At 62.5% G+C, this 114,114-nt stretch carries 110 protein-coding genes and 1 pseudogene (1 of these 111 only partly in view); 50 read left to right on the forward strand and 61 right to left on the reverse strand.

Annotated elements, in window-relative coordinates; translation table 11 throughout:
* From VXM67_RS21800 to VXM67_RS21815, 4 genes are all read left to right on the forward strand, one after another.
* Positions 1–1,153: the 3' portion of an L-serine ammonia-lyase gene (locus VXM67_RS21800; RefSeq protein WP_023382115.1), read on the forward strand. It extends 224 nt beyond the left edge of the window; the window shows 1,153 of its 1,377 coding nt (coding positions 225–1,377); its start codon lies beyond the left edge, outside the window; its stop codon occupies positions 1,151–1,153.
* A gap of 26 nt (positions 1,154–1,179) precedes the next feature.
* The gene (gene gcvT / locus VXM67_RS21805; protein WP_104881318.1) at positions 1,180–2,301 is read left to right on the forward strand and encodes a glycine cleavage system aminomethyltransferase GcvT; all 1,122 of its coding nucleotides are present in this window, start codon (positions 1,180–1,182) and stop codon (positions 2,299–2,301) included.
* Between the two features lie 346 nt (positions 2,302–2,647).
* Positions 2,648–2,860, forward strand: coding sequence for a cold-shock protein (locus VXM67_RS21810; RefSeq protein WP_003257941.1), 213 nt, complete (start codon positions 2,648–2,650; stop codon positions 2,858–2,860).
* A gap of 92 nt (positions 2,861–2,952) precedes the next feature.
* Positions 2,953–3,441, forward strand: a complete 489-nt coding sequence (locus VXM67_RS21815) for an RDD family protein (protein WP_023382117.1) — start codon at positions 2,953–2,955, stop codon at positions 3,439–3,441.
* Between the two features lie 256 nt (positions 3,442–3,697).
* Here the strand turns inward: VXM67_RS21815 and lptG are convergent, their stop codons facing one another.
* Entirely contained in the window at positions 3,698–4,759 is a 1,062-nt protein-coding gene (lptG, locus tag VXM67_RS21820) for an LPS export ABC transporter permease LptG (RefSeq protein ID WP_023382118.1), read from the reverse strand.
* The gene (lptF, locus tag VXM67_RS21825; protein WP_023382119.1) at positions 4,752–5,867 is read right to left on the reverse strand and encodes an LPS export ABC transporter permease LptF; all 1,116 of its coding nucleotides are present in this window, start codon (positions 5,865–5,867) and stop codon (positions 4,752–4,754) included. Before lptF ends, lptG begins: the two co-directional genes overlap by 8 nt.
* Positions 5,868–6,167: 300 nt before the next feature.
* Between lptF and VXM67_RS21830 the strand changes: the two genes are divergently transcribed.
* The 5 genes from VXM67_RS21830 (at position 6,168) to rlmF (ending at position 12,681) form a co-directional block, all read left to right on the forward strand.
* A complete protein-coding gene (locus VXM67_RS21830; protein WP_023382120.1) occupies positions 6,168–7,661 on the forward strand; it encodes a leucyl aminopeptidase in 1,494 nt (497 codons plus the stop codon).
* Between the two features lie 50 nt (positions 7,662–7,711).
* Positions 7,712–8,140, forward strand: a complete 429-nt coding sequence (locus tag VXM67_RS21835) for a DNA polymerase III subunit chi (RefSeq protein WP_023382121.1) — start codon at positions 7,712–7,714, stop codon at positions 8,138–8,140.
* Between the two features lie 5 nt (positions 8,141–8,145).
* Positions 8,146–8,511 carry a hypothetical protein gene (locus VXM67_RS21840; RefSeq protein ID WP_023382122.1) on the forward strand — a complete coding sequence of 122 codons (366 nt, stop codon included), beginning with the start codon at positions 8,146–8,148 and terminating at the stop codon, positions 8,509–8,511.
* 197 nt (positions 8,512–8,708) lie between these two features.
* Positions 8,709–11,555, forward strand: a complete 2,847-nt coding sequence (locus tag VXM67_RS21845) for a valine--tRNA ligase (RefSeq protein WP_023382123.1) — start codon at positions 8,709–8,711, stop codon at positions 11,553–11,555.
* Between the two features lie 172 nt (positions 11,556–11,727).
* The gene (rlmF, locus tag VXM67_RS21850) at positions 11,728–12,681 is read left to right on the forward strand and encodes a 23S rRNA (adenine(1618)-N(6))-methyltransferase RlmF (protein WP_023382124.1); all 954 of its coding nucleotides are present in this window, start codon (positions 11,728–11,730) and stop codon (positions 12,679–12,681) included.
* 50 nt (positions 12,682–12,731) lie between these two features.
* Here the strand turns inward: rlmF and VXM67_RS21855 are convergent, their stop codons facing one another.
* Entirely contained in the window at positions 12,732–13,013 is a 282-nt protein-coding gene (locus VXM67_RS21855; protein WP_023382125.1) for an HU family DNA-binding protein, read from the reverse strand.
* Between the two features lie 392 nt (positions 13,014–13,405).
* Here VXM67_RS21855 and yejK point away from each other — a divergent pair, with 392 nt between their 5' ends.
* Positions 13,406–14,413: a nucleoid-associated protein YejK gene (gene yejK, locus VXM67_RS21860; protein ID WP_023382126.1), complete on the forward strand. Its 1,008-nt coding sequence runs from the start codon at positions 13,406–13,408 to the stop codon at positions 14,411–14,413.
* 31 nt (positions 14,414–14,444) lie between these two features.
* Here yejK and VXM67_RS21865 read toward each other — a convergent pair whose 3' ends face one another.
* From VXM67_RS21865 to VXM67_RS21880, 4 genes are all read right to left on the reverse strand, one after another.
* Complete coding sequence (locus VXM67_RS21865) at positions 14,445–14,735, reverse strand: GIY-YIG nuclease family protein (protein WP_023382127.1); 291 nt, start codon at positions 14,733–14,735, stop codon at positions 14,445–14,447.
* Positions 14,736–14,774: 39 nt separating this feature from the next.
* Positions 14,775–15,245: a nuclear transport factor 2 family protein gene (locus VXM67_RS21870; RefSeq protein WP_023382128.1), complete on the reverse strand. Its 471-nt coding sequence runs from the start codon at positions 15,243–15,245 to the stop codon at positions 14,775–14,777.
* 152 nt (positions 15,246–15,397) lie between these two features.
* Positions 15,398–16,678: an MFS transporter gene (locus tag VXM67_RS21875; protein WP_023382129.1), complete on the reverse strand. Its 1,281-nt coding sequence runs from the start codon at positions 16,676–16,678 to the stop codon at positions 15,398–15,400.
* A gap of 13 nt (positions 16,679–16,691) precedes the next feature.
* Positions 16,692–17,342 carry a FadR/GntR family transcriptional regulator gene (locus VXM67_RS21880; protein ID WP_023382130.1) on the reverse strand — a complete coding sequence of 217 codons (651 nt, stop codon included), beginning with the start codon at positions 17,340–17,342 and terminating at the stop codon, positions 16,692–16,694.
* Between the two features lie 141 nt (positions 17,343–17,483).
* Here VXM67_RS21880 and VXM67_RS21885 point away from each other — a divergent pair, with 141 nt between their 5' ends.
* The gene (locus tag VXM67_RS21885) at positions 17,484–18,641 is read left to right on the forward strand and encodes an alkaline phosphatase family protein (protein ID WP_367237368.1); all 1,158 of its coding nucleotides are present in this window, start codon (positions 17,484–17,486) and stop codon (positions 18,639–18,641) included.
* Positions 18,642–18,741: 100 nt separating this feature from the next.
* Here VXM67_RS21885 and hisC read toward each other — a convergent pair whose 3' ends face one another.
* The 10 genes from hisC to VXM67_RS21935 all read right to left on the reverse strand — a co-directional run bounded on the left by hisC (position 18,742) and on the right by VXM67_RS21935 (position 26,667).
* Positions 18,742–19,788 carry a histidinol-phosphate transaminase gene (gene hisC, locus VXM67_RS21890; protein WP_023382132.1) on the reverse strand — a complete coding sequence of 349 codons (1,047 nt, stop codon included), beginning with the start codon at positions 19,786–19,788 and terminating at the stop codon, positions 18,742–18,744.
* Positions 19,789–19,790: 2 nt separating this feature from the next.
* Positions 19,791–21,116: a histidinol dehydrogenase gene (gene hisD / locus VXM67_RS21895; protein ID WP_023382133.1), complete on the reverse strand. Its 1,326-nt coding sequence runs from the start codon at positions 21,114–21,116 to the stop codon at positions 19,791–19,793.
* 126 nt (positions 21,117–21,242) lie between these two features.
* Positions 21,243–21,878 carry an ATP phosphoribosyltransferase gene (gene hisG, locus VXM67_RS21900; RefSeq protein ID WP_023382134.1) on the reverse strand — a complete coding sequence of 212 codons (636 nt, stop codon included), beginning with the start codon at positions 21,876–21,878 and terminating at the stop codon, positions 21,243–21,245.
* A gap of 93 nt (positions 21,879–21,971) precedes the next feature.
* A complete protein-coding gene (murA, locus tag VXM67_RS21905; RefSeq protein WP_023382135.1) occupies positions 21,972–23,237 on the reverse strand; it encodes a UDP-N-acetylglucosamine 1-carboxyvinyltransferase in 1,266 nt (421 codons plus the stop codon).
* A gap of 23 nt (positions 23,238–23,260) precedes the next feature.
* Entirely contained in the window at positions 23,261–23,500 is a 240-nt protein-coding gene (locus VXM67_RS21910; RefSeq protein WP_003255121.1) for a BolA family protein, read from the reverse strand.
* 119 nt (positions 23,501–23,619) lie between these two features.
* On the reverse strand, positions 23,620–23,922 hold the full coding sequence (locus VXM67_RS21915) for an STAS domain-containing protein (protein ID WP_023382138.1): 303 nt from the start codon (positions 23,920–23,922) through the stop codon (positions 23,620–23,622).
* The gene (locus tag VXM67_RS21920) at positions 23,919–24,566 is read right to left on the reverse strand and encodes a phospholipid-binding protein MlaC (protein WP_367237369.1); all 648 of its coding nucleotides are present in this window, start codon (positions 24,564–24,566) and stop codon (positions 23,919–23,921) included. The genes VXM67_RS21915 and VXM67_RS21920 overlap by 4 nt, the downstream gene beginning before the upstream one ends.
* 9 nt (positions 24,567–24,575) lie before the next feature.
* Positions 24,576–25,061 carry an outer membrane lipid asymmetry maintenance protein MlaD gene (gene mlaD / locus VXM67_RS21925; RefSeq protein ID WP_023382140.1) on the reverse strand — a complete coding sequence of 162 codons (486 nt, stop codon included), beginning with the start codon at positions 25,059–25,061 and terminating at the stop codon, positions 24,576–24,578.
* Entirely contained in the window at positions 25,061–25,858 is a 798-nt protein-coding gene (mlaE, locus tag VXM67_RS21930; protein WP_023382141.1) for a lipid asymmetry maintenance ABC transporter permease subunit MlaE, read from the reverse strand. Before mlaE ends, mlaD begins: the two co-directional genes overlap by 1 nt.
* The gene (locus VXM67_RS21935) at positions 25,858–26,667 is read right to left on the reverse strand and encodes an ATP-binding cassette domain-containing protein (protein ID WP_012270662.1); all 810 of its coding nucleotides are present in this window, start codon (positions 26,665–26,667) and stop codon (positions 25,858–25,860) included. The genes mlaE and VXM67_RS21935 overlap by 1 nt, the downstream gene beginning before the upstream one ends.
* 248 nt (positions 26,668–26,915) lie before the next feature.
* Here VXM67_RS21935 and VXM67_RS21940 point away from each other — a divergent pair, with 248 nt between their 5' ends.
* The 10 genes from VXM67_RS21940 to VXM67_RS21985 all read left to right on the forward strand — a co-directional run bounded on the left by VXM67_RS21940 (position 26,916) and on the right by VXM67_RS21985 (position 33,926).
* A complete protein-coding gene (locus VXM67_RS21940) occupies positions 26,916–27,890 on the forward strand; it encodes a KpsF/GutQ family sugar-phosphate isomerase (protein WP_023382142.1) in 975 nt (324 codons plus the stop codon).
* Between the two features lie 13 nt (positions 27,891–27,903).
* Positions 27,904–28,428: an HAD family hydrolase gene (locus tag VXM67_RS21945; protein ID WP_023382143.1), complete on the forward strand. Its 525-nt coding sequence runs from the start codon at positions 27,904–27,906 to the stop codon at positions 28,426–28,428.
* An 8-nt stretch (positions 28,429–28,436) separates the two neighbouring features.
* Entirely contained in the window at positions 28,437–29,009 is a 573-nt protein-coding gene (lptC, locus tag VXM67_RS21950; RefSeq protein ID WP_023382144.1) for an LPS export ABC transporter periplasmic protein LptC, read from the forward strand.
* The gene (lptA, locus tag VXM67_RS21955; RefSeq protein WP_023382145.1) at positions 28,996–29,520 is read left to right on the forward strand and encodes a lipopolysaccharide transport periplasmic protein LptA; all 525 of its coding nucleotides are present in this window, start codon (positions 28,996–28,998) and stop codon (positions 29,518–29,520) included. The genes lptC and lptA overlap by 14 nt, the downstream gene beginning before the upstream one ends.
* Positions 29,521–30,246: an LPS export ABC transporter ATP-binding protein gene (gene lptB, locus VXM67_RS21960; RefSeq protein WP_003257916.1), complete on the forward strand. Its 726-nt coding sequence runs from the start codon at positions 29,521–29,523 to the stop codon at positions 30,244–30,246. It begins immediately after the preceding gene.
* A gap of 172 nt (positions 30,247–30,418) precedes the next feature.
* Positions 30,419–31,912: an RNA polymerase factor sigma-54 gene (locus tag VXM67_RS21965; protein WP_023382146.1), complete on the forward strand. Its 1,494-nt coding sequence runs from the start codon at positions 30,419–30,421 to the stop codon at positions 31,910–31,912.
* A gap of 78 nt (positions 31,913–31,990) precedes the next feature.
* Positions 31,991–32,299, forward strand: coding sequence for a ribosome-associated translation inhibitor RaiA (gene raiA / locus VXM67_RS21970; RefSeq protein WP_023382147.1), 309 nt, complete (start codon positions 31,991–31,993; stop codon positions 32,297–32,299).
* A 12-nt stretch (positions 32,300–32,311) separates the two neighbouring features.
* Positions 32,312–32,776, forward strand: coding sequence for a PTS IIA-like nitrogen regulatory protein PtsN (gene ptsN / locus VXM67_RS21975; protein ID WP_023382148.1), 465 nt, complete (start codon positions 32,312–32,314; stop codon positions 32,774–32,776).
* Positions 32,777–32,778: 2 nt separating this feature from the next.
* A complete protein-coding gene (gene rapZ, locus VXM67_RS21980; protein WP_023382149.1) occupies positions 32,779–33,633 on the forward strand; it encodes an RNase adapter RapZ in 855 nt (284 codons plus the stop codon).
* 20 nt (positions 33,634–33,653) lie between these two features.
* On the forward strand, positions 33,654–33,926 hold the full coding sequence (locus VXM67_RS21985) for an HPr family phosphocarrier protein (RefSeq protein WP_023382150.1): 273 nt from the start codon (positions 33,654–33,656) through the stop codon (positions 33,924–33,926).
* 140 nt (positions 33,927–34,066) lie between these two features.
* Here VXM67_RS21985 and VXM67_RS21990 read toward each other — a convergent pair whose 3' ends face one another.
* The 3 genes from VXM67_RS21990 to pmbA all read right to left on the reverse strand — a co-directional run bounded on the left by VXM67_RS21990 (position 34,067) and on the right by pmbA (position 37,345).
* Positions 34,067–35,443: a lyase family protein gene (locus VXM67_RS21990; protein ID WP_027906583.1), complete on the reverse strand. Its 1,377-nt coding sequence runs from the start codon at positions 35,441–35,443 to the stop codon at positions 34,067–34,069.
* Positions 35,436–35,837, reverse strand: coding sequence for a hypothetical protein (locus tag VXM67_RS21995; protein ID WP_027906584.1), 402 nt, complete (start codon positions 35,835–35,837; stop codon positions 35,436–35,438). Before VXM67_RS21995 ends, VXM67_RS21990 begins: the two co-directional genes overlap by 8 nt.
* A 161-nt stretch (positions 35,838–35,998) precedes the next feature.
* Positions 35,999–37,345: a metalloprotease PmbA gene (pmbA, locus tag VXM67_RS22000; protein ID WP_367237370.1), complete on the reverse strand. Its 1,347-nt coding sequence runs from the start codon at positions 37,343–37,345 to the stop codon at positions 35,999–36,001.
* Between the two features lie 108 nt (positions 37,346–37,453).
* On the opposite strand from pmbA, the gene yjgA reads away from it, so the two are divergent.
* Positions 37,454–37,975 carry a ribosome biogenesis factor YjgA gene (yjgA, locus tag VXM67_RS22005; RefSeq protein WP_023382154.1) on the forward strand — a complete coding sequence of 174 codons (522 nt, stop codon included), beginning with the start codon at positions 37,454–37,456 and terminating at the stop codon, positions 37,973–37,975.
* A 91-nt stretch (positions 37,976–38,066) separates the two neighbouring features.
* Here the strand turns inward: yjgA and tldD are convergent, their stop codons facing one another.
* The 8 genes from tldD to mreB all read right to left on the reverse strand — a co-directional run bounded on the left by tldD (position 38,067) and on the right by mreB (position 49,177).
* On the reverse strand, positions 38,067–39,506 hold the full coding sequence (gene tldD / locus VXM67_RS22010) for a metalloprotease TldD (protein WP_027906586.1): 1,440 nt from the start codon (positions 39,504–39,506) through the stop codon (positions 38,067–38,069).
* Between the two features lie 2 nt (positions 39,507–39,508).
* Positions 39,509–40,360, reverse strand: coding sequence for a carbon-nitrogen hydrolase family protein (locus VXM67_RS22015; RefSeq protein ID WP_367237371.1), 852 nt, complete (start codon positions 40,358–40,360; stop codon positions 39,509–39,511).
* Positions 40,361–40,374: 14 nt separating this feature from the next.
* Positions 40,375–44,190 (reverse strand): YhdP family protein, encoded by a 3,816-nt coding sequence (locus VXM67_RS22020; protein ID WP_367237372.1) that lies wholly within the window; start codon positions 44,188–44,190, stop codon positions 40,375–40,377.
* A gap of 82 nt (positions 44,191–44,272) precedes the next feature.
* Positions 44,273–45,730, reverse strand: a complete 1,458-nt coding sequence (gene rng, locus VXM67_RS22025; protein ID WP_023382158.1) for a ribonuclease G — start codon at positions 45,728–45,730, stop codon at positions 44,273–44,275.
* 54 nt (positions 45,731–45,784) lie between these two features.
* Positions 45,785–46,396: a nucleoside triphosphate pyrophosphatase gene (locus tag VXM67_RS22030; protein WP_023382159.1), complete on the reverse strand. Its 612-nt coding sequence runs from the start codon at positions 46,394–46,396 to the stop codon at positions 45,785–45,787.
* A 33-nt stretch (positions 46,397–46,429) separates the two neighbouring features.
* On the reverse strand, positions 46,430–46,918 hold the full coding sequence (mreD, locus tag VXM67_RS22035) for a rod shape-determining protein MreD (RefSeq protein WP_023382160.1): 489 nt from the start codon (positions 46,916–46,918) through the stop codon (positions 46,430–46,432).
* Positions 46,918–47,973, reverse strand: coding sequence for a rod shape-determining protein MreC (gene mreC / locus VXM67_RS22040; protein ID WP_186598468.1), 1,056 nt, complete (start codon positions 47,971–47,973; stop codon positions 46,918–46,920). The genes mreD and mreC overlap by 1 nt, the downstream gene beginning before the upstream one ends.
* A gap of 166 nt (positions 47,974–48,139) precedes the next feature.
* Entirely contained in the window at positions 48,140–49,177 is a 1,038-nt protein-coding gene (gene mreB, locus VXM67_RS22045; RefSeq protein WP_003255163.1) for a rod shape-determining protein MreB, read from the reverse strand.
* A gap of 203 nt (positions 49,178–49,380) precedes the next feature.
* Between mreB and gatC the strand changes: the two genes are divergently transcribed.
* The 6 genes from gatC to VXM67_RS22075 all read left to right on the forward strand — a co-directional run bounded on the left by gatC (position 49,381) and on the right by VXM67_RS22075 (position 54,592).
* Positions 49,381–49,668, forward strand: a complete 288-nt coding sequence (gene gatC / locus VXM67_RS22050; RefSeq protein ID WP_023382162.1) for an Asp-tRNA(Asn)/Glu-tRNA(Gln) amidotransferase subunit GatC — start codon at positions 49,381–49,383, stop codon at positions 49,666–49,668.
* Between the two features lie 15 nt (positions 49,669–49,683).
* Complete coding sequence (gene gatA / locus VXM67_RS22055) at positions 49,684–51,135, forward strand: Asp-tRNA(Asn)/Glu-tRNA(Gln) amidotransferase subunit GatA (RefSeq protein ID WP_367237373.1); 1,452 nt, start codon at positions 49,684–49,686, stop codon at positions 51,133–51,135.
* 11 nt (positions 51,136–51,146) lie between these two features.
* Positions 51,147–52,592 (forward strand): Asp-tRNA(Asn)/Glu-tRNA(Gln) amidotransferase subunit GatB, encoded by a 1,446-nt coding sequence (gatB, locus tag VXM67_RS22060; RefSeq protein ID WP_023382164.1) that lies wholly within the window; start codon positions 51,147–51,149, stop codon positions 52,590–52,592.
* Between the two features lie 138 nt (positions 52,593–52,730).
* Complete coding sequence (locus tag VXM67_RS22065; protein ID WP_023382165.1) at positions 52,731–53,105, forward strand: septal ring lytic transglycosylase RlpA family protein; 375 nt, start codon at positions 52,731–52,733, stop codon at positions 53,103–53,105.
* Positions 53,106–53,166: 61 nt separating this feature from the next.
* Positions 53,167–54,210, forward strand: a complete 1,044-nt coding sequence (locus VXM67_RS22070) for a calcium/sodium antiporter (RefSeq protein ID WP_367237720.1) — start codon at positions 53,167–53,169, stop codon at positions 54,208–54,210.
* Between the two features lie 10 nt (positions 54,211–54,220).
* Positions 54,221–54,592: a carboxymuconolactone decarboxylase family protein gene (locus VXM67_RS22075; protein ID WP_023382167.1), complete on the forward strand. Its 372-nt coding sequence runs from the start codon at positions 54,221–54,223 to the stop codon at positions 54,590–54,592.
* Between the two features lie 70 nt (positions 54,593–54,662).
* On the opposite strand, the gene VXM67_RS22080 is transcribed toward VXM67_RS22075, so the two are convergent.
* The 4 genes from VXM67_RS22080 to VXM67_RS22095 all read right to left on the reverse strand — a co-directional run bounded on the left by VXM67_RS22080 (position 54,663) and on the right by VXM67_RS22095 (position 59,031).
* A complete protein-coding gene (locus VXM67_RS22080) occupies positions 54,663–56,021 on the reverse strand; it encodes an amino acid permease (RefSeq protein WP_023382168.1) in 1,359 nt (452 codons plus the stop codon).
* 54 nt (positions 56,022–56,075) lie between these two features.
* Positions 56,076–57,017: an AEC family transporter gene (locus VXM67_RS22085; RefSeq protein ID WP_023382169.1), complete on the reverse strand. Its 942-nt coding sequence runs from the start codon at positions 57,015–57,017 to the stop codon at positions 56,076–56,078.
* A gap of 197 nt (positions 57,018–57,214) precedes the next feature.
* A complete protein-coding gene (locus VXM67_RS22090) occupies positions 57,215–57,775 on the reverse strand; it encodes a response regulator transcription factor (RefSeq protein ID WP_027906591.1) in 561 nt (186 codons plus the stop codon).
* The gene (locus VXM67_RS22095) at positions 57,772–59,031 is read right to left on the reverse strand and encodes an ATP-binding protein (protein WP_367237374.1); all 1,260 of its coding nucleotides are present in this window, start codon (positions 59,029–59,031) and stop codon (positions 57,772–57,774) included. Before VXM67_RS22095 ends, VXM67_RS22090 begins: the two co-directional genes overlap by 4 nt.
* A 202-nt stretch (positions 59,032–59,233) precedes the next feature.
* Here VXM67_RS22095 and VXM67_RS22100 point away from each other — a divergent pair, with 202 nt between their 5' ends.
* From VXM67_RS22100 to VXM67_RS22165, 14 genes are all read left to right on the forward strand, one after another.
* Complete coding sequence (locus VXM67_RS22100; RefSeq protein ID WP_023382171.1) at positions 59,234–59,950, forward strand: SIMPL domain-containing protein; 717 nt, start codon at positions 59,234–59,236, stop codon at positions 59,948–59,950.
* A gap of 337 nt (positions 59,951–60,287) precedes the next feature.
* Positions 60,288–61,913: an ABC transporter substrate-binding protein gene (locus tag VXM67_RS22105; protein ID WP_367237375.1), complete on the forward strand. Its 1,626-nt coding sequence runs from the start codon at positions 60,288–60,290 to the stop codon at positions 61,911–61,913.
* A gap of 123 nt (positions 61,914–62,036) precedes the next feature.
* A complete protein-coding gene (locus VXM67_RS22110; protein ID WP_367237376.1) occupies positions 62,037–63,629 on the forward strand; it encodes an ABC transporter substrate-binding protein in 1,593 nt (530 codons plus the stop codon).
* 200 nt (positions 63,630–63,829) lie between these two features.
* Complete coding sequence (locus VXM67_RS22115) at positions 63,830–65,209, forward strand: OprD family porin (protein ID WP_023382174.1); 1,380 nt, start codon at positions 63,830–63,832, stop codon at positions 65,207–65,209.
* A gap of 73 nt (positions 65,210–65,282) precedes the next feature.
* The gene (locus tag VXM67_RS22120) at positions 65,283–66,878 is read left to right on the forward strand and encodes an ABC transporter substrate-binding protein (RefSeq protein ID WP_023382175.1); all 1,596 of its coding nucleotides are present in this window, start codon (positions 65,283–65,285) and stop codon (positions 66,876–66,878) included.
* 75 nt (positions 66,879–66,953) lie between these two features.
* A complete protein-coding gene (locus tag VXM67_RS22125) occupies positions 66,954–67,964 on the forward strand; it encodes an ABC transporter permease subunit (RefSeq protein WP_023382176.1) in 1,011 nt (336 codons plus the stop codon).
* Positions 67,965–67,974: 10 nt separating this feature from the next.
* Entirely contained in the window at positions 67,975–68,901 is a 927-nt protein-coding gene (locus VXM67_RS22130) for an ABC transporter permease subunit (protein WP_023382177.1), read from the forward strand.
* Between the two features lie 10 nt (positions 68,902–68,911).
* Positions 68,912–69,880, forward strand: a complete 969-nt coding sequence (locus VXM67_RS22135; protein ID WP_023382178.1) for an ABC transporter ATP-binding protein — start codon at positions 68,912–68,914, stop codon at positions 69,878–69,880.
* Positions 69,880–70,848 carry a peptide ABC transporter ATP-binding protein gene (locus VXM67_RS22140; RefSeq protein WP_023382179.1) on the forward strand — a complete coding sequence of 323 codons (969 nt, stop codon included), beginning with the start codon at positions 69,880–69,882 and terminating at the stop codon, positions 70,846–70,848. The genes VXM67_RS22135 and VXM67_RS22140 overlap by 1 nt, the downstream gene beginning before the upstream one ends.
* An 82-nt stretch (positions 70,849–70,930) precedes the next feature.
* Entirely contained in the window at positions 70,931–71,104 is a 174-nt protein-coding gene (locus tag VXM67_RS22145) for a hypothetical protein (RefSeq protein ID WP_162144434.1), read from the forward strand.
* 51 nt (positions 71,105–71,155) lie between these two features.
* Positions 71,156–71,980 (forward strand): nuclear transport factor 2 family protein, encoded by an 825-nt coding sequence (locus VXM67_RS22150; RefSeq protein WP_177429942.1) that lies wholly within the window; start codon positions 71,156–71,158, stop codon positions 71,978–71,980.
* 64 nt (positions 71,981–72,044) lie between these two features.
* The gene (locus VXM67_RS22155) at positions 72,045–73,451 is read left to right on the forward strand and encodes an FAD-binding oxidoreductase (RefSeq protein WP_027906594.1); all 1,407 of its coding nucleotides are present in this window, start codon (positions 72,045–72,047) and stop codon (positions 73,449–73,451) included.
* A gap of 31 nt (positions 73,452–73,482) precedes the next feature.
* Positions 73,483–73,824, forward strand: coding sequence for a cupin domain-containing protein (locus VXM67_RS22160; RefSeq protein WP_023382182.1), 342 nt, complete (start codon positions 73,483–73,485; stop codon positions 73,822–73,824).
* Positions 73,825–73,876: 52 nt separating this feature from the next.
* Positions 73,877–74,956, forward strand: coding sequence for a polyamine ABC transporter substrate-binding protein (locus VXM67_RS22165; RefSeq protein ID WP_027906595.1), 1,080 nt, complete (start codon positions 73,877–73,879; stop codon positions 74,954–74,956).
* Positions 74,957–75,109: 153 nt separating this feature from the next.
* Here the strand turns inward: VXM67_RS22165 and VXM67_RS22170 are convergent, their stop codons facing one another.
* Together VXM67_RS22170 and VXM67_RS22175 are read right to left on the reverse strand one after the other, a co-directional pair.
* On the reverse strand, positions 75,110–76,693 hold the full coding sequence (locus tag VXM67_RS22170) for a peptide chain release factor 3 (RefSeq protein WP_023382184.1): 1,584 nt from the start codon (positions 76,691–76,693) through the stop codon (positions 75,110–75,112).
* An 88-nt stretch (positions 76,694–76,781) separates the two neighbouring features.
* Positions 76,782–77,360: a hypothetical protein gene (locus tag VXM67_RS22175; protein WP_041925543.1), complete on the reverse strand. Its 579-nt coding sequence runs from the start codon at positions 77,358–77,360 to the stop codon at positions 76,782–76,784.
* Positions 77,361–77,738: 378 nt separating this feature from the next.
* Here VXM67_RS22175 and VXM67_RS22180 point away from each other — a divergent pair.
* The 4 genes and pseudogenes from VXM67_RS22180 (at position 77,739) to VXM67_RS22195 (ending at position 81,180) form a co-directional block, all read left to right on the forward strand.
* Positions 77,739–78,451: pseudogene (locus tag VXM67_RS22180) on the forward strand (ABC transporter permease).
* Positions 78,452–78,464: 13 nt separating this feature from the next.
* Positions 78,465–79,376, forward strand: coding sequence for a glycine betaine ABC transporter substrate-binding protein (locus VXM67_RS22185; protein WP_023382186.1), 912 nt, complete (start codon positions 78,465–78,467; stop codon positions 79,374–79,376).
* Positions 79,373–80,026: an ABC transporter permease gene (locus VXM67_RS22190; RefSeq protein WP_023382187.1), complete on the forward strand. Its 654-nt coding sequence runs from the start codon at positions 79,373–79,375 to the stop codon at positions 80,024–80,026. The genes VXM67_RS22185 and VXM67_RS22190 overlap by 4 nt, the downstream gene beginning before the upstream one ends.
* A complete protein-coding gene (locus VXM67_RS22195; RefSeq protein WP_023382188.1) occupies positions 80,023–81,180 on the forward strand; it encodes a betaine/proline/choline family ABC transporter ATP-binding protein in 1,158 nt (385 codons plus the stop codon). Before VXM67_RS22190 ends, VXM67_RS22195 begins: the two co-directional genes overlap by 4 nt.
* A gap of 84 nt (positions 81,181–81,264) precedes the next feature.
* Here the strand turns inward: VXM67_RS22195 and VXM67_RS22200 are convergent, their stop codons facing one another.
* The 3 genes from VXM67_RS22200 to VXM67_RS22210 all read right to left on the reverse strand — a co-directional run bounded on the left by VXM67_RS22200 (position 81,265) and on the right by VXM67_RS22210 (position 85,271).
* Positions 81,265–83,694, reverse strand: a complete 2,430-nt coding sequence (locus VXM67_RS22200; RefSeq protein WP_027906597.1) for a TonB-dependent siderophore receptor — start codon at positions 83,692–83,694, stop codon at positions 81,265–81,267.
* A gap of 108 nt (positions 83,695–83,802) precedes the next feature.
* Positions 83,803–84,765 carry a FecR family protein gene (locus VXM67_RS22205; protein ID WP_027906598.1) on the reverse strand — a complete coding sequence of 321 codons (963 nt, stop codon included), beginning with the start codon at positions 84,763–84,765 and terminating at the stop codon, positions 83,803–83,805.
* A gap of 17 nt (positions 84,766–84,782) precedes the next feature.
* Positions 84,783–85,271 (reverse strand): sigma-70 family RNA polymerase sigma factor, encoded by a 489-nt coding sequence (locus VXM67_RS22210; RefSeq protein ID WP_027906599.1) that lies wholly within the window; start codon positions 85,269–85,271, stop codon positions 84,783–84,785.
* Positions 85,272–85,776: 505 nt separating this feature from the next.
* Between VXM67_RS22210 and VXM67_RS22215 the strand changes: the two genes are divergently transcribed.
* Positions 85,777–86,940, forward strand: a complete 1,164-nt coding sequence (locus tag VXM67_RS22215; protein WP_023382192.1) for a type III PLP-dependent enzyme — start codon at positions 85,777–85,779, stop codon at positions 86,938–86,940.
* Between the two features lie 51 nt (positions 86,941–86,991).
* On the opposite strand, the gene VXM67_RS22220 is transcribed toward VXM67_RS22215, so the two are convergent.
* The 3 genes from VXM67_RS22220 to VXM67_RS22230 form a co-directional block, all read right to left on the reverse strand.
* Entirely contained in the window at positions 86,992–87,522 is a 531-nt protein-coding gene (locus VXM67_RS22220) for a hypothetical protein (protein ID WP_023382193.1), read from the reverse strand.
* A 65-nt stretch (positions 87,523–87,587) separates the two neighbouring features.
* A complete protein-coding gene (locus VXM67_RS22225; protein WP_023382194.1) occupies positions 87,588–88,340 on the reverse strand; it encodes a tetratricopeptide repeat protein in 753 nt (250 codons plus the stop codon).
* A gap of 3 nt (positions 88,341–88,343) precedes the next feature.
* On the reverse strand, positions 88,344–89,024 hold the full coding sequence (locus tag VXM67_RS22230; RefSeq protein ID WP_027906600.1) for a Fe2+-dependent dioxygenase: 681 nt from the start codon (positions 89,022–89,024) through the stop codon (positions 88,344–88,346).
* A gap of 220 nt (positions 89,025–89,244) precedes the next feature.
* On the opposite strand from VXM67_RS22230, the gene VXM67_RS22235 reads away from it, so the two are divergent.
* Entirely contained in the window at positions 89,245–91,548 is a 2,304-nt protein-coding gene (locus tag VXM67_RS22235; protein ID WP_027906601.1) for a TonB-dependent siderophore receptor, read from the forward strand.
* A 174-nt stretch (positions 91,549–91,722) separates the two neighbouring features.
* Entirely contained in the window at positions 91,723–94,269 is a 2,547-nt protein-coding gene (locus tag VXM67_RS22240) for a PepSY domain-containing protein (RefSeq protein ID WP_367237377.1), read from the forward strand.
* A 66-nt stretch (positions 94,270–94,335) separates the two neighbouring features.
* Here the strand turns inward: VXM67_RS22240 and VXM67_RS22245 are convergent, their stop codons facing one another.
* The 21 genes from VXM67_RS22245 to trmJ form a co-directional block, all read right to left on the reverse strand.
* Positions 94,336–95,127, reverse strand: a complete 792-nt coding sequence (locus VXM67_RS22245; RefSeq protein WP_023382198.1) for an amidohydrolase — start codon at positions 95,125–95,127, stop codon at positions 94,336–94,338.
* Positions 95,115–96,263, reverse strand: a complete 1,149-nt coding sequence (locus VXM67_RS22250; protein ID WP_023382199.1) for a pyridoxal phosphate-dependent aminotransferase — start codon at positions 96,261–96,263, stop codon at positions 95,115–95,117. Before VXM67_RS22250 ends, VXM67_RS22245 begins: the two co-directional genes overlap by 13 nt.
* Before the next feature lie 183 nt (positions 96,264–96,446).
* Complete coding sequence (der, locus tag VXM67_RS22255; protein ID WP_023382200.1) at positions 96,447–97,913, reverse strand: ribosome biogenesis GTPase Der; 1,467 nt, start codon at positions 97,911–97,913, stop codon at positions 96,447–96,449.
* A 117-nt stretch (positions 97,914–98,030) separates the two neighbouring features.
* Positions 98,031–99,173, reverse strand: a complete 1,143-nt coding sequence (bamB, locus tag VXM67_RS22260) for an outer membrane protein assembly factor BamB (protein WP_023382201.1) — start codon at positions 99,171–99,173, stop codon at positions 98,031–98,033.
* A gap of 1 nt (position 99,174) precedes the next feature.
* Positions 99,175–99,816: a tetratricopeptide repeat protein gene (locus VXM67_RS22265; protein ID WP_027906603.1), complete on the reverse strand. Its 642-nt coding sequence runs from the start codon at positions 99,814–99,816 to the stop codon at positions 99,175–99,177.
* Positions 99,817–99,855: 39 nt separating this feature from the next.
* A complete protein-coding gene (gene hisS / locus VXM67_RS22270) occupies positions 99,856–101,145 on the reverse strand; it encodes a histidine--tRNA ligase (RefSeq protein ID WP_023382203.1) in 1,290 nt (429 codons plus the stop codon).
* A gap of 24 nt (positions 101,146–101,169) precedes the next feature.
* Positions 101,170–102,279 carry a flavodoxin-dependent (E)-4-hydroxy-3-methylbut-2-enyl-diphosphate synthase gene (gene ispG / locus VXM67_RS22275; RefSeq protein WP_023382204.1) on the reverse strand — a complete coding sequence of 370 codons (1,110 nt, stop codon included), beginning with the start codon at positions 102,277–102,279 and terminating at the stop codon, positions 101,170–101,172.
* A 3-nt stretch (positions 102,280–102,282) separates the two neighbouring features.
* Positions 102,283–103,332 (reverse strand): RodZ family helix-turn-helix domain-containing protein, encoded by a 1,050-nt coding sequence (locus VXM67_RS22280; protein ID WP_023382205.1) that lies wholly within the window; start codon positions 103,330–103,332, stop codon positions 102,283–102,285.
* Positions 103,329–104,090 (reverse strand): type IV pilus biogenesis/stability protein PilW, encoded by a 762-nt coding sequence (gene pilW, locus VXM67_RS22285; protein WP_023382206.1) that lies wholly within the window; start codon positions 104,088–104,090, stop codon positions 103,329–103,331. The genes VXM67_RS22280 and pilW overlap by 4 nt, the downstream gene beginning before the upstream one ends.
* A 14-nt stretch (positions 104,091–104,104) precedes the next feature.
* Positions 104,105–105,250, reverse strand: coding sequence for a 23S rRNA (adenine(2503)-C(2))-methyltransferase RlmN (gene rlmN / locus VXM67_RS22290; protein WP_027906606.1), 1,146 nt, complete (start codon positions 105,248–105,250; stop codon positions 104,105–104,107).
* Positions 105,251–105,274: 24 nt separating this feature from the next.
* A complete protein-coding gene (gene ndk / locus VXM67_RS22295) occupies positions 105,275–105,706 on the reverse strand; it encodes a nucleoside-diphosphate kinase (RefSeq protein ID WP_023382208.1) in 432 nt (143 codons plus the stop codon).
* 89 nt (positions 105,707–105,795) lie between these two features.
* A complete protein-coding gene (gene iscX / locus VXM67_RS22300) occupies positions 105,796–105,996 on the reverse strand; it encodes a Fe-S cluster assembly protein IscX (RefSeq protein WP_023382209.1) in 201 nt (66 codons plus the stop codon).
* A gap of 10 nt (positions 105,997–106,006) precedes the next feature.
* Entirely contained in the window at positions 106,007–106,348 is a 342-nt protein-coding gene (fdx, locus tag VXM67_RS22305) for an ISC system 2Fe-2S type ferredoxin (RefSeq protein ID WP_023382210.1), read from the reverse strand.
* 3 nt (positions 106,349–106,351) lie between these two features.
* On the reverse strand, positions 106,352–108,214 hold the full coding sequence (hscA, locus tag VXM67_RS22310) for a Fe-S protein assembly chaperone HscA (protein ID WP_023382212.1): 1,863 nt from the start codon (positions 108,212–108,214) through the stop codon (positions 106,352–106,354).
* Positions 108,215–108,256: 42 nt separating this feature from the next.
* A complete protein-coding gene (gene hscB, locus VXM67_RS22315) occupies positions 108,257–108,778 on the reverse strand; it encodes a co-chaperone HscB (protein WP_023382213.1) in 522 nt (173 codons plus the stop codon).
* Between the two features lie 8 nt (positions 108,779–108,786).
* Positions 108,787–109,110: an iron-sulfur cluster assembly protein IscA gene (gene iscA / locus VXM67_RS22320; protein WP_003257854.1), complete on the reverse strand. Its 324-nt coding sequence runs from the start codon at positions 109,108–109,110 to the stop codon at positions 108,787–108,789.
* A 32-nt stretch (positions 109,111–109,142) separates the two neighbouring features.
* Positions 109,143–109,529: a Fe-S cluster assembly scaffold IscU gene (gene iscU, locus VXM67_RS22325; RefSeq protein ID WP_007929523.1), complete on the reverse strand. Its 387-nt coding sequence runs from the start codon at positions 109,527–109,529 to the stop codon at positions 109,143–109,145.
* Positions 109,530–109,575: 46 nt separating this feature from the next.
* Positions 109,576–110,790, reverse strand: coding sequence for an IscS subfamily cysteine desulfurase (locus VXM67_RS22330; protein ID WP_023382214.1), 1,215 nt, complete (start codon positions 110,788–110,790; stop codon positions 109,576–109,578).
* Between the two features lie 53 nt (positions 110,791–110,843).
* The gene (iscR, locus tag VXM67_RS22335; RefSeq protein WP_023382215.1) at positions 110,844–111,335 is read right to left on the reverse strand and encodes a Fe-S cluster assembly transcriptional regulator IscR; all 492 of its coding nucleotides are present in this window, start codon (positions 111,333–111,335) and stop codon (positions 110,844–110,846) included.
* Between the two features lie 179 nt (positions 111,336–111,514).
* Positions 111,515–112,300, reverse strand: coding sequence for a serine O-acetyltransferase (cysE, locus tag VXM67_RS22340; protein ID WP_023382216.1), 786 nt, complete (start codon positions 112,298–112,300; stop codon positions 111,515–111,517).
* Positions 112,301–112,303: 3 nt separating this feature from the next.
* Positions 112,304–113,074, reverse strand: coding sequence for a tRNA (cytosine(32)/uridine(32)-2'-O)-methyltransferase TrmJ (trmJ, locus tag VXM67_RS22345; RefSeq protein WP_023382217.1), 771 nt, complete (start codon positions 113,072–113,074; stop codon positions 112,304–112,306).
* A gap of 151 nt (positions 113,075–113,225) precedes the next feature.
* On the opposite strand from trmJ, the gene suhB reads away from it, so the two are divergent.
* Positions 113,226–114,044, forward strand: coding sequence for an inositol-phosphate phosphatase (suhB, locus tag VXM67_RS22350; RefSeq protein ID WP_023382218.1), 819 nt, complete (start codon positions 113,226–113,228; stop codon positions 114,042–114,044).
* Positions 114,045–114,114 lie beyond the last annotated feature (70 nt).

The raw sequence follows: 114,114 nt of genomic DNA on the forward strand, positions 1-114,114 counted from the left end.
CCCCGATACCGTCGATACCGAATCCATCCCCGCCCGCCTGCAAGCGATCCGCGACAGCGGTCAACTGCGCCTGCTGGGCGAGCACGACATCGCGTTCATCGAAAAACAGCACCTTGCGATGATCCGTAAACCGTTGGCATATCACCCCAACGGCATGATCTTCCGCGCCTTCGATGCAGCCGGATTGCAAATCCGCAGCAGGGAGTACTACTCGGTGGGCGGCGGTTTCGTCGTCGATGAGGACGCGGCAGGCCACGACCGCATCGTCGAGGACCGCACGGTCCTCACCTACCCTTTCAAGACCGCCAAGGCGCTGCTCGGTCATTGCGTCGCACAGCAGATGCCGGTGAGCCAGGTCATGCTCGCCAACGAGTCCGCCTGGCGCCCGGAAGCCGAGACCCGTGCGGGGCTGCTGCGCATCTGGCAAGTGATGCAGGACTGCGTCGCGGCCGGCTGCCGCCATGAGGGCATCCTGCCCGGCGGGCTGAAGGTCAAGCGCCGGGCCCCGGCGCTGTACCGTCAACTGAGCAGCAACCCGGAAGCCAGCCTGCGCGATGCGCTGTCGGTGCTCGACTGGGTCAACCTCTATGCCCTGGCGGTGAACGAAGAAAACGCCTACGGCGGGCGAGTGGTCACTGCGCCGACCAACGGCGCAGCAGGCATCGTCCCAGCGGTGCTGCATTACTACATGCGCTTCATCCCCGGTGCCAGTGAGGACGGCGTGGTGCGCTTCCTGCTCACCGCCGCTGCCATCGGCATCCTCTACAAGGAGAACGCCTCGATCTCGGGCGCCGAGGTTGGCTGCCAGGGCGAGGTCGGGGTCGCCTGCTCGATGGCGGCCGGTGCCTTGTGCGAGGTGATGGGCGGCACCCCGCAGCAAGTGGAGAACGCCGCCGAGATTGGCATGGAACACAACCTGGGTCTGACCTGCGATCCCATTGGCGGTCTGGTCCAGGTGCCTTGCATCGAACGCAACGCCATGGGCTCGGTGAAGGCCATCAACGCGGTGCGCATGGCTTTACGCGGAGACGGGCAGCACTACGTGTCACTCGACAAGGTCATCCGCACCATGCGCCAGACCGGCGCCGACATGAAAAGCAAGTACAAGGAGACCGCCCGAGGCGGTCTGGCCGTCAACATCATCGAATGTTGACCCGACAAACAACTAAGGAGTCATCGATGTCCGAAACACTGCTCAAGACCCCGCTGCACGCTCTGCACCTCGAATTGGGCGCGCGCATGGTGCCGTTCGCCGGCTATGACATGCCAGTGCAGTACCCACTGGGCGTGCTCAAGGAGCACCTGCACACCCGCGAGCAGGCCGGCCTGTTCGATGTTTCGCACATGGGCCAGATCATCCTGCGCGGCAGCGATGCGGCCAAAGCCCTGGAAACCCTGGTGCCCGTGGACATCGTCGACCTGCCAGTAGGCATGCAGCGCTATGCCATGTTCACCAACGCCCAAGGTGGCATCCTCGATGACCTGATGGTCGCCAACCTGGGCAACGATGTGCTGTTCCTGGTGGTCAACGCTGCCTGCAAGGACCAGGACCTGGCTCACCTGCAAGCGCACATCGGTAACCGCTGCGAGGTGCAACCGCTGTTCGAGGAACGTGCCCTGCTGGCCCTGCAAGGCCCGGCCGCCGTCGAGGTGCTGAAACGCCTGGCGCCGGAAGTGGCCGACATGACCTTCATGCAGTTGCGCTCGGTCAAGCTGCTGGGTGAAGACTGCTACGTCAGCCGCTCGGGCTATACCGGTGAAGACGGTTATGAAATCTCGGTGCCAGTCAACGCTGCCGAAGCCTTGGCCCGCCGCCTGCTGACCGAGCCGCAGGTGCAGCCTATCGGCCTGGGTGCGCGGGACTCGCTGCGCCTGGAAGCCGGGCTGTGCCTGTACGGCCACGACATGGACACCGAGACCACGCCGGTCGAAGCCAGCCTGCTATGGGCCATCTCCAAGGTCCGCCGCGCCGACGGTGCACGCGCAGGTGGTTTCCCCGGTGCCGAACGGGTTTATGCCCAACAGCAGCAAGGCGTGGCACGCAAGCGGGTCGGCTTGCTTCCCCAGGAACGCACTCCGGTACGTGAAGGGGCGGAGATTGTCGACGCCAACGGCAAGACTGTCGGCAAGGTATGCAGCGGCGGCTTTGGTCCGACACTCGGCGCACCGGTGGCCATGGGTTATGTCGATAACGAACACAGCGCTATCGATACGCCTCTGTTTGCCGTTGTCCGCGGCAAGCAGGTTGCCCTGAAAGTCAGCAAAATGCCTTTTGTTCCGCAACGTTACTATCGCGGTTGAAAGCCCTTGGGAGAGGTTCGACATATTCGTTTTCGAACCTGTCCAATAACTTTTGAACATGGCGCCAGGCCAGGCGCCATGCCGTTTCCGACAATTTGGTCGGTTATCGGCAAATCGCTGATTTCCTACAGTGCGAAGGGCTTGTTTTTCTCTCGGGAGTTGGCGTAGAGTCACAGCACTGTGTTTGCATGGGTCGCAACAGTTCGTGACCTGGGCCAGTAGCCGCAATTTGCTACAACCCGTTCGACGTCTCTTACTTTCCTGCAACCCAGCCCAGTACTCTTTCACCCCGAATTATGTGAAAGAAACTGTCATTAAAAATTTAAGCTTCATAGGAAATAAGACAATGGCTGAGCGTCAGAACGGTACCGTCAAGTGGTTCAATGACGAGAAAGGTTACGGCTTCATCACCCCAGAAAGCGGTCCGGATCTGTTCGTACACTTCCGCGCTATCGAAGGCAACGGCTTCAAGAGCCTGAAAGAAGGCCAAAAGGTCACCTTCGAAGCCGTGCAAGGCCAGAAAGGCATGCAGGCTGACAAGGTTCAGGTCGCCGGCTAAGCCGAACCCGACTTCGAAGAAAAGCCCCTGCCAAGTGCAGGGGCTTTTTTTTGCCCGTAGAATACCGGCTTCGCCATTCGGAGCTGCAACGCATGTCCAAGCCTCTGCTCACACCCCAGGGAGATTTCCCACCCGCAGGCCTCGGCCGGCGCCTGGCGGCGATGTTCTATGACTTTCTGTTGTGTACGGCCCTGCTGATCGTCACCGCAGGCGCCTACAAGATGATCCAGATGAGCATCATCGGTGAAGCCCGCATGCGTGAACTGACCGATGCCGGCGCACTGGATGGAGACCCGCTGCTGTCGACGATTCTGCTGTTCGCGCTGTTCGGCTTCTTCGCCAAGTTCTGGACCCATGGCGGGCAAACCCTGGGCATGCAGGTGTGGGGCGTGCGGGTACAGAACGCCGATGGCAGCGCCATTAGCCTGTGGCAGGCGCTGTTGCGCTTCGTGGTGTCGATCGCTTCGTGGCTGTGTCTGGGGATGGGGTTCTTCTGGGCGCTGATCGACAAGCGCAAGCGCGGCTGGCATGACATCTATTCCGAGACACAGTTGGTGCGGGTGCCGAAGCAGAAGAATTGATCGGTAGCGTTCGGGTGTAGGCCGTGAAGGATAGGGTGTCCGATAGGTCGAGCGCCGCCCGCGCGGCGCATCGCGAGCAAGGCTCGCTCCTACGGTTATTTCGGGCCAGCTACACCTGTGGGATTTGCGCGCGACCGCTTTGGTGCAAGGCACAGTATCGCGGGCGTCTGTAGGAGCGAACCTTGCTCGCGATGCGCCGCGCGGGCGGCGCTCGATCCGGCACACACCGCAACACTCACGGCATGCACCACTGACCTCAACCAGCTCTGCGCAACAGCCACAAACCGGCCACCGCACAGATACCGGCGGGGATCACCACCGCCAGCAGCGGCGGGAAGCCGAACACCTGGCTCGAAGGGCCAAGCAGGTCCTGGCCAATGCGGAACACGAAGCCCACCAGCACACCGGTAAATACCCGCTGTCCCAGGGTCACAGAGCGCAGTGGGCCGAAGATGAAGGAAATCGCCATCAGCACCAGCGCCGCGGTCACCGCCGGCTGCAGCACCTTGGTCCAAAACGCCAGCCAGTAACGCGCGTTGTTCAGGCCCTGGTCGGACAGGTAATGGATGTAGTCCCACAGCCCGGTGATCGACAGCGATTCAGGCGCCAGCACCACGGTGTTGAGCAGTTGCGGCGTGACCGAGACATCCCAACGCTCCTGCGGCGCCTTCACCACTTCAGTGTGGTCGCCACGGAAATACGTGGTGCTGACGTCGCTGAGCACCCAGTGATCCTGGTTGTATTGCGCACGGCGGGCGAAGCTCGACGTGATGATCTTGCGCTCGTTGTCGAAGCGGTAACGGGTCACGCCCAGCAGCAGGCCGTTGGGCTGCACGGCGTTGATGTGCACGAACTCGTCACCCTGACGGTGCCACATGCCGCGCTTGGAACTTTGTGCCTCTCCCCCGCCTTGGGCCAGGGAACGGTCGGCCTGGGCCTTGTTTTCGGTGACCGGCGCCACGTACTCGCCAATCAGGAGGCCCACCAGCATCAGCACCAGCATCGGCTTCATCACCGCCCAGACGATACGGCCGATGGAAACGCCAGCGGCGCGCATGATGGTCAGCTCACTACTGCTGGCCAGGCTGCCCAGGCCGACCAGGCAGCCGATCAGCGCGGCCATCGGCAGCATTTCGTACAGACGACGCGGTGCGGTCAGCAGGACGAAGTTACCTGCCTCCATCACCGTGTAGGTGTCGCTCAGGTCGCCCATCTCGTCGATGAAGGCAAACAGCGAGGCCAGGCCGAGGATGATCCCCAGCACCGCCAGAATGGCCAGCAGCACGCTCTGGCCGATATAGCGATCGAGCTTAGCCATGGGCCACCTCCGCACGACGGGCAGCGCGCTTGAGACGCAGCGGTTCCCAATACATCAGGCCCAGGCCGATGAGCAGGAACAGTCCATGCACCCACCAGATACCCAGGCCAATCGGCAACTTGCCCTTCTCAAGGGCGCCACGTACGGAAATCAGCATCGTCAGGTAGGCCATGTACAGAAGAATCGCCGGCAGCAGCTTGAGGAAGCGGCCCTGGCGTGGGTTGACCTTGGCCAGCGGCACTGCCAGCACGGTCACGATGAACACCAGGATCGGCAGCGACAGACGCCATTGCAGCTCGGCGCGCTCACGCAGGCCTTTCTGGCCGATCAGTTGGGAGGTCGGGATCGCTTCGCGCTCGGTCACTTCCTCGCTGACTTCAGGCTTGGGTAGCAATACGCCGTAGGTGTCGTACTTGATGGCACGGTAGTCAGCCTGGCCAGGGTTGCCGTCATAGCGATAGCCATTTTCCAGGATCAGGTAGCGGTTGCCGTCGGCCTGCACTTCCTGGTGACCTTTCTCGGCGACCAGCACCGAAGGAGCGCGGTCCTTGGTCTTGTCCTGGTTGAAGCGTTTCTCGGAGATGAACACGCCACCTAAGTTGATGCGGTCGTCCGAAAGCTGCTCGGTGTAGGTCACCCGCGAGCCATCACGCAAGGTCTGGAAACGCCCCGGCACCAGGGTGTCGAATTCGGTCAGCGCGTCCTGCTGGCTGATGATTTGCTGCACCTGGGCAACGCCCAGCGGCGCAAGGCTCAGGCTCAGCCACGCGACCAGCAATGCCACCAGCGCCGCCGGGGCCATGGTCAGGCCCAGCAGGCGCTGCTGGCTCATGCCGGTGGCCGACAGCACGGTCATCTCGCTTTCCAGGTATAACCGGCCATAGGCCAGCAGGATGCCGAGGAACAGGCCCAGTGGGAGAATCAGCTGCAGGAAACCCGGCAGGCGGAAACCCATGATCAGGAACAGTACACTCGGGTCGAGCACGCCTTGGGCGGCCTGGGCCAGGTACTTGATGAAGCGCCCGCTCATGATGATCACCAGCAGCACAGCGCTGACGGCGCTCAAGGTCACCAGGACCTCGCGGGACAGATAACGAAAGACGATCAAACCAGACACTCCTGGGTTGTCAGGGGCGGACTGCCAAACAATGGCGCCAGACTATGACGTAGTACAGCCAGACCAATGCTGGTTCGCCAAAGGCGAACCTCCATAAAAGTGCGCGCATTATCCTGTGATTGACCGCGCCTGTCACTTGGCCGCGCATGAAGCCGCACGTCGGGGTTGTCAGCACGCTTGTCGCAGGCTCAAACTGGCAGCTTTTCCACTGGCACGCGACCACGCGGCCAAGCCTGCCCGGCGCACGCGAACATTCAGCGCCTACGGTAAAGATCATTCGGGGACCCTGACATGGAACTGGTTGTAAAAAGCGTAGCTGCTGCATCTGTGAAAACCGCAACGCTGGTCGTACCAGTAGGCGAAGGTCGTAAGCTCGGCGCTGTCGCCAAGGCCGTCGACCAAGCCTCCGACGGCGCCATTGCTGCCCTGCTCAAGCGTGGCGACCTGGCCGGCAAGCCTGGCCAGACCCTGCTCCTGCACAGCCTGCCAGGGCTCAAGGCCGAACGCGTGCTGCTGGTTGGCAGCGGCAAGGAAGAAGCCCTTGGCGATCGCGCCTGGCGCAAGCTGGTAGCCAGCGTGGCCGGTGTGTTGAAAAACCTGGGCGGCGGAGATGCCGTACTGGCCCTGGACGACATCGCTGTCAGCAACCGCGACGCTCACTACGGCAAGTACCGCCTGCTGGCCGAAACCCTGCTCGACGGCGAGTACGTGTTCGATCGCTTCAAGAGCCAGAAGGCTGAGCCGCGGGCCCTGAAGAAAGTCACCCTGCTGACCGACAAGGCCGGCCAGGCCGAAGCCGAGCGCGCCGTAAAGCACGCCAGCGCCATCGCCACCGGCATGGCCTTCACCCGCGACCTGGGCAACTTGCCGCCGAACGTCTGCCATCCAAGCTACCTGGCGGACCAAGCCAAGGAGCTGGGCAAGGCACACAAGTCGCTGAAAGTCGAAGTGCTGGACGAGAAGAAGATCAAGGACCTGGGCATGGGCGCCTTCTATGCCGTGGGCCAGGGCAGCGACCAGCCTCCACGGCTGATCGTGATGAACTACCAGGGCGGCAAGAAAAGCGAGAAACCCTTCGTGCTGGTCGGCAAGGGCATCACCTTCGACACCGGCGGCATCAGCCTCAAGCCTGGCGCCGGCATGGATGAAATGAAGTTCGACATGTGCGGTTCGGCAAGTGTGTTCGGCACCCTGCGCGCAGTGCTGGAACTGCAACTGCCGATCAACCTGGTGTGCCTGCTGGCCTGTGCCGAGAACATGCCTAGCGGCGGCGCGACTCGCCCGGGCGACATCGTCACCACCATGAGCGGCCAGACCGTGGAAATCCTCAACACCGACGCCGAAGGCCGCCTGGTGCTGTGCGACACCCTGACCTACGCCGAGCGCTTCAAGCCTCAGGCCGTGATCGATATCGCCACCCTGACCGGCGCCTGCATCGTCGCCCTGGGCAGCCACACCTCGGGACTGATGGGCAACAACGACGAGCTGATCGATCAATTGCTCGACGCCGGCAAGCGCGCCGACGACCGCGCCTGGCAGCTGCCACTGTTCGATGAATACCAGGAACAACTGGACAGCCCGTTCGCCGACATGGGCAACATCGGCGGCCCAAAAGCCGGCACCATCACCGCAGGGTGCTTCCTGTCGCGCTTCGCCAAGGCCTACAACTGGGCGCACCTGGACATCGCCGGCACCGCCTGGATCAGCGGCGGCAAGGACAAAGGCGCCACGGGTCGCCCGGTTCCATTGCTGACGCAGTACCTGCTGGACCGCGCCGGCGCCTGAAACCGTGAAACCGGTGGCGCCCAATGCGCCACCGGCCGGTAGACCAAACCATGAGCAAAGTCGATTTCTACATCCTGCCCACCGACGCCTTGTCGGCACGCTTGGATTTCGCCTGCAAGCTGTGCGAGAAGGCCTGGCGTCTCGGCCATCGCGTCTACCTGCATTGCCAGGACGCCGAACAACGCGACGAGCTGGACCTGCGCCTGTGGCGTTTCAAGGGCGAGGCTTTCGTGCCTCACGACCGGGCCGAAGCGCATGCCGATGCCCAAGTGGCCTTGGGCCTGGCTGACGATGCAGGCGACCACCGCGACCTGCTGATCAACCTCGGCGCCTCGGTGCCAGGGTTCGTCGACCAGTTCGAACGGGTTGCCGAGATCGTCGTCGAGGAGCCTGGCATCCGCCAGTCAGCGCGCGAACGATTCCGTTTCTACCGCGAACGGGGCTATGCTCTGCAAGACCACCGCTTACAGCGACTTTGACGACGATGGACAAGCCTTCCGCCCTACCCGATTCCGCCCATCTGCTCGACGACCTGGAGTCGATTCGCCAGCTGCTGGGAGATGCCAACCTGCAACCGCCTCTGCTGACCGAGACGGTGGAACAGATTCCGCTGTTGCTCGATGTACCGGCAGGCAACCCGCCGGTCGAACCCGAGCCTGTGCCTGCAGCCACCGCGGATGACCCGCAGACCCGCCGCCAGGACACGCTGCTGCACCTGGAAAGCGAGTTGCGCGCAGCCGCGCAACAGATCATGCAGGACGTGATCAACGACTTTACCCCGCATATCGAGACCGAAATCAAGCGCCGGCTGGATGCGCGCATGGAACGCCTGATCAAGCGCTCCGAGTAAGGTCCACGTCTCGCGGCGCCCCTTCGCGGGTAAGCCCTCTCCCACCGGCAGGCGCCTGCGCGGTCCCGATGGGAGCGGGTTTACCTGCGAAGCAGGCATCGCCGCGCCAACAGATGACAGAGGCGTGTCGCTTGCGGCCCCCACCTTGGTTATACTTCCCGGCTTTCCCGAATAAATGCCATAGGGTCCCGCCGCGCATGGATAAGACCTACCAGCCGCACGCCATCGAAACTTCCTGGTACAACACCTGGGAGTCCGAGAACTATTTCGCCCCGCAAGGTGCAGGCGAGTCCTACACCATCATGATCCCGCCGCCGAACGTGACGGGCAGCCTGCACATGGGCCACGGCTTCAACAACGCGATCATGGACGCCCTGATCCGTTTCCGCCGTATGCAAGGCCGCAACACCCTGTGGCAGCCAGGTACCGACCACGCCGGTATCGCCACCCAGATGCTGGTCGAGCGCCAGCTCGAGGCCAAGGGCCAGAACCGTCATGACCTGGGCCGTGAAGCCTTCCTCGAGAAAGTCTGGGAATGGAAAGAGCAGTCCGGCGGCAACATCAGCCGTCAGATCCGCCGCCTGGGCTCGTCCGTGGACTGGAGCCGCGAGCGCTTCACCATGGATGACGGCCTGTCCGAAGCGGTCAAGGAAGCCTTCGTACGCCTGCACGAAGACGGCCTGATCTATCGCGGCAAGCGCCTGGTCAACTGGGACACCAAGCTGCACACCGCCATCTCCGACCTGGAAGTCGAAAACCACGACGAGAAAGGCCACCTGTGGAACCTGCGCTACCCGCTGGCCGACGGCGCCAAAACCGCTGAAGGCAAGGACCACCTGGTCGTTGCCACCACCCGTCCGGAAACCCTGCTGGGCGACGTGGCGGTTGCCGTCAACCCGAACGACGAGCGCTATCAGGCGCTGATCGGCAAGTTCGTCGAACTGCCGTTGGTCGGTCGTCGCATTCCGATCATCGCCGACGACTACTGCGACCCGGAATTCGGCACCGGCTGCGTGAAGATCACCCCGGCCCACGACTTCAACGACTACGAAGTCGGCAAGCGCCACAACCTGCCGCTGCTCAACATCTTCGACAAGAACGCCATGGTGCTGGCAAGTGCCCAGGCTTTCAACCTCGACGGCTCCGTCAACGAGCAGATCGACACCCGCCTGCCTGCCCAGTACGCCAACCTGGACCGTTTCGTCGCGCGTAAGCAGATCGTCGCCGACCTGGACGCCCAAGGCCTGCTGGTGAGCATCGATGACCATGCCCTGAAAGTGCCGAAAGGCGACCGTTCGGGCACCGTCATCGAGCCATGGCTGACCGACCAGTGGTACGTTTCCACCAAGCCGCTGGCAGAACCTGCCATCGCCGCGGTCGAAGATGGCCGTATCCAGTTCGTGCCCAAGCAGTACGAGAACATGTACTTCTCGTGGATGCGCGATATCCAGGACTGGTGCATCAGCCGCCAGCTGTGGTGGGGCCACCGCATCCCAGCCTGGTACGACGAGACTGGCCAGGTCTACGTCGGCCGCAACGAAGAAGAAGTCCGTGCCAAGCACAACCTCGGCGCCGACGTGGTGCTGCGCCAGGACGACGACGTGCTCGACACCTGGTTCAGCTCGGGCCTGTGGACCTTCTCCACCCTGGGCTGGCCGGAGCAGACCGAGTTCCTGAAGACCTTCCACTCCACGGACGTGCTGGTCACTGGCTTCGACATCATCTTCTTCTGGGTTGCGCGCATGATCATGCTGACCATGCACCTGATCAAGAACGAAGACGGCACCCCGCAGGTACCGTTCAAGACCGTCTACGTGCACGGTTTAGTGCGTGACGGCCAGGGCCAGAAGATGTCCAAGTCCAAGGGCAACGTGCTGGACCCGCTGGACATCGTCGACGGCATCACCCTCGACGCCCTGCTGGAAAAACGCACCAGCGGCATGATGCAACCCAAGCTGGCCGAGAAAATCGCCAAGCAGACCAAGGCCGAGTTCCCGGAAGGCATCGCCAGCTACGGTACCGACGCCCTGCGTTTCACCTTCTGCTCGCTGGCTTCCACCGGTCGTGACATCAAGTTCGACATGGGCCGCGTCGAGGGCTACCGCAACTTCTGCAACAAAATCTGGAACGCCGCCCGCTACGTGCTGGACAAAGGCGAGGACTGCGGCCAGAACGGCGAAGCCGTCGAGCTGTCGCTGGCCGACCGCTGGATCATCTCGCAGCTGCAGCGCACCGAAGCCGAAGTGACTCGCCAACTCGAGCAGTTCCGTTTCGACCTGGCCAGCCAAGCCCTGTACGAGTTCATCTGGAACCAGTACTGCGACTGGTACCTGGAGCTGTCCAAGCCCGTGCTGTGGGACGAGAACGCCCCGGTCGAGCGTGCCCGTGGCACTCGCCGTACTCTGGTTCGCGTGCTGGAAGTGGCCCTGCGCCTGGCCCACCCGTTCATGCCGTTCATCACCGAAGAGATCTGGCAGCGCATCGCGCCGCTGGCAGGCATCCAAGGCAAGACCATCATGCTGCAACCCTGGCCGGTGGCGAACGAAGAACGCATCGACGTCGCCGCCGAAGGCGATATCGAGTGGCTGCAACAGCTGATGGTCGGCCTGCGCAACATCCGCGCCGAGATGAACATCGGTCCTGGCAAGCCGCTGCCGCTGTTCCTCAAGAACGCCAATGCCGACGATCAACGTCGCCTGCAGGAAAACGAAGCACTGCTGAAGAAGCTGGCCAAGGTCGAGTCGTTCACCGTTCTCGGTGAGCAGGACGAAGCCCCGCTGTCGGCCACCGCGCTGGTGGGTGACCTGCAGGTGCTGGTACCGATGGCCGGCCTGATCGACAAGGACGCCGAACTGGCTCGCCTGAACAAGGAGATCCAGCGTCTACAAGGCGAAGTGGCCCGTGTGGGTGGCAAGCTGTCCAATGCCGCCTTCGTCGACAAGGCACCGCCTGCAGTGATCGAGAAGGAGCGCGCCAAGCTGGCCGAGTCCGAGCAGGCCCTGGCCAACTTCACCGAGCAGCATGCGCGGATTGCAGCGCTGTAACCTGACATTGCTGATCTGACCGGCGAGGGCTTCGCCCTCGTTCGCGGCCAAGGCCGCTCCCACAGGAATGAGGCTGCCTTGAAGTAGCACCACTATCCTGTGGGAGCGGCCTTGGCCGTGAATGGGCCGCACAGCGGCCCTCTGGCCAGCGCAAGCAACACCGGACCCGAGCATGACCCCGAACAAACCCACCCTGCACCCGCGCAACCGCCACCAGGGCCGCTATGACTTCCCCAGCCTGATCAAGGCCCACCCTGACCTGGCCCGTTTCACCATCACCAACCCCTACGGCAAACCCAGCATCGACTTCGCCAACCCCGAAGCCGTGCGGGTGTTTAACCGCGCCCTGCTCAAGGCACAGTACGGCATCCAGCACTGGGATATCCCTGCCGACTACCTGTGCCCGCCGATTCCAGGCCGCGCCGACTACATCCACGTCGCCGCCGACCTGCTGGCCGAGGACAATGCCGGCGACATCCCCAAGGGCGCCCAGGTGCGCGCACTGGACATCGGCGTCGGCGCCAACTGCATCTACCCCCTGCTGGGCCACAGCGACTATCGCTGGCGCTTCCTGGGTTCGGACATCGATCCCGTGGCCCTGGCCTCGGCCAAGGCCATCGTCCAGGCCAATGGCCTGAGCAAGGCAATCGCCCTGCGTCAGCAGGCCAACCGCAAGCGCATCCTCAGCGGCCTGCTGCAAGAGGACGAACGCTTCGACCTGACCCTGTGCAACCCACCTTTTCACGCTTCACGCGACGAAGCCACCCGTGGCAGCCAGCGCAAATGGAAGAACCTGGGCAAGCAGGATCCCCAGCGTAGGTTGCCTGTGCTGAACTTCGGCGGACAGAACAACGAGCTATGGTGCGAGGGCGGCGAGATCCGCTTCGTCACCCAGCTGGTCGAGGAAAGCGCGCAATACGCCGAGCGAGTGCTGTGGTTCACCAGCCTGGTGTCCAAGGCCAGCAACCTGCCTGGCATCGAGGCCGCCCTGAAGAAGGTCGGAACCAAGGCCGTGCGTATCGTCGAGATGGGCCAGGGACAGAAGCAGAGCCGCATGGTCGCCTGGAGCTTCCAGGATGACGCAGCGCGCCAGGCCTGGCATGCGCGGCGTAAATCGCAGGCATGAAAAAACCGCGCCCGGACAAGCCGGGCGCGGTTTCATCAAGACATCGACAATTACTTGTTGATGGCGTCGGTCAGGGCTTTGGCCGGAACGAACTTGACGACTTTCTTGGCAGCGATTTCGATGGCAGCGCCAGTCGAAGGGTTGCGGCCAGTGCGGGCAGGACGCTCGGAGACTTTCAGCTTGCCGATGCCTGGCAGGGTGATCTCAGCGCCGTTTTCCAGTTGGTCAGCAACGATCTGGCCCAGTTGCTCCAGAGCGTTTTTAGCGGTGGCTTTTGGCGCGGCGATCGATTCGGCGATGTCGGCAATCAGTTGGTCTTTGGTCAATGCCATGATGGTGTTCCTTCCCTAAAAAATTCAGAGGTTATGCAGCGTGCTACGTCGTTATCGGGCCAGCCCCTGAATACTGGAGGGCCGCGCCAATCGCGTATGTAGATTCGAAAATCGGCGTTTGGTTCGACACGACGCCAGCAACTGCCAGCAATGCGCCACTTCAGGGGGCGCAAGACCGCGCAAAGCTACCACAGGAATGGATAAATATCCGCTGCCAACTTTGATTTTGTGCTGGTTTTTCGGGGGTTTAGCCCGAAAACGCACAAAATTGAACAAAAAACGAACAACAGGCATTTACGCCAACATCTGGCCACTGCATCACCGGTTCACTCAGGTAAACTTGGCGACTTTGCAGCGCGGCCATGCACCGCCCAACCCCATTCGAGAATTCCATGCCAATCCGTCATTGCATCGTTCACCTGATCGACAAGAAGCCCGATGGCAGCCCCGCCGTGCTCCATGCACGTGATAGCGAGCTTGGCGCATCGGACGCCATCGAAAACCTGCTGGCCGACCTCAACGACAGCTACAACGCCAAGCAAGGCAAAGCCTGGGGCTTCTTCCACGGCGAGTCCGGCGCCTATCCGCTCAGCGGCTGGTTGAAGCAGTACCTCGATGGCGAGAAAGACTTCACCGCCTTCAGCCGGGTGGCAGTCGAACACCTGCAAAAACTGATGGAAGAATCCAACCTCTCCACTGGAGGGCACATCCTCTTCGCCCACTACCAGCAAGGCATGACCGAGTACCTGGCCATCGCCCTGCTGCACCACAGTGAAGGCGTGGCGGTGAACGCCGAGCTGGATGTTACCCCTTCACGCCACCTGGACCTGGGCCAACTGCACCTTGCCGCCCGCATCAACCTGTCCGAGTGGAAGAACAACCAGAATTCCAAACAGTACATCTCGTTCATCAAGGGCAAGAATGGGAAGAAGGTTTCGGATTACTTCCGTGATTTCATCGGCTGCCAGGAAGGGGTCGACGGCCCAGGGGAAACCCGCACCCTGCTCAAGGCATTCAGCGATTTCGTCGAGAGCGAAGACCTGCCTGAGGAATCCGCACGCGAGAAGACCCAGACGCTGGTCGAGTACGCCACCACGCAAACCAAGCTCGGCGAACCTGTCACACTGGAAGAGCTGTCCAGCCTGATCGACGAGGACCGCCCCAAGGCGTTCTACGATCACATTCGCAACAAGGACTACGGGCTCTCGCCGGAGATTCCGGCCGATAAGCGCACCCTCAATCAGTTCCGCCGCTTCACGGGTCGCGCCGAGGGGCTGTCGATCAGCTTCGAGGCGCATTTGCTGGGAGACAAGGTGGAGTATGACGAGGCGGCCGGAACCTTGATCATCAAGGGCCTGCCAACGCAGCTGGTCGATCAGCTCAAGCGACGCAAGGACTGACAGGGCCGGGCCAGTCAAGGGCCCCAACTTCTCAGGCGATACCGGCGCCATAGGAGGCTACCAACGCCTCCTTCGCCGACTTGCGCAGTTTCTTCACCAGCCGCTCCTGGCGCAGCGCCTCGCCTTTGTCCGGCCACTGTTCGACGTAGACCAGCGCCTGGGCCGGGCTGGTCTTGAAATAGCGGGCGCCCTGCCCCTTCTGATGCGCGATGAACCGCCGCTGCGGGTCATCACTGATGCCGCAGTACAAAGAGCCATTGGCGGCGCGTACCAGGTAGACGTACCAGGGTTTGCCGGTGGTGTTTTCGACGACTTCGCTCACGAGGCTTCGCACTGAGGATAAAGCCGACAGCTTACCCGCTCAGCGCGCTTGCTGGAACGCACGCAGCCCTTTGAACGCTTGTTGACGTACCTTGTTCTGTAGCATGGGTGACCAGCCCAGCAGCACACCTGGCAGACCCAACGCCTGACGCGACCAGCGCCACAGGTCGAAGCTGTCGTCATGCTGGCAGATCAGCCCATCACGAATCACGAAGCGGGCCTGGATATCGTTGATCACGACGCGCCCGGTCTGACTGAACAGGTAGGTAGCCACCCAGTGCGCGCAGCCGCTGTCATGGTTGGCCTGGACCTGGTCGAAGGTCAGCGAAAAGTCTTTGGCGCGGGTGGTGAGCATGCGCCACATGTCACCTGCGTCGTCGCCACGCAGCATGCCGAACACCGGGTCGCTGAAGACGATATCGTCGCTGTAGCACGCCACCATGGCCTCGGCGTCCAGGCGCTGGAAGGCCTGGTAGAAGCGGTTGATCAGGTCACGGTTGGCGTCGCTCATGGGCTCAGGTCCATCTTGGAGGGGGCGAAGGCTGCACGATAATCCGCCAGCGCCTGCAACGCCATGCCCATTTGCGCCATGAATACCCATCGCCAGCAACCACCGCTGCCAGCGCCAACTTGCCGGCCACAGGCGCAGTGCAGCCGCCCACCTCACACTTTTTCGCAGGTTACCTGCACATGCTCAGCCCGACCCGCCCCAAGCCCGAACACGAGGGCACCGATACCCAGAACGGCGAAGATCCAACCCACAGCCGCCCAGCCTCCCGTCAAGTCATGGACCACCCCCACGGCGAAAGGCCCCATGGAGGCCAGCGTGTAGCCGACCCCCTGGGCCATGCTGGACAGGTTGGCAGCTACGTGCGCATCCCCAGAGCGCAGTACGATCAAGGTCAGTGCCAGGGCGAAGGTGCCGCCCTGGCCCAGCCCCAACACCACCGCCCACCCCCAGAGGCCGGAAAGCGGCGCATACAGGCAACCGAACAAGCCGGCCAGGGTGAGCAGCATGACAATCACGATCGCCAGGCGCTGGTCTTTGCCCCTGGTCGCCAGCCAAGGTGCACTGAGCGAACTGACCAGCTGCAGGATCACCGAACCGGACAACACCAACCCCGCCTCTGTCGGGCTCAAGCCGCGCCCGATCAGAATCGACGGCAACCAGCCGAAGACGATATACGCCAACGACGACTGCAACCCCATGTACAGCGTGACCTGCCAGGCCAGCGGATCACGCCACAGCCCACGCACGCGATAGGCGACCTTGTGCAGGCCATGTCCTTGGCGCGCCTGGGGCAACCACACCAGCATCGCCAACAATGCCGGCACCAACCAGAACCCGAGCCCCATTGCCCAGCTACCGTCGAAGCGCGTGGCCAAAGGTACCGTGGCACCCGCCGCCATCGCAGCACCGAGGCATAGCGCCATGGTATAGACACCGGTCAGCGTGCCGGCATGCCGCGGGAAGTCTCGCTTGACGATGCCCGGTAGCAGAACACCAATGATGCCGATGCTCGCACCGGCCATCAGGCTGCCCAGGAAGACACCCGCAACCCCCAGGGTGCTGCGCACCAGAATGCCCAGGGCCAGGGTGAACAGGATACCGAGAATCACGCGCTCGCCACCAAAACGACGCGCCAGAATCGGTGCCAGGGGTGCGAACAGGCCAAGACAGAGGACTGGCAACGTGGTCAGCAGCCCGGCCTCGGAGCCCGTCAAGCCCAGGCCTGCAGAGACCTGCCCCAGCACAGGCGCCATGCTCGACAACGCGGGACGCAGGTTCAGCGCCACCAGTACCAGCCCGAGCAACAGCAGCCACGGGCGCGCCAGCGCCACCGGTTGCTGTTGTACTTGCGCGTCGTTGGCTTCAGCGTCGATCAGCAGTTCATCGAACTCCCGCTCGCCGTCGGAAGTATTTCGGGTCATTGGTTCGGCCATGGCCTTCTCGATATCAGGATTCAATGAGGGTTCGGCTCAGGCGCTTGGCCCGCTCAGGATCACGCTGCTCGACGGCCTGGAGAATCTCTCCGTGCAGATCGAAGGTCACCTGGGAGCGCGGCACCGTGCTCATGTTGCGTTGCAGCGCAGCCGCCACCACACCGGAGAAATAGCGATACAGCTCGCTCAGCGACGGGTTGTGCGCGGCATCCACCAGCCGCTGGTGAAACACCAGGTCGCAGTTCACATAGGCATCGATGTCGCCGTGAAAGTGCTTACCGCTGTCTTCCAATGCCTCACGCAGCCCCTGCACATCCGCTTCGGTACGGCGCAAGGCTGCCAGGCCGATGGCTTCGGTCTCCAGGATGTGCCGCGTTTCGCGGGCTTGTTCAGGCGTGCAGCGCGACATGGCCAGCACGGCCTGCAATGGGTCCTGGGCCGTGCGCAGGTAGCTGCCATCGCCCTGGCGGATTTCCACCAGGCCACTGAATGCCAGGACGCGCATGGCTTCACGCACGGTGTTGCGGCTGATGCCCAGCTCCAGGGCGAGCTCGGGCTCGGTCGGCAAGCGCTGGCCGACCTGCCAGTCACCCTGGAGGATCCGCTCACGCATGCGCTCGACCGCCAGCTCGACCAGCGAGCGCTTGGACAATTCACTGCTCATGTTACTCAACCAATCATCCGATGAATTTTCGAAAGCTTAAAGCAAGGCGCCAGCAACAGCAAACCACCTGGCATTTTTGCCAGTTGTGGTCAGCCCGCGTTGTTGCAACGCTTGGCGCGTTGCGCTGGAGGACATGTACCGATGCCGTTTCACCGATGGCCCCTGCTTCTGTGCCTGCTTTTGGCCGGCTGCGACCTGTCGCCAAAGGCCGCTCAACCCAAGACGCTGATCGTTGGCCTGGACGGTGTCCAGTTGCAGCGTTACGAGCAACTGGGAGAAGACACCAACCTCAAGCGGCGTCTGCACTACGGCAAGGCGTATAGCGGAGGCATCACTGGCCGTGCGAGCGAGCAGGCAACCCTCAGCGGCCCAGGGTGGATGACACTGCTGACCGGCGTCTGGGCGAGCAAGCACGGCGTGGTGTCCAACGAGCCGTCACTGAGGCTCGACCCGGCCTACCCAAGCCTGTTCCGACGGCTCAGACAGGCCCTGCCCCACGCCTACCTTTCCAGCATTGTGAACTGGTCGCCCATCAACACCGCGTTCCTGCTGGAAGATGCCCAGGGCAACGATGTGCGCGAAAGCGGGTTGACCGACGAGCAAGTTATCGAGCGTACCCTGGCAATCCTCGACAGCACTCCGGCGGATTTCACTTTCATCCAGCTGGATGAGCCTGACCAGGTCGGTCACGACCACGGCTTCGGCGCCCGCTACCAGCAGGCCCTGCAGAATGCGGACAACCGTCTGGGCCGCCTGCTGGACAAACTGGACGAGCGACGCCACAAGCATCCGCTGGAAGATTGGCTGGTGGTCGTCAGCACCGACCATGGCCGGGACTATTGGGGCACGGGTCACGGCGGCGTGAGCGAGCAGGAAAAGACCGTGTTCATCGCCAGCAACAAACCGCTGAACGAAGAACTGACCGAGCCCAGCACTGCGCAAGACCACCCCGGGCCGAACAATCTGTACAGCTTTGCCGCTCAAACGTCGGTGGTGCCCACGGTGCTGCGGCACATGGGGCTCGACGTGCTACCCGACTGGAAACTCGATGGCACGCCGTTGCTGGGCGACACGGGAGTGCGCAAGGCAAGGGTAAGGGAAAGTGAGTCCAAGCTGCTGTGGAACAGTTCATCACAGCAGATGGTTGTCATCTACCGCAATGGCCAATTGGCCGCTCACGTACAGGCGAGCGTTCAGCAATGGATCGACCCGCAAGGCATGCGCCAGGCCAACGACTACGTCCTGGTGCTGGATGGAATACCGGTGGCTGTGCGCAACAAGCCGACCATTGCCCCTTGAAAGCAAACGCCGGCAAGCCGGCTCCCACAGAAACCGTACCGACCTTGGAGATCAGCACAGTGCCTGCGGGAGCTGGCTTGCCGGCGAGTGGACTACCGGCTCAATTCAGCGCATCGAGCAACGCCTGGTTCATTTCCGGCGTGCCGATGGTGATGCGCAGGAACTGGGCAATGCGCGCCTGCTTGAAATGACGCACGATCACGCCCTGCTCACGCAGCCGCGCCGCCAACTGCGCCGCATCCTGCTGCGGGTGGCGGGCGAAGATGAAGTTGGCGGCCGACGGCAGCACTTCGAAGCCCTTGGCCGTAAGTTGTTCGACCAGTGCCTGGCGGCTGTCGATCACCTTGCGGCAGGTTTCCTCGAAGTAAGCCCGGTCCTCGAAGGCCGCAGCCGCGCCAACGATGGCCATGCGGTCGAGGGGATAGGAGTTGAAACTGTTCTTGATCCGCTCCAAGGCCTCGATCAGGTCCGGGTGCCCCACAGCCAGGCCCACGCGCAAACCGGCCAACGAGCGCGACTTCGACAGGGTCTGGGTCACCAGCAGGTTGTCGTAGCGGTCCACCAGCTTGATCGCGGTTTCGCCACCGAAATCGATGTAGGCCTCATCGACCACGACCACCGAATCACGGTTGGCCTGCAGCAGTTGCTCGACCTGCTCAAGCGGCATCAGGCAGCCGGTCGGCGCATTGGGGTTGGGGAAGATGATGCCGGCATTGGGCTTGGCATAGTCCGCGACGCGAATCTGGAACTGCTCATCCAGCGGCACCTGTTCGAACGCGATGCCGTACAGGCCGCAGTACACGGGGTAGAAGCTGTAGCTGACATCCGGGAACAGCAACGGCGCGCCGTGCTGGAACAGGCCGTGGAAAATGTGCGCCAGCACCTCGTCCGAGCCGTTGCCGACGAACACCTGCTGCGGCGTCACGGCGTAGTAATCGGCGACCGCCTGCTTGAGCCGGTCACTGTTCGGATCCGGGTACAGACGCAAGTTGTCGCTGAGTTCACCGCGCATGGCTTCCAGTGCCTTGGGCGACGGACCGTAGGGGTTCTCGTTGGTGTTCAGCTTGACCAGTCTGGCCAGCTTAGGCTGCTCGCCCGGGACGTAAGGCACCAGGTCCTTGACGAAGGGGCTCCAGAATCGACTCATGCTCAGTTCCCCTTGTCTTGGGTCAGGATACGGTATTCAGCGCTGCGGGCGTGGGCGGTCAGCGACTCGCCACGGGCCAGGACCGAGGCGGTTCGCCCCAGCTCGGATGCGCCCTGCTCGGAGCAGAAGATGATCGACGAACGCTTCTGGAAGTCATAAACGCCCAGCGGCGAGGAAAAGCGGGCGGTGCCGGAGGTGGGCAACACGTGGTTGGGGCCGGCGCAGTAATCGCCCAGCGCTTCGCTGGTGTGACGACCCATGAAGATCGCGCCAGCGTGGCGGATCTGTGGCAGCCATGCCTGGGGGTCGGCGACCGACAGTTCCAGGTGCTCTGGGGCGATGCGGTTGGCCACTTCGATGGCCTGCTGCATGTCGCGCACCTGGACCAAGGCACCGCGGCCATTGATCGACTTCTCGATGATCTCGGCGCGCTCCATGGTCGGCATCAGCTTGTCGATGCTAGCGGCAACACGATCGAGGAAGGCGGCATCCGGGCTGACCAGGATGGCCTGGGCGTCTTCGTCGTGCTCGGCCTGGGAGAACAGGTCCATGGCGATCCAGTCCGGGTCGGTCTGGCCGTCGCACACCACGAGAATCTCCGACGGGCCGGCGATCATGTCGATGCCCACCTGGCCGAACACATGACGCTTGGCGGTGGCCACGTAGATGTTGCCCGGACCGACGATCTTGTCCACCTGCGGCACGCTTTCGGTGCCATAGGCCAGGGCCGCGACCGCCTGGGCCCCCCCGACGGTGAAGACCCGGTCGACACCCGCGATGCACGCGGCTGCCAGGACCAGCTCATTGACCTCGCCACGCGGGGTCGGTACCACCATCACCACCTCGCCCACGCCTGCGACCTTGGCCGGGATGGCGTTCATCAGCACCGAGGATGGATAGGACGCCTTGCCTCCGGGTACATACAGGCCGGCGCGGTCCAGCGGGGTCACTTTCTGGCCAAGCACCGTGCCATCGGCCTCCGTGTACTGCCAGGAGTCCTGTTTCTGCCGCTCATGGTAAAGGCGCACGCGGCTGGCGGCCTTCTCCAGGGCTTCGCGCTGGGCGGGAGTAATGCGGGTCAACGCCAGTTCGAGGCGTTCACGGCCGAGAATCAGGTCGTCGATGCGCTTGGCATCCACACCATCGAAGCGCTGGGTGAACTCCACCAGCGCCGCATCGCCGCGTTCGCGCACGGCCTTGATGATGTCGAGCACACGCTGGTTGACCGCATCATCGGACACGCTTTCCCAGCTCAGCAGATGATCCAGATGTCGGGCGAAATCCGGATCAGCAGCGTTGAGACGGGCAATTGCAGTGGACACGGTCATGGCGAGGGCCTCGATTGTTAGCGAATGCTCAGGCGCCCTAGGCTACCAGTCCATCCGCGCGGGCACCCGAGAAAAATGGCTATGACGCGGATAGACGGGCGCGACAGCGGAGGTCGCGCGCAGAAGTCAGCCGCGGTGTCGCGATTCGACGGCTTGGCGCAGGGTGTCGATCAAGCTCTGGATGCGGGCGTGCTGCATCTTCATGGAGGCTTTGTTGACGACCAGGCGCGAGCTGATCGTGGCGATCAGTTCCTGAGGCTCCAGGCCGTTGGCGCGCAGGGTGTTACCGGTGTCGACCACGTCGATGATCTTGTCGGCCAGGTTGATCAGCGGTGCCAGCTCCATGGAGCCGTACAGCTTGATGATGTCGACCTGACGGCCCTGTTCGGCGTAGTAACGCTTGGCTACGTTGACGAACTTGGTGGCCACACGCAGGCGCCCCTTGGGCTCCGGCGCACCGACGACACCCGCGGTCATCAGCTTGCAGCGGGCAATCTGCAGGTCCAGCGGCTCGTACAGGCCCTGGCCGCCGTACTCCATCAGCACGTCCTTGCCGGCCACGCCCAGGTCGGCGGCGCCATGCTCGACATAGGTCGGCACGTCGGTGGCACGCACGATCAGCAGGCGCACATCGTCCTGCGTGGTGGGAATGATCAGCTTGCGGCTCTTGTCCGGATTCTCGGTCGGCACGATACCGGCCTCGGCCAGCAACGGCAGGGTATCGTCGAGAATACGGCCTTTGGAAAGCGCGATGGTCAGCATTGGAACGTCGGTCCTTAAGCGGCTACTGCCGGCCGGGCGTGTTTCGCCCGACCGCATTCAATTCGAATGGCGCGTCCCTGCGCCAGCGGGCGACTAGCCCGGTACGCGGCGGATTTTCGCGCCGAGCATCTGCAGTTTTTCTTCGATGCACTCGTAACCACGGTCGATGTGGTAGATGCGGTCGATCAGGGTATCGCCTTCGGCGACCAGCGCCGACAGCACCAGGCTGGCCGATGCACGCAGGTCGGTGGCCATGACCGGGGCGCCCTTGAGTACAGGTACGCCGGTGACGATGGCGGTGTTGCCTTCGACCTGGATCTGCGCGCCCATGCGGTGCATTTCGTACACGTGCATGAAGCGGTTCTCGAAGATCGTCTCGATCACGGCGCCGGTGCCCTCGGCAATGGCATTGAGCGAGATGAACTGCGCCTGCATGTCGGTCGGGAACGCTGGGTACGGCGCGGTACGCAGGTTCACGGCTTTCGGCCGCTTGCCGTGCATGTCCAGCTCGATCCAGTCTTCACCGGTGGTGATGTCGGCGCCGGCTTCCTTGAGCTTTTCCAGCACCGCTTCAAGGATGGTCGGATCGGTGTCCTTGACCTTGACGCGACCACCGGTCACGGCAGCAGCGACCAGGTAGGTACCGGTTTCGATACGGTCGGGCATGACGCGGTAGTTGGCCGAACCCAGGCGCTCGACGCCATCGATGGTGATGGTATCGGTACCGGCGCCCTGGATCTTGCCGCCCATGGCATTGATGAAGTTGGCCAGGTCGACCACCTCAGGCTCACGCGCGGCGTTCTGCAGCACGCTGCGGCCCTTGGCCAGGGCAGCGGCCATCATGATGTTTTCGGTACCGGTCACGCTGACGGTATCGAAGAAGAAGTGTGCGCCACGCAGGCCGCCTTCTGGCGCCTTGGCCTTGATATAGCCGCCTTCGACTTCGATTTTCGCGCCCATGGCCTCCAGGCCACGGATGTGCAGGTCCACCGGACGCGAACCGATGGCGCAACCGCCCGGCAGGGCGACTTCGGCCTCACCGAAGCGGGCGACCATCGGGCCAAGCACGAGGATCGACGCCCGCATGGTCTTGACCAGCTCGTAGGGCGCTACCAGGGTCTTGATGGTGCGTGGATCGATCTCGACCGACAGCTTTTCGTCGATCACAGGCTCGATGCCCATGCGACCGAACAGCTCGATCATGGTGGTGATGTCGTGCAGGTGTGGCAGGTTGCCCACGGTCACCGGGCCATCGGCCAGCAGGGTGGCCGACAGAATCGGCAGGGCCGCGTTCTTCGCGCCCGAAATGCGGATCTCGCCGTCGAGACGAGCGCCGCCAGTAATAATCAGTTTGTCCATTGGAATCTCGCCGCCAAGTTGGCTCAGGTGCGCTCAGCCCAGGCTGCGCTGCTGAAAAATTTCATGGTTACCGCATGGATGCTGCCATTGGCGATCCAGGGATTCAGGTGAGCATAGATCGCCTGCTGACGCTTGACCGGGCTCAGGCCAGCCAACTCATCGCTGATCACGTTCAACTGGAAGTTGCAGCCTTCGCCTTCAACTTCGACCCGGGATCCCGGCAATTTCTCTTCAAGGAAGCTTTTAACTTCTACGGCCTGCATGCTCAACCTCAATCGGCGCCCGATGCGCGCGGGTCGGCCATCATACAAAAAAGCCCCTCGCCTGCGAAGCCCATAAAGGGCATGTGCTGACCGAGGGGCCCACCTTCACCGACGAGCGTTCAGCTCGCCAGCACCTCATCCAGATCGTAGACGCCGGCAATTTCGCGCATGTCGTCGGGCATGCCGCGCACTTCCCAGCGTTTGCCGCCGGCCTGGGCATCGCGCATGAAGCCCAGCAGCAGCGACAGACCGACACTGGAAGACTTGCTGACCGCCGTGCAATCCAACACCACGTGCGTTTCGCGACATGCCGCGATCAGCGCCTGGCCCTGCTTGCGCAAAGCCGGGCCGCTGCGGTAATCCAGCACCCCAGCCAGGCGCAGAACGCCAGGCTCCGCCATGCTCACGCCGGTCTCGCTCATTTCACTTCCTTGTCAGGAGAGTTGTCGGCGGCCTCCTTGGCCTTGGCCACTTCACCGGCCCAGCCATTGATGGTCTTGTCCAGGTCGTTGCCGTTGCGCTGCATGGCGTCGGCGAACTGGTCGCGGAACAGCTTGCCGATGTTGATGCCGTTGACGATGACGTTACGTACTTTCCACTCGCCGCCAAGGTTCTCCAGGGTGTACTGCACGGGGTACACGGCACCGTTGTTGCCGGTGACCTTCATGCCGACGCTGGCGCGCTTGCCATCATCAGGCTTGGCCGGGTCGACGGTGATGCCTTGGTTGTTGTACTCAAGCAGTGCATTGCCATAGAACTGCATCAGGCTGCGCTTGAAGTTCTCCTGGAAGCGCTGCATTTGCTCCGGCGTGGCCTTGCGCGAATACTTGACGGTCATGATGCTTTTGGAGATGCCGTCAGCGTCCACCACCGGGCCCAGGATGCGGTTGAGCGCATCGTAGAAGGCATTCGGGTTGGTCTTGTACTGTTCTTTGTTGGCCTTGAGGTCGCTCAATAGCTCGGTGGTAGTGCCTTGAATCACGTCACGCGGCGACTGCGCAGCGAAGGTCAGCAGGGGGAAGGCCGCCAGCAGGACCAGCAGGCCACGTCGCAGAATCGAAATCATGGAAACTCCTTAATTAGCCGGTTGCGCTTCTTTCGGTTCCTTGCCAACGGAGTTGAGCAGGAACTTGCCAATCAGATCTTCGAGCACCAGTGCGGACTGGGTGTCATGGATGGTGGCGCCATCCTTGAGCACGTCTTCCTCACCGCCCACGCTGATGCCGATGTACTTCTCGCCAAGCAGACCAGCGGTCAGGATCGACGCAGTGGAGTCGACAGGCAGGTTGTCGACATTCTTGTCCAGCTGCAGCGTCACCCGACCGGTGTAGGAATCACGGTCCAGGTCGATGGCGGTGACCTTGCCGATGGTTACCCCGGCCATGGTCACCTTAGCTCTGACAGTCAAACCGGCGATATTGTCGAAGTAGGCATAAACTTTATAGGTATCGCTGCTCGGGCTGGCCGACAACCCGCTGACACGCAGGGCCAGCAGCAGCAGCGCCAGGATCCCGGCCAGAAGGAACAGGCCGACACCGATTTCCAGGGTGCGGTTTTGCATCAGAAATCTCCAAACATCAAGGCGGTCAGAATAAAGTCCAGACCCAGGACAGCCAGCGAGGCATAGACCACGGTCTTGGTGGTGGCACGGCTGATCCCTTCTGAGGTGGGCTCACAGTCGTACCCCTGGAATACGGCGATCCAGGTGACGACGAAGGCGAACACCAGGCTCTTGATCAGCCCGTTGAGCACGTCGTCGGTAAAGGAAACACTGTTCTGCATGTTGGCCCAGAACGAGCCCTCGTAGACACCCAGCCAGTCGACGGCGACCCAGGACCCACCCCAGATACCGACCACGCTGAAGATCAACGCCAGCATCGGCAACGAGATGAAGCCGGCCCACAGGCGCGGCGCGACGATGTACTTGAGCGGGTCGACACCGATCATTTCCAGGCTCGACAGTTGCTCGGTGGACTTCATGTTGCCGATTTCGGCGGTCAGCGCCGAGCCTGCGCGACCGGCGAACAGCAGCGCAGTCACCACCGGGCCGAGCTCACGCAGCAAGGTCAGCGCGACCATCTGCCCCACCGCCTGCTCGGAACCGTACTTGGTCAGGATGCTGTAGCCCTGCAGCGCCAGCACCATGCCGATGAACACACCGGAAACGACGATGATCGCCAGCGACAGCACGCCGACCGAATACAACTGCTTGGTCAGCAGCTGGAAGCCGCCACCGATACCCCCACGCCCTACCAGTGCGTGGAACAGGAACAGGCAGGAACGCCCCAGCACCGCCAGCACGTCGATCGCCGAGCGACCGAACAGACGGATACGTTCGAGTAAGGATTTTCTGCGCATCAACGCGCCCCCAGCAGATCGGCGCGGTAGTCAGGCGCGGGAAAGTGGAATGGCACCGGACCGTCCGGGTCACCCTTCATGAACTGGCGGATGCGTGGATTGTCGGAGCCCATCAGTTCGTCCGGAGTGCCCTGCCCCAGTACCTGCCCATCACCGACCACATAGATGTAGTCAGCGATGCTGGCGGTTTCGGCCAGATCGTGGGAAACGACGATGCTGGTGATACCCAGCGCATCGTTGAGCAGGCGGATCAGCCGCACCAATACGCCCATGGCGATTGGGTCCTGGCCGACGAAGGGCTCGTCGTACATCAGGATCTGCGGATCCAGCGCAATCGCGCGGGCCAGCGCCACGCGGCGCTTCATGCCACCCGACAGTTCGTCCGGCATCAGGTCGATGGCGCCGCGCAGGCCGACGGCCTGAAGCTTCATCAACACGATGTCACGAATCATTTCGTCGGACAGCTGGGTATGCACACGCAGCGGGAATGCGACATTCTCGAACACGTCGAGGTCGGTGAACAAGGCGCCGCTCTGGAACAGCACCCCCATTTGCTTGCGCGCATCGAACAGGTCGCTTCGGGACAGCGTAGGCAGGTTCTGCCCGGCCACCCAGACTTCTCCACTGGAAGGACGCAACTGCGCGCCCATCAGGCGCAGCAATGTGGTCTTGCCGCAACCCGATGGCCCCATGATGCCGGTGACCTTGCCGCGCGGAATGCGTATGTCGACATTGCTGAAAATGCTGCGCGAACCGCGCTTGAAGGTGACGCCCTTCAACTCGACCGCGTAGGCGCTATCCACACTCATCTAGACTCCTTGCTAGTGCAACCTCGTCCTAATGGACGCCGGCCCCCTTCTTGAAGGCACAAGCGCCCCTGGCGGGCCGAATAGCGGGAAACTATATCACCGCTGACAGGGCTGCCCCAAGGCCATGCCTTGACTCGTTCAGCCCAGGGACAGACTTTCATGACATTCGATAGGACGATGGAAAGGATGAGGGTTTCTTCCATTGCGGCTATAATCGCCGCCTTTTCATCAGGCATTGCTTTCCGAACATGAGCCAATCCAGCGAGCTGATCCAATCCGCCCAGCGCACCCTGCGCCTTGAACTCGAAGCCGTCCAGAGCCTGATGGCCCGCATCGACGCCAATTTCGTCAAGGCTTGCGAACTGATCCTGGCGAGCAAGGGCCGGGTCGTCGTGGTCGGCATGGGCAAGTCGGGGCACATCGGCAACAAGATCGCCGCCACCTTGGCCAGCACCGGCACGCCGGCATTTTTCGTGCACCCTGCCGAAGCCAGCCATGGCGACATGGGCATGATCACCCGCGACGATGTCATTCTCGCCCTGTCCAACTCCGGCAGCACCGCCGAAATCATTACCCTGCTGCCGTTGATCAAGCGCCTGGGCATCCAGATGATCAGCCTCACCGGTAACCCGGACTCGCCCCTGGCGCAGGCCGCCGAGGTCAACCTCGACGCCAGCGTCGCCCAGGAAGCCTGCCCGCTGAACCTGGCGCCCACATCCTCGACCACCGCCGCACTGGTGCTGGGCGATGCCTTGGCCATCGCGCTGCTCGAAGCCCGCGGTTTCACCGCCGAGGATTTCGCCTTCTCGCACCCCGGTGGCGCCTTGGGCCGTCGCCTGCTGCTGAAAGTCGAGAACGTGATGCACTCGGGCGATGACCTGCCGAAGGTCCAGCGTGGCACCCTGCTCAAGGACGCGCTGCTGGAAATGTCGCGCAAAGGCCTGGGCATGACCGTGATCCTCGAGCCGGATGGCAAGCTGGCCGGGATCTTCACCGACGGCGACCTGCGCCGCAGCCTGGATCGCAACATCGACGTGCACACCACCCTGATCGACCAGGTGATGACCGTGCATGGCAAGACCGCTCGCGCCGAAATGCTGGCCGCCGAAGCCCTGAAAATCATGGAAGACCACAAGATCAGTGCACTGGTGGTAGTCGACCAGAACGACCGCCCGACCGGCGCCCTGAACATGCACGACCTGCTGCGCGCCGGGGTCATGTAAGGAGAGCATGGACATGAACCAAGACCTCATGCAACGCGGCAAGGCCATCAAGCTGGCCGTCTTCGACGTCGACGGCGTCCTCACCGACGGCCGCCTGTACTTCCTCGAAGACGGCAGTGAGTTCAAGACCTTCAACACCCTCGATGGCCAGGGCATCAAGATGCTCATGGCCACGGGCGTGACCACGGCCATCATCAGCGGACGCAAGACGCCAGTGGTCGAGCGTCGGGCCAGGAACCTGGGCATCCCGCACCTGTACCAAGGCCGGGAAGACAAACTGGTGGTGCTCGACGGCCTGCTCGCCGAACTGGGCCTAAGCTATGAACAGGTCGCCTACCTGGGCGACGACCTGCCCGACCTCCCCGTGATTCGCCGGGTGGGCCTGGGCATGGCGGTGGCCAGCGCCGCACCCTTCGTTCGCCAGCACGCCCATGGCGTGACCCAGGCACGCGGCGGCGAAGGCGCCGCCCGCGAGTTCTGTGAACTGATCATGCAGGCCCAGGGCACCCTGGACGCTGCCAACGCAAATTACCTGTAGAGCCGCCCATGTTCAGCAAGAAAGCCCGCACCATCGCGCTGCTCGCGGTCATTGCCGCCCTGCTGGTGGCAATCGGCTACTGGAACGTCAGCCCGGAGAGTTTCCTCGACAAGCCTGCGGCCCAGGTGGACGAGAGCGCGATCGACTACTATGCGATCAATGCCCATAGCCTGCAGTTTCTGCCCGACGGCAAGCTGCAGTACGAAATGACAGCCGACAAGGTCGAGCACCTGACCGCCAGCGAAGTCACCCTGGTGACCAAGCCTGACCTGCACCTGTACCGCGGCACCGAGTTCCCCTGGCACGTGCAGAGCGCGCGCGCCGAGGTCAACCCGGATGGCACCGAGGTCGAACTGATCGACCAGGTTCGCGTTGCCCGTACCGACGAGAAGCAGCGCGAAACCATCATTACCAGCTCACGCATGACCGTGTTCCCGCAGAAGCAATATGCGCAGACCGAGCAAGCCGTTAGAATCGACGGCGCCGGTGGCACAACTACGGGCAAAGGAATGAAAGCGTATTTGAAAGAAGGCAGGATGGACCTGCTCTCTAACGTAAGAGGACAGTATGAGGCTCGTTAAAACCCTCCCCCTTTTGCTCAGCCTGAGCGCAGCACTGGGAAGCGCGAGCGCCTTCGCCCTGCCGAACGACCGTGACCAGCCGATCCGCATCCAGGCCGACAACGCTCACCTGGACGACAAGCAAGGCGTGGCGACCTACACCGGCGATGTGATCATCACCCAAGGTTCGATGATGATCAAAGGCAACACCGTGACCATCACTCGCGCCCAGTCGGGCGACATCGACGTGGTGACTTCGGTTGGCAACCTGGCCTACTTCGAGCAGCAGCAGAGCGCCGCCAAGCCCGACAAGATGAAAGGCTGGGCCGTGACCATTCAGTACCAGGCGCAGAAAGACATGGTGATCCTCACCGACCGCGCCAAGGTCGAGAACGAAGGCAACACCACCGAAGGCGAGAAGATCGTCTACAACACCAAGACCCAGGTTGCGACCGCGGGCCGAGGTGGCAACGTGACTGCACCGCGTCAGCGTATCGACATGGTGATCCAGCCGAAGAAGAAGGCCGAGTAAATGGCAACCCTCAAAGCCCAGCACCTGGCCAAGAGCTACAAGGGGCGGCAAGTCGTACGCGACGTCAGCCTGTCGATCGACAGCGGCCAGATCGTCGGTCTGCTCGGCCCCAACGGCGCCGGCAAGACCACGTGCTTCTACATGATCGTAGGCCTGGTCCAGGCCGACCAGGGCCGCGTGCTCATCGACAACCTCGATGTCAGCCACCAGCCGATGCACGGTCGCGCCCGCGCCGGTATCGGTTACCTGCCCCAGGAGGCCTCGATCTTCCGCAAGCTGTCGGTGGCCGACAACATCATGGCGATTCTCGAGACCCGCAAGGACCTGGACCGCGATGGCCGTCGCAAGGAGCTGGAAAGCCTGCTGCAGGAATTCCACATCAGCCACATCCGCGACAACCTCGGCATGAGCCTGTCCGGCGGCGAGCGTCGCCGCGTGGAAATCGCCCGGGCCCTGGCGACCGCGCCGAAGTTCATCCTGCTGGACGAACCTTTCGCCGGTGTCGACCCGATTTCCGTAGGCGACATCAAGCAGATCATCCACCACCTCAAGGCCAAGGGCATCGGTGTACTGATCACCGACCACAACGTCCGCGAGACCCTGGACATCTGCGAAACCGCGTACATCGTCAACGATGGTCGACTGATCGCCGAGGGCGATGCCGAGACCATCCTGGCCAACGATCTGGTCAAGGAAGTTTACCTGGGTCACGAGTTCCGACTCTGACCCCGGCGCGCCTGGAGCACTGGCAATCCCGCCTCATCGAGGCTTAAGTTGTTACAGCGCTCTAGGCAAACGCTACAATTTAAGGCATAAAACTTGCTTGATTTGGCGCTCCGGCGCCCTCGTGTAGTGGATGGCGCATGCGCGCCGGCGAACAAGGTATTTAGCCCCAGCCATGAAACCATCGCTCGTCCTAAAAATGGGCCAGCAACTGACGATGACACCGCAGTTGCAACAGGCCATCCGCCTGCTTCAGCTCTCTACCCTGGACCTCCAGCAGGAAATCCAGGAAGCGCTGGAGTCCAATCCGATGCTCGAACGTCAGGAAGACGGCGACGACTTCGACAACAGCGACCCGATGGCGGACAACGCCGAGAACAAACCGGTCGCCGAAGTTCAGGACAACAGTTTCCAGGAAAGCGCACCAAGCGCCGAGAACCTGGAAGACGGTGAGTGGAACGAGCGCATTCCCAACGAGCTTCCCGTCGACACCGCGTGGGAAGATATCTACCAGACCAGTGCCAGCAGCCTGCCCAGCAACGATGATGACGAGTGGGACTTCACCACCCGCACCTCCGCGGGCGAGAGCCTGCAGAGCCACCTGCTGTGGCAACTGAACCTGGCGCCGATGTCCGACACCGACCGCCTGATCGCCGTGACCCTGATCGACAGCATCAACGACCAGGGCTACCTCGAGGATACCCTCGAAGAAATCTGCGAGGGCTTCGACCCAGAGCTGGACATCGAGCTGGACGAGGTCGAAGCCGTCCTGCACCGCATCCAGCAATTCGAGCCTGCCGGGGTGGGCGCTCGCAATCTTGGCGAGTGCCTGCTGCTGCAACTGCGCCAACTGCCCGCCAGCACACCGTGGATGAGCGAAGCCAAGCGCCTGGTGGTCGATTTCATCGACCTGCTCGGCAGCCGCGACTACAGCCAGCTGATGCGCCGCATGAAGCTCAAGGAAGACGAACTGCGCCAGGTCATCGAACTGGTACAGAGCCTCAACCCACGACCGGGCTCGCAGATCGAATCCAGTGAGCCGGAGTATGTGGTCCCCGACGTGATCGTGCGCAAGGACAACGACCGCTGGCTGGTCGAGCTGAACCAGGAGGCGATCCCACGGCTGCGGGTCAATCCGCAGTATGCCGGTTTCGTCCGCCGTGCCGACACCAGCGCCGACAACACCTTCATGCGCAATCAGCTGCAAGAGGCGCGCTGGTTCATCAAGAGCCTGCAAAGCCGCAATGAGACCCTGATGAAGGTCGCCACCCAGATCGTCGAACACCAGCGCGGTTTCCTCGACCACGGCGACGAAGCGATGAAGCCGTTGGTCCTGCACGACATCGCCGAAGCGGTGGGCATGCACGAGTCGACCATTTCCCGGGTAACCACCCAGAAATACATGCACACGCCGCGCGGCATCTACGAACTGAAATACTTTTTCTCCAGCCATGTGAGCACCTCCGAAGGCGGAGAATGCTCGTCTACGGCGATCCGCGCGATCATCAAGAAACTGGTTGCGGCGGAAAATCAGAAAAAGCCATTGAGTGACAGCAAGATCGCTGGTTTACTGGAGGCACAAGGCATTCAGGTAGCCCGTCGCACCGTCGCCAAGTACCGCGAGTCCCTCGGCATCGCGCCGTCGAGCGAGCGCAAGCGACTGATGTAGCCCCTGAATGTGCCACAGCGTTTGCGGGGCAGGTGCAATACCTGCCTCTTTATGCACGGGCAACAAAGGAGAAGCTGTATGCAAGTCAACATCAGTGGACACCATGTAGAAGTCACCTCCCCTCTGCGCGAATACGTAGAGCAAAAGCTTAAGCGCGTGGAGGGTCACTTCGACAAGATCACCAACGTGCAGGTCATCCTGAAAGTCGAGAAGCTGCAACAGAAGGTCGAAGCGACCCTGCAGATTCCTGGTGGCGAAGTGGTCGCAAACGCGGAACACGAAGACATGTATGCAGCGATCGACGCCATGGCCGACAAGCTCGACCGCCAACTGAAAAAACACAAGGAAAAACAGCAAAGCCTGCTGCAAGGTGCAGCCGCCCGCTGATCCCCCTCATCCATGATCCGACTTGAAACCATCCTGACCCCCGGCCGTTCCCTCGTGAACGTGCCGGGAGGCAGTAAAAAGCGCGCCCTCGAGAAGGTCGCCACACTGATTGCCGAACAAGTTCCAGAACTGGAGATGCAAGACGTCTTCGAAAAACTGGTCGGTCGTGAAAAGCTCGGCTCGACCGGTTTCGGCAACGGTATTGCCATCCCCCACTGCCGACTCGAAGGCTGCACGGCACCTGTCAGCGCACTGCTGCATCTGGATGCCCCTATCGACTACGACGCCATTGATGGCGCACCGGTAGACCTGCTGTTCGTCCTGCTGGTCCCCGAAGCGGCCACCGATGCCCACCTTGAACTGCTGCGCCAGATCGCCAGCATGCTCGATCGCAAGGAGGTCCGCGATCGCCTGCGTGCCGCCGACAGCAGCGAGGCCCTGTTCCAGGTAGTCCTGGACGTACAGAACGAGCACTGAACATGCGCCTGATCATCGTCAGCGGCCGCTCCGGTTCGGGCAAGAGTACCGCCCTTGATGTGCTGGAAGACAACGGCTACTACTGCATCGACAACCTCCCCGCCGGGCTGCTGCCGCAGTTGGCGGAGAACGCGCTGATCAACACCGAGTTGCAGCAGCCCAAGGTTGCTGTCTCCATCGATGCCCGCAACCTGCCCAGCCACCTGACGCGGTTTCCCGAGTTGCTCGAAGAAGCTCGTGGCAGGCACATCCAGTGCGATGTCCTGTTTCTGGACGCTGATGAAGAAACGCTGCTCAAACGCTTCTCGGAGACCCGGCGACGCCATCCGCTGACCAATGCCAACCGTTCGCTGGCCGAGGCGATCCGTGTCGAAAGCGAGCTGCTAGGGCCGATTTCCGACCTGGCCGATCTCAAGATCGACACCACCAACCTCAACCTGTACCAACTACGCGACTCGATCAAGCTGCGCCTGCTCAACCAGCCTGAACCTGGAACGGCATTCCTGGTCGAATCGTTCGGTTTCAAGCGCGGCATGCCGGTCGACGCCGACCTGGTGTTCGATGTGCGCTGCCTGCCTAATCCTTACTGGAAGCCAGAGCTGCGCGAACATTCCGGCCTCGATCAACCGGTTATCGACTACCTGGCTGCCCAGCCGGATGTCGAAGAGATGTTCAACGATATCTCCAGCTACCTGCTCAAGTGGTTACCCCGCTTCGCCGCCAGCAACCGCGCCTACGTCACCATTGCCATTGGTTGCACCGGTGGCCACCACCGCTCTGTGTACCTGACCGAACGTCTCGGCCAGTTGCTCCAGCAATCTTTGAAAAACGTCCAGGTCCGCCACCGCGACCTATAGCCCACAGGATCCGCACCACGATGCCCGCCCGCGAAATAACCATCATCAACAAGCTGGGTCTGCATGCCCGGGCGGCAGCCAAGTTCGTCGGCGTGGCCGGTCGATTCCCCTGCCAGGTCAGGGTCGGCCGAGCTCCGGACAAGATGGTGGACGGCAAGAGCATCATGGCCGTGATGATGCTGGCGGCGGGCAAAGGCACCCAGGTGCATCTGCTCACCGAGGGCGAGCAGGATGATGAAGCCATGGAAGCGCTGGTAGCGCTGATCAACAACTATTTCGACGAAGGCGAGTAATCGCCGGGGCTCGACACAGTGTCTCCGCGTTGTGAGATCGAGCGCCTGCGCGACGCCTCGCGAGCAAAGCTCGCTCCTACCCCGATCGCGAGGGTCTGTAGGAGCGAGCCTTGCTCGCTATACGCCGCACAGGCGCAAGATCAGATACCACCGGCAGTCAGTTTTTCAGGATCCAGCAGCGCTTCGAGCTGATCACGCGACAAGTCGGTGTGCTCCAGCGCCACGTCGATGATCGGGCGACCCTGCTTGTACGCGGTCTTGGCGATCTCGGCGGCCTTGAGGTAGCCAATGATCGGGTTCAGTGCGGTCACCAGGATCGGATTGCGCGCCAAGGCCTCCTTGAGCTTGCCTTCATTGACCTTGAAGCTGGCAATGGCCTTGTCGGCCAGCAGGCGGCTGGCATTGGCCATCAGCTCGATGCTCTCCAGCAGGTTGCGGGCAATCACCGGCAACATGACGTTCAGCTCGAAGTTGCCCGACTGACCGGCCACGGCGATGGTCGCGTCGTTGCCGATCACCTGCGCGGCAACCATGGCGGTGGCTTCTGGAATCACCGGGTTGACCTTGCCCGGCATGATCGACGACCCAGGCTGCAGCGCTTGCAGCTCGATCTCCCCCAGACCGGCCAACGGTCCGGAGTTCATCCAGCGCAGGTCATTGGCGATTTTCATCAACGCAACGGCGGTGGTCTTGAGCTGGCCTGAAAGCGCTACTGCGGTGTCCTGCGAGCCGATCAGCGCGAACAGGTTCTGCCCAGGCGTGAACGGAACCTGGCTCAGGTCACTCAAGTGGTGGGCGAAGCAGGCCGCGAACCGTGGGTGGGCGTTGATTCCGGTACCGACGGCCGTGCCCCCCTGGGCCAGGGCCTGCAAGCTGGGCAACGTCGCCTCGATATGGCCCCGCGCGCCGCTGATCTGAGCCGCCCAGCCATCGAGCACCTGGCTCATGCGCACCGGCATGGCATCCATAAGGTGGGTACGACCGGTCTTGACGAACTGATGGACTTGCAGCGACTTCGCTTCGATCACCTGCACCAAATGGTCCAGCGCAGGCAGCAGTTGGCCATGCAAGGCCAAGGCGGCACTGACATGGAGGGTGGTCGGGATGATGTCGTTGCTGCTCTGGCCGCAATTGACGTGATCGTTGGCATTGACCGGCGCTCCGAGCACACGGCTGGCCAAGGTGGCGATCACCTCGTTGGCGTTCATATTGGAGCTGGTACCCGAGCCGGTCTGGTAGACATCTACCGGGAAGTGCTGGATGAAGTCACCGGCCAACAACTGCTCGACTGCCGTGACGATGGCCTGGCCCTGCGCGACGCTCAGTTGCTCGAGCTCGATATTGGCCTTGGCCGCCGCAGCCTTTGCCAGCAGCAATGCACGGATGAACTGGGCGGGCATGCGCTGACCGCTGATCGGGAAATTGTCGACCGCGCGTTGGGTCTGGGCACCGTACAGGGCCTGGGCCGGCACCTGGAGTTCGCCCATGCTGTCACGCTCGATACGGGTATCACTCATCTTCAAATCCTTGCATCAGTTCATCGGGAGAAATCGAAGGCAGCAGCACGCAGTTCGCCAATTGCAGGGCGTAGGGCTGCCAGCGTTGGTTCTGTTCGCGGCGATCGAGGTTGCGCAGGTCCAACAGCGGGCGCCAGGCCTGGTCCAGGCACAGGCAGCGCCAATGCCAGGGCAGCATGCGATCACAGGCGGTATCCCGCAGGAGACGGAAGGAGGTCAGCGCCACCGTCCAGGCCGACGTTTCGGTACAGCACACCAGATAACGGCCTTCGGCCAGGTAGTGCTCTATCAGGCGCGGCTCGTCGGGTTCGAGGGCGCAACGGATGCGTCGGCTGAGCCAACGCCAGTTTTCCAGGTAGGGCAGTTCGCGCAGGACGGGTTTCATGAACATCATCGCCGAGTTACTGGATAATGATATTCATTATTAATTGATAGGCAATGTCACTTCAAGCAGGGAATGACTAAACAAGAAACCCGGCATAGGGCCGGGTTACTGTGCCGCTTGCACAGCCTGTTCACGGATCAACCCGCGAACAGGCCGATGCAGGTGAAAGATCAGCTACCTGCCACAGTCATCCGCTCGATCAACACAGACCCTGTATGAATGTTGCTGCGGGTTTCGAGATCGCTGCCAATCGCGACAATCTGCTGGAACATGTCCTTCATGTTGCCGGCAATGGTTACTTCCTGCACCGCGTGCTGGATCTGGCCATTCTCGACCCAGAAACCGGCTGCGCCGCGGGAATAATCGCCAGTGACCATGTTCAGCCCATGGCCCATCAGCTCGGTGACCAGCAGGCCACGGCCCATGCGGCGGATCAACGCGGCCTGGTCCTCGACACCATGGGTCACGTACAGGTTATGCACGCCTCCAGCGTTGGCCGTGCTCGGCAGGCCCAGTTTGCGACCAGAATAGGTGCCCAGCAGGTACGACACCAGCTCGCCTTTTTCGACGAACGGCTTGGCATAGGTGGCCAGGCCATCGCCGTCGAACGCGGCACTGCCCAAGGCCCGGGGAATGTGCGGACGCTCGTCGAGGGTCAGCCAGGTAGGGAACAGGCGCTGCCCCAAGGCACCGTCGAGGAACGATGACTTGCGGTACAGGTTGCCCCCGGAAATGGCCGAAAGGAAGCTGCCGAACAGGCCACCGGCCAGCTCCGCAGAAAACAGTACCGGCACCTCGCACGTGGGTACCGGTCGCGCACCAAGGCGGCTGGCGGCTCGCTTGGCCGCACGCTGGCCGATACTACGTGGGTCGGCCAGCAGGTTGCCCTGGCGATTCACGTCGTACCAGTAGTCCCGCTGCATCTGACCGTCACCCTCGGCAATCATCACGCAGCTCAGACTGTGCCGAGTGGACGCGTAACCACCGATGAAACCATGGCTGTTGCCGTACACGCGGCAGCCTTGGTGCGTGTTGAGGGTAGTGCCATCGGCATTGAGAATGCGGGGATCGGCCTCGAATGCCGCGGCTTCGCAGGTCAACGCCATCTCAATGGCTTGCTCCGGCTCGATGTCCCAGTCATGGTAGAGGTCCAGGTCCGGGATCTCACGCGCCATCAGCGCCGCGTCGGCCAGGCCCGCGCACTCGTCCTCGGAGGTGTGCCTGGCGATTGCCAAGGCGGCTGCCACTGTCTCGCGGATCGCATCCTGGCCGCTTGCCGAGGTACTGGCCGAGCCTTTGCGCTGGCCGACATAAAGGGTGATACCGAAGCCTTGGTCGCGGTTGAACTCGACCGTCTCCACCTCACGCTGGCGCACGCTGGTGGACAACCCCTGCTCCAGCGATACGGCCACCTCGCAGGCACTGGCACCCTGCCGCTTGGCCTCGGCGATGATCGCTTCGACCTGCTCCTGCAATGCCGGCAGGTTCTTGGGGCCTACGCTCTGGACTGCACTCATGGTTATCTCCACTCAAATTCTGCGTTCGGCAAGGGTCATTCTACGACCGGGCCGGACAAGCGGCCCCCGACTGGTTATCATGGCGGCGATTTCTAGCGGACTGCCACCATGGTTGATTCATACGACGACGCCTTCGACGGCGAAAAAAGCAAAACCCAGATCAAGCGCGAGCTGCATGCATTGGTCGAACTCGGCGAGCGCCTAACCACGCTCAAGGCCGATACACTGGCGCGCCTGCCGTTGACCGACGAGTTGCGCAAGGCCCTGGCCGAAGCCAGCAAGCACACGGCGCACGGCGCACGTAAACGCCACATGTCGTTCGTCGGCAAGCTGATGCGCGTGCAGGACCTGGACGCCATCCACGCCTTGCTCGAACAGATCGACAGCTCGACCCGCCAGTACAACGAGCGATTCCACAACCTTGAGCGCTGGCGCGATCGTTTGATCGACGGTAACGACGAAGACCTCGAGCGCTTCGTCAACGAATACCCCGATACCGACCGTCAGCAACTGCGCTCGCTGATCCGTCATGCCCAGCACGAAAAGGCGCGGAACAAGCCGCCGGCCGCTGCACGCAAGGTGTTCAAGTACATCCGCGACCTCGACGAGATCCAGCGCGGCCTGCGATGAGTCCGACGCACCGCTCCCAGGGCATCTGCTGTGCGACCCCATGGGAGCGGCCTTGCAGCGCGAAAGGACCGCGATGCGGTCCCACGATCCTTCACGCGCCCGTACCACCTACGGTAATCGCATCCAGCTTCAAGGTCGGCTGGCCAACCCCCACCGGAACCGACTGCCCATCCTTGCCACAGGTGCCCACACCGCTATCCAGGGCCAGGTCGTTACCTACCATCGACACTCGGCTCATCGCCTCAGGGCCGTTGCCAATCAGGGTTGCGCCTTTGACCGGTGCGGTGATCTTGCCGTCTTCGATCAGGTAAGCCTCGCTGGTCGAGAACACGAACTTGCCGCTGGTGATGTCCACCTGCCCACCGCCGAGGTTGGCGCAATAGATGCCCTTTTTCACCGACGCGATGATCTCCTGCGGGTCGCTCTCGCCAGCACGCATGTAAGTGTTGGTCATGCGCGGCATCGGCAGGTGCGCATAGGATTCCCGGCGCCCGTTGCCGGTCACCGCCATGCCCATCAGGCGCGCATTGAGCTTGTCTTGCATATAGCCCTTGAGCACACCGTTCTCGATCAGCGTGGTGCATTCGGTTGGCGTGCCTTCGTCATCCACGCTCAGAGAACCCCGGCGGCCTTCAAGGGTGCCATCGTCGACGATGGTGCACAGGCTCGACGCGACTTTCTCGCCGAGACGACCGCTGAAGGCCGAACTGCCCTTGCGGTTGAAGTCGCCTTCCAGGCCATGGCCGACCGCTTCATGCAACAGCACGCCAGACCAACCGGAACCCAGTACCACCGGCAAGGTGCCCGCCGGGGCGGGAATCGCCTCCAGGTTCACCAGCGCCTGGCGCAATGCCTCGCGGGCATAGCCCATGACCCGCTCCTCGGTGAAGAAGCGATAGTCGGTACGCCCACCACCGCCCTGCCCGCCGCGTTCGCGACGGCCGTTCTGCTCGACGATGACACTGACGTTGAAGCGCACCAGCGGACGCACGTCAGCCGCCAGGCTACCGTCCGCTGCGGCGATCAGAATCCGCTCCCAGACGCCGGCCATGCTCACGCTGACCTGCTGGATACGCGGGTCCAGGGCGCGGGTGGCGGCGTCGACACGCTTGAGCAGGTCGACCTTTTCTGCGCGCGTCAGCACATCCAACGGATTGTCCGGTGAATACAGTGCCGGCACAGCCTGGCTGCGGAAGGCCTGTACCTTGCCGTTCTGCCCGGCGCGGGAAATCGAACGGGCGGCACGGGCCGCCGAGTTCAGGGCTTCAAGGTTGATCGCATTGCTGTAGGCAAAACCGGTTTTCTCACCGGACTGGGCGCGCACGCCCACCCCTTGGTCAAGGTTGAAGCTGCCTTCCTTGACGATGCCGTCCTCCAGTGCCCAGGTTTCCGAAATCTGACCTTGGAAATACAGGTCGGCGGCGTCGATACCGGGGCCTGCCAACTCGCCAAGGACAGACTGCAGGCTGTCCAGGCTCAGGCCGCCCGGTGCCAGGAGCTGCTCGCTGACGGTGGATAACATCTGGCTCATAGTCACTCCGAGGTGTGCGCAGGCCGCAAGGCGTCCTGCGAGAAAAAGCGCCGGTGCAACGCAACCGGCATGCGCGCCCGGATGGACGCTTGTTCATCAATATCGCGCTCGGCCAGCAGGACTGCCTCGCCTCGCGCCTGTTCGGCGACGATCCTCCCCCAAGGGTCGACGATCGCCGCCTGGCCATGGGTTTCCCGTGGCCCTGGATGGATGCCGCCCTGTGCGGCGGCCAGCACGTAGCACTGGGTCTCGATGGCCCGTGCACGAATCAGCACTTCCCAATGGGCTGCCCCGGTGACTGCGGTGAAGGCAGCCGGCGCCGTGATCAGCTCCGCGCCGGCAGCGCGTAAAGCGCTGTACAGCTCGGGAAACCGCAAGTCATAGCATACGCTCAGCCCCACACGGCCGACCGGGGTATCGGCCACCACCACCCGAGCCCCGTGCGCATAGTCGTCAGACTCGCGGTAACGGCCTCGGTTGTCGGCCACGTCGACATCGAACAGGTGTAGCTTGTCGTAACGCGCCACCACCTCACCCTGCTCATCGACCAACAGCGAGCAGGCATGCGCCTTGGCATCGGGTTGACCGGCGGGAGGCAACGGCAAGGTACCGGCGACTATCCATAACTTGAGGTCGCGGGCGGTACGTTTCAACCATGGCAGGATCGGCCCGTCACCCAGAGCCTCCGCCCGTCCGATGGCCGCCGCATCCTTGCGCCCCATGGCCGCGAAGTTTTCCGGCAGGACAGCGAGCCTGGCGCCACCGAAGGCTGCCTGCTCAATCAGTGCGCCAGCACGTTGCAGGTTGGCCAGTACATCGTCCTGGCTGACCATCTGGATCACCGCTGCCTTCATGGGCACTCCCGACGCTATTTGTTGAAGGGTTTCACAAATGTGATTCTAGGCTCTTTCCACGGCCCCTCGACGCGGTAGTGCACGCTGGCAAAACGCGACACGCGGTCACCGATCAACCGATCGACCAGGAACAACGCCCCGCCAACCGCTGGCGCACCGACAATCAGGGCGGCCAAGGGCAGGTTGTTGGTCACTGGCAACGTCACTTGCAAGTTGGCATCGACACGGTCACGAACCATGTCCAGCGTACCGTCGAGCTCGAAGTTGCTCGACGGCCCGGTCACCGTGATCGGCTCGCGAGTTACATAGACACCATCACTTGCCACCAACAAGCCTTTGACCCGGTCATAGGCCAAGCCTTTGTCGAACAGATCGGAGAAGTCCAGGCGCAAGCGACGGCCGATGGAGTTGAAGTTGAGCAGGCCGAACACGCGCAGGGCCTGGGCACTGCCTTCCACCTCGACGAACTGGCCGGTGCGCAACGCCGCGTCCATGCTCCCCGAGAAACGCTTGAGGCCAACCCAGGCCGGTGAGCCAGGCCAACGGCCATCGACATCCAGGCGGAAATCGCGGCTGGTGACCGTAGGCGCGAAGCCCCAGGCCTTGAGGACATCAGCCAGGTTCTTGCCATCGAGGCGACCTTTGTACCAGCTGCTGCTGGCCCCCGGCAGGCCTTCCCAGCCGCCACTGCCATCAATGCGCAGCCCTTTGAAATCGAGGTCGATATCACTGGCCGACACCCCACGGGCGGTCGGGCGCAGCTTGACCGCCGCATTGCCGTAGAAGTCATCCCCCCGGTAGAGCTTGTCGATGGTCAGGTCCAGCGCCGGGACCTTGCGAGGGTCGAAGGTGGCCAAGGGGTCGGGTCCATCTTCGGCCTGGACCTGAGCCGGGTCGGCCGCGGGCAGACGCAAGGTCTGCAGGCGGACGGTCATGGGCGCGGCCTTGGCATCCGGAACCCTTGCGTTACCGATGACTTCCTTGCTGTCCAGACGCAGATCCCATGCTGGGCCGCCGCGAGCCAGGCGAACCACGGCCTGGTTCAAGTCCATGCCGAACGCCTTGAGCTGGCCGATGCTCAGGTCGACGCTCTGCAGGTTCTGCCGGGCATTGCCGCTCGGGTCATCGCCAGCCAGTCGGTTCATCTGTTCCTGCCAGGGCGCCAGGTCCAGGGACTCCAGGCGTCCGCGCACACGCAAACCCGGGCTGGCCGGTACCTGCGCGTCGCCCGTGCCGAGCAGCAACTCACCGCGCCCTTGGGTCAGCTTGTCGGCAGGCGCGGCGTAGGCAAAACGCGCAAGGTCCGCGTAGCCTGCATCGAAGCGACGCTCTGCGCCTTGCAGGCCCATGCTGAAACGGCTGTCACGGGTTTCGGACGCGGCCTTGCCGAACGGTGCCGGCAGGTCTATCGCCAGCCCTTTGAGCGACGAGTTGACACTCAGGCTGTTGTCGCGGCTGCCCAGATTGACCTGCAGTCGGTAAGGCACATCACCCGAAGCAGGCAGCGCCTGCTTGAACTGCAACCAGTCAGTCAGGGACTTGAGCGCCACCTGGCCAGTGGCATTGATCCGGGTCTGCATCTGCCCTGGCTTGCCTTCGGCGACAATCTGCGCGGACACCGGTTTGCCGAATGCTTGCAGGCTGATGTCCTTGCCGCTCAGGCCCTTGTCCAGGTCAAAACTGAAGTCGCCCTTCAATTGGCTCAGTTCAAGGCTCGGCGGTGCCACCTTGAGTTGCGCATCGGCGGTAGCGAAGTCCACCTGCACGTTGGGCCGATCACCGCGGACCAAGGGGATGTCGAGCTTGACCTTGCCCTTGAGCGGCCCCTCTCCTTCCCAGCCGGCGAATATCTCACCTGTGCCGATCGGCGCTTCCTTGAGGATCTTCAAGCCATCGCCAAGGCTGCCGTCGAAATTGCCATCCAGGTACAGATGGCTATGCTGATCGCCGTCGACATGGGGAATATCGACACTGACGTCGCTCACCTTCGTATCGAGCAATGTACCCTGACTGGCCTTGATGCGAATGCCGCTGTCCTCTATCAGCACATCCCCGGCGACCTGCTGCACCTGCGGCCAACCCGGCTGGAAGTCCAGCGCCGCATCGCGGACCTTGAAGAACAGGCTGATGCTTCGCGCCTCGGGCGCTGCCCCATGGTTGAGCGACCCTTGGTACTGGAAATAACCTTCGTCCACGGTCCCCTTGACGATGGCGGTGCGCAGCCACTCGTCCAGGGCCGGACTAAGCACTTCGGGCAGGTACTTCGCGGTATAGCGGCCGTCGCCTTCGGTCAGGCCGACACGCAGGTCCATGTAGTCTTCGCGCCCTTCCTCGAACAGCAGTCGAATGAGGAAATCGCCGGCAATCTTGCCCTCCTCGCCCAACACCTTGAGGTAGGGAGCGATGAGGGTGAAGCCCTCCTTGTCGAGGCTCCAGGTAAGGCGGGCATTGGCCTTCTGGTAGTGCCAGGGTTTGGCGAAGATCGGATACAGATGCAGCATGAATGCATCGGTATCCAGTCGCAGTTCACCGTGCCCCAAGTTACCGCTGATACTGCCGCTGACGTTTCCGGCGGCAGGAGCACCGTGGTACGCGTCGAAACCTACCTTTTCAAGATTGGCGGCGAACTGCAGCCGCTCGTCGCCCTCGACCTTTGGCCGGATATCGAGGCGTACGTTGCGCAGTGCGCCGGTGACCTTCAGCGCGTCGACCACGGTCATCAGTTTTTCAGGCAGTGGCGCCAGGGCATCGACCAGCGGGGTGAGCGGAGTCAGGTCGAGCCGATCGGCCTGCACCTGCCAGCTCTCCTGTGCGGGCTCTTCGCCATCGCGATGACGCACTTGCAGATGCGACTCCCATCGCGTCTTGCCAATGCTGGCAGCCAACGAATCGACCACCACATCGAAGCCCTGCTCCTGGCGCTGGAACCAGGCAGTCAGCGCCAGGTTATCCAACGTGGCAGATTTGCGCCCGGCATAGGCACCCGTGAGCTTGGGTGCATTGAGCCGTACAACTGCCTGTTGCAACTGACCCTGGCTCCAGTCGATCCACAATTCGCCACCCGAGCGCAGGGTGTGTGCTTGCCACTGGCCCAGCAGGCGCGGCGGCAACCAACGCGCCCAATCACTCTGCGGCAGGCTCAGGTAAGCCTGGACCTGCCCGTCACGCCATTGGTTGGCCGAAGCCCGGCTGCGCAGGTTCACCGCCAAGGGCTGGCCATCCGGGAGGGTCGCGCGCAGGTCCAGAGCCTGACGCGAAGCACCGGCCTTCAGGCCAAGACTCACATAGGTCAGGGTCAGCGGGTCACGTTGCCAGGGGTGCAGGGTAACCTGGCTGTCGAACACATCGATGCGCCCCAGCTGGCGCATGCGCTGGAGAATCTCGGCAGGATCGATTGCGGCGTCGTCTTTTTTCGGCAGACCTTCCAGCGCCCAGCTGCCCTGGGCGTCCTCACGCAGGATCAACTGCAAGCCACCCAGCTGAATACGCGCCAGCTGCACTTCACGGCTGGTCAGGCTGGCCCAGAGGTCAGGCACCAGCTTGACCTCATCCAGGCGCAATGCCGCCGAGCCTTCGCCCACTTGTAGATCGCGCACGCGCAATACAGGTGCCAGGCCGCTCCAACGCCCCTCGAGCGCACCGATGTGCACCGGCAGGCCCAAGGTTTGCTCCGCCTTGGTTTCTACATCGGCGCGGTATTCGGCAACCAGCGGTACCAGTTGCCGCCCCGCGCTCACGTACAGTGCCACCAGCACCGCAAGCAGAGCACACAAGCCCAGCCCCCAGCGGGTCAAGGCGACAAGAACGCGGGTCAGACGTCCCATGGCCATGGCCCTCCAAGTCGTTTATCCATGATGGCCCCTGGCAGCGGTTTTGCCAGCTCGACCTGCATGGGGTGGGGTTCGAAACGCGTCAGAGCAGCACCACGTCGTATTGCTCCTGCGAATACATCGACTCGACCTGGAAGCGAATGGTTCGACCAATGAACGCTTCCAGCTCGGCCACGTTGCCGGATTCTTCATCGAGCAGACGGTCGACCACCTTCTGGTTGGCCAGCACACGGTAACCTTCGGCCTGGTAGGCACGGGCCTCACGCAGGATTTCACGGAAAATTTCGTAACAGATCGTCTCTGGGGTTTTCAGCTTGCCCCGCCCCTGGCAGGCGATGCAGGGCTCGCACAGCACCTGCTCAAGGCTTTCCCGCGTGCGCTTGCGGGTCATCTGCACCAGTCCCAGCTCGGTGATGCCGATGATGTTGGTCTTGGCATGGTCGCGCTCGAGCTGTTTTTCCAGGGTACGCAGTACCTGGCGCTGGTGCTCTTCATCCTCCATGTCGATGAAGTCGATGATGATGATCCCGCCGATATTGCGCAGGCGCAGTTGCCGGGCAATGGCGGTTGCCGCTTCGAGATTGGTCTTGAAGATGGTCTCTTCGAGGTTGCGATGACCGACGAAGGCGCCAGTGTTGACGTCGATGGTGGTCATCGCCTCGGCCGGGTCGACCACCAGGTAACCACCGGACTTGAGCGGCACCTTGCGCTCCAGCGCTCGCTGGATCTCATCCTCGACGCCATACAGGTCGAAGATCGGTCGCTCGCCCGGGTAGTGCTCAAGGCGGTCGGCAATCTCTGGCATGAGTTCGGCGACGAACTGCGTGGTTTTTTGGAACGTTTCCCGCGAGTCGATACGGATTTTCTCGATCTTCGGGTTGACCAGGTCGCGCAAGGTACGCAGGGCCAGGCCCAGGTCTTCGTAGATGACCGTTGGCGCACCGCAAGTCTGTATCTGGCTGCCGATCTGCTCCCACAGCCGGCGCAGGTAACGGATGTCCTGGAGTATTTCCTCGGCGCGCGCGCCTTCGGCGGCTGTGCGCAGGATGAAGCCCCCGGCGTCCTTGATGTTCTCGCTTGCCATGCAGTCGCTGACCACCTGCTTGAGGCGGTCACGCTCGGCTTCGTCCTCGATCTTCAGGGAGATACCGACGTGACTGCTGCGGGGCATGTACACCAGGTAGCGCGAGGGAATAGACAACTGGGTCGTCAGGCGCGCGCCCTTGGTGCCGATGGGGTCTTTGGTCACCTGCACCACCAACGCCTGCCCTTCATGCACCAGGGCGGTGATGCTCTCGACCGCCGAACCTTCGCGCTGAGAAATTTCAGAAGCATGGATGAACGCGGCCCGTTCCAGGCCGATGTCGACGAACGCCGCCTGCATGCCTGGCAGCACGCGCACTACCTTGCCTTTGTAGATATTGCCAACGATGCCTCGGCGTTGCGTGCGCTCAACGTGCACTTCCTGCAGCACGCCGTTCTCCACCACTGCCACACGTGATTCCATCGGGGTGATGTTGATCAGGATCTCTTCACTCATGGCAGGCTCTCGTCAAAGGTCTTGGCTAATGATGGATGTCGTACGCAGGGCTGGCTACTGTGGGTGTGTTACCTCTGGCAAAAGCCCTGGCACCTGCCAACTGGCAATGCCGAATTGCGCAAGCAGATCGGAAGTCTCGGCGAGCGGCAGGCCAACGACCGAGGAGTAACTGCCGACCAAGGCGGTGACGAACACCGCGCCCAGTCCCTGTATGGCATACCCACCGGCCTTGTCCAGGGGTTCGCCGCTGGCCCAGTAGCGTTCGGCCTCATCACCGGTAATCGGGCGAAAACGCACGCTGCTCGAAACGCACAGACTGAGGCAGCGCTGGCCATCGCTCACGGCGATGCCAGTCAGGACCTGGTGTTCGCGCCCCGACAGGTCGGCCAGCATGGCCAAGGCATGTTCGCGGTTTTCCGGTTTGCCGAGAATACGACCATCGAGCACCACCGCAGTGTCTGCGCCAAGGGTTACAGCCGGGCCGTCGACTCTGGCGAAACCGGCCTTGGCCTTGGCCTGGGCCAGGCGCTCGACATAGGCCTCGGCGCTTTCGTGAGGGAGTGGGGTTTCATCGACAGGTGCGCTGACCGTGGTGAACGGCACGCCGATCTGGGTCAGCAGTTCACGACGGCGTGGCGAGCCCGAGGCCAGGTAAAGCGGAGTCATGCGGACATCTCCCTGTCAGTCGCGGCATCGCCGTCAGTTTATGTGCAATCGGCGGCGCAAGTCGCGCAGGGCGAAGCTGACCCAAGGCCATAGCAAGGCACTGATCACCGCCGACCACACCAACGCCAGGGTCGGCAGGCGGTTGCCGGTGAGCGCGCTGAGCCATAGCTGGATCAATTGGGCGATACCGAAGATCACCAGAATCACAAGGCTCTGCTGCCACATGGGGAACATGCGCAGGCGTTGCTGCAGGGACAATACCAGGAAGGTGATCAGGGTCAGAATGAGGGCGTTTTGCCCCAGCAAGGTACCATAGAGCACATCCTCGGCCAGGCCGAGCAGGAAAGCCGTGGTCATGCCGACCTTGTTCGGCACCATGAGGGTCCAGAACGACACCAGCAGTGCCAGCCACATGGGCCGGAACACTTCCAGGAACTGAGGCATCGGCGAGACGCTCAGCAGCAGACCGATGACGAATGTCAGCCAGATCACCCACCCGTTGTTACGGCGCGAAGCTGCCATCATGGTCTCCGGTGTTGAGCCGGCGCGGCAGGCGCGGCGGTTGGGGTAGCGGGCGCGGCCGTCGGGGTCGGCGCTGGCGTGGCCGGTACGGCGGGAGCAGTGCCGGCAGGGGCGGCGCCGCTGGCCGGGGCAGCGTGATCGGCGGGTGCAGCTGGCTGGCCACTGGCCGGAGCGCCCTTGCGGTCGGCTTCTTCCTGGGCGATGGCGGCGTCGGTGGCACGCTGCTCCGGGCTGCGTCGATCGCTGAACACCAGCAGCATATAGCGGCTGCGGTTAAGGGCGGCGGTTGGAATCGCGCGCACGATGGCGAACGGCTGGCCCGAGTCATGGATCACTTCGTTGACCGTGGCCACCGGGTAGCCGGCCGGGAAGCGCTGCCCCATACCGGAACTGACCAGCAAGTCGCCTTCCTTGATGTCGGCAGTGTCTGCCACGTGGCGCAACTCCAGGCGCTCGGGGTTACCCGTGCCGCTGGCGATGGCGCGCAGGCCGTTGCGGTTGACCTGCACCGGAATGCTATGGGTGGTGTCGGTCAGCAGCAGCACCCGTGAGGTGTAGGGCATCAGTTCGACCACCTGGCCCATCAGGCCACGGGCATCGAGTACCGGCTGGCCAAGAAACACACCATCACGCTCGCCCTTGTTGATCAGTATGCGATGGGTGAACGGGTTGGGGTCGACACCGATCAGCTCGGCCACCTCGACCTTTTCATTGACCAGGGCCGAGGAGTTCAGCAGCTCACGCAGGCGCACGTTCTGCTCGGTGAGGGCCGCCAGCTTTTGCAGGCGCCCCTGCAACAGCAGGGCCTCGGTCTTGAGCTTTTCGTTTTCCGCGATCAGTTCGGTGCGGCTGCCGAACTGGCCGGCCACGCCTTGCCACAGGCGCTGCGGCAGGTCAGTGACCCAGTAGGATTCCATCAGCACCAGGCCCATCTGGCTGCGGACTGGCTTGAGCACGTCGAAACGTGCGTCGACCACCATCAGCGCGACGGACAGCACTACGAGTACCAGTAGGCGAACGCCCAACGAGGGGCCCTTGGAGAAAAGCGGTTTAATGGGCCGTTCCTCGTGGACGACTCAGGAGGTCATTGGACATGGGACAACGCACCAGCCTGGTTGCGGGTTGACGGAAACGACGCCCGGATGGACGCCTGCCCAGCGCATACAGGTAGCACTGCTCGTGCTACCTGTAAACCGGGCGCTCAGAAGCAGCGGGTGGGAATCACTCGCTGGAGAGCAGGTCCATCGCGTGCTTGTCCATCATCTCCAGGGCGCGACCGCCGCCACGGGCAACGCAGGTCAGCGGGTCCTCGGCGACGATCACCGGCAAGCCGGTTTCCTGTGCCAGCAGCTTGTCGAGGTCACGCAGCAGTGCGCCACCACCGGTCAGCACCAGGCCGCGCTCGGCGATGTCGGAAGCCAGCTCGGGCGGCGACTGCTCCAGGGCGCTCTTGACGGCCTGGACGATGGTCGCCAGCGACTCTTGCAGGGCCTCGAGCACTTCGTTGGAGTTCAGGGTGAAGGCACGCGGTACGCCTTCGGCCAGGTTGCGGCCACGGACGTCGACTTCACGCACTTCGCCACCCGGGTAGGCGGTACCGATTTCCTGCTTGATGCGCTCGGCGGTGGACTCACCGATCAGGCTGCCGTAGTTGCGGCGCACATAGGTGACGATGGCTTCGTCGAAGCGGTCGCCGCCCACACGCACGGACTCGGCATAGACCACGCCGTTCAGCGAGATCAGCGCGATTTCGGTGGTACCGCCACCGATATCGACGACCATCGAACCACGGGCTTCCTCGACCGGCAGGCCGGCACCGATGGCTGCAGCCATCGGCTCTTCGATCAGGAACACCTCACGTGCACCAGCACCCAGGGCCGACTCGCGAATGGCGCGGCGCTCTACCTGGGTCGACTTGCACGGCACGCAGATCAGCACGCGTGGGCTGGGCTGCAGGAAGCTGTTCTCGTGAACCTTGTTGATGAAGTACTGCAACATTTTTTCACAAACGCTGAAGTCGGCGATGACGCCGTCCTTCATCGGACGAATGGCAGCAATGTTGCCAGGCGTACGGCCCAGCATGCGTTTGGCTTCGGTACCGACGGCGACGACGCTTTTCTGGTTGCCGTGGGTACGGATGGCAACAACCGAGGGCTCATTCAGGACGATACCGCGCTCACGCACGTAAATAAGGGTGTTGGCAGTACCCAGGTCGATGGAGAGATCGCTGGAAAACATGCCACGCAGTTTCTTGAACATGGGAAAGTGACCCTGGGGAAAGCGTGGGTAAAAAAGTGCGGCAAACTCTAACAATGGCAGGGATTTTGGGCAAGGAGCCAATATGTTAAATTGGCAGTTTTTCCGAGCAAGCCAGCAGATGATCGCGGCCGTATGACCGCCAAAATGCCGACATGTTCCTCACCACGGACCTCATTCCGTTCTTAGTTTTTCTGGAGATCCCCATGGCGCTTCAACGCTGCGACGTGGAAAAGATCGCCCATCTGGCCCGTCTGGGGCTGAATGAAGGCGAACTGCCACGCATTACCGATGCCTTGAACAGTATTCTCGGGCTGGTCGACCAGATGCAAGCGGTCGATACCAGCGGCATCGAACCCTTGGCCCACCCACTGGAAGCCAGCCAACGCCTGCGCCCTGACCAAGTCACCGAGCGCAATCAGCGCGACGCCTATCAGGCCATCGCACCGGCGACCGAAAGCGGTCTGTACCTGGTTCCAAAAGTCATCGAGTAAGGGAAAGAGCCTGCCATGCATCAATTGACCCTGGCCGAGATCGCCCGCGGACTCGCCGACAAGTCGTTTTCCTCCGAAGAGCTGACCGGCGCCCTGTTGGCGCGCATCAAGCAGCTCGACCCGCAGATCAACAGCTTCATCAGCGTCACCGACGACCTGGCCCTGACCCAGGCCCGTGCTGCCGACGCCCGTCGCGCCGCCGGCGAGAACGGCGCCCTGCTCGGCGCACCGATCGCCCACAAGGACCTGTTCTGCACCAACGGCATCCGCACCAGCTGCGGCTCGAAGATGCTCGACAACTTCAAGGCGCCCTACGACGCCACCGTGGTCGCCAAACTGGCCGAAGCCGGCATGGTCACCCTGGGCAAGACCAACATGGACGAATTCGCCATGGGCTCGGCCAACGAGTCCAGCCACTACGGCCCGGTGAAAAATCCATGGAACCTTGAACACGTTCCCGGCGGCTCGTCCGGCGGTTCCGCCGCAGCGGTGGCCGCACGCCTGCTGCCGGCCACTACCGGCACCGACACCGGCGGCTCGATCCGTCAGCCAGCGGCGCTGACCAACCTCACCGGCCTGAAACCGACCTATGGCCGTGTTTCGCGCTGGGGCATGATCGCCTACGCCTCGAGCCTCGACCAGGGCGGCCCACTGGCCCGCACCGCCGAGGACTGCGCTCTGCTGCTGCAAGGCATGGCCGGCTTCGACGCCAAGGACTCCACCAGCATCGAAGAGCCGGTGCCGGACTACAGCGCCAACCTGAACGCCTCGCTGCAAGGTCTGCGCATCGGCCTGCCGAAGGAATACTTCGGTGCCGGCCTCGACCCGCGCATCGCCGACCTGGTCCAGGCCAGCGTCAAGGAGCTGGAAAAGCTCGGCGCGGTGGTCAAGGAAATCAGCCTGCCGAACATGCAGCACGCCATCCCGGCGTACTACGTGATCGCGCCAGCCGAAGCCTCCTCCAACCTGTCGCGTTTCGATGGCGTGCGCTTCGGCTACCGCTGCGAGGACCCGAAAGACCTGACCGACCTGTACAAGCGTTCCCGTGGCGAAGGCTTCGGCGCCGAAGTCCAGCGCCGCATCATGGTCGGCACCTACGCCCTGTCGGCCGGCTACTACGACGCCTACTACGTCAAGGCGCAGCAGATCCGTCGCCTGATCAAGAATGACTTCATGGCCGCGTTCAACGACGTCGACCTGATCCTCGGCCCGACCACGCCGAACCCGGCCTGGAAGCTCGGCGCCAAGAGCAACGACCCAGTCGCCGCCTACCTCGAGGACGTCTACACCATCACCGCCAACCTGGCGGGCCTGCCGGGCCTGTCGATGCCGGCCGGTTTCGTCGATGGCCTGCCGGTCGGCGTACAACTGCTGGCTCCCTATTTCCAGGAAGGCCGCCTGCTCAACGTCGCGCACCGCTACCAGCAAGTCACCGACTGGCACACCCGCGCCCCCAACGGCTTCTGAGGAACTGACACATGCAATGGGAAGTTGTGATCGGGCTGGAGATTCATACCCAGCTGGCCACCCAGTCGAAGATTTTCTCCGGCAGCGCCACCACCTTCGGTTCCGAGCCGAACACCCAGGCCAGCCTGGTTGACCTGGGGATGCCCGGCGTACTGCCGGTGCTCAACCAGGAAGCCGTGCGCATGGCCTGCATGTTCGGCCTGGCGATCGACGCCGAGATCGGCAAGCGCAACGTGTTCGCGCGCAAGAACTACTTCTACCCCGACCTGCCCAAGGGTTATCAGATCAGCCAGATGGACCTGCCGATCGTCGGCAAGGGGCACCTGGACATCGCCCTGGAAGACGGCACCATCAAGCGTATCGGCATTACCCGTGCGCACCTGGAAGAAGACGCCGGCAAGAGCCTGCACGAAGATTTCAGCGGCTCCACCGGCATCGACCTGAACCGCGCCGGCACACCGCTGCTGGAAATCGTCTCCGAGCCAGACATGCGCAGCGCCAAGGAAGCCGTCGCCTACGTCAAGGCGATCCATGCTCTGGTGCGCTACTTGGGCATCTGCGACGGCAACATGGCCGAAGGTTCGCTGCGCTGCGACTGCAACGTGTCGGTGCGCCCGAAAGGTCAGACCGAGTTCGGCACCCGCTGCGAGATCAAGAACGTCAACTCGTTCCGCTTCATCGAACGCGCGATCAACAGCGAGATCCAGCGCCAGATCGACCTGATCGAGGACGGCGGCAAGGTGGTCCAGGAAACTCGCCTGTACGACCCGAACAAGGACGAGACCCGCTCCATGCGCAGCAAGGAGGAAGCCAACGACTACCGTTACTTCCCCGACCCAGACCTGCTGCCAGTGGTCATCGAGGACAGTTTCCTGGAAACCGTTCGCGCCGGCCTGCCGGAACTGCCACAGCAAAAGGTCGAGCGCTTCCAGAGCCAATACGGCCTGTCTGCGTACGATGCCAACGTGCTGGCCTCCAGCCGTGAGCAAGCCGACTACTTCGAAGAAGTGGCACGCGTTGGTGGCGATGCCAAGCTGGCCGCCAACTGGGTCATGGTCGAACTGGGCAGCCTGCTGAACAAGCTTGGCGTGGAAATCGACCAGTCCCCGGTCAGCGCCGCGCAACTGGGTGGCATGCTGCTGCGTATTCGCGACAACACCATCAGCGGCAAGATCGCCAAGACTGTGTTCGAAGCGATGGCCGCCGGTGAAGGCGATGCCGATGCCATCATCGAGAGCAAAGGCCTCAAGCAGGTCACCGACACCGGCGCTATCGACAAGATGCTCGACGAGATGCTGGCAGCCAATGCCGAGCAGGTCGAACAGTACCGCGCCGCCGACGAGGCCAAGCGCGGCAAGATGTTCGGCTTCTTCGTCGGCCAGGCGATGAAGGCGTCCAAGGGCAAGGCCAACCCTGGGCAAGTGAACCAATTGCTCAAAGCCAAGCTCGAAGGGTGATTGTTTTCCCCCTGTAGCCTGCGAGGGCCTGGCCCTCGTTCGCAGGTAAACCCGCTCCCACAGGACCGCGCCACGCTCAAGGGCAGCGCGCCCCTGGGGAGCGGCCCCACCGGCGAATGTAGCACCGGAGCATCCGACTTGCTAAAACGATCCCTCGGCACCCTCGCTCTCTTCTCCGTCCTGGCCGGCTGCGCCAGCCACGACATTGACCCCAGCGGTTACGATAAGACCGGCACCGCCTCCTATTACGGCGCTCGCCACCACGGCAAGCGCACCGCCAGCGGCGAACCTTTCAACCAGCATGGCCTCACCGCCGCCCACCGTAGCCTGCCCTTCGGCAGCCGCGTTCTGGTCACCAACCTGGCCAACCAACGCAGTGTGGTTGTGCGAATCAACGACCGTGGCCCGCACACGCGCGGCCGCCTGATCGACCTTTCACGTGCCGCCGCAGAAAAAATCGGCATGCTCCGTAGCGGAACGGCGCGAGTCCGGGTACAAGGTCTGAGCGACTGACTCGACTGGAGCCTCGACCATTTTCGACCTGGCCACCCTCCCCACCTTCAGCCTGCTGCAACTGGGCCTGGCCCTGCTATTGCTGATCGGCGGTGCCGAACTGATGGTGCGCGCCGCCCTGCGCCTGGCCCAACGCCTGCATGTGCGGCCGCTGATCATCGGCTTGAGCCTGGTGGCTTTCGGCAGCACCGCACCGCAACTGACGGTGAGCCTGCAAGCTGCCTATCAGGGCGCCCCGGACGTCGCCGTGGGCAGCGTGATCGGCAGCAACATTTTCAACGTGCTGGTCATTCTTGGCCTGGCGGCACTGATCATCCCCTTGCGGGTATCACGCCAACTGGTGCGCCTGGACATTCCGCTGATGATCGCCGCCAGCGCCTCGGTCTACGCGCTTGCAGCCAATGGTTACCTAGGCCGCCTGGAAGGGGGCCTGTTGCTCTTCGGCCTGGCGGGCTACCTGGCCATGCTCTGGCACCAGTCCCGCCACTATGCCCGCACCTACCCCGCGCCCAGCGTGGCCACGATCAGCACCCGGCGCTTCTGGTTTACCGTGACGCTGCAGATCCTGTTGGGCCTGGGCCTACTGAGCCTGGCCGGCCACTTGATGCTGGAAGCTGCCGTCGAAGTCGCCACCGACCTGGGACTGTCCGAACGCATCATCGGGCTCACCGTGGTGGCCGTGTGCACCTCCCTGCCAGAACTGGCCACCGCAATGATCGCCGCCTTGCGCGGCGAACGGGAAATCGCCGTGGGCACGGTCGTCGGCAGCAATCTGTTCAACCTGCTCGCGGTGCTCGGCCTGACCGCGACGATTGCCCCCGAGCCGCTTTCGATCTCGCCCAACGCCCTGGCCTTCGACCTGCCCGTGATGCTGGGCGTCGCAGCCCTGAGTCTGCCGGTGTTCTATTCCGGCTACCGGATCACCCGCGCCGAGGGCCTGGTGTTCCTGTGCCTGTACCTGGCCTATGGCCTGCACGTGGTGGCGTTCACCACAGGCATGCCACTGGCCGGCCGCCTGGAACGGCTGATGCTGTTCTATGTCTTGCCGGTGCTGGGCGTGGTGCTGCTGTACACCACGTTGCGCGCCTGGCGTCGCCAACACTAAGGAAAACAACATGGCCGAACACAACACCGGCGAACAGATTCGCCGCCAGGTGATGGGGGATGCATTCGTCGACCGCGCCCTGAACAACGCCACCGACTTTACCCAACCGCTGCAGGACTTCGTCAACCAACACGCCTGGGGCAGTGTCTGGGCTCGCGACGGGTTGCCGTTGAAGACCCGCAGCCTGATCACCCTGGCGACCCTGACGGCACTCAAGTGCCCGCAAGAGCTCAAGGGGCATGTGCGCGGGGCCTTGAACAATGGCTGTACGGTGGAGGAGATCCGCGAGGCGTTGCTGCATTGCGCAGTGTATGCCGGAGTACCCGCGGCGATCGATGCCTTCAGGGCAGCCCAGGAAGTAATCGACACCCACCAGGGTTGAACGATATATCGCCGTCACGCCGGCTCCCAACGTGCAGGAGCCGACGTGCCGGCGATAACGCCAGACCGTCTTACTTGGCTTGGCGCGCCTTCTTCATCTTGAAGGCCACCCACAACACAGCGATCCACGCCGGAATCAACAACACCGAGATACGAATCGGCGGGGTCAGGTACATCACCACCAGAATCAGCACGATGAACGCCAGGCACAGGTAGTTGGTCACCGGGTGACCCCAGCTGCGGTAGAACGGGTTGATACCCGCCGCCAGCTTGGCTTTACGGAACTTCAGGTGGGTAATGCTGATGCTGGCCCAGTTGATCACCAAGGCCGACACCGCCAGGGCCATCAACAGACCGAAGGCTTCACCTGGCATCAGGTAGTTGATCAGCACGCACATGCCGGTGGCGAACGCCGACACACCCAGCGCCGTCAGCGGCACGCCACGACGGCTGACCTTGAGCAGCTGCCGCGGCGCATCACCCTGGCTGGCCAGGCCGAACAGCATGCGGCTGTTGGCGTACACACAGCTGTTGTAGACCGACAGTGCAGCCGTCAGCACCACGATATTGAGGATGGTCGCGACCAGATCGCTGTCCAGCTCGTGGAAGATCATCACGAACGGGCTGCCGCCCTGCACGACCTTCTGCCACGGGTACAGCGACAGCAACACTGCCAGTGCACCGATGTAGAAAATCAGGATGCGGTACACCACCTGGTTGGTCGCCTTGGGGATGCTCTGGCGTGGGTTGTCTGCTTCGGCGGCGGTAATACCCACCAGCTCCAGGCCACCGAAGGAGAACATGATCACCGCCAAGGCCATGATCAAGCCAGTCACGCCGTTGGGGAAGAAACCACCGTACTGCCACAGGTTGGCCACGCTGGCGTCCGGCCCGCCGTGGCCACTGCTCAACAGCCAGGCACCAAAGCCGATCATGCTGACGATGGCTACCACCTTGACCAGCGCGAACCAGAACTCCAGCTCACCATAGACCTTAACCTGGGTCAGGTTGATGGCGTTGATCGCCACGAAGAAGATCGCCGCCGTGGCCCAGGTGGGAAAATCCGGCCACCAGTACTGCACGTAGATGCCCACGGCCGTCAGCTCGGCCATGCCTACCAGCACGTACACCACCCAGTAGTTCCAGCCCGATACGAAACCTGCGAACTCGCTCCAGTACTGGTGGGCGAAATGGCTGAAGCTGCCGGCGACCGGCTCTTCGACCACCATCTCGCCGAGCTGGCGCATGATGAAGAAGGCCATGAGGCCGGCAATGGCGTAGCCCAGCAGCACGGACGGGCCGGCCAGCTGGATGGTTTGGGCAATGCCCAGGAACAGCCCGGTGCCGATGGCCCCGCCCAGCGCGATCAACTGGATATGGCGATTCTTCAGCCCGCGCTGTAACCGCTCGGGCGTGCTCTGGTCTTGCATGAAGTGTCCTTTAGTCAGGAGGCCGTGTTGTTGGAGTTGTTTGCAGTCAAGGATCTAGATCCATCCGCCCCACTGCAAGATGAAAATGCCAATGTTGGTGGTAATCGCCGCCATTAGTGTGGTGATCACGATGATAGAAGCCGCCAGCTCATGATTGCCGTTGGCCGCCCGGGCCATGACATAACTGGCCGCAGCGGTCGGGCTGCCGATGTACAGGAACAGGATGCCCAGCTCGGCCCCACGGAACCCGCACAACCAGGCACCCAAGGTGCCGATCAACGGCAGCCAGAGCATCTTCACCAGGCTGGCGTCGATCGCCAGCCTGCCGCTGTCACGCAGGGCCGCCAGCGACAGGGTACCGCCGATACAGATGAGCGCCAGCGGCAGGGTCATCTGCGCCAGGTAATCACCCGAAGTCAAAAGCCAGTTAGGCAGCGGTACTTGCCCGTACGCCATGGGAGTGGCCACCAGCACGCTGATGATCAACGGGTTGCTGAAGATGCTCTTGCAAATGCTCCAGGGGTCGGACTTCAGGTCGGGGCTGTACACCGCCAGCACCACCGCCGACAGCGAGTTGTACATGAGGATGACCAGCCCCGCGAGCACCGCCCCCAGCGAGATGCCGTAGTCACCGTAGAGACTGGCCGCCAGGGCCAGGCCAATGACCCCGTTGTTGCCACGAAATGCCCCTTGGGTATAGATGCCCCGGTCGGCCAGCGGGCTACGCCAGATCGCCATGCCCCAGGCCAAGGCGAAACCGACCAGCGTGGCGACGATGAAATAGAGGATGACTCCAGGTTTGACTGCCGAAGCCAGGTCGGCGTGGTAGATACCCAGGAACAGCAACGCCGGCATGCAGACGTTGAACACCAACTGCGAGGCGACGCGATTGAAGTTGTCGTCGATCAGGTGAATGCGTTTGAGCAACACGCCCATGAACAACATGGCGAACACCGGGGCCGTGATGTTCAGCGTCTGGATAAGAAGGGCGAGCATGCGCAAGCGATCCTGATGGGAGTTGCCGTTAGGTGGCTAATGATACGCCAACGCGTCAGGAAATGCGGGGATCGTGGAGGACTATCGCGGACGTTTCTGCCTTTGCTGGCCTCCTCGCGGGCAAACCCGCTTCACAGGGATGTGCACCCCGTGGGCGTGAGTTTACCCGCGAAAGGGGCGGTGCAGGCAGCAGGAGGTCAACGGCGGACCGGGCGCTTCTGCAATTTGCGCTGCAAGGTCCGGCGGTGCATGCCCAGCGCCCGCGCAGTGGCGGAGATATTGCCTTCGTGTTCGTTGAGCACGCGCTGAATGTGTTCCCACTGCAAGCGGTCGACCGACATCGGGTTTTCCGGCACCAAGGTATCGAGGTCGGTATGTTCCGAGAGCAGCGCCGTCAGCACATCGTCCGCGTCGGCTGGTTTGCACAGGTAGTTGCAGGCACCGCGCTTGACCGCCTCGACCGCCGTGGCAATGCTCGAGTAACCGGTCAGGATCACCACACGCATTTCCGGGTCCAGCTCCAGAAGCTTGGGCAGCAGCACCAGACCGGAATCGCCTTCCATCTTCAGGTCCAACGTGGCGTAGTCCGGCAAGTCCTGCTGGGCCAGAATCAGCCCTTCTTCAGCGGAACTGGCCGTGCTGACACGGAACCCCCGACGGCTCATGGCACGGGCCATGACCCGAGTGAAGGTGGCATCGTCATCCACCAGCAACAGGTGGGGCAATTCTTCGCCTTCGACCTGGTTTTCTTCGCTCATCTTTCATCTCCTCGCTTGCCATAGGGCAGGCGCAGTTCGGTCAGGGTGCCACCCTGTTCATGACTATAGAGTTTCACCGAACCGCCCGCACGGGTCACGCTGGCCTTGCTCAAGAACAGGCCCAGGCCGAAGCCTTTGCCCTTGGTGGTGATAAAGGGTTTGCCGATGGCCTCGGCAATGGCCGGCGGCACGCCCGGGCCATGGTCACGGATGCTGATGACGATGTCCTGGGCGTCCCAGTCCAAGCGCACTTCCAAGTCACCCGGACAGGCATCGGCGGCATTGTTCAGCAGGTTCAGCAGGGCCTGGGTCAAATCCGGCGGCGGGGTCAGGCGAGGCACCTGGCCGTCTCGCAGGCGCTGGAACCGGTAGCTGGCTTCCGGGCGCATCAGGTGCCAGCGGTTGAGCGCCTCGTCGAGCCAGGCGGTAACGTCCTGCTCGACCACCGCCATGCGTCGGTTGGCCTCGGCTGCCCGCACCAGTTGCTGCAGGGTTTCCTTGCACAGTTTGACCTGGTCCTGAAGGATCTGCAGATCTTCCTGCAGCATCGGGTCCGAATGGTCCTGGCGCATTTCATTGAGCAGGACGCTCATGGTCGCCAGCGGCGTGCCCAACTCATGGGCCGCGCCTGCCGCCTGGGTGGCCACGGCCAGCAACTGCTCGTCGCGCAGGCTTTCTTCCCGCCGCTCGGAACGCAGTTGCTCCTGGCGACGCAGCTCTTCGGCCATGCGGGCGGCGAAGAAGGTGATCACCGCTGCCGCCAGCGCGATGCTCAGCCACATGCCGTACACCTGCATCTTGTCCCGCGCCATCGGCAACCCTTCGAGCGGGTAGAACTGCACCAGCAACAGGCTGTAGGCCGTCAGCGCGATGCCAGAGAGAATCAGCGAGTAGAGCCATGGCAGGGTCACTGCGGCAATCGCCAACGGCACCAGGTAATACGACACGAACGGGTTGGTCGAGCCGCCCGAGTAATAAAGCAACGCACTGTGAATCAGCAGGTCACAGGCCAGTTGCAAGGCGTATTCCAGCTCGGTGACTGGCAGCGACAGGCGCAGGCGCAACGCGGTGAACGCGCACAGGATGGATGAGAGTGCCAACGTCGCCGCCAGCGAGAACCAGGGCAGCGGCAGCAGTTCGGTCCAGTAGGCGACGCCCACCGAGCCGGCCTGGGCAGCCAGGACCAGCACGCGAATGACGGTCAGGCGCCAGAGGTTCTGACGGGTAGCGGATAGCGGTTGTACGGCGGCGAGCATGAGCTCTCCTGATGAGTGCTCCAGGAAAATCGGCTGGAGTATACCGAAGCCAGGCGCTTCGCTGCAGCGATGCGGCAAAGCGCCACACTTTGTCACAGGTTCATGATGGCACTTTTGAACCCACTACACTGTTCCCGGTCTGATGGGCCATGCGTGGAAAGGAACGCCCAAGCCCACGCCTTTTATTGCCAAGGAGTCCTACATGCAAATTTCCCGTCGCGGCGCCGCCCTGGTCATGTCTTGCGGCCTGCTCGCCAGCTTGCCTGCACTGGCCGCCGATGAGCCACGCTACAACCAGGTGTCGCTGCGCGCCGAAGTCAGCAAGGAAGTCCCACGCGACTTGATGGTGGTGACCCTTTACAGCGAAGCGCAGAACACCGACCCAGGCAAGCTGGCCAAGCAGATCACCGAAACCCTGAACACGTCCATCCAGCAGGCCCGTCAGGTCAAGGACGTGAAGATCAGCCAGGGCAGCCGCAACAGCTACCCGGTATACGACAGCAAAGGCCAGAAGATCACCGGCTGGCGCGAACGTGCCGAGCTGCGCCTTGAGAGCGCCGACTTCCCGGCCTTGTCGCAGCTGACCGCCGACTTGCTGCAGAACATGAAAATGGGCGGCATGGACTTCTCCATCGCCGCAGCCACCCGCAAGGCCAGCGAGGATGCCCTGCTCAAGGACGCCGTCGAGGCCTTCAAGGCACGCGCCCAACTGGCCACCGAGGCCCTGGGTGGCAAGGGCTACAAGGTGGTCAGCCTGAACCTCAACAGTAGCGGCTACCCACGCCCGTACCTGCGTAGCGCGCCCATGGCGATGAAAGCCATGGGTGCCGACGAAGCGGCCCCGGCGCCGGACATCGAGGCCGGCACCAGTGAAGTCAGCATGAACGCCGATGGCCTGATCGAAGTGCAAATGCCCTGACCCATCCCTTGAGGGGCGCCATGCGCCCCTCTCGCGGCACAAAGCCGCACACGCAGCGCTCTAACTTAGTAATTTCAGACATTTCCTACGCACGAAAACGGTGCGTCCTACGTATCATCCCGCCTCGAAATAATCAGCAAAATGCCATCTTTCGGCCTGCGCAAACGTTCAACTTGCGTGAAAGTTACATGAATGCGACATCCATGTACGGTCGTACTACTTTTCTGGCGCCAACTATCCTCCTGACTGTTGCATTGGGAATACCCCCTGCATAAGTATCCGCAGGTCGGCTCACGAGGCCACCTCAACTGAAAAAAATGACAACAATGAGGCCACCATGCTCAAACACGCAGTCATTCCGTTCCTGGTCGGCGCAGGCTTGCTAGCCGGCGCCCCCTTCGCCCAAGCCGCATCCAACCTGGTGTTCTGCTCCGAGGGCAGTCCAGCCGGCTTCGACCCTGGGCAGTACACCACGGGAACCGACTTCGACGCCTCGGCTGAAACCGTGTTCAACCGCCTGACCCAGTTCGAACGCGGCGGTACCGCGGTCATCCCGGGGCTCGCGACCAAGTGGGAAGTGTCTGACGACGGCAAGACCTATACCTTCCATCTGCGTGAAGGGGTCAAGTTCCACACCACCGACTACTTCAAGCCAACCCGGGCGTTCAACGCCGACGACGTGCTGTTCACCTTCAAGCGCATGCTCGACAAGAACCACCCCTTCCGTAAAGCCTACCCCACCGAATTCCCGTACTTCACCGACATGGGCATGGACAAGAACATCGCCAAGGTGGAGAAACTCGACGATCACACCGTGCGTTTCACCCTCAATGAGGTCGATGCCGCGTTCATTCAGAACCTGGCCATGAGCTTCGCCTCCATTCAGTCGGCCGAGTACGCCGACCAGTTGCTCAAGCAAGGCAAGGCCGCCGACATCAACCAGAAGCCCATCGGCACGGGCCCGTTCGTGTTCAGCAAGTACCAGAAGGACGCGCAGATCCGCTTCAAGGGCAACAAGGACTACTGGAAGCCTGAGGACGTGAAGATCGACAACCTGATCTTCGCCATCACCACCGATGCCTCGGTGCGCATGCAGAAACTGAAGAAGAACGAGTGTCAGGTCACCCTGTTCCCGCGCCCGGCGGACATCGAGCCGCTCAAAGAGGACAAGAACCTGCAGATGCCACAGCAGGCCGGTTTCAACCTGGGCTATATCGCCTACAACGTGATGGACAAGGTCAAGGGCAGCAACGAACCCAACCCGCTGTCCCAGCTCAAGGTCCGCGAAGCGCTGGATATGGCCGTGGACAAGAAGAAGATCATCGAATCGGTCTACCAGGGCGCCGGCCAGCTTGCCGTCAACGCCATGCCGCCGACCCAGTGGTCCTACGACGACAGCATCAAGGACGCCGCCTACGACCCGGAGAAAGCCAAGCAACTGCTCAAGGAAGCGGGTATCAAGGAAGGCACCGAGATCACCCTGTGGGCGATGCCGGTTCAACGTCCCTACAACCCCAACGCCAAGTTGATGGCCGAAATGCTGCAGTCCGACTGGGGCAAGATTGGTATCAAGGCCAAGATCGTCAGCTACGAATGGGGTGAGTACATCAAGCGTTCCAAGGGCGGCGAGCAGGGTGCGATGCTGATTGGCTGGAGCGGCGACAACGGTGACCCGGACAACTGGCTCGGTACCCTCTACGGTTGCGATGCCATTGACGGCAACAACTTCTCCAAGTGGTGCTACAAGCCCTATGACGACCTGATCAAGCAGGCCAAGGCCACCTCCGACCAGGGCAAACGCACCGAGCTGTACCAGAAGGCGCAACACATCCTCAAGGAACAGGTACCCATCACACCTATCGCGCACTCCACCGTGTATCAGCCAATGAGCGCCAAGGTGAAGGACTTCAAGATCAGTCCGTTCGCGTTGAACTCGTTCTACGGCGTCAGTGTAGACAAGTAGCACCGCAACCTTCGCCCCTTCCCCTACATGCAGCCCACCCCGACGCTACCCGCGTCGGGTTTGGGTCCCTGTTGCCGCAATTCGTACCCCGAGGCGGCGAGAACAGCTGGAAAAGGAATTGCCATGCGCCACGTTACCCGTCTTTCGACCCTGCTTGCCCTCAGCCTGCTGGCCCAGGCCCCTGCCCTCCAGGCCAAGAGCCTGGTGTTCTGCTCGGAGGGCAGTCCGGCAGGGTTCGACACAGCCCAGTACACCAGCGCCACCGACAATGACGCCGCCGAGCCGATCTACAACCGACTGGTCGAGTTCGAGCGCGGCGGCACAGCGGTACAACCCGCCCTGGCTACCCGATGGGAAGTATCCGATGACGGCCTGCGCTACACCTTCCACCTGCGCGAAGGGGTCAAGTTCCACGCCAACAAGGTTTTCACCCCAAGCCGCGACTTCAATGCCGAGGATGTGCTGTTCACTTTCAACCGCATGCTCGACAAGCAGCACCCGTTCCGTAAGGGCTACCCCACTGAGTTCCCCTACTTCGTCAGCATGGGCCTGGACAAGAACATCGCCCGTGTCGAGAAAACCGACCCGCACACCGTGGTGTTCACCCTCAACCGCGTCGATGCCGCGTTCATCCAGAACCTGGCCATGAGCTTCGCCTCGATACTGTCCGCCGAGTACGCCCAACAACTGCTGGCCAGCGGCCGCCCCAGCGACATCAACCAGCAACCGATCGGCACTGGCCCCTTCGTATTCCAGCGCTACCAGAAAGACGCGCAGATCCGCTTCAAGGGCAACAAAGACTACTGGGCAGCGGATGAGGTCAAGATCGACAACCTGGTGTTCTCGATCAACGTCGACCCTTCGGTGCGCATTCAGAGGCTGCGCCGCAATGAATGCCAGGTCACCCTGCACCCGCGCCCGGCAGACCTGCCAGCGCTCAGGGGAGACGACCGGTTGCAGGTGCTCCGGCAACCTGGCTTCAACCTCGGCTACATCGCCTACAACACCCAACATCCACCGTTCGACCGGCTGGAAGTCCGCCAGGCCATGGACATGGCGGTGAACAAACAGGCGATTCTCCAGGCGGTGTATCAGGACTCCGGCCAACAGGCGGTCAACGCCATGCCGCCCACTCAATGGTCCTATGACCAAACCATCAAGGATGCCCCGTTCGACCCGGCCAAAGCCAAGGCCCTGCTGCAACAGGCCGGTGTCAAGGAAGGCACCGAAGTTACCCTGTGGGCCATGCCGGTGCAACGCCCCTACAACCCCAACGCCAAGCTCATGGCCGAGATGCTGCAGGCCGACTGGAGCAAGCTCGGCTTCAAGGTGCGCATCGTCAGCTACGAGTGGGGCGAGTACCTCAAGCGCATGAAGAGCGGTGAACACGATATCGCCCTGATCGGCTGGACCGGTGACAACGGCGACCCGGACAACTGGCTGGGCACCCTCTACAACTGTGATGCCATCGGCAGCAACAACTACTCGCTGTGGTGCGACCCGCAGTACGACAGCCTGGTGAAGAAAGCCAAGCAAGTCACCGACCGCGCCGAACGCACGGCGCTTTACCAACAGGCCCAGCAGCGCCTCAAGCAGCAGGTGCCGATCACGCCGGTGGCGCATTCCACCGTCAACCAGCCGATCAGCGCCAAGGTCGCCGACTTTCGGGTCAGCCCGTTTGGCCGCAACGACTTCTCGGGTGTGAGCATCGACTGACCTGCAACCGATACCGGTCCTATCGCCGGCAAGCCAGCGCCTGCACGGGCTGTGGCTGCTGGAGCCGGCTTGCCGGCGAGAAGGCCGGTACAGACGAAGAACATGCCCGGCGATCCCGTGGCAACCCTGGCAACACCGCAGCAAACACCCCAGCCCACGAGGCCTGGTGAGAACTAAAAGAAAAGAAAGGGAGCTTTACTTTGAAACGTTTCACGATAACCGCGCTGGCCTTATCCATCGGCACCTTCTGCGCCATGGCACAGGCCGAAACCCAGAGCCAGGACTACGTTCCGTTCAGCCTGAAAAGCACCAGCGAGCAGGACGATGCCAAAGGCTTCATCGACGGCCAGAGCCTATCCGGCAGCACCCGTAACTGGTACGCCCGCGAGCGCGCCACCCGCGCTCCGCTGTGGAAGTATTACAAGAGCGATGGCACCCGCCACGACACCCACAGCCGGGACAACTGGCTGCAAGGCACCATCCTCAACTACAGCTCGGGCTTCACCCAGGGCACCGTGGGCTTCGCCGTGGAAGCGGCCGGCTACAACGCCATCGCCCTGGAACAGGGCCGCGCGGCAGTCGCCGGCCCCAACAACCGTACCCTGACCCACAGCGATGGCGACCCCATCGGCCAGTGGAGCAAGATGGGCCTGGCCAACGTCAAGGCACGCGTGTCCAACACCACCCTCACCGTGGGCCGCCAATCCGTCGACACACCGATGATCGCCTTCATCGGTAACCGTGCCCTGCCATCGAGCTTCCAGGGTGCATTCCTGCACAGCGCCGAGTTCGACAACCTTTCGTTCGATCTCGGCACCTTCGACCGGGTCTCCCCGCGTACCGAGCAGAGCCTGAGCAAATTCCGCAGCGAGTACAGCGCCACCGGTGTCGAAACCGACCGTGCCAGCACCGCCGGGGTCAACTACCAGCCGCTCAAGAGCCTGACTACCAGCCTGTACGCCACCAAGGTCGATGATTTCTGGAACCAGTACTACTTCGGTGCCAACCACGTGCTGGGTGACAGCGCGGTGCTTAGCCTGACCACCGGCCTGAACTACTACAAGACCGTGGACGAAGGCAGCAAGAAGATGGGTGACATCGACAACGACACCTACAGCCTGTCGCTTGGCCTGACTCACCAGGCCCACACCCTCGCCGCCTCGTGGCAGCAGGTGAACGGCAACGAGTACTTCGACTACCTGCACGAGACCAACGGCATCTACCTGGCCAACTCGCTGCTGTCGGACTTCAACGGCCCGAACGAGAAATCCCTGCAGATTTCCTACGTACTGAACATGGCGCCCTACGGCGTGCCTGGCCTGAAGTTCAACCTGTACAACGCCCGAGGCTGGGGCATCGACGGTACTCACTACCGCGGCACCGCCTACGACGTGAATGGACTGGATGGCGAGACCCATTACGAGTGGGGGATCGGCACCAGCTACGCGGTACAGAGCGGGCCACTGAAAGACACCAGCATCCGCGCCACCTACACCGCGCACCGGGCCAGCAAGGCCCAGGGTGATGGCAGCCTGGACGAACTGCGTATCGTCACCACCATTCCGTTCAACATTCTGTAACCGCTGACGCCACGGCCCGCTCCACCTCGGGCCGTGGCGGCTACGCTGGAAACAATGCAAGCAGGGAGTTTCCATGAAATCGTTACCGCTCCGCGCTGCCCTCGCAGCGGTCATCCTGGGCAGTGCCACGCACCTGGCGGCCAAGCCGCTGGTGGTATGCACCGAAGCCAGCCCGGAAGGCTTCGACATCGTCCAGTACACCACGGCGGTCACCGCCGACGCCGCGGCCGAGACCGTATTCAACCGTCTGGTCGACTTCAAGCCCGGCACCACTGATATCCAGCCCGCCCTGGCCGAGCGTTGGGACGTCTCGCCAGACGGCCTGACCTATACCTTCCACCTGCGCGAAGGCGTCAAGTTCCACACCACCGACTACTTCACGCCTACCCGCGATTTCAACGCCGACGACGTGCTGTGGAGCCTGAACCGCCAGCTCGACCCGAACCACCCGTGGCACGCCAAGAGCAGCGTCGGCTACCCATACTTCGAAAGCATGGCCTTCAAGGAACTGCTCAAGTCGGTGGAAAAGACCGACGATCGCACCGTGGTGATCACACTCACCCGACCGGAGGCACCGTTCCTGCGTGACATGGCCATGGCCTTCACCTCGATCTACTCCGCCGAATACGGCGACCAGTTGCTCAAGGCGGGAAAGACCGGCGACCTCAACAGCAAGCCCATCGGCACAGGTCCCTTCGTCTTCCAGCGCTACAACAAGGACGCCCAGGTCCGCTACAAAGCCAACCCGGACTATTTCCGCGGCAAGCCACCGGCCGACTCGCTGATCTTCGCCATCGCCACCGACAGCAACGTGCGCCTGCAGAAACTGCGCGCCAACGAATGCCAGGTGGCGTTGTACCCCAAGCCAGACGATGTGCCGTCGATCAAGGCGGACCCCAAGCTGAAGGTCGACGAGATCGAAGCACTGGTCACCGGTTACATCTCGATGAATACCGAGCACAAGTACCTGAGCGATGTGCGCGTGCGCAAAGCCATCAACATGGCCTTCGACCGCCAGACCCACGTTGACCAGCTATTCGGCAAGGGCAACGCACTGGTCGGCGTGAACCCCTACCCACCGACCATGATCGGCTACAACACCGACAACAAGAACCCGCCTCGCGACTTGGCCAAGGCCCGCGAGTTGCTCAAGCAAGCGGGTGTACCCGAAGGCACCGTGATCACCCTGTTCACCCGCAATGGCGGCGGCCCGACCAACCCCAACCCACGGCTGTCCGCCGAGATGCTGCAGGCCGACCTCAAGCAGATCGGCCTCAAGCTGGATATCCGCGTGATGGAATGGGCCGAGATGCTGCGCAGGGCGAAGAACGGTGAAGCCGACCTGGTGTCCACCGGGTGGGCCGGCGACAACGGCGACCCGGACAACTTCCTCAGTCCACTGCTCAGCTGCGATGCCGCCAAAAGCGGCGAGAACTACGCGCGCTGGTGCAACCCCAGATTCCAGGAGCTGATCACCCGCGCCCGCGAAGTGATCGACAACGACCAACGCGCAAGGCTCTATGCCGAGGCTTTGAAGGTGTACGATGACGATCAACCCTGGATCAGCATGGCCCATCCGAAGATGTTCACCGCCATGCGTGACAACGTGGAGGGTTACGTGATCAACCCTCTGACCAACAACAACTTCGCCACCACCAAGGTGAAGTAGAACAACAACGACCGCCGGGACCCCACACGGGCACCGGCGGCACTGCCCTGACCGGCTGATGAGGTACCTCCGACAATGTTGAGTTTTATTGCCCGGCGTCTAGGCCTGCTGATTCCGACCTTCTTCGGTATCACCTTGCTGACCTTCGCGCTCATACGCCTGATCCCCGGCGACCCGGTGGAAGTCATGATGGGCGAGCGCAGGGTCGACCCTGAAATGCACGCCCAGGCCATGGAACGCCTGGGCCTGAACAAGCCCCTGCCGGTCCAGTACCTGGACTACGTCGGCAAACTCGCCCAGGGAGACCTGGGCGAGTCGCTGCGCACCCGCGAAAGTGTCTGGACCGAGTTTCTCACTCTGTTCCCGGCCACCCTCGAACTGGCCTTCGCCGCCCTGGTGTTCGCCGGAGTCGTCGGCCTGCTGGCCGGGGTGATCGCCGCGCTCAAGCGCGGTTCGCTGTTCGACCACGGGGTGATGGGCATTTCCCTGGCCGGCTATTCCATGCCGATCTTCTGGTGGGGCCTGATCCTGATCATGTTCTTCTCCGTGAGCCTGGGCTGGACCCCTGTGTCGGGGCGCATCGACCTGCTCTATGACATCGAGCCGAAGACCGGCTTCATGCTCATCGACACATTGCTCAGCGACGAAGAAGGCGCCTTCAAGGATGCCGTGATGCACCTGATCCTGCCAGCCATCGTGCTGGGCACCATCCCGCTGGCGGTGATCGCCCGCATGACCCGCTCGTCGATGCTCGAAGTGCTGCGCGAGGACTACATCCGTACCGCCCGCGCCAAAGGCCTGTCACCGGCCCGCGTGGTCTTCGTGCACGGTCTGCGTAACGCGTTGATCCCTGTGCTGACGGTGTTCGGCCTGCAGGTCGGCACCTTGCTGGCCGGTGCGGTGCTCACCGAAACCATCTTCTCCTGGCCGGGCATCGGCAAGTGGCTGATCGAAGCCATCGGCGCCCGTGACTACCCCGTGGTCCAGAATGGCATCCTGTTGATTGCCTGCCTGGTGATTCTGGTCAACTTCGTCGTGGACATCCTCTACGGCCTGGCCAACCCACGCATCCGTCATCAGCGCTGAGGTCTTCGCCATGACTAGCCCGATTCCAAAATCCGTCACGCCGGCCAGCCCGGTGGACCAAAGCCTGCTCTACCCGTCACCGTACAAAGAGTTCTGGCAGGCCTTTTCACGCAACAAAGGTGCAGTGCTGGGCCTGGCCTTCATGTGCCTGGTGGTGTTTTGCGCTGTGTTCGCCCCATGGGTCGCGCCGCACGACCCCAGCGAGCAGTACCGCGACTTCCTGCTGACCCCTCCGGTGTGGCTCGAAGGCGGTACCTGGCAGTTCATCCTCGGCACCGACGAACTGGGCCGCGACTTGCTCTCGCGGTTGATCCAGGGCGCTCGGCTGTCGCTGCTGATCGGCCTGTCGTCGGTGGTGATGTCGCTGATCCCCGGTATCCTGCTCGGCCTGCTGGCCGGGTTCTTCCCGCAGATCCTCGGCCCTTCGATCATGCGCCTGATGGACGTGATGCTGGCCCTGCCCTCGCTGCTGCTGGCCGTGGCCATCGTCGCCATACTCGGCCCAGGCCTGATCAACACGGTGATCGCCATCGCCATCGTGTCACTGCCGTCCTACGTGCGCCTGACCCGCGCGGCGGTAATGGGCGAGTTGAACCGCGACTACGTCACCGCCGCGCGCCTGGCCGGTGCCGGCCTGCCACGCTTGATGTTCGTCACCGTGCTACCCAACTGCATGGCGCCGCTGATCGTGCAGGCGACCCTGAGTTTCTCCTCGGCGATTCTCGACGCCGCGGCCCTGGGCTTCCTCGGCTTGGGCGTGCAACCGCCCACCCCGGAATGGGGCACCATGCTGGCTTCGGCACGTGACTACATCGAGCGCGCCTGGTGGGTGGTGAGCCTGCCCGGCCTGACCATTCTGCTCAGTGTGCTGGCAATCAACCTGATGGGCGACGGCCTGCGCGATGCGCTGGACCCGAAACTCAAGAACGCCGCCTGAGGAGAACGCCATGTCACTGTTGCAGATCAACAACCTGAACGTGCGCTTCGGCGACACCAATGCAGTACCCGTGGTGGACGGCCTGGACCTGGCGGTAGATGCCGGCGAGATCCTGGCCATCGTCGGCGAGTCCGGCTCGGGCAAGTCGGTGACCATGATGGCCCTGATGGGCCTGATCGACGCCCCCGGGCGTATCACTGCCGACGCCCTCACCTTCGACGGCACCGACATGCTCAAGCTCAGCGGCCGCCAGCGGCGCAAGGTGGTGGGCAAGGACATCGCCATGGTCTTCCAGGACCCGATGACCGCGCTCAACCCCAGCTACACCGTGGGCTACCAGATCGAGGAGGTGCTGCGCCAACACCTGGGCCTCAAGGGCAAGGCCGCTCGCCAGCGTGCCCTGGAATTGCTCAAGAAGGTCGAGATTCCGGCTGCCGAAAGCCGCCTGGACGCCTACCCGCACCAGTTGTCCGGCGGCATGAGCCAACGGGTGGCGATTGCCATGGCGATCGCCGGCGAGCCCAAGCTGCTGATCGCCGACGAGCCGACCACCGCCCTGGACGTGACCATCCAGGCGCAGATCATGGAACTGCTGGTCAACTTGCAGAAAGAGCGCAACATGGCGCTCATCCTGATCACCCACGACCTGGCCGTGGTGGCCGAAACCGCCAAGCGCGTGTGCGTGATGTACGCCGGGCAAGCCGTGGAAGTGGGCCAGGTACCAGAGCTGTTCGACGTACCCGCCCACCCTTACAGCGAAGCCCTGTTGGCGGCCATCCCCGAGCACAGTCTCGGTGCCGAACGCCTGTCCACGCTACCCGGCATCGTACCCGGTCGTTACGACCGCCCAGCCGGCTGCCTGCTGTCGCCGCGCTGCCCGTACGTGCAGGAAAACTGCCGGCGCCAGCGCCCCCCCCTTGATCCCCAGGCGCATAGCCTGGTGCGTTGCTTCTATCCGCTGAACCAGGAGGTGGCGTGATGGCCGTCGTTCTTTCCGCTCGGGAGCTGACCCGGCATTACGAAGTATCGCGTGGTCTGTTCAAAGGCCATGCCCTGGTACGCGCCCTCAATGGCGTGTCGTTCGAGCTAGAGGCTGGCAAGACCCTGGCCGTGGTCGGCGAATCCGGCTGTGGCAAGTCGACCCTGGCCCGCGCCCTGACACTCATCGAAGAGCCCTCCTCCGGTTCGCTGCAAATCGCCGGCACCGAGGTCAAGGGCGCCAGCAAGGCTGAACGCAAGCAGCTGCGCCGCGATGTGCAGATGGTCTTCCAGAGCCCTTACGCGTCGCTCAACCCCCGGCAGAAAATCGGCGATCAACTGGCAGAACCGCTGTTGATCAACACCTCGCTGAGCAAGGCCGAGCGGCGCGAAAAAGTGCAGAAGATGATGGAACAGGTAGGCCTGCGTCCCGAGCATTATCAGCGCTACCCACACATGTTCTCCGGCGGCCAGCGCCAGCGGATTGCGTTGGCCCGGGCGATGATGCTGCAACCGAAGGTGCTGGTGGCGGACGAGCCAACCTCAGCGCTGGACGTGTCGATCCAGGCCCAGGTCCTTAACCTGTTCATGGACCTGCAAAGGGAGTTCAACACCGCCTACGTGTTCATTTCGCATAACCTGGCAGTAGTGCGCCATGTAGCGGATCAGGTGCTGGTGATGTACCTGGGCCGGCCGGCAGAGATGGGGCCGAAGGAGGATATCTACGAAAAGCCGCTGCATCCCTACACCCAGGCGTTGCTGTCGGCGACTCCGGCGATCCACCCGGACCCGCTGAAGCCGAAGATCCGCATTGCCGGCGAACTGCCCAACCCGCTGAACCCGCCAGAGGGCTGCGCGTTCCACAAGCGCTGCCCCTACGCGACCGAGCGGTGTGCCAACGAGGTACCGGCCTTCAGGCAGGTGGCCTCCCGGCAGGTGGCTTGCCATTATGCGGAGCAGTTTCTCTAGGCCCAGATAGCGCCCCTCGCCGGCAAGCCGGCTCCTACAGGCGCTGTAGGGGCCGGATTGTCGGCAATGGCCGTCTCAATGCATGAAGAACCAGATCAGAATGATCACTGGAATCGGCACCCCAATCATCCACAGCAGTATCGAGCGCATGGCTTTTCTCCTGTTCGGCGGTGAACAAACCGGTGCACGCGCCATGCCAGCGCCCGCGAAAACCCATAGCTATCCGAATCAACGGCTTACGCTGCCTGCCGCTTGATAGAACCGTGCAATATGCCGGACCCACGCCCTTGCACCTGGGTGTTCTGCAATGCACTATCCATTCATGACCGCCCTCACCCTCCCCGACGGCCCAGAACAGACCCCACGCACGGCTGACACGGTGCTGCGCTATCACCTGTGCTGGAAGCACCGGGACCTGGATGGCGTCATCGCGCTCTACCACCCTGACATCCAGTACCACGACTTTTTCCAGAATCGCGTGCTCGGCTACCACGAGCTGCGCGACTACGTGCGCGCCTGCCTGCCCCATGAGGCTGGCGAAGACATCGTCCATAGCGACCGCATCCGCGTGGACGGCTGCACCGCGTTCATCCAGTACCAGGTGACGGTCCAGGGCGGCGACGGCCTGGTGGCGTTCCAGTCCAGCGAGGCAATTACCGTCAAGGACGACCTGATCTGGCGAGTCAACGAATATGCCACCCTGGTGCGCCAGAATGGCCACAGCCCTGCCAGCGGCGGTTTGCGTCCTGCCACCAGCCGCTTGGGCCTGTCACCACGCCAACTGTCGACCATGGCTCAGGACCTTGAGCACTATTTCCAGCGCCAACGCCCCTACCTTGACCCGGAGCTGAATCTGCAACAGGTCGCCGACGCCAGCGGCTACAGCCGCAACCAGATCTCCTACCTGCTCAACCAGGTGCTCGGGCAGAGCTTCTATCGCTACGTCAACCAGGCCCGCCTGCAACACTTGATGGCGATCCTTGACCACGGCAGCGCCGACACGCCGATAGACGACCTGGCCTTCAATGCCGGCTTCAACTCACTTTCGGCGTTCTACAAAGCGTTTCGCGAACACACCGGCCTGACGCCCAAGGCGTACCTGAAGCAAAATTCCCTGCGTGCACGCACGTAAGACAGCCATCGTCGAACGCTACTAGGATCGCCCACAGACATTGATGGATGTGGAGCCGAACCCGATGCAACCCCTGCGCACGCTCAGCCTGTGGATGGACCAGCTCGACGAGCCACTGTGCGCGCGCCCCGCTCTGCGCGAAGACCTGGACGTCGATGTGTGCATCATCGGTGCGGGCTATACCGGCCTGTGGACCGCCTACTACCTCAAGCGGCAGGCGCCGCAACTGAGCATTGCTGTAATCGAAGCCAACATCGCCGGCTTCGGTGCCTCGGGGCGCAATGGCGGCTGGCTGATGGGCAACCTCCTGGGCGAGGACCGGTTGCTCGCCACGCTGTCACCGCAAACGCGCCGCGCCAGCATCGACCTGCTGCACGGCATTCCCGATGAAGTGCAAAGCGTGCTGCAACGCGAGGCCATCGACTGCGATTACCGTAAAGGTGGCGTCCTGTATTGCGCTGCGCGCTACCCCGAGCAGGAGCGCAACCTGCGCGCCTACCTTGATGACCTGTATCGCCAGGGCATGACCGAGGACGACTATCGCTGGCTGCGCCCCGAGCAGTTGGATGCCCAACTGCGGGTCAGCAATGCCTATGGCGCCATCTACAGTCCGCACACCGCGACGATCCAGCCGGCCAAGCTGGTGCGCGGCCTGGCCCGTGCAGTGGAAGCGCTGGGCGTGCCGATCTACGAGAACACCCCGGCCATCGACTGGCAGCCCGGTGCAGTTCGCTCGCCCCTGGCGCATATTCGCTGCCACTGGGTAGTGCCTGCCGTGGAGGGTTACGCCGCCAGCCTGCCCCCGCTGGGCAAGCACCAACTGCCGGTACAGAGCCTGCTGGTGGCTACCGAGCCTCTGCCGGAATCGACTTGGGAACGGATCGGCCTGTCCCAGGGGCAAGCCTTCAGCGAGAGCAGCCGCCAGGTCACCTACGGCCAACGCACCGCCGACAACCGCCTGGTGTTCGGCGCCCGCGGCGGCTATCGCTTCGGCGGCCGTCTGCGCGAGAACTTCAACCTGAACGATCAAGAGATCGAGCTGCGTCGCTACCTGTTCAGCGAGCTGTTCCCGCAGCTGGGACACGTACGGATCACCCATTCGTGGGGCGGCAACCTGGGCATGGCCCGGCGCTTCCGCCCGCACATGCTCTGCGACCGCCAGCGCGGTATCGCCCTTTCCGGTGGCTATGGCGGTGAAGGCGTCGGGGCCACCAACCTGGGCGGCCGCACGCTGGCGGCGCTGATTCTCAACCAGCACAACGAACTGACCGCACAGCCCTGGGTGCTGGACAACCGGCCCGTGTCGAGCCTGGCCAGCTGGCCGCCCGAGCCGTGCCGCTGGCTGGGCTACAACGCGATCATCCAAAGCTTCGTCCACGAGGACCGGACCCTCGCCAACCCCGCCAGCGCGCCCTGGAGGCGGCGCCTGGCCAGCTCGCTTGCGGACTTCATGGAAGGCTTCATGCACTGATTACCTTCACCCTACACAGGATTCACCGGTCATGAGCATCACCCAGTTCAAACACACCGAAAGCGCAGTGCTCGACACCTCCAGCCCGGTTGCGGTGCCACTTGGCGAACCCGTAGCAGTGACCTCGGTCACCTGCGTCGAGCGCAGCGATGGTGTCGAAACCGGCATTTGGGAGTGCACACCCGGCCGCTGGCGACGGCAGATCGTGCAACAGGAGTTCTGCCATTTCATCAAAGGCCGCTGCACCTTCACCCCCGATGGTGGCGAGCCCCTGTCCATAGAAGCCGGAGATGCCCTGATGCTACCGGCCAACAGCACAGGTACCTGGGACATCCAGGAAACCGTGCGAAAAACCTACGTCCTGATTTTCTGATCCGCTGATCGCCTGCCTTCGATAACAACAGACAAAGCAAGGTACTCCCGACATGCGCACACTCCTCGTCGCCCCCCTGATGCTGGCCGCCAGCGTGGTCAGCGCCGCTGACACGGTGAAGATCTACAACTGGTCCAGCTACGTGGCCCCTGACACGCTCAAGAACTTCCAGCAAGCTACGGGCATCGTTCCAACCTACGATGTCTATGACAGCAACGAGACCCTCGACGGCAAGCTAATGACGGGTAACTCCGGCTACGACGTGGTGTTTCCCTCCAACCACTTCATGGCCCGGCAGATCCAGGGCAAGGCCCTGAAGAAGCTGGACAAGTCGCAGTTGCCCAACTGGCACAACCTCAACCCGGTGCTGCTCAAGGCGCTGGAGGTGAACGATCCCGGCAACCAGTACGGCTTCCCGTACCTGTGGGGCAGTACCGGCATTGGCTACAACATCGACAAGGTCAAGGCAGTGCTTGGCGACAATGCGCCCGTGGACTCCTGGGACCTGATCTTCAAGCCCGAAAACATCAGCAAGCTCAAGCGTTGCGGCGTCGCGGTGCTGGACAACGGCCCCGAGCTGCTTCCGATCGCCTTGCACTACCTCGGCCTGCCGCACCACAGTCAGGACCCAAAAGACTACGACAAGGCCAAGGCGCTGTTGATGAAGGTGCGCCCGTACATCAGTTACTTCCACTCCTCGAAGTACACCGGCGACCTGGCCAATGGCGATATCTGCGTGGTGGTGGGTTTCTCGGGGGATGTACTGCAAGCGAAGAACCGCGCCGAGGAGGCGAAGAACGGAGTGAAGGTGGGCTACTCGATTCCCAAGGAAGGCGCGCCGATGTGGTTCGACATGGTCGCCATGCCAGCCGATGCACCCGATGAGAAAGCCGGGTATGCCTACATGAACTACCTGTTGCAGCCGGAAGTGATGGCCAATATCAGCAACCATGTGCAGTACGCCAACGGCAACCTCAAGGCAGACGGGTTGGTAGAGCCGGCGATGAAGGGTAATACGATGATTTACCCGAGCGAGGACGTGATGGACAAGCTCTATGCGCTAGAGGCGATGCCAGCCAAGATCGACCGCATTCGGACGCGGATCTGGACCAGCATCAAGGCCGGTAACTGAGCCCCTGTGCAGTTTTCACTGGCCTCAATGCCGGCAAGCCGGCTCCCACCGACTGTTGCACAGCCCTATGGACTGGCGCTGTACCTGTGGGAGCCGGCTTGCCGGTGATAGGGCCAGATCAGACACCACACGGTGCTGATCCTACCCCGAGGATCAGTGGTGTTCGCGGGTAGCGCGGAACTTGATGTCCGGCCAGCGCTCTTCCATCAACGACAGGTTGACCCGGGTCGGTGCCAGGTAGGTCAGGTGGCCGCCACCGTCGATGGCCAGGTTCTCCATGGCCTTGTTCTGGAATTCCTCGAGCTTCTTCTTGTCGTCGCAGCTGATCCAGCGCGCCGACCAGACAGTGATGGGCTCGTAGGCGCACTCGACCTTGTACTCTTCCTTCAGGCGGCTGGCGACCACGTCGAACTGCAGCACACCCACGGCGCCGAGAATGATGTCGTTGCTGCGCTCGGGGAAGAACACCTGGGTCGCGCCCTCTTCGGCCAACTGCTGCAGGCCCTGGCGCAATTGCTTGGACTTGAGCGGGTCCTTCAGGCGCACGCGACGGAACAGTTCCGGCGCAAAGTGCGGAATACCCGTAAAGCCCAATGCCTCGCCTTCGGTGAAGGTGTCACCGATCTGGATGGTGCCGTGGTTGTGCAGGCCGATGATGTCGCCGGCATAGGCCTCTTCCAGTTGCTCACGCTCGGAGGAGAAGAAGGTCAGCGCATCGCCTACGCGCAGGTCCTTGTTGATACGCACGTGGCGCATCTTCATGCCCTTCTCGTACTTGCCCGAGCAAATGCGCATGAAGGCGATACGGTCGCGGTGTTTCGGGTCCATGTTCGCCTGGATCTTGAACACGAAACCGGTGAACTTCTCTTCAACAGGCTCGACGGTCCGCTCGTGGGCCACACGACCCAAGGGTCGCGGCGCCCAGTCGACGACAGCGTCGAGCACATGGTCGACCCCAAAGTTGCCCAGCGCGGTACCGAAGAACACTGGGGTCAGCTGACCGTTGATGAATTCTTCCTGGTTGAACTCGTGGCAGGCGCCCTGCACCAGCTCCAACTGCTCGACGAACGACTCGTACTGGTCGCCCAGGTGGGCACGGGCCTCGTCGGAATCCAGCTTCTGGATGATCTTCGCTTCGGTACGCTCGTGGCCATGGCCCGGGGTGTACACCACGATGTAGTCGCCGGTCAGGTGGTAGACGCCCTTGAAGTCCCGGTAGCAACCGATCGGCCAGGTGATTGGCGCAGCCTTGATCTTCAGGACGGCTTCGATCTCGTCGAGCAGTTCGATCGGGTCGCGGATGTCACGGTCGAGTTTGTTGATGAAGCTGACGATCGGTGTGTCACGCAGGCGGCAGACGTCCATCAGGGCGATGGTACGTGGCTCGACGCCCTTACCGCCGTCGAGCACCATCAGCGCCGAGTCCACCGCGGTCAGGGTGCGGTAGGTATCTTCCGAGAAGTCTTCGTGGCCGGGGGTGTCGAGCAGGTTGATCATGTGCTCGCGGTATGGGAACTGCATCACCGAGGTGGTGATGGAGATACCGCGCTGCTTCTCCATTTCCATCCAGTCGGAGGTGGCGTGGCGGTCGGACTTGCGCGACTTCACGGTACCCGCAACGGAAATCGCCTTGCCCATCAGCAAGAGCTTCTCGGTGATGGTGGTCTTACCGGCGTCGGGGTGGGAAATGATTGCGAAAGTGCGGCGCTTCGCGACTTCGGCGGCCTGGTTGGTCATGGGAAATCGCCTGACTGGAGATCAAAAAAGGGCCGAGATTATACCCGAATCCATAGCCATACCCAAACAGTGGCCGCCGAAACCGACCTCAATGGTCGTCGAGCAGTTCTTCGCCGATGTGCGTGATCTGAAGCTGCAGGTCAAGCGCGTGGCCGTCGCCCGCCCGGGCATAAGCGAACCAATGCCCGCCAACGTCCTCCCGACCTGTGGCACCCAACTCGAGGTTGGTGGTTCGTGTCCAGATCCGCACGGGTAGCGACTCACCCGCTCGCGGCGCCTGATCCAAGCTGCTGAAGCCCCCGTCTTGGTTCTGCGCCATCAGTTTCCAAAGGCGGTCGTCGCTGACCGGGGTGTCGTACAGGCAGCCGTAGCCGTTGCCATTACGGTCCAGGTGGCGGGTCCTTGCGTTGAAATCACGCCCCGTGCGACGGCTCCAGGATTGAATGTCGTAGTAACGACGCCCCCTGGCTTCATCCACCATGCAGCGGAACCAGAAGTAATGAGGCTCACCGACCGTCAGCGAGGTCAGGATCAGCCAATCGTCTGCGACGCGGGCTACCTGCACGCCCTTCTCCACCACTTTTGCGCAATCCAGATAGCCCTCCAAGCCCGCAGTGGTGGAGGTGACATGGGCGATAAAGGAGCGATCGTAGTCATGTTCAAGCATATGAAACTACCTCAAGTGTTTTTTTCCAGGGTCGCAAGGAGGGCGCTTCCAACCTCCTGCGAGCCCCGTATTCAGCGGCCTTGGCGTTTCGATAGGCAGGAGGAAACAATCAACCTGAAAAAATCCGCGCTGGCCAAATGCCGGCTCAGATGGGAACCTTTGGCCCCCTGGAGACGTCCACAATCCTGTTACCCCCTCGGCAACGTCCATTGGGTCAGGGCTGGTTTCACCGGCATTTCGAGCCTGACGGGGCTTGGCTAAATGGCGTGTCGCGTCCGCGTCGAGACCGCACGCTGCTACTCGCGACCACACTGCCTGCCGCCAGGAATGGCCGGCCGCCACGGGAGTGTGTTCGCCGACTACACAAGGAGTCCGCCTGTGGCTGCACGCTACGGAAAAGGGCTGTTGGGATGGGCCACCGTGCTCGTCATCCTGGCCCTGCTGGTCCATTGGATCGGCATCGACACGATCGCGCGTTATCGCGACGATCTTGGGTTCTACCTGCAAGCGCACCTGGTATTGGTGCTGGCTTCGATGGCGGCGGCGCTGGCCGTGGGCATCCCTGCCGGCATTGCCTTGAGTCGACCGCACCGGGTCGACAAAGCCGAGCGCTTCATGCAGTTCTTCAACGTTGGCAACACCATTCCCCCCTGGCCGTCCTGGCCATCGCGCTCAGTGTCCTGGGCATCGGCGCAGGTCCTGCGATCTTCGCGCTGTTCCTCGCCTCTCTCCTGCCCATCGTGCGCAATACCTACGAGGGTCTGAAGAACGTCCCCGCCTCGCTCAAGGAAGCTGCCACCGGCATTGGCATGACCCCGCGCCAGCAACTGTGGCAGGTGGAACTGCCCAATGCCGTGCCGATCATCGTCGGCGGTGTGCGCGTAGCCCTGGCCCTGAACGTTGGAACGGCGCCGCTGGCGTTCCTGATCGGTGCCAACAGTCTGGGCAGCCTGATCTTCCCCGGCATCGCCTTGAACAACCAGCCACAACTGCTATTGGGCGCTGCCTGCACGGCACTGCTGGCATTGGCGTTGGACGCGGCGGTGAGTTTCGCCAGCAGACGCTGGCTGGAACCTGGCCTGGCCCGATAACGAGAGGGAACCCATGAAAAAGACAATCGCCTTGTTGCTGGGCGCGGCCCTGCTGTTCGCAGGATTTGCCCAGGCAGCGGACAAACCGCTGATTCGTATCGGTGCTCGCGTATTCACCGAACAGACCGTGCTGGCCGAGATCACCGCCCAGTATCTGCGCGCCCATGGCTATCAGGTGCGTGTCACCGGCGGGCTGGGCAGCAGCCTGGCACGCCAGGCCCAGGAAACCGGCCAACTCGACCTGATGTGGGAATACACCGGTGTCTCGCTGGTGTCGTACAACCATATCGACGAGCGCATGCCCAGTGCCGAAGCCACCTACGCCAAGGTCAAGGAACTGGATGCCGGGAAGGGCCTGATCTGGCTGACACCCTCCAAGTTCAGCAACACCTACGCCCTGGCCTTGCCACGCAAGGTTGCCGAAGCGTACCCGCAAGTGACCAGCATCTCGGCACTCAACGATGTGCTGCGCGCGCAGCCCGATGGCAACCTTCTGGTGGCCCTGGACACCGAGTTCGCCAACCGCCCGGATGGCCTGGTCGGCCTCAAGGAAATGTACGACCTGCAAGTGGGCAGGGCGAACATTCGGCAAATGGACGCGGGCCTGGTCTACACCGCCCTGCGCAACAACCAAGTATTCGCCGGCTTGGTCTACACCACCGATGGCCGCCTGAGCGCATTCGACCTGAAGCTTCTCGAAGACGACAAGCATTACTTCCCCGACTACACAGCCGCACCGGTGGTTCGCAAAGCGGTGCTCGACGCCAACCCGGAACTGGCCAGCCTGCTCAAGCCACTGGCCGAACAGCTTGACGACGAAACCATGCGCCAGCTCAACGCCAAGGTCGATGTCGAGCACCAGAACCCGAGTGCCGTCGCCGCAGCCTTCCTGCAGGCGCATCCACTTAAGGAGGTGCAGCCATGAGCCTGCTCGATACGTTCGCCCACCTCGACTGGGCCCTGGTCCTGCAACTGACCTGGCAGCACATCATGCTGGTCAGTGTCGCCGTGGGCCTTGCGATCATCGTCGGCGTGCCGCTGGGCGTCCTGATGACCCGCTTCCCGGCTGTTGCCGGCCCGCTGCAGGCAAGCGCTACGGTCATGCTGACAATCCCTTCGATCGCCCTGTTCGGCTTGTTGCTGCCGTTCTACTCCAAATTCGGCCAAGGGCTTGGGCCGATGCCTGCGATCACCGCGGTGTTCCTCTATTCACTGCTGCCGATCCTGCGCAACACCTACCTGGCATTGACCAACGTCGAACCTGGTATCCGCGAGGCCGCGCGTGGCATCGGCATGACCTTCGGCCAGCGCCTGCGCATGGTCGAGCTGCCCATTGCAGTGCCGGTGATCCTCGCCGGTGTACGCACCGCCGTGGTCATGAACATCGGTGTCATGACCATTGCCGCCACCATCGGTGCCGGCGGCCTTGGGGTGTTGATCCTCACCTCCATCAGTCGTAGCGACATGTCGATGCTGCTGGTCGGCGCCGTGCTGGTCAGCCTGCTGGCGATCATCGCTGACCTGCTCCTGCAAACCCTGCAACGTGCCCTGACTCCAGAAGGACTGCGCTCATGATCGAACTCAAGAACCTCAGCAAGACCTTCAACGTGAACGGCAAGGACGTCAAAGCCGTCGACTCGGTCAGCCTCACCGTCAACGAAGGCGAGATCTGCGTGTTTCTTGGCCCTTCCGGCTGCGGCAAGAGCACCACGCTGAAGATGATCAACCGCCTGATCACCCCGACCTCCGGCCAGGTGTTCATCAATGGCGAAGACACCAGCGGGCTGGACGAAGTGACCTTGCGTCGGCGTATCGGCTATGTGATCCAGCAGATTGGCCTGTTCCCCAACATGACCATCGAGGAAAACATCACCGTGGTCCCGCGCCTGCTCGGCTGGGACAAGCAAAAGTGCCACGAGCGCGCCCGCGAGCTGATGCACATGATCAAGCTCGAACCCAAGCAGTACCTGCAGCGCTACCCACGTGAGCTTTCCGGTGGCCAGCAGCAGCGTATCGGCGTGATCCGCGCCCTGGCCGCCGAGGCGCCCGTGCTGTTGATGGATGAGCCGTTCGGCGCGGTCGACCCAATCAACCGCGAAATGATCCAGAACGAGTTCTTCGAGATGCAGCGAGCACTGAACAAGACCGTGATCATGGTCAGTCACGACATCGACGAAGCCATCAAGCTGGGCGACAAGATCGCCATCTTCCGTGCCGGCAAGCTGTTGCAGCTGGATCACCCGGATACCTTGCTGGCCCATCCGGTGGATGATTTCGTCAGCAATTTCGTCGGCCAGGACAGCACCTTGAAACGCCTGTTGCTGGTGCGCGCCGAAGATGCGGCGGACAACGCGCCGTCGGTGAGTCCGCAGACATCGGTGAGCGATGCGCTGGAGCTGCTCGACGAGCATGACCGTCGCTATGTGGTGGTCACCGATGCAGCGAACAAGGCGCTGGGGTACGTACGTCGGCGCGACATGCACCGCCAGCAAGGAACCTGTGCGGACTTCTTGCGCCCGTTCAACGCCACGGCGTCGCATGATGAGAACCTGCGCATCCTGTTGTCACGGATGTACGAGTTCAATCGGGCGTGGTTACCGGTGCTGGATGCCGAGCAGGTGTTCCTCGGCGAGGTGACGCAGGAGTCGATTGCGGCCTATTTGAGTTCGGGCAGGTCGCGCGGGGCGAAGACCAGCATCGTATCGCCTGCCGAGGCCGTGGCATCCTGATCTGAATTGCTGTGCGAACCCGCCCCACAGGGACAGCACCGTCACTGTGGGCGCGGGTTCACCGGCAAAGCAGCCGACGCGGTATCAGAACCCTACACTGGCCTGCACATAGAAGGTACGCGGCTCACCCACATAAATGCCGGCGTTGTTATCGCTGGAGCGGGTGTAGTACTGCTTGTCGAAGAGGTTCTTCACCCCTGCCGCCAGCTTCAGGTTGGCCATTTGCGGCCCGAAGTCATATCCACCACGGGCATGCCAGGTCACGTAACCGGGAATGTCACCGTACTGCCCGTCAGCACTTGGCTCGGTGATGTAGTCGCCGTTGAAGCTACCATCGGCGTTGATCCCGGTACCCGGCGCGCGCTGCTTGGACTGGGCATAGGCATCCAGATTCCAGGTCCAACGATCGACCTCGTAGCGCAGGCCGGCAGTGGCCACCTGGCGCGAATAGAATGGCAGGTCGCGGCCCTTGAAGCCGGGAATCTCCCCCTCGTAGGTCGCGCGGGTGTAGGTGAAGCCCGCATTGGCCGACAGCCCTTGCAGGCGCGGGTCCAGACCGGCCAGGTCATAGCGAACCGACGCTTCGATACCTTGGTGCTTGGTGGCGCCGAGGTTGGTCCACCCCACATCGTTGCTGATGTACTGCAGCTCATCGTCGAAGTCGATGTAGAACGCGGTCAGCTCCCCGGCGAAAGCACCATTGTCATAGCGCGTACCGATCTCGTAGGTCTTGGCCTTCTCCGGCTCCAGGCCGTTGGCGGTGCTATTGCCCGTGCCGCCCTGACCCAGCTGGAAGTACTGCAGGCTGCCGAACGACGTCTCGTAGTTGGCGAACAGTTTCCAGGCATCGGAAAGGTGGTACATCACGCTCAGCGCTGGCAGTGGCTCATTGCTGGTAATGCTGCGGTTCTTCTCCGGCACCGGCTTGCCATTGGCACCAAGCACCGGGCGATCACGCCAGTCGGTGTTGATGTGTTCGAAACGGATACCCGGCGTGATGGTCCAGTTGCCGACGTCGATCTTGTCGTCGATGTAGTAGGCGCTGGCCTCGGTGCCACCGCTACGGTCCTGGAACACATGGCCATCGGAGCCTGGGATCGGCGTAGGCACATTGTCGACCAGCCCCAGACGCGTGGACTGCTCGCGCATGGCCTCTTTCAGGTAGCGGTAGCCCACGCTGACTTCCTGGGTGGTGGGCCCGGCGAAGAAGATCCGGGACACACGCGGTTCGATGGCGAAGGTGTGATAATTGCGCGGGTAGGAAGACAAGGTCTTCATGTCGCGCGAGGCAATCGAGCTGCCACGGAAACTGTCGGTGTAGTACGTCAACACCTCGAATTGAGTGGCATCGTCGAGCTGGCGCAGCCATTTGAACGAAACGTCCTTGCGACGGCCGGCGAAGTAGTCGTAGTCGCGCACCGACTGGAACGGGTTCTGATCGTACTGGGCCTGGGTCAGGCCTCCGGGCATGTCGGCACGGCCATCGTAGTAGTGAAAGTTCAGCCAGAACTCATCGCTGTCGGTTGGCGCCCAGTGGGTCTTGAGAATGACGTCGTCGATGTCGTTGCCGTTGTTGCTTTCCCGATAGCCGTTGCCGTTGACACCGGTGTACAGCAGCGCGACGCCCATGCCGTTGTCCGCAGTGCCGCCAACGAACGCCGACTCGGTGTGTTTCCAGCCGCCATGCTGCGAGGTCTCAAGCGTGGTGGACAACTGCGCCGAAGCCTTCTCGGGGATCGCCCGGGTCACGAAGTTGATCACCCCACCGACGTTCTGCGGACCATAACGCACAGAGCCTGCGCCACGGACCACGTCGATGCTGTCGAGGTTGCCCGAGGAGATAGGCGCCATGGACAGCTGTGGCTGGCCGTAGGGCGCGAAGGCCGCTGGAATGCCGTCGATGAGCACGGTCGAACGCGGCGACAGGCGCGAGGTCAGGCCACGCACGCCAACGTTGAGCGAAAGGTCGCTGCCGCCGGTGCCGTTGGAGTCCTGCACCTGAACCCCCGGAATGCCCCGCAGCACGTCACGCACGTTCATCGCGCCTTTCTCCACCATCGCCTCGCGGCGCACCACCGTCCGTGCGCCGGGGTGGTTCTGCACCACAGCCTGCTCGGCATCGCCCAACCAGTCACCCACCACCTTCACATCGGTCGGTGCCAGCTCCAGGCTGCCGGAGGTCAAGCTGCCAGCGGCCTGGGCCGGTTTCACCACCACAGTGCCCTGGGACATCTCATAGGTCAGGCCGCTGCCTTGCAGCAGTTGCTGCAGCGCCTGTTCCGGCACCAGTTGGCCCGATACCGCCGGGGCCTGCTTGCCGGCTACCAGCTCAGGGCTGAAGAACAGCTGCAGGTTGGTTTGCTGGCCCAGTTGGCTCAAGGCAGACGCTAACGGTTGGGCCTGGATCTGAATTGCGGCAGCGGCCTGCTCGGCATGGCTGTCGAAGGCCACGGCACTGACCGCAAGGGCCAGCGCCAGCGCGCGGAAACGAGGGAATGGCTTGTTGTTGTTCACGTCTTCGAAGCATCCTGAAAGTCGGGATAAACGCCAACCGCATGCAAATGTAAATGCTTGGCAGTTGCAGCTGGCGGGGAAGACGAACGACGGGGAAAAAACCTGAATTTATTTTGCGACTATTTCGCGTGAACCGTCTTGGTGGGTCCTGATGGCCACCGGCAGGATACTTGGCAAAGCGCGCAACAGTGCGTCGGTATCGTCGGTGCTGAAAGTGCTGGACAAGCGCAGCCCGGCGACCTTGCCAGGTGCGACTCGCAGCGGTTGAGCCCGGTAACGCTTCACTTCCGCCACCACTTCCTCCAGGGTGGCGTTCTCGAACACCAGTTTGCCCTGGCGCCAGGCGGTCAACGCAGCCGCATTGATCGCGTAGGGCTCGGCCACCTTGCCCTGCGCATCGATGGAAGCGCCCTGCCCGGCGCTCAACTGCGCCAGCGATGCATCGCGGCCCTGCACACGCACCGAGCCCTGCTCGACCGCCACACGGGTCAGCGACGGGTCCAGGCGTACATCAAAACGGGTACCGGTCACGGTAACGCTGCCCTGGGCGGTGTCGACGACGAATGGCCGGCTGCTGTCGTGGGCAACCGTGAACATTGCCTCGCCGGCTTCGAGCACGATGTGCCTGCGACCCGTGCTGTATGCCACTTGCAGCCGCGTCGCGCTGTTGAGCGCAAGTAGCGAACCATCTGGCAGTTCGACCTGACGGCGCTCACCGAAGGCTGTCTGCAAGGTGTCCTGATGGTTCAGCCGCTGGTACTGCCAACCGCTCCAGCCCAGGCCCAGCGCGGCGACGGCAACACCGGCAGCCAGCGCCTGGCGCAGCACGCCCCGCCGCGGCAAATGGCGCACCGGCTCCGGTTCACATAATGCCTGCAGTCGCTGTGGGGGGATGCGCTCGGCTGCGCACCAAAGCAGCGCCAACGCGTCATATTCTGCACGGTGGCTGGGATGTGCTTCGAGCCAATCGTGCAACCGAGCCTGCAACGCACTGTCGCGCGGCGCATCGTGGACGCGAGCGAACCATTCGGCTGCCTGCTCGCGGACGGTACCGGCACCGTGCTGTTTCATCGCAAAGGTCTCCTGACTCATCGGGTGGACACATCCAGGTGCTCACGCAGATGCCGGAGCGTGCGGATCATATACTTTTCGACCATGTTCTTGGTCAAACCCATGCGCTCGGCGATTTCCGCCTGGGTCAGGCCTTCGAGCTTCTGCCAGATGAATACCCGCCGACAGTTCAGGGGCAATTCGGCCAGGGCGCGCTCGACGCTGTCGGCCAGTTCCAGGGCATGTACATAGGCTTCAGGGTCGTCGCTGGCGGTGGCACCTTCCTCGAAGGTTTCCTGCTCCAGTTGCTGACGCCGGTCTTCGCGGCGAAAACCGTCCACGGCAATGTTGCGGGCAGTTTGATGAAGATAAGCGCGAGGCTGATCGACCTGCTCACGCGTGTTCTCAAGAACCCGCACAAAGGCATCGTGGGTGAGATCCTCGGCCTGCTGACGACTGCGCAACTTGCGCGTCCAGGTGCCGATCAGCTCGTGGTAGTGGTCGAGGAAGCCTTTGTGTCCGGACACGGTCTGGGTCGTCAGGGAGGCGGATAAGGGTGCGAATAGTAATTTTTCTCATCAGACTCAGCAAATCCGCCAGTCGGTAACAAAAAATTTATGGGTGATGTCATGTACGGGAGTGCTTGAGAATGTGGCCATAAATATGAACACCTCTGGCCCCTTCGCGGGTAAACCCGCGCCGACCTAAATTGTGAAAACCCTGTAGGAGCGGGCTTACCCGCGAAGGGGCCTACACGCTCCATTCCACAATTTTTTACGCTTGAAACAGTGCCGGGAACATCAGGCGGTCATGCGAGTCGGTTATTCAACGGGTAGGGCGTCGATCCACGACGATCGCACCCGGATTGCCTGTTGATTCTGCATTCTTCACGCCCTAAAGTGCGCGCCGAACGTCCATGCTGGAAACGATCCATCCGGCTCAAGTACTGAGTAGGCGAACCAAAGTGGGGATACGGAGGACGTTCAGTTTGCAGCCACTTAATCTTTCAGTTTGCCCATGGAGTCCCTGAGCATGTCGATCCAGGTCGAAGACTATTTCGCGCGTGAAACCTTCCAGAAGATGAAGGCGTTCGCCGACAAGCAGGAAACCCCGTTCGTACTCATCGACACCCAGATGATCAGCCAGGCCTACGACGACCTGCGCGCCGGTTTCGAATTCGCCAAGGTCTACTACGCGGTCAAGGCCAACCCGGCGGTCGAGATCATCGATCTTTTGAAAGAGAAAGGTTCGAGCTTCGACATCGCCTCGATCTACGAACTGGACAAAGTGATGGGCCGCGGTGTCAGCGCCGACCGCATCAGCTACGGCAATACCATCAAGAAGTCCAAGGACATCCGCTACTTCTACGAGAAGGGTGTGCGCCTGTACGCCACCGACTCGGAAGCCGACCTGCGCAACATCGCAAAGGCCGCACCGGGTTCGAAGGTCTACGTGCGGATCCTCACCGAAGGCTCCACCACTGCCGACTGGCCGCTGTCCCGTAAGTTCGGCTGCCAGACCGACATGGCCATGGACCTGCTGATCCTCGCCCGCGACCTGGGCCTGGTGCCCTACGGTATCTCCTTCCACGTTGGTTCGCAGCAGCGCGACATCAGCGTCTGGGACGCTGCTATCGCCAAGGTCAAAGTGATCTTCGAGCGCCTGAAGGAAGAAGACGGCATCGAACTGAAACTGATCAACATGGGTGGCGGCTTCCCGGCCAATTACATCACCCGTACCAACAGTCTCGAAACCTACGCCGAAGAAATCATTCGCTTCCTGAAGGAAGACTTCGGTGATGACCTGCCGGAAATCATCCTCGAGCCGGGCCGTTCGCTGATCGCCAACGCCGGTATCCTGGTCAGTGAAGTGGTCCTGGTTGCGCGCAAGTCGCGCACCGCCGTCGAGCGCTGGATCTACACCGATGTGGGCAAGTTCTCCGGCCTGATCGAAACCATGGACGAGTCCATCAAGTTCCCAATCTGGACCGAGAAGAAGGGCGAAACCGAAGAAGTCGTGATCGCAGGCCCGACCTGCGACAGCGCCGACATCATGTACGAGCACTACAAGTACGGCCTGCCGCTGAACCTGGCGATCGGCGACCGTCTGTACTGGCTGTCGACCGGGGCCTACACCACCAGCTACAGCGCAGTGGAATTCAACGGCTTCCCACCGCTGAAGGCTTACTACCTGTAAACCAGAACGGGGCCGCAAGGCCCCGTTTTCGCAGGCGCACCACGTGGTGGTTCATCGACGCCTATACAGTGAAACATTGCTGAAATTGGGGACATTGACGTCCTGTACAGCCATCTCGAACGTCAGCACGTTAGGTTTGCCAACCCCCACGTAGTGGTCATCCCAAGGCTTTCGATTGGCCACGCTGACCATTGCCAAGCCTGGCGCAGCCAACGTCACGCCTTGATAGACCTGGATCTGCGGCTGTTCGATCTTCGTGCCGTCGACCCGCACCCGCCAACTCACCGGCTCATCGCTTTTGGCGTAGTAACCAATGTAGCTTTGCCCACTCAGGTCCCAGATGTCGTAATGCGCATAGCCTTCGCCCGATTCGACGGCGCGTACCTGATAGCCGTGTCGATCTCCTTCGAAATACCCGAACCAAAAGCGTTGCGGGCTTTTGACCTCGCTACTGGAACTGACGGTCAACCACTGGCAGCGCCGCTCCCGAGGCGTCCCCTCCATCGAGTCCAGCCACCCTTCGTAGCCTGGGGTGACTGAGGTGAAGGTGGCAATAAACGAACGGTCCTGAACGTACTTCATGCTTAACCTCGCGATTGAGTCGAGAGCCGCGACTTTCAGCCTGCTCGCTCAATCAACGAAGTCGGTCAGACTTCCTCGCGCAGCTGTATTTCCTGGGCATAGCCGTCTGCTACAGCCGCCATTGAAGGGCCTGCCGAGCGCAAGGTGTTCAGGCTGCTACGCAAGAACGGCACGTTACCTTGGGCGCGGGCAAGTTCGATCCATCTCAGTGCTTCCTGGTTTTCACCTCGTTCGAACAGCACCAATGCCAAGCTGAACATGCCCCGGAAATCCCCCGCCTCGGCTGAACGCCGATACCAGCGCACCGCCCGAACAGGGCTGGGCGCAGTGGCAATACCGTGTTCCAGATAACGGCCAAGCAGGTTCATCGACTTGGCATGGCCAAGGTGCGCGGCCTTCTCGTAACAGGCCAGAGCCTGGGCCTGGTTGACCGCTACTCCGCGCCCGGTGGCCAGCAGGTTACCCAGGTTGTAAAGCCCCCAGTCGAGCCCGGCATCGGCAGCGTGCGCATAATGGATGGCAGCCTTGACAAGGTTCACCTCGCCGCCCCAGCCATGTTCCAGGCAGCGTCCAAGCATGTTGTGCGCCATGGCATTGCCCGCCTGCGCAGCGATGCCGAACCAACGTCGAGCCAACAGGGCATCCTGTTCGATGCCTCGCCCGTCGAGCAGTATCTGCCCCAGTAACAACTGGGCCTGGACCACGCCCTGCCCCGCTGCCGCGAGAATCGCCTGGGCGGCCTTGCCAGGGCTGTCTTCGAGCATGGCCTGCAAGCCCGCGACATCCACCACGTCCTCACGACGCAATTGGTAGGACACGGTTCAGACCTCGGCCCAGCGGCGCAACAAGTTGTGGTAGGTGCCGGTCAGTTGCAGCAAGGCAGGATGCTCCGGCACATCGGTGGTCAATTGCTGGATGGCATTGTCCATCTCGTACAGCAATGTACGTTGCCCGTCGTCGCGCACCAGACTCTGGGTCCAGAAAAATGCCGCATAGCGTGCGCCACGGGTCACCGGGTTGACCTTGTGCAAGCTGGTGCCGGGGTACAGCACCAGGTCACCGGCCGCCAGCTTGACCTGCTGCACGCCGTAGGTGTCCTGGATGACCAACTCACCGCCGTCGTAGCTGTCGGGGTCGCTGAGGAACAGGGTCGATGACAGATCGGTACGCACTCGCTCGGGGCTGTCCTTGGGCTGGCGCAGTGCATTGTCGATATGGAAACCGAAGTTGCCCCCTTCGCGGTAACAGTTGATCAGGGGCGGGAAGACCTTGTGCGGCAACGCCGCCGACATGAAACGCGGGTTCTTCCACAAGCGGTCGATCAATGCGCAACCCAATTCCTTGGCCAGTGGGTGCCCTTCGGGCAACTGCAGGTTGTGCTTGGCCTTGGCCGACTGATACCCCGCCGTGATCTTGCCATCAGCCCAGTCGGCCTGCTCAAGGGCCTCGCGGATGCGAGTGAGCTCGTCGGCGTCGAACAGGCCGGGAATGTGAAGCAGCATGGCAACGCACCATCAGGAAGTGTAAAGGCTCAATGATATTGATTACCTTTTACGCTGTACAAGCCCCGTCCGCCGCTTAAGACGTTTCAGCGCGTGCAAACCGTAAAGACAAATTGTAAAGAATGTAAATTCATAGCGAATGGTAACGACTCTCAATTGTGAGTCACAATTGCTTACATTAAGATCCGCAGCCTTAACACCTTGGGGAAGGTTCTTTGCAATGCGTCACTACGTGCCATCTACCGTAAGTTCACCGCGCCTTATCGTTTCGGCCATCGGCGTCGCCCTCAGCGCGTCCTCTGCCTATGCCGCCGAGCCCTCCGCCAGTAACGCCATCACCCTCGATGCCACCAGCATCGAGGGCAAGGTTGAACAGGCCAGCACCGATTACAAAGTCGAAAAGGCCTCCTCGCAGAAGTACACCGCTCCCCTGGTGGACACGCCCCGTTCAGTCACCGTGATTCCACAGCAAGTGATCAAGGACACCAATGCCCTGAACCTGCAGGATGCTCTGCGGACCGTGCCAGGCATTACCTTCGGTGCCGGCGAGGGCGGCAATCCCCAGGGCGATCGCCCGTTCATTCGCGGTTTCGATGCCCAAGGCGACACCTACCTCGACGGCGTACGAGACACCGGCGCACAAACCCGCGAGATCTTCGCCGTGGAGTCGGTGGAAGTTGCCAAAGGCCCGAACTCGGCGATCGGTGGCCGCGGAGCTGCCGGCGGCACCATCAACCTGGTAAGCAAGCGGGCGCACTTGGGCAACTCGCTCGACGCCGCGTGGACCTGGGGCAGCGACCAGACCCAGCGCTACACCCTCGATGGCAACTACCAGTTCAGCGATACCGTTGCCGGCCGCCTGAACCTGATGACTCACGAAAGCAACGTAGCCGGGCGCGACAAGGTCAACTACGACCGCTGGGGTATCGCACCGTCCTTGGCCTTTGGCCTGGGCACGCCGACCCGCGTCAACCTTGACTACTACCACCTGGAAAGCGACGACCTGCCAGACTCGGGTATCCCGTACACGATCCCGACCGGCGGTAGCGGCGACCGCACCTCGGCCCACCCAAGCAAGCCGAATGACGGTGGCGACAGCGACAACTTCTACGGCTTGACCAATCGCGATTTCCGCAAAAGCCGTGTCGACATTGCCACCTTCGCCATCGAGCACGACCTGACAGACGCGCTGACCATCAAGAACACCCTGCGTCATGGCAACAGCATGCAGGACTACATCCTGACTCAGCCCGACGATAGCCAGGGCAACGTCAATAACGGCGAAGTCTGGCGTCGGGCCAATACCCGCGTCGGCAATACCACGACCACCACCAACCAGACGGACCTGTTCGGCGAGTTCTATGTGGCGGGCTTCAAGAACAACTTCTCGACGGGTATCGAACTCAGCCGCGAAGAATCGAAACGGTCTTCCTACAATGTCGCCACACTGGATGGCACCACCAAGGTCAACAACAAGAACGTGTGCAATGGCATCGGTGCCCCGTACAACTGCACCTCGCTGGGCAACCCGACGCCGGACGATCCGTGGAATGGAGCGATCTCACGCAACTACGCGGGTACCGACACCAAGAGCGACACCCGCGCCATCTACGTGTTCGACACACTTGAGCTGACACCTCAGTGGCTGCTGAACATGGGCCTGCGCTACGACCACTTCGACACCCAGTACCGTGGCTACGACGCCTCGGGTGCGACCGTGGTGAACAAGAATGGCATCGCATCCAAGGGCAGTGACACCAGTGAGTTCTTCACAGGCCAACTGGGCCTGGTCTGGAAGCCAGCCGACAACGGCAGCATCTATGTCTCCTACGCCACTTCCGCGACGCCGCCAGGTGCCTTGCTTGGCGAAGGTATGGAAGGCAACCCGCTGGGCAATACCACCGACCGCTCCGGCAACCTGCTGAGCAGCGACATGGAGCCGGAAGAGACCACCAACTACGAAATCGGCACCAAGTGGGACCTGCTGAACGAGCGCCTGTCGCTCACCGCCGCCCTGTTCCGCACCGAGAAGGAAAATGCTCGCGTTCAGGTGGACACCACCTCGTACGAGAACGTTGGCGAAACTCGCGTACAGGGCATCGAGCTGTCGGCCAGCGGCAAGATCACCGAGAAATGGCAGGTGTTCGCCGGCTACACCTACATGCAGGCCCGGCAGATCGACGGCGGCCCCCTGGGCAAGGCCAATGATGGCAACCAGCTCCCTAACACACCTAACAACAGTGCCAGCCTGTGGACCACCTACGCGATCACGCCGAAGCTGACGGTCGGTGGCGGTGCCTTCTACGTCGACGACGTCTACGGCAGCGTGGCGAACACCACCATGGTCGACAGCTATGTCCGCTACGACGCCATGGCCGCCTACAAGCTGACCAAGAACGTGGACCTGCAGTTGAACGTGCAAAACCTGACCAACGAGGTGTACTACGACAAGGCGTTCTCCACCCATTTCGCCAACCAGGCCGCAGGCCGCACCGCATTGCTGACCACCAGCGTTCATTTCTGATGACGGGATTGGGGTAAAGCCGGCCCCTGCAGGAGCCGGCTTGCCGGCGATAGGGCCCACACTGGCACTAAACAATCCCCGACCCGGCCCCGTTCATTTCAGTGAGCGGGGTTTTTGCGTATCAAGGCATAATCCACGCCGCCCGGCCCCGCGCGGCCCCAAATGGTGATAGATGTGTTGAAGAAGTCGCTGTTCCAATTGCACTGGTTCTTTGGCATCACCGCTGGCCTGGTGCTGGCCCTGATGGGCATCACCGGCGCGGTGTATTCGTTCCAGGAAGAACTGCTGCGGCTGTTCAATGCCGATGTCCTGCGGGTCGAGGTGCGCCAGGAAGGCGTGCTGCCGCCAGCAGAGCTGGTCCGACGGGCCGAGGCTGCACAAGGCGACAAGGTCTCGATGCTGTGGGTCGATACCCGCGAAGGCAATGCCGCGCGCCTCTTCTTCACCCCTGCCCCCGGCGAGCGCCGTGGCGAACTGCGCTATGCCGACCCCTACACGGGAGAGCTCAAGGGTGAAGTCGCCGGGCAAGGCTTCTTCAACCTGATGCTGCAGTTGCACCGTTTCCTGGCCATGGGCGAGACCGGCAGGCAAATCACCGGCGCCTGCACCCTCATGCTGGTGTTCTTCTGTTTGTCCGGGCTGTACCTGCGCTGGCCGCGCAAGGCGCTGAACTGGCGGGTCTGGCTTACGTTCGACTGGGCCAAGAAGGGCCGCGCGTTCAACTGGGACCTGCACGCGGTGGCTGGGACCTGGTGCCTGCTGTTCTACCTTCTTTTCGCCCTCACCGGCTTGTTCTGGTCCTACGACTGGTACCGCGAGGGGCTGAACAAGTGGCTGGCCGACACGCCGGCCGGTGGTGAGCAGCACAAACGTGGTGCACGCCATGGCCTGCAGAAAGCCGACAAGGATACACCGCCGCTGGTGGTCGACTACGACGCGATCTGGAGCAACCTCAAGGCATCCGCAGGCCCAGGCCTTGCCAGCTACAACCTGCGCTTGCCGCCGGCTGGCGACCGGCCAGCCACACTCTTCTACCTGCTGGACAACGCCCCTCACGAGCGCGCCTTCAACACCGTCACCCTGGACCCGGCCAGCGGCCAGTTCAAGCGCGTGGAGCGCTACGATGACAAGTCGTTCAAGGCCCAGCTGCTGCAGAGCGTCTACGCGCTGCACGTGGGCAGTTATTTCGGCCTGACCGGGCGAATCATCGTCACGATCGCGAGCCTGACCATGCCACTGTTCTTCGTCACCGGCTGGCTGCTGTACCTCGATCGTCGCCGCAAGAAACGTCAGGTTCGTGCCGCACGGGGCTCCGTCGTCACTACCGCGGACAAAGCCGATAACTGGTTGATCGGCTTCGCCAGCCAAAGCGGCTTTGCCGAACAGCTGGCCTGGCAAAGTGCTGGGCAGTTGCAGGCTGCCGGATTGCCCGTTCAGGTCCGCCCACTGGCCGACCTGCAAGAGAACGACCTGCGCCAGGCGCGTCGCGCGCTGTTCGTGGTCAGTACCTTCGGCGATGGCGAAGCGCCTGACAGTGCGCGCGCGTTCGAACGCAAAGTGCTCGGCCAGCCATGGGCATTGAACAACCTCACCTATGCCCTGCTGGCCTTGGGTGACCGACAGTACCCACACTTCTGTGGTTTTGCCCGGCGCCTGCAGGCCTGGCTGGGCGAGCGCGGTGCCAGCAGCGCCTTCAGCCCGGTGGAGGTGGACAACGCCGACCAGGCGGCACTGCAACAATGGCAGCACGCGCTTGCCAGGCTGACCGGCGCCAAGCCAGTCGCTGCCTGGCAAGCGCCAGACTTCGAAAACTGGAGCCTGACCCGCCGCGAGCTACTCAACCCCGGCAGCCTGGGACAACCGGTCTTCCTGCTGGGGCTGCGCCCTGAACACCCGGCGAATTGGCAAGCCGGCGACCTGGTCGAGGTGCTTCCACTCAATGGCCAACGTCGGATCGGTGAATTCCTCGATGGGCTGGGCCTGGACCCCAATACCCGCGTGCAATTGGACGGTCTGAGCGAGACCCTGGGCCAAGCCCTGGCCAGTCGCCAATTGCCCACCCACCGCAGCCACCTGCTCGGCCTGCATGCCCAAGCCTTGGTCGATGCGCTGGTACCGATCGGTAGCCGCGAATACTCCATCGCCTCGATTGCTAGCGACGGCGAGCTCGAGCTGATCGTACGCCAGGAACGTCATGGCGACGGCACCCTCGGCCTGGGTTCGGGCTGGCTGACCGAGTACCTGCCGGTCAATGGCACCGTCAGCTTGCGCCTGCGCCGCAACAGTGGGTTCCACCTGCCAGAAGCGCCGGCCCCCATGATTCTGATCGGCAACGGCACCGGCCTGGCGGGCCTGCGCAGCTTGCTCAAGGCACGCATCAGCGCGGGCGAGCAGCGCAACTGGCTGCTGTTCGGCGAGCGCAACCGTGCCCACGACCTGCTTTGTGGTGTCGAGCTACAGCAGTGGCTCGACGTGGGCGATCTGAAACGACTGGACGTGGCCTTCTCGCGGGATCAGGCCGAGAAGGTCTATGTACAGGATGTCCTGCTGCAACAGGCCGATGAGTTCAGACGCTGGATCGACGACGGCGCCTGTGTATATGTCTGCGGCAGCCTGCGAGGAATGGCCACCGGGGTCGATACCGCGCTCAACGCCATCCTCGGCGAAGCGACTGTGCAGCAATTGATCGAGGATGGGCGGTATCGGCGGGATGTGTACTGAGCGGAAATCGATGTAACCGGCACCGGCCTCTTCGCGGGTTTAGCCGCGAGAAGGCCGGCCCAACTGTCAATGCAACTCGAAGGTATCGGCATCCAGGTTCGCCGGGAACTTGGCCCGGTAGGCCGCCAGCTCCGCTGCACTCAACACCGCAGTAAACACCCCATCCGCCTCCCCGGCGCTCAGCAGACTCTCGCCCTGGAAGTCCAGCACCTGGCTGTCACCCGAATAGGCGAAGCCCTTGCCGTCGGTACCTACCCGGTTCACTGCGGCCACATAGCACAGGTTCTCGATACCACGCGCCGGCAACAGGCGGTTCCAATGCAGGCGACGGGCCGCCGGCCAGTTAGCGGTATACAGCAACAGGTCGGTGTCCTGGGCGTCACGGCTCCACACCGGGAAACGCAGGTCGTAGCAAATCAGGGGTCGCACCCGCCAGCCCTTGAGCTCGAACTGCACCTGGCGCTCACCCGGGGTGAAGTGCTTGTGCTCGCCGGCCATGCGGAACAGGTGGCGCTTGTCGTAATGCAGGATTTCACCATCCGGGCGCGCCCACAGCAGGCGATTGCGGTGGCTGCCGTCCGCGGCCTGGATGATCAGGCTGCCGGTGATGACTGCGTCGTGTTTCTTCGCCTGGGCCTTGAGCCATTTGTAGGTGGGGCCGTTCTCAGGCTCGGCCAGGGTTTCCGAGGCCATGGAAAACCCGGTGGTGAACATCTCGGGCAGGATCACCAGATCCACATCGCCCACCTGCGCCAGCAGCTCATCGAAGTGCGCGTAGTTGGCTTCGCGGTCGTGCCAGGCGAGGGTGGTCTGCACCAGGGCGACTTTCAGGTTAGGCAGTGCACTCAGATCGCGCATAGTTTTTCCGCTGCCTGACGCAGCGTCTCCTCTCGTTTGGCAAAGCACAGGCGAACCAGGCGTTGCTCGGGGATGGGTTGCTGGTAGAACACCGACACCGGAATGGTCGCCACGCCATGTTCGCGGGTCAGCCACAAGGCCATGTCGACGTCGTTCAGGTCCGGGCGGATCTGCGAGTAGTCCACCAGTTGGAAATAAGTGCCCGCCGTGCGGACAAAGGTGAAACGCGAGTCTTGCAGCAAGTCGCAGAACAGGTCGCGCTTGGCCTGGTAGAAGCCAGGCAACGCGTCGACATGCCCGGGGTCTTCGGCCATGAAATCGGCCAGGGCACATTGCAACGGCGTCACACCACAGAAGTTGACGTACTGATGCACCTTGCGCAGCTCTGCGCTCAGGGCTGGCGGGGCAACGACATAACCGGTCTTCCAGCCAGTGACGTGGTAAGTCTTGCCGAACGAGCTGACCACGAACGCGCGGCTGTAGAGTTCGGCATGGGCCAGCACGCTGGCGTGGCGCACACCGTCATACACCAGGTGTTCGTAGACCTCATCGCTGACCAGGTAGATATCGCGCCCGGCGATCAAACTGGCCAGCTGGTCGAGATCTTCACGGGTAATCAGCGCGCCGCTGGGGTTGTGCGGAGCATTGAGAATGACCATGCGCGTACGCGGGCTCAGGGCGTCGCTGAACCTCTGCCAGTCGATGCGAAAATCGCCATCGCTCAACTGAACATGCACGCACCGGCCACCGGCCAGGGCCACCGAAGGCGCGTAGCTGTCGTAGCACGGATCGAAGACGATGACCTCGTCGCCCGCTTGGATAACGGCCTGGATGGCACAGAAGATCGCCTCGGTGGCACCTGGGGTGATGGTCACTTCATGGTCGACATCGACTTTTGCACCGTACAGGCGCTCAATCTTGGCGGCGACCTCCTGGCGCAGGGCTGGCAGACCGGTCATCGGCGCATACTGGTTGTGCCCTAAAGCCACATGGCGGCCAACCGCGTCCAGCAGCGCCTGGGGGCCGTTGAAGTCGGGGAAACCCTGCGAAAGGTTCAACGCGCCGGTCTGTACGGCCAGCTGGGACATGGTGGTAAAGATGGTCGTGCCAACATTCGGCAGTTTGCTGCGGATCATGAAGCCCTCTTTCCTGGGGGTATCCGGCACGGGGTTGGAGTCCGAGCATAGCGGATCGAGCGGTCAGGAAAAAGGATGAAACAATGAGGGTATTGCGCTGGGTCAAAGGGCCAAATCGCCGGCAAGCCGGCTCCTGACCTTGGCGGTAGGAGCCTGCTTGCGGGCGACCACGCCCGCGGGAAATCAGCGCTTCTTGTCGCGGCGCTTCTTCTCGGCCTTCTTGTGGTGCGACATCAGGCGGCGCTTCTTGTTGACCTGGCGGTCGGTGAGGGTGTTCTTCTTGCCCTCGAACGGGTTCTCACTCCCTTTGTACTCGATGCGAATCGGCGTACCGACCAGCTTGAGCACACGGCGGTAAGTGTTTTCCAGGTAACGCGAGTACGACTTCGGAATCTTGTCGGTCTGGTTGCCGTGGATCACGATCAACGGCGGGTTGGCACCACCGAGGTGGGCATAGCGCAGCTTGATGCGGCGGCCATTGACCAGCGGCGGCTGGTGCTCGCTGACCGCATCCTCGAGGATCTGGGTCAGGCGGCTGGTCGGCCAGCGGGTAACCGCCGACTTGAACGCAGCCTGAACCGACTTGTACAAGTGGCCCACACCGGTGCCGTGCAGCGCCGAAATGAAGTGGATGTCGGCGAAGTCGACGAAGAACAGCCGGCGCTCCAGCTCGGTCTTCACATAATCGCGTTCACCCGGCTCCATGCCATCCCACTTGTTCAGGGCGATGACGATGGCGCGGCCGGCTTCCAGGGCGAAGCCCAGCAGGTTCAGGTCGTGGTCCACCACGCCTTCGCGGGCGTCCATGACGAAGATCACCACGTTGGCGTCCTTGATCGCCTGCAGCGTCTTGACCACCGAGAACTTCTCGACTTCCTCGTGGATCTTGCCGCGCTTGCGCACCCCGGCGGTGTCGATGAAGGTGTACTTCTCGTCATCACGCTCGAACGGGATGTAGATACTGTCGCGGGTGGTGCCCGGCTGGTCGTACACCACCACGCGCTCTTCACCGAGCATGCGGTTGACCAGCGTCGATTTACCGACGTTGGGGCGACCGATGATGGCGATCTTGATGCCATCTTTCTCGCTCGGCCCCGGAATACGCACAGCTTCCTCGCCTTCGGCGACGTCGGCATCCAGCGCTTCCTCGACCTGGTCGCGTGGGAGATGGCCGAGGACGGCCTCCATCAGCGCATTGATACCACGGCCCTGCGAGCCGGCCACTGGAATGGCGTTGCCCATGCCCAACGGCGAGAACTCGGCGCGAGCGACATCGGCGTCGATGTTGTCGATCTTGTTGGCGACCAGGATCGCTTCCTTGTTCCGCTTGCGCAGGTGCTCGGCGATCATCTGGTCGGCGGCGGTCATGCCGGCGCGGGCATCGACCAGGAACAGCACGTAGTCGGCTTCCTCGATGGCCATCAGCGACTGCTCGGCCATCTTCTCGTCCATGCCGACTTCGTCGCCGGTGATACCGCCGGTGTCGATCAGGATGTACGAACGACCCTGCCAGGTGGCATCGCCATACTGGCGGTCACGGGTCAGGCCCGACAGGTCACCGACGATGGCATCGCGGGTTTTGGTCAGGCGGTTGAACATGGTGGACTTGCCGACGTTCGGCCGTCCCACCAGGGCGATTACGGGAACCATGCGGCTCTCCACTCTTGAATTCTTGAAAATGCAAAGGCCGCTGCAAGGCAGCGGCCGGAGTTCGGGCGGCGTTTCCTACGCCGCAACTCAAGACCTGTAGCGGTCTTGAGCATAGCTTCAGCGGATGGTCAGTGCCTCGAGCTTGCCGCTGTTGCCAAAGACGTAGATGGTGTCGCCGACCACCAGGGGTCGGGCGCGCAGGCCATCGCTGTCGATTCGCTCGCGACCGACGAAACGGCCGTCGACCTGGCTGAGCAGGTGCAGGTAACCCTCGAAATCACCTACCGCCACGTAGCTGGAGAACACTTCCGGCGCCGACAACTGGCGGCGGGCCATGGAGTCATTGGTCCACAGCGCGCTGGAAGAACGCTCGTCGACACTCTCGACGGTGCCCGACGCTTCGCTGACGTAGACGTTGCCAAAGCCTTGGGCGACACCTACGTAGCTGGACGCATCGCGCTGCCACAGCACGCGACCGCTTTCCAGGTCCAGGCCCGCGACACGGCCCTGGTAGGTGCTGACGTACAGGGTACCACCGGACAGCAGCAAGCCGCCGTCGATGTCTACCACGCGGTCCAGCTCCGAACGGCCCTGTGGAATGGCCACGCGGCTTTCCCAGACAGGCACGCCGTTGCTGATGTCCACCGCAATGACTTTGCCAGTGGACAGGCCAGCAACGGCCAGACGGTTGGTCACGATCGGCGCGCCGGTGCCACGCAGGGTCAGCACCGCCGGAGTGCTTTCATAGATCCAGCGACGGTCGCCGGTCGCGGCATCGAGGCCGATCAGACGGTCGTCCTGGGTCTGGACCACCACCACGTCACCATTGTTCGCTGGCGGTGCCAGCACTTCACTGGTAACGCGCGAGCGCCAGCGCTCCTCACCGGTGCTGGAATCCAGCGCGATGACTTCGCCCTTGAGCGTGCCGAGCATGACCAGGCCGTAGCCTACGCCTACAGCGCCGGAAACCGGCAACTCCAGATCCTTCTTCCACACCACGTCACCGGTGATGCGGTCGAGGGCGAAGACTTCGCCATTGACATCGGATGCGTAGATGCGGTCATTCTCGATGGCCGGCACCAGGGTGTTGTACGTCTCGCCCTGGCCGTCACCGATCGAACGGCTCCACTGCTTCTTCAGCACCACTTCCTCGGTGAACTTGGTCAGCTCGGCCGGAGGCAGTTCCTTCTTGCTGTTGCTGCTGCAACCTGCGGCCAATACGGCCAGGGTCAGCACTGCTGCTTGTTTCCAACCGATCACGTCAGGCGTCCCCTTTGGCCAGGTCATCCAGCTTCAATTGCAGGCCACCGACCGCGGCGTCATCGGACAGCGCGGCCTTGGCTTTTTCGTAGGCGCCGTGAGCATCGTCGGCACGACCCAGCTGCACCAGCAGGTCGCCCTTCAACTCTTCGCGGCTGGCCAGGAACGCCTTGTCGGCGTCGCCATCGAGCAGCTTGAGCGCCTCCTCGGCCTTGTCCTGGGCAGCGAGCACACGCGCCAGACGCTGGCGAGCGATTTCACCCAGGGTAGCGTCGGCAGGTTTGTCCATCACGCTCTTGAGCTCGGCGGCGGCGTCGTCGAGCTTACCGCTCTCGACCGCCACCTTGGCCACGAACAGGCTGCCGTATTGGGCGTAGGCGGTACCACCGAACTCGCTCTTGAGCTTGCCAGACAATTCCGCCACCTTGGTGGCGTCAGGCTGGCCACTCGGCGTCAGACTGGTTTCCAGCAGGGCCTGGTACAGCGCCGAGGCACCTTGCGACTGATTGTTCTGGTACTTGTGCCAGGTATTCCAGCCCAACACCACCACACCGGCCAGCAGGGCACCGGTCAGCAGCGGCTTGCCGTTGCGGTTCCACCAGTCCTTGGCTGCGGCCAGGCCTTCATCATCGGTACTCGACACCCCAATACTCCTTTTCAGCAATTCGGCTGTTTGACTGCTTCACGCTTGCGCGATGGCAGCTTCCAGGTGCTCGGCCAGAGCATCCCAGGCAATGTTCTGTTGTTCACCCTGGCCACGCAGGGGCTTGAAACCAATGGTGCGCTGCGCGAGCTCGTCGTCGCCAAGAATCAGCGCAAACAGCGCACCGCTCTTGTCGGCTTTCTTGAACTGGCTCTTGAAACTGCCCCCCCCGGCGTTGACCGCCAGGCGCAGGCCCGGAAGACGGTCACGCAGGCCTTCGGATAGCTTCAGCCCGGCCAGTTCGGCCTGGTCGCCGAAAGCGCACAGGTAGACGTCGATCTGGCGGCTGATGGACTCTGGCACCTTGCCCAGGGTCTCCAGCAGCAGGATCAGACGCTCGATACCCATGGCGAAACCAACGCCCGGGGTCGGCTTGCCGCCCATCTGTTCGACCAGGCCGTCGTAGCGGCCACCGGCGCACACAGTGCCCTGGGCGCCGAGCTTGTCGGTGACCCACTCGAACACGGTCTTGCTGTAGTAGTCCAGGCCACGCACCAGCTTGGTGTTGATTACGAACGGAATGCCAGCGGCATCCAGACGGGCCTTGAGGCCCTCGAAGTGCACACGGGACTCCTCGTCCAGGTACGCTTCCAGTTTTGGCGCATCGACCAGCACCGCCTGGGTGTTCTGGTCCTTGCTGTCGAGAATGCGCAGCGGGTTGCTCTTCAGGCGGCGCTGGCTGTCTTCGTCCAGCTGGTCCAGACGCGCGGACAGGAACTCGACCAGGGCATCGCGGTAACGTGCGCGCGCTTCGCTGGTGCCCAGGCTGTTGAGCTCCAGCTTGACGGCATCCTGAATGCCCAGCAGGCCCCAAAGACGCCAGGTGAGCATGATCAGCTCGGCGTCGATGTCCGGACCGTCCAGGTTGAACACTTCCACGCCAATCTGGTGGAACTGGCGGTAGCGGCCTTTCTGCGGGCGCTCGTGACGGAACATCTGGCCGATGTACCACAGCTTCTGGACCTGGCCGTTGCCGGTGATGCCATGTTCCAGTACGGCTCGCACGCAAGCGGCTGTGCCTTCGGGGCGCAGGGTGAGCGAATCGCCGTTGCGGTCCTCGAAGGTGTACATCTCTTTTTCGACGATGTCGGTGACTTCACCGATGGAGCGCTTGAACAGCTCGGTGAACTCGACGATCGGCGTACGGATCTGGCTGTACCCGTAGGTGTCCAGCAGACCAGCCACGGTACCCTCGAAGTAACGCCACAGTGGCGACTGCTCGGGCAGGATGTCGTTCATGCCACGAATGGCTTGCAGCGATTTGCTCACGGGGAATCCTTACGAATCTGTGTATCAGCCGCGGGCGATCAGCGCCGCGTCGGCCTCGACCTTCTCGGCCGCTTTCTGGCGGATGAGTTTTTCCAGCTCATCGACCAGGTTGTCATTGGTCAGCTTCTGCGCGGGCTTGCCGTCGATGTAGACCAGGTTCGGAGTACCACCGGTCAACCCCACATGGGACTCCTTGGCCTCACCTGGGCCGTTGACCACGCAGCCGATCACCGCGACGTCCAGCGGTACCAGCAGGTCTTCCAGGCGCCCTTCCAGCTCGTTCATGGTCTTGACCACATCGAAGTTTTGCCGCGAACAGCTCGGACACGCGATGAAGTTGATGCCACGGGAACGCAGGTGCAGCGACTTGAGGATGTCGTAACCGACCTTCACTTCCTCGACCGGATCGGCGGCCAGGGAGATACGGATGGTATCGCCGATACCTTCGGCCAGCAGCATACCGATGCCGACGGCGGATTTCACCGTTCCCGAACGCAGGCCACCGGCTTCGGTGATACCCAGGTGCAGCGGCTGGATGATCTGCTTGGCCAGCAGGCGGTAGGCTTCGACGGCCATGAACACGTCGGAGGCCTTGACGCTGACCTTGAAGTCCTGGAAGTCCAAGCGGTCGAGATGCTCGACATGGCGCAGGGCCGACTCGACCAGTGCAGCTGGGGTCGGTTCGCCGTATTTCTTCTGCAGGTCCTTTTCCAGCGAGCCGGCGTTGACGCCGATACGGATCGGGATGCCACGGTCGCGAGCGGCATCCACCACCGCGCGCACTCGGTCTTCACGACCGATGTTGCCCGGGTTGATGCGCAGACAGTCGACACCCAGCTCGGCCACGCGCAGGGCGATCTTGTAGTCGAAGTGGATATCGGCGACCAGCGGCACGCTGACCTGCTGCTTGATGCGACCGAACGCCTCGGCGGCGTCCATGTCAGGGACCGAGACGCGCACGATGTCGACGCCAGCATCGACCAGACGCTGGATCTGCGCCACGGTGGCAGCGACATCATTGGTGTCGGTGTTGGTCATGCTCTGTACCGCGATGGGGGCATCCCCCCCTACTGGCACATTGCCGACCCAGATTTTGCGGGATTCGCGACGTTTGATCGGAGATTCGCCGTGCATGACTTACTGTCCCAACTTCAGGCGAGCGGTCTCGCCACTGGTGAACGGGGCAACATCGACGGCCTGACCGTTGTAGCTGACCTGAGCGCCACGGGCAAAGCCCAGGCGTACCGCGAACGGCGGCTTACCGGTCAGTTCCAGGCTGTCACCCTTGCGCTTGATGGCGCTGAACAGCACCTTGCCGTTGCCATCTGTAACTTGCGTCCAGCAATCGGCGGTGAATTGGATCGCTACCTTGGCACTCCCGGCCGCTACTTCGGCTGGGGTGGCCACGGGGGTTGCCGGCGCACTGGCGACAGGTGCCGCTGGCGTGGCAGGTACGACTGGAGCGACCGGTGCAGGCACTACGGCCGTGGCCGGCGCTTGCTGGACCGGGGCTGCTGCGGGTGCGGGCGCGACAACCGGCGCCTGGGCGGACGGCGCAGTCGCAGCGACAGCAGGGTTGGCTGGCTCGCTGGCGGCCTGCGCAGGCTCCTCGGCGGCGGGCTGCTCCAGTGGCAGTGGCGCACTCTCAGCTTGCTCGCCAGCGGTAACCGCCTGGTCTTCAGGTTCGTCCAGCGGGTGGATCTGTGTGGTGCCGTCGGCGCTCTCGACCTCGACGTGCTCCAGAGCGATCTTGGCCAGGTCCTTGCCACGCAGGCTGCCCTGGTCCTGCCACCACAGGAAGCTGCCGCCGACGACGGCCAGCAACAACAGCAGGCTGACCCCGCGCAGGATGTTATGCGACAGGCGCACCGGTTCTTCGATGCGCCCCAACGAGTGCACTTCACTGCCCTTGGCGTGGGTACCAGTGAACTGATCGAAGGCTTCGACCAGCGGGGCCTGATCCATGTCCATCAGCTTGGCGTAGGCACGGATGTAGCCACGGGCGAAGGTATGCCCCGGCAGCTTGTCGAAGGCACCGGTTTCCAAATGGTTCAGCGACGTGACCGTGAGGTTGAGCTTGCGGGCGACCTCGGCTTGCGACCATTCCCGGTTCTCGCGGGCCTGGCGCAAGAGTTCACCGGGGTTTTGGCGAGACGCTGCTGCTACTTCGGGATGCGCGGCTTTCATCGTTGCTCCGACAGGTATTGCTGATATTCCGGCGTACCGGGATAAAGTCGTTGTAATTGCTCGCCCAGCTCAGCCAGTGCGTTGCGTTCGTCGAACGCGCGGGCAAGGCGACTGCCCAGCAGCAGGCTGCGGGCGTCGTGGCCACTCAACTGGCTGAAACGATCGTAGTAGTCCCGGGCCGGCACATAATGCCTGTTTTCGTAAGACAACTCAGCCATTTCCAACAACGCCCTGGGTTGTCGCGGGTTGAGTTGCAGGGCCTTGCCCAAATACGCATGGGCCTGGTCGCGACGGTCGAGCCTGAGGGCTGTGAGGCCGAGGTTTTCGTACACGCGCGAACGCTCAGGATACAGGCTATCGGCACTGGCCAGGCGAAACATCTGCTCGGCCTCGTCGAACCGCTGCTGAGCATATAGGAAACTGCCGTAATTGTTGCGAATTCGCGTGTCGCCGTCACGCGCATTCAAGGCCTTGCGAAAATGCGCTTCGGCCAGGGCGGGCTCGCCCTGCGCTTGGAACACCAGTGCCAGCGCGGCGTGGGCGTCGGCATCGTTGGCATTCAGGGCCAAGGCCTTGCTCAACGGCACCTTGGCCTGTTCGGCAAAGCCTTGTTGCAAATATCCGAGTCCGAGCTGCACGTAAGCCTTGCCAGCCTCGGCACGCCCCTGGCGATTGGCCAAGGGGTCGCTCGCGCCGCCCGACACACAGCCGGCCAGCAGCACAAGTGTCAGCATCGATAGCGCGGCGCGCAGGTTCATGGCCGGGCCCGCAATCAGTGGCGCACGGCGCTGTCTTGCAACTCGTTGTCGGCAGACAACTGGCGGACGGCGATGTAGCGCTCGCTACGACGGGTGCGGTCATTGACCTGCCCGACCAACTGACCGCAAGCCGCGTCGATGTCGTCGCCCCGGGTAGTGCGGGTGGTGACGTTGAAGCCGCCGTGGTGCAACAGGTCCTGGAAGCGACGGATGGCGTTATTGCTGGGTCGCTCGTAACCCGAGTGCGGGAACGGGTTGAACGGAATCAGGTTGATCTTGCACGGCACGTCACGCAGCAGCTCGATCATCTGCGCGGCATGCTCAGGTTGGTCGTTGACGTCCTTGAGCAAGGTGTACTCGACGGTCAGCACGCGCTTGCCACCCAGGGTGGCCATATAGCCCATGCACGACTCCAGCAGCACCTTGAGCGGGTACTTCTTGTTGATCGGCACCAGCTGATTGCGCAGCTCGTCATTTGGCGCGTGCAGCGACAGCGCCAGCGACACGTCGATGTGCTTGGCCAGCTCGTCGATCATCGGCACCACGCCCGAGGTGGACAAGGTGACACGACGCTTGGAAATGCCATAGCCCAGATCATCCATCATGATCTTCATGGCGGCGATGACATTGTCGAAATTGAGCAGAGGCTCGCCCATGCCCATCATGACCACGTTGGTGATGGCGCGGTCGATCTTGGCAGGAACGGTCCCGAAGGATTTGTTGGCAAGCCACACTTGGCCGATGACTTCGGCGGCGGTGAGGTTGCTGTTGAAGCCTTGCTTGCCGGTGGAGCAGAAACTGCAGTCCAGGGCACAGCCGGCTTGCGACGACACGCAGAGCGTACCGCGATCGTCGGTAGGGATGTAGACGGTCTCGACGCAGCTGCCGGAGGCAACGCGGACCACCCACTTGCGGGTACCGTCGGCGGAAATGTCTTCACTGACCACTTCCGGCGCCCGAATCTCGGCAACGGCCTCGAGCTTTTCGCGCAAGGCCTTGCCGACATTGGTCATGGCGGCGAAATCGTCGACGCCAAAGTGGTGAATCCATTTCATGACCTGACCGGCACGAAAACGCTTCTCCCCGATCGACTCGAAGAATTTTTCCATTTCCTGGAGGGTCAGGCCCAACAGGTTGATCTTGCCAGTCATGTCACTCATGGAATCACCCAAGACCTGCTTCGCTTAGCGAATGCGGTCGCACAGCTCGGTAGCGGAGAAGAAGTAAGCGATTTCGCGGGCAGCCGAAGCTTCCGAGTCGGAACCGTGAACGGCGTTCTCGTCGATGGAAACGGCGAAGTCAGCGCGGATGGTGCCGGCAGCAGCTTCTTTCGGGTTGGTAGCGCCCATCAGCTCACGGTTGGCCAGAACGGCGTTTTCGCCTTCCAGAACCTGAACGATGACCGGGCCCGAAGTCATGAAGGCAACCAGATCAGCGAAGAAGCCGCGCTCTTTGTGCTCGGCGTAGAAGCCTTCGGCTTCGGCTTTGGACAGTTGCTTCATTTTCGAAGCGACGACGCGCAGGCCGGCTTTCTCGAAACGAGTGGTGATCTCGCCGATGACGTTCTTGGCGACGGCGTCAGGCTTGATGATGGAGAAAGTACGTTGAACAGCCATGGAAAACTCCAGAAAAATGAGTGTTGCGAAAAATTAAACCCGCGAATTATACGCGGGTTCCAGGGGATTGCCTAACCTGCAGCACACGCTCAGTCGGCTTCTTCGATCCAGGCCGCCTGGATGGCCTCGAGCACTTTCTCACCGCCGCGTGACGGATCGTCGCTGAACTCTGGCAATGCCAGCACCCAACGGTGCAGATCGACGAAATTCACATAACGAGGATCGACGTCCGGCTTGCTTTCCGCAAGCTGGATGGCGATCTCAAGTACATCAATCCATTTCAGACTCATGCGCAAAACCTCAGTGCGGTGCTTCGGCGGCGTGGTTGAGCGAGTATTTTGGAATCTCGATGGTGAGGTCTTCCTCACCGACGATCACCTGGCAGGCCAGGCGCGACTGCGCCTCCAGACCCCAGGCCTTGTCCAGCATATCCTCTTCCAGCTCGTCGGCCTCTTCAAGCGAGTCGAAGCCTTCACGCACGATGCAATGACAGGTGGTGCAGGCACACACGCCGCCGCACGCACTTTCCATCTCGATGTGGTGCTCGTGGGCCAGTTCCAGGATATTGGTCCCGGGCTCCACCTCCACTACCAGCCCCTCCGGGCAGAACTTCTCGTGCGGCAGGAAAATCACCTGTGGCATCGGTTACTCCTCGATCTCATTCAGGTTGCGCCCGGCCAGTGCGGCTTTGACCGTCGAATCAAGGCGACGGGCGGCAAAAGCATCGGTCACCTGCGACAGACGCTTGGTCTGCTGCTCGATGGCCGCGCCATCGGTGCCGCTAAGCAAATCACGCAATTCTTGCATCTGATGCTCGATAGCCACGCGCTCGTCACTGCTGAGCAAACGATCGCCATCGGCGTCGAGGGCGCCCTGCACCGCTTCAAGCAGGCGCTCGCCGTCGACCTGGTGCTCGCGCAACTGTCGGGCCTGCTTGTCGGAACCGGCGTGCTCGAAGGAGTCCTTGAGCATGCGTGCGATCTCGCCATCGGTCAGGCCGTAGGACGGTTTGACCTGGATGCTGGCTTCGACGCCCGAGCCGAGTTCGCGGGCGGCGACGCTCAGCAGGCCATCGGCGTCGACCTGGAAGGTGACGCGGATCTTCGCCGCACCGGCGACCATGGCCGGGATTCCACGCAGCTCGAAGCGCGCCAGGGAGCGACAGTCGCTGATCAACTCGCGCTCGCCCTGCAGGACGTGGATCATCATCGCCGACTGGCCATCTTTGTAGGTGGTGAATTCCTGGGCGCGAGCCACCGGGATGGTGGTATTGCGCGGAATCACCTTTTCCATCAGCCCGCCCATGGTCTCAAGCCCAAGGGACAGCGGGATGACGTCCAGCAACAGCAGTTCGCCACCCTCGCGACGATTACCGGCCAGGGTATCGGCCTGGATGGCAGCACCGATGGCCACCACCTGGTCAGGGTCGATAGAGGTCAGCGGCGTACGGCCGAACAGTGCACCGACGGCGTCGCGCACGCGCGGAACGCGGGTGGAACCGCCTACCATGACCACGGCACCGACCTCGTCGAGCTCAACGCCACTATCACGCACGGCGCGGCGGCAAGCCTTGAGACTGCGGGCGACCAGTGGCTCGATCATGGCTTCGAATGCAGCGCGGCTCAGCTCGCCTTGCCAGGCGCCGTGGCTGACACTGACCACGTCGGCATCGGTCAGGGCCTCCTTGGCAGCGCAGGCGCTTTGCAGCAGCTGACGCTGGGTGGCCGGGTCGAGGTCGGCGGACAGGCCGGCCTGCTCGATGATCCAGCCTGCAATGGCATGGTCGAAGTCATCGCCGCCCAGGGCGGTATCGCCACCGGTCGCCAGCACCTCGAAAACACCTGCGGTCAGGCGAAGTATGGAGATATCGAAGGTACCGCCACCCAAGTCATAGATGGCCACCAGGCCTTCGGCTTTCTGGTCCAGGCCGTAGGCCACCGCCGCGGCAGTGGGCTCGTTGAGCAGGCGCAGCACGTTCAGGCCGGCCAGCTTGGCGGCGTCCTTGGTGGCTTGGCGCTGGGCATCGTCGAAGTAGGCCGGCACGGTGATCACCGCCCCTACCAGCTCGCCACCCAGGGTGGCTTCCGCTCGCTCGCGCAGCACCTTGAGGATGTCGGCGGAGACTTCCACCGGGCTCTTCGGCCCCTGGACCGTGTCGATGAACGGCATGTGCGACTCGCCGCCGACGAAGCGGTACGGCAGCTGCTCGCCCAGTTGCTTGACGTCGGCCAGGCCGCGCCCCATCAGGCGCTTGACCGACAGCACGGTGTTCAGTGGATCGCTGGAGGCCGCCTCGCGCGCTGCCAGGCCGACTTCGCTACGGCCATCGAGGTAGCGCACGGCGGAAGGCAGGATGACATTACCCTGCGCATCGGGCAGAGGCTCGCTGCGACCGCTGCGCACGGCAGCGACCAGAGAATTGGTGGTACCCAGGTCGATACCCACCGCCAGGCGACGCTGGTGAGGTTGCGGGCTTTGACCGGGTTCGGCGATCTGCAGTAGGGCCATGCTTATCTGAATACCTTAGGCGTCATCACGGGAGACACCGGGTTAATCGTCGAGGCGCTCTTCCAGTTGGCGCACTTCTTGGGCGAGCTTGTCGAGGAACTGCATGCGGCGCATCAGGCGTTCAGCCTTGTCGCGCTCGGCAGGCACATCCCAGCAGGCGGCGAAATCCTCGTTCAGCGTGTCCTGGGCAGCCTTGAGGCGCTTCTTGAACACGGCGACACCGTCGAGGTCGGCTTCGTCCTGCAGCTCTTCGAGTTCTTCGCGCCACTGCATCTGCTGCAACAGGAAGTCGGGGTCATGGACCGTGACCTCCTGGGGCACTTCGTGACCACTGATGGCCAGCAGGTAGCGGGCTCGACGTGGCGCACTGCGCAGGGTCTGGTAGGCGTCGTTGAGGGTTGCGGACTTCTCCAGCGCCACCCGCTGCTCCCGCTCGGAAGCGTCGGCGAAGCGGTCCGGATGCACCTCACGGGCCAGCTCGCGGTAGCGAGTGGCCAACTTGTCGAGGTCCAGGCGGAAGCAGGGCTGGAGGTCAAACAGCGCGAAATGACAAGGAGTACCCACGGCCAGCCTCAGACGTTGAAGCTTTCGCCGCAGCCACACTCACCGCGCACGTTGGGGTTGTTGAACTTGAAGCCTTCGTTCAACCCTTCCTTGACGAAGTCCAGCTCGGTGCCGTCGAGGTAGACCAGGCTCTTGGGATCGATGATCACCTTGACGCCGTGGTTCTCGAACACCTGGTCTTCGTCAGCCAACTCGTCGACGAACTCCAGCACATAGGCCAGACCCGAGCAGCCGGTGGTGCGCACGCCCAGGCGGATGCCCTCGCCCTTGCCGCGCCCTTCGAGGGAACGCCGCACGTGGTTGGCGGCGGCTTCTGTCATGCTGATAGCCATCGGAACTCCTTACTAACCGTGCAACAGGCGGCTTAGATCAAGCCTTTCTTCTGCTTGTAATCGCGAACGGCGGCCTTGATGGCATCTTCGGCGAGTACCGAGCAGTGGATCTTGACCGGCGGCAACGCCAGTTCTTCTGCCAGCTGGGTGTTCTTGATGGTTTCGGCTTCGTCCAGGGTCTTGCCCTTCATCCACTCGGTGGCCAGGGAGCTGGAAGCGATGGCCGAACCGCAGCCGTAAGTCTTGAACTTGGCATCTTCGATGATGCCTTGCTCGTTGACCTTGATCTGCAGACGCATCACGTCACCGCACGCGGGAGCGCCGACCATGCCAGTCCCGACATCCGGGTCCTCGGCGTTCATCTTGCCGACGTTGCGTGGGTTTTCGTAGTGGTCGATGACCTTTTCACTGTATGCCATGGTGCAATTCCTTCCTCATCAGGGAGCCGCTCTTGCCGGCGACTGCTTAGTGGGCGGCCCACTCGATCTTGGAGATGTCAACGCCGTCTTTGTACATGTCCCACAGCGGCGACAGCTCACGCAGTTTGTTTACCGCTTCGCAGACTTTCTGCGCGGCGTAGTCGACTTCTTCTTCAGTGGTGAAACGACCGAAGGAGAAGCGGATCGAGCTGTGCGCCAGCTCGTCGTTGCGGCCCAGGGCGCGCAGGACGTAGGACGGTTCGAGCGAAGCGGAGGTGCAGGCCGAACCGGACGAAACGGCGATGTCCTTCAGCGACATCAGCAGCGACTCGCCTTCGACGTAGTTGAAGCTCAGGTTCAGGTTGTGCGGCACGCGAGCGGTGCGGCTGCCGTTGACGTACAGCTCTTCGAGGTCGGAGACCTGACTGAAGAAGCGGTCGCTCAGGGCCTTGATGCGCGCATTCTCGGTGGCCATTTCCTGCTTGGCGATGGCGAAGGCTTCGCCCATGCCGACGATCTGGTGGGTCGGCAGGGTACCCGAACGCATGCCGCGCTCATGACCACCGCCGTGAATGATGGCTTCCAGGCGCACGCGCGGCTTGCGGCTGACGTACAGCGCGCCAATACCCTTGGGCCCATAGACCTTGTGGGCCGAGAAGGACATCAGGTCGACCTTCAGCTTCTGCAGGTCGATTTCGACCTTGCCTGCCGACTGGGCAGCATCGACGTGGAACAGCACGCCGCGAGAGCGGGTCAGTTCGCCGATCGCGGCGATGTCGTTGATCGAACCAACTTCGTTGTTGACGTGCATCAGCGAGACCAGAATGGTGTCGTCGCGCAGGGCCGCCTCGACCATGGCCGGGGTGACGATACCGTCTTCGCCCGGCTCCAGGTAGGTGACCTCGAAGCCTTCACGCTCGAGCTGGCGAGCGGTATCCAGGACCGCCTTGTGCTCGATCTTGGAGGTGATGATGTGCTTGCCCTTGGTCTGATAGAAGTGCGCAACGCCCTTCAACGCCAGGTTGTCGGACTCGGTGGCACCACTGGTCCAGACGATCTCGCGCGGGTCGGCGTTGATCAGCTCGGCAACCTGGCGACGGCCGTTCTCAACCGCTTCCTCGGCTTTCCAGCCAAAGACGTGGGAGCGCGACGCCGGGTTACCGAAGTTCCCGTCGACCAGCAGGCACTCGGCCATTTTCTGGGCAACGCGTGGGTCGACCGGCGTGGTCGCGGAGTAATCGAGGTAGATCGGCAACTTCATTGGGTATCTCCTATCAGGCGGTTGGCGTCGCTCGTCGCTGTCGGTCAATCAGGTCAGTCGACGGCGGACGTCTCAATCTTGTCCAGCTGGGCGGAACGGCCTACGACACGGCGCAGGTCCTGGCGCTGGGCGACTTCCTGCACCTCTCGGCGCATGACGAGGTCGGCCAGGCTGATGCCACTGAGGAATTCGTGGATCTGCTGGCTGAGGTCACACCACAAGTGGTGGGTCAGGCAGGTGTCGCCGGCATGGCAATCCCCCAGGCCCTGGCAACGGGTGGCATCGACCGATTCGTTGACCGCGTCGATGACCTGGGCCACCTGGATGGTTTCCATGCCCCGCGACAGCTGGTAGCCGCCGCCTGGGCCGCGCACGCTGGAAACCAGACTGCTGCGGCGCAGCTTGGCGAACAGCTGTTCCAGATAAGAGAGGGAAATGCCCTGGCGCTCGGAAATGTCGGCCAAAGACACCGGCCCATGCTGCGCGTGCAACGCCAGGTCAAGCATGGCGGTCACGGCGTATCGGCCTTTGGTAGTCAGTCGCATGGCTAATGGGTACCACGGGAGTTACAGGATGTGAGCGAGTATGCGATTCCCGAGCATTTAAGTCAACTATTAGACCTACTGCTTTAGTCGGGTTTGCATGCGGGAGGCGGGCGCGATTGTAGCAGCAATGGGGCGTGAGCACACGCCCCATGTATCAGTATGCCTTCAGCCTGGCGCGATCAATGCGGCTGAGTGTCGCGCTGGGCCGGCTGCACGATCTCGGCGAAGTCGTCATCGGGCAGGGCCGGCAACTTCGTGGCACAGTAGTCGCTGCCCATCTTGGTCAAGGCACCGCACATGCCTTCCAGGCGGTCGTCGACCGCCTGCAGGTGGTCGAGCATCTGACCGATGGCGCGGGCCACCGGGTCCGGCATGTCGCCACTGACGCCATAGGCATCGAAGCCGATCTTTTCGGCCATGGCCTTGCGCTTGGCCTCGACTTCGTTGTCGTCGGACTTGACGATGATACGCCCCGGAATACCCACGGCGGTCGCACCGGCCGGCACCGCCTTGGTCACCACCGCATTGGAGCCGATCTTGGCCCCTGCCCCGACAGTGAACGGTCCCAACACCTTGGCGCCAGCCCCCACCACGACACCGTTCTCCAGCGTCGGGTGGCGCTTGCCTTTGTTCCAGCTGGTGCCACCCAGCGTCACGCCCTGGTACAGCGTCACATCATCCCCGATCTCGGCGGTTTCGCCGATCACGATACCCATGCCATGGTCGATGAAAAAGCGCCGACCGATGGTCGCCCCCGGGTGGATCTCGATCCCGGTCATCCAGCGGCCGAAATTCGAAACCAGGCGAGCCAGCCACTTGAAATCGCGCTTCCAAAGGGCATGCCCGAGCCGATGCAGCCAGATGGCGTGCATGCCCGGGTAGCAGGTGAGCACCTCGAAGGCATTGCGCGCCGCAGGGTCACGGTGGAAAACGCTTTGGATATCTTCACGCAGACGCTCGAACATCTGTCAGTCCTTCCGCTTATGCGGCTCGCCCCGTGCGACCTTCTGGGTCTCGGTGAGGATGCCGCGCAAAATGCTCATTTCCGAACGATTGACCGCGCTGCGCCCATACAGCCGACGCAAGCGTGGCATCAGGTGCTTGGGCTTCTCAGGGTCAAGGAAGCCGATGTCCACCAGGGTTTTCTCCAGGTGTTCATAGAACAGCTCCATCTCGTCCATGGTCGCCAACTCGTTGCTGCGCAGCGAGTTGGCTTCGAACTTCTCGACTTTCGAGGGCGCACCCTCTGCCGCCAGCCAGGCCATGCGCACTTCATAGGAGAGCACCTGGACGGCGGCAGCAAGGTTCAGCGAGCTGAAGTCGGGGTTCGACGGAATGTGCACGTGGAAGTGACATCGCTGCAGTTCTTCGTTGGTCAGGCCGGCGTGCTCGCGCCCGAACACCAGGGCGATCTCTTCGCCACCGCGGGCATGCTCCACCGCCTTGGCCCCGCACTCGCGGGGATCGATCAACGGCCACGGGATGCTGCGCTCACGGGCACTGGTGCCCATGACCAGGCTGCAGCCGACCAACGCCTGCTCGAGGCTGTCGACCACCTGGGCATTGTCCAGCACATCGTCGGCGCCGGAGGCGCGGGCGGTGGCATCGACCGCCGGGAACTCTTTTGGCTGCACCAGCACCAGACGCGACAAGCCCATGTTTTTCATGGCACGCGCAGCGCCGCCGATGTTGCCGGGGTGGCTGGTATTGACCAGAACAACACGAATATTTTGCAGCAAGGTGTTGTGCTCTCAGATGCAGGTTTGGGGGGTAACGATCTTACAGAACCGACCAGCGTAACGCCATGAAAGCAAATGTGACACTTCTGCCGCCAAAGTTTTCTGCTAGAATGATCGGCTTTCTTCTTTAACATCTCCAGGTGACCCTCCCATGCAGCCTATGCTGAATATCGCCCTGCGCGCCGCTCGCAGCGCCAGTGAACTGATTTTCCGCTCCATCGAACGCCTGGACAGCATCAAAGTCGATGAGAAAGAGGCCAAGGACTACGTCTCCGAGGTCGATCGCGCCGCCGAGCAAACCATCGTCAATGCCCTGCGCAAGGCCTACCCGAACCACTCCATCCAGGGTGAAGAGACCGGCTTGCACGCGGGTACCGGCGAAGAAGGCAAGGACTACCTGTGGATCATCGATCCACTGGACGGCACCACCAACTTCCTGCGCGGCATCCCTCACTTCGCCGTGAGCATTGCCTGCAAATACCGTGGTCGCCTGGAGCATGCCGTAATCGTCGACCCTGTGCGCCAGGAAGAATTCACCGCCAGCCGTGGCCGTGGCGCCCAACTCAATGGCCGCCGCCTGCGCGTCAGCTCGCGCACCAGCCTGGAAGGCGCCCTGCTGGGTACCGGCTTCCCGTTCCGTGACAACCAGATGGCCGACATGGACAACTACCTGGGGATGTTCCGCGCGCTGACCGGCCAGACCGCCGGCATCCGCCGCGCTGGCTCCGCCAGCCTGGACCTCGCCTATGTAGCCGCCGGCCGCTTCGACGCCTTCTGGGAGTCGGGCCTGTCCGAGTGGGACATGGCAGCAGGCGTACTGCTGATCCAGGAAGCAGGCGGCCTGGTGAGCGACTTCAACGGTGGCCACGACTTCCTCGACAAAGGCCACATCGTTGCCGGCAACATCAAGTGCTTCAAGGCGGTACTGACAGCCATCCAGCCGCACCTGCCAGAGCACATGAAGCGTTAAGCGCGCATTGCACGCACGAAAAAGCACCCCGAGGGGTGCTTTTTTTGTGCCTGTAGCAGCGGCGCTGACT

This window comes from Pseudomonas sp. Rh2 (genome assembly GCF_040762985.1).
Taxonomy (GTDB): domain Bacteria; phylum Pseudomonadota; class Gammaproteobacteria; order Pseudomonadales; family Pseudomonadaceae; genus Aquipseudomonas; species Aquipseudomonas taiwanensis.

Bases quoted from the DNA above. Each gene is read 5' to 3' on its own strand.
- gcvT (WP_104881318.1), top strand. From the start codon at position 1,180: ATGTCCGAAACACTGCTCAAGACCCCGCTGCACGCTCTGCACCTCGAA.
- VXM67_RS21810 (WP_003257941.1), top strand. From the start codon at position 2,648: ATGGCTGAGCGTCAGAACGGTACCGTCAAGTGGTTCAATGACGAGAAA.
- VXM67_RS21815 (WP_023382117.1), top strand. From the start codon at position 2,953: ATGTCCAAGCCTCTGCTCACACCCCAGGGAGATTTCCCACCCGCAGGC.
- lptG (WP_023382118.1), bottom strand. From the start codon at position 4,759: ATGGCTAAGCTCGATCGCTATATCGGCCAGAGCGTGCTGCTGGCCATT.
- VXM67_RS21830 (WP_023382120.1), top strand. From the start codon at position 6,168: ATGGAACTGGTTGTAAAAAGCGTAGCTGCTGCATCTGTGAAAACCGCA.
- VXM67_RS21835 (WP_023382121.1), top strand. From the start codon at position 7,712: ATGAGCAAAGTCGATTTCTACATCCTGCCCACCGACGCCTTGTCGGCA.
- VXM67_RS21840 (WP_023382122.1), top strand. From the start codon at position 8,146: ATGGACAAGCCTTCCGCCCTACCCGATTCCGCCCATCTGCTCGACGAC.
- VXM67_RS21845 (WP_023382123.1), top strand. From the start codon at position 8,709: ATGGATAAGACCTACCAGCCGCACGCCATCGAAACTTCCTGGTACAAC.
- rlmF (WP_023382124.1), top strand. From the start codon at position 11,728: ATGACCCCGAACAAACCCACCCTGCACCCGCGCAACCGCCACCAGGGC.
- VXM67_RS21855 (WP_023382125.1), bottom strand. From the start codon at position 13,013: ATGGCATTGACCAAAGACCAACTGATTGCCGACATCGCCGAATCGATC.
- yejK (WP_023382126.1), top strand. From the start codon at position 13,406: ATGCCAATCCGTCATTGCATCGTTCACCTGATCGACAAGAAGCCCGAT.
- VXM67_RS21870 (WP_023382128.1), bottom strand. From the start codon at position 15,245: ATGAGCGACGCCAACCGTGACCTGATCAACCGCTTCTACCAGGCCTTC.
- VXM67_RS21875 (WP_023382129.1), bottom strand. From the start codon at position 16,678: ATGGCCGAACCAATGACCCGAAATACTTCCGACGGCGAGCGGGAGTTC.
- VXM67_RS21880 (WP_023382130.1), bottom strand. From the start codon at position 17,342: ATGAGCAGTGAATTGTCCAAGCGCTCGCTGGTCGAGCTGGCGGTCGAG.
- VXM67_RS21885 (WP_367237368.1), top strand. From the start codon at position 17,484: ATGCCGTTTCACCGATGGCCCCTGCTTCTGTGCCTGCTTTTGGCCGGC.
- hisC (WP_023382132.1), bottom strand. From the start codon at position 19,788: ATGAGTCGATTCTGGAGCCCCTTCGTCAAGGACCTGGTGCCTTACGTC.
- hisD (WP_023382133.1), bottom strand. From the start codon at position 21,116: ATGACCGTGTCCACTGCAATTGCCCGTCTCAACGCTGCTGATCCGGAT.
- hisG (WP_023382134.1), bottom strand. From the start codon at position 21,878: ATGCTGACCATCGCGCTTTCCAAAGGCCGTATTCTCGACGATACCCTG.
- murA (WP_023382135.1), bottom strand. From the start codon at position 23,237: ATGGACAAACTGATTATTACTGGCGGCGCTCGTCTCGACGGCGAGATC.
- VXM67_RS21910 (WP_003255121.1), bottom strand. From the start codon at position 23,500: ATGCAGGCCGTAGAAGTTAAAAGCTTCCTTGAAGAGAAATTGCCGGGA.
- VXM67_RS21915 (WP_023382138.1), bottom strand. From the start codon at position 23,922: ATGAGCGAGACCGGCGTGAGCATGGCGGAGCCTGGCGTTCTGCGCCTG.
- VXM67_RS21920 (WP_367237369.1), bottom strand. From the start codon at position 24,566: ATGATTTCGATTCTGCGACGTGGCCTGCTGGTCCTGCTGGCGGCCTTC.
- mlaD (WP_023382140.1), bottom strand. From the start codon at position 25,061: ATGCAAAACCGCACCCTGGAAATCGGTGTCGGCCTGTTCCTTCTGGCC.
- mlaE (WP_023382141.1), bottom strand. From the start codon at position 25,858: ATGCGCAGAAAATCCTTACTCGAACGTATCCGTCTGTTCGGTCGCTCG.
- VXM67_RS21935 (WP_012270662.1), bottom strand. From the start codon at position 26,667: ATGAGTGTGGATAGCGCCTACGCGGTCGAGTTGAAGGGCGTCACCTTC.
- VXM67_RS21940 (WP_023382142.1), top strand. From the start codon at position 26,916: ATGAGCCAATCCAGCGAGCTGATCCAATCCGCCCAGCGCACCCTGCGC.
- VXM67_RS21945 (WP_023382143.1), top strand. From the start codon at position 27,904: ATGAACCAAGACCTCATGCAACGCGGCAAGGCCATCAAGCTGGCCGTC.
- lptC (WP_023382144.1), top strand. From the start codon at position 28,437: ATGTTCAGCAAGAAAGCCCGCACCATCGCGCTGCTCGCGGTCATTGCC.
- lptA (WP_023382145.1), top strand. From the start codon at position 28,996: ATGAGGCTCGTTAAAACCCTCCCCCTTTTGCTCAGCCTGAGCGCAGCA.
- lptB (WP_003257916.1), top strand. From the start codon at position 29,521: ATGGCAACCCTCAAAGCCCAGCACCTGGCCAAGAGCTACAAGGGGCGG.
- VXM67_RS21965 (WP_023382146.1), top strand. From the start codon at position 30,419: ATGAAACCATCGCTCGTCCTAAAAATGGGCCAGCAACTGACGATGACA.
- raiA (WP_023382147.1), top strand. From the start codon at position 31,991: ATGCAAGTCAACATCAGTGGACACCATGTAGAAGTCACCTCCCCTCTG.
- ptsN (WP_023382148.1), top strand. From the start codon at position 32,312: ATGATCCGACTTGAAACCATCCTGACCCCCGGCCGTTCCCTCGTGAAC.
- rapZ (WP_023382149.1), top strand. From the start codon at position 32,779: ATGCGCCTGATCATCGTCAGCGGCCGCTCCGGTTCGGGCAAGAGTACC.
- VXM67_RS21985 (WP_023382150.1), top strand. From the start codon at position 33,654: ATGCCCGCCCGCGAAATAACCATCATCAACAAGCTGGGTCTGCATGCC.
- VXM67_RS21990 (WP_027906583.1), bottom strand. From the start codon at position 35,443: ATGAGTGATACCCGTATCGAGCGTGACAGCATGGGCGAACTCCAGGTG.
- VXM67_RS21995 (WP_027906584.1), bottom strand. From the start codon at position 35,837: ATGATGTTCATGAAACCCGTCCTGCGCGAACTGCCCTACCTGGAAAAC.
- pmbA (WP_367237370.1), bottom strand. From the start codon at position 37,345: ATGAGTGCAGTCCAGAGCGTAGGCCCCAAGAACCTGCCGGCATTGCAG.
- yjgA (WP_023382154.1), top strand. From the start codon at position 37,454: ATGGTTGATTCATACGACGACGCCTTCGACGGCGAAAAAAGCAAAACC.
- tldD (WP_027906586.1), bottom strand. From the start codon at position 39,506: ATGAGCCAGATGTTATCCACCGTCAGCGAGCAGCTCCTGGCACCGGGC.
- VXM67_RS22015 (WP_367237371.1), bottom strand. From the start codon at position 40,360: ATGAAGGCAGCGGTGATCCAGATGGTCAGCCAGGACGATGTACTGGCC.
- VXM67_RS22020 (WP_367237372.1), bottom strand. From the start codon at position 44,190: ATGGCCATGGGACGTCTGACCCGCGTTCTTGTCGCCTTGACCCGCTGG.
- rng (WP_023382158.1), bottom strand. From the start codon at position 45,730: ATGAGTGAAGAGATCCTGATCAACATCACCCCGATGGAATCACGTGTG.
- VXM67_RS22030 (WP_023382159.1), bottom strand. From the start codon at position 46,396: ATGACTCCGCTTTACCTGGCCTCGGGCTCGCCACGCCGTCGTGAACTG.
- mreD (WP_023382160.1), bottom strand. From the start codon at position 46,918: ATGGCAGCTTCGCGCCGTAACAACGGGTGGGTGATCTGGCTGACATTC.
- mreB (WP_003255163.1), bottom strand. From the start codon at position 49,177: ATGTTCAAGAAACTGCGTGGCATGTTTTCCAGCGATCTCTCCATCGAC.
- gatC (WP_023382162.1), top strand. From the start codon at position 49,381: ATGGCGCTTCAACGCTGCGACGTGGAAAAGATCGCCCATCTGGCCCGT.
- gatA (WP_367237373.1), top strand. From the start codon at position 49,684: ATGCATCAATTGACCCTGGCCGAGATCGCCCGCGGACTCGCCGACAAG.
- gatB (WP_023382164.1), top strand. From the start codon at position 51,147: ATGCAATGGGAAGTTGTGATCGGGCTGGAGATTCATACCCAGCTGGCC.
- VXM67_RS22075 (WP_023382167.1), top strand. From the start codon at position 54,221: ATGGCCGAACACAACACCGGCGAACAGATTCGCCGCCAGGTGATGGGG.
- VXM67_RS22080 (WP_023382168.1), bottom strand. From the start codon at position 56,021: ATGCAAGACCAGAGCACGCCCGAGCGGTTACAGCGCGGGCTGAAGAAT.
- VXM67_RS22085 (WP_023382169.1), bottom strand. From the start codon at position 57,017: ATGCTCGCCCTTCTTATCCAGACGCTGAACATCACGGCCCCGGTGTTC.
- VXM67_RS22090 (WP_027906591.1), bottom strand. From the start codon at position 57,775: ATGAGCGAAGAAAACCAGGTCGAAGGCGAAGAATTGCCCCACCTGTTG.
- VXM67_RS22095 (WP_367237374.1), bottom strand. From the start codon at position 59,031: ATGCTCGCCGCCGTACAACCGCTATCCGCTACCCGTCAGAACCTCTGG.
- VXM67_RS22100 (WP_023382171.1), top strand. From the start codon at position 59,234: ATGCAAATTTCCCGTCGCGGCGCCGCCCTGGTCATGTCTTGCGGCCTG.
- VXM67_RS22105 (WP_367237375.1), top strand. From the start codon at position 60,288: ATGCTCAAACACGCAGTCATTCCGTTCCTGGTCGGCGCAGGCTTGCTA.
- VXM67_RS22110 (WP_367237376.1), top strand. From the start codon at position 62,037: ATGCGCCACGTTACCCGTCTTTCGACCCTGCTTGCCCTCAGCCTGCTG.
- VXM67_RS22120 (WP_023382175.1), top strand. From the start codon at position 65,283: ATGAAATCGTTACCGCTCCGCGCTGCCCTCGCAGCGGTCATCCTGGGC.
- VXM67_RS22125 (WP_023382176.1), top strand. From the start codon at position 66,954: ATGTTGAGTTTTATTGCCCGGCGTCTAGGCCTGCTGATTCCGACCTTC.
- VXM67_RS22130 (WP_023382177.1), top strand. From the start codon at position 67,975: ATGACTAGCCCGATTCCAAAATCCGTCACGCCGGCCAGCCCGGTGGAC.
- VXM67_RS22135 (WP_023382178.1), top strand. From the start codon at position 68,912: ATGTCACTGTTGCAGATCAACAACCTGAACGTGCGCTTCGGCGACACC.
- VXM67_RS22140 (WP_023382179.1), top strand. From the start codon at position 69,880: ATGGCCGTCGTTCTTTCCGCTCGGGAGCTGACCCGGCATTACGAAGTA.
- VXM67_RS22145 (WP_162144434.1), top strand. From the start codon at position 70,931: ATGAAGAACCAGATCAGAATGATCACTGGAATCGGCACCCCAATCATC.
- VXM67_RS22150 (WP_177429942.1), top strand. From the start codon at position 71,156: ATGCACTATCCATTCATGACCGCCCTCACCCTCCCCGACGGCCCAGAA.
- VXM67_RS22155 (WP_027906594.1), top strand. From the start codon at position 72,045: ATGCAACCCCTGCGCACGCTCAGCCTGTGGATGGACCAGCTCGACGAG.
- VXM67_RS22160 (WP_023382182.1), top strand. From the start codon at position 73,483: ATGAGCATCACCCAGTTCAAACACACCGAAAGCGCAGTGCTCGACACC.
- VXM67_RS22165 (WP_027906595.1), top strand. From the start codon at position 73,877: ATGCGCACACTCCTCGTCGCCCCCCTGATGCTGGCCGCCAGCGTGGTC.
- VXM67_RS22170 (WP_023382184.1), bottom strand. From the start codon at position 76,693: ATGACCAACCAGGCCGCCGAAGTCGCGAAGCGCCGCACTTTCGCAATC.
- VXM67_RS22175 (WP_041925543.1), bottom strand. From the start codon at position 77,360: ATGCTTGAACATGACTACGATCGCTCCTTTATCGCCCATGTCACCTCC.
- VXM67_RS22185 (WP_023382186.1), top strand. From the start codon at position 78,465: ATGAAAAAGACAATCGCCTTGTTGCTGGGCGCGGCCCTGCTGTTCGCA.
- VXM67_RS22190 (WP_023382187.1), top strand. From the start codon at position 79,373: ATGAGCCTGCTCGATACGTTCGCCCACCTCGACTGGGCCCTGGTCCTG.
- VXM67_RS22195 (WP_023382188.1), top strand. From the start codon at position 80,023: ATGATCGAACTCAAGAACCTCAGCAAGACCTTCAACGTGAACGGCAAG.
- VXM67_RS22205 (WP_027906598.1), bottom strand. From the start codon at position 84,765: ATGAAACAGCACGGTGCCGGTACCGTCCGCGAGCAGGCAGCCGAATGG.
- VXM67_RS22215 (WP_023382192.1), top strand. From the start codon at position 85,777: ATGTCGATCCAGGTCGAAGACTATTTCGCGCGTGAAACCTTCCAGAAG.
- VXM67_RS22220 (WP_023382193.1), bottom strand. From the start codon at position 87,522: ATGAAGTACGTTCAGGACCGTTCGTTTATTGCCACCTTCACCTCAGTC.
- VXM67_RS22230 (WP_027906600.1), bottom strand. From the start codon at position 89,024: ATGCTGCTTCACATTCCCGGCCTGTTCGACGCCGACGAGCTCACTCGC.
- VXM67_RS22235 (WP_027906601.1), top strand. From the start codon at position 89,245: ATGCGTCACTACGTGCCATCTACCGTAAGTTCACCGCGCCTTATCGTT.
- VXM67_RS22245 (WP_023382198.1), bottom strand. From the start codon at position 95,127: ATGCGCGATCTGAGTGCACTGCCTAACCTGAAAGTCGCCCTGGTGCAG.
- VXM67_RS22250 (WP_023382199.1), bottom strand. From the start codon at position 96,263: ATGATCCGCAGCAAACTGCCGAATGTTGGCACGACCATCTTTACCACC.
- der (WP_023382200.1), bottom strand. From the start codon at position 97,913: ATGGTTCCCGTAATCGCCCTGGTGGGACGGCCGAACGTCGGCAAGTCC.
- ispG (WP_023382204.1), bottom strand. From the start codon at position 102,279: ATGCACGGCGAATCTCCGATCAAACGTCGCGAATCCCGCAAAATCTGG.
- VXM67_RS22280 (WP_023382205.1), bottom strand. From the start codon at position 103,332: ATGAAAGCCGCGCATCCCGAAGTAGCAGCAGCGTCTCGCCAAAACCCC.
- pilW (WP_023382206.1), bottom strand. From the start codon at position 104,090: ATGAACCTGCGCGCCGCGCTATCGATGCTGACACTTGTGCTGCTGGCC.
- rlmN (WP_027906606.1), bottom strand. From the start codon at position 105,250: ATGAGTGACATGACTGGCAAGATCAACCTGTTGGGCCTGACCCTCCAG.
- ndk (WP_023382208.1), bottom strand. From the start codon at position 105,706: ATGGCTGTTCAACGTACTTTCTCCATCATCAAGCCTGACGCCGTCGCC.
- iscX (WP_023382209.1), bottom strand. From the start codon at position 105,996: ATGAGTCTGAAATGGATTGATGTACTTGAGATCGCCATCCAGCTTGCG.
- fdx (WP_023382210.1), bottom strand. From the start codon at position 106,348: ATGCCACAGGTGATTTTCCTGCCGCACGAGAAGTTCTGCCCGGAGGGG.
- hscA (WP_023382212.1), bottom strand. From the start codon at position 108,214: ATGGCCCTACTGCAGATCGCCGAACCCGGTCAAAGCCCGCAACCTCAC.
- iscA (WP_003257854.1), bottom strand. From the start codon at position 109,110: ATGGCTATCAGCATGACAGAAGCCGCCGCCAACCACGTGCGGCGTTCC.
- iscU (WP_007929523.1), bottom strand. From the start codon at position 109,529: ATGGCATACAGTGAAAAGGTCATCGACCACTACGAAAACCCACGCAAC.
- VXM67_RS22330 (WP_023382214.1), bottom strand. From the start codon at position 110,790: ATGAAGTTGCCGATCTACCTCGATTACTCCGCGACCACGCCGGTCGAC.
- iscR (WP_023382215.1), bottom strand. From the start codon at position 111,335: ATGCGACTGACTACCAAAGGCCGATACGCCGTGACCGCCATGCTTGAC.
- cysE (WP_023382216.1), bottom strand. From the start codon at position 112,300: ATGTTCGAGCGTCTGCGTGAAGATATCCAAAGCGTTTTCCACCGTGAC.
- suhB (WP_023382218.1), top strand. From the start codon at position 113,226: ATGCAGCCTATGCTGAATATCGCCCTGCGCGCCGCTCGCAGCGCCAGT.